Below are 93971 nucleotides of genomic sequence, written 5' to 3' on the forward strand. Positions count from 1 at the left end.
AGCCTTGGCGTGATCGGGCAGAACGCCGCGCCCGGTCGCGCGGCCGCCGGCCCGGGGGTCGCCCGTCATAAAAGGTTCACGACCACCCCCTTTTTTCGCGGGGCCGGTTCGGCCATGGGTAGCGCGATAACGAGGAGGGTTTCATGCGCCTACGGGACCGTTTGATTTCGACAGTGCTGGCCACCGCCATGGTGATGCCGGGGTTTGCCGCAGCCGGCGTCACCGCGCCCATTCCCCCGGCGGCGCGGCCCTACGTGGTTGCCGCGGGCCAGGAGCCGCATCTCTCACCAGCGCAGATGACCGCGCTGCTCCGCCAGCACATCAAATACGTCTTCGTCCTGTATCAGGAAAATCGCTCGTTCGATTCCTATTTCGGCACCTATCCGGGCGCGGATGGGCTCTATTCGCAACCCGCGTCTCAAACGCCGGGCTTGACGCAGAAGATCATCGGCGTCTCCGGCAAGGTCGAGACGATCCAGCCCTTCACGATCGGGCCGGCCCAGTTCGCGGCCGACACGGACGACATCGATCATTCCCACCCCATCATGTTCGCCAAAATGCACATCGTGAACGGCCATGCCGAAATGAACCATTTCGCGCTGGGCGAAGAGCGGAAATACTGGAAATCCGGCCCGACCCCCTCGCTCAAGGCCAAGCAGATGGGCGAACTCGCGATGGCGCACGAGGATTGCAACACGATCCCCATCCTATGGCGCTACGCCGATCGTTTCGTGCTGATGGATCACATGTTCCAGGACATGGTCGGCCCCTCCACCCCCGGGAATCTCTCGATCTTCGCGGCCCAGACCGGTCTGACGCAATGGGCCTTGCACCCGAACGAGGCATGGAAGCAGGTAGGCAAGCCGGGCGACCCGGTCGATTCCGATATCGACCCGCTCTGGGGCTCGCGCGAAGATCCGTTCCAGCACAAGCTGGTGCCCTACAACCCGCGCGACTACGCGCAAGACGGGCCGGGCAAGGTGCAGATCAACCAGACCTACGCCACCGTCGCGCTGACCACCGCGGGCAACACCATCAAGGCCAAGACCAGCCACGATCTCGACCCCAAGCCCGACCTCGCCGACGTCGCCAAGGACATCTCCTTCATCCAGCGGCTCGACCGGCATAAGGTGGCCTGGCGCTGGTTCGAGGAAGGCTTCTCCAGCCTGCCGGCCGCCAACAACCTCGGCCCGAAGGACGCCGATGGTGTGCACGCCTCCTACATCACCCATCACAACGGGCCGCAATATTTCGGCTACATCGCGAACAACCCGAAAATGACCGCCGATATGGGCGGGCTGCGCGCCTTCTTCAGCGCGGTCAAAGGCGGCACGCTGCCGGCGGAAGGCGGCGTGTTCTACGTCAAAGGCGGCTACCGCAATGGCTTCGGCCTCAAGCCCACCGATCCCAACGCCACCGTGCAAAAGAAATTTCTGGGCGATGACGATCACCCCGGCTATTCCGATGCACAGATCAGCGAGGCCCTGCTGGCGCGCGCGGTGAACACGATCGCAGCGAGCAAATACTGGGCGCATGCCGCCATCATCATCACCTGGGATGACTCGGAAGGCGATTACGACCATGTCCCGCCGCCGGAACTCGCGACGGCGCCGGATGGCACGGTCCTGAGCGATGGGCCGCGCGTGCCATTCCTGGTGATCTCGCCCTACGCCAGGGTGCACGCGATTGCGCACGCCGTCGGCAACCAGGCCTCGGTGGTCAAATTCGTCGATGCCGTGTTCAACCTGCCGCCCCTGGCAACGCTGCCGGATGAAAAAAAGGGCCGCGCGATCGGCCAGAAACAGTTCCACCAGCCATACATGGGACCATTCGATGCCGAAACGCCGGATGTGACGAACCTGGCCTCCGCCTTCGATCCCGCCCGGCTCGATGGCAAGGCCAAACCCCTGCCGGCATCCTACGCCATGGTGCCCGAGAGCTGGACGACCGCGCTGCCGGCCACGACGGGCGCGGATTGCAAAATGATCGGCCTGGTCCCGACCAATGTGCAACTGCATATCCCCAACGTCATCCCGCCGGGGTTCAATCCCCGGCCCAAGACCAATCCCGGGGTGGGGTGAGGGCCGGGGAGGGAAGCGCTACTTTTTCGCAAAAAAGTAGCAAAAAACTTTTCGACTCTGGTTGGCAGGGGTTCCGGCTGCCCTCTTGATCGATCCTGCGGGTGGTGCGATTCGAGCGCCATGGATCTGAATTTTTCGGAAGCCGAAATCGCCCGCTACTCGCGCCACATCCTGCTGCGCGAAGTGGGCGGCACCGGCCAGGCGCGCCTGCGGGCGACCTCCGTGCTGATCATCGGCGCCGGCGGGCTTGGCAGTCCGGCGGCGCTGTACCTTGCAGCCGCCGGCATCGGGCGCATCGGCATCGTCGATCACGACGTGCTGGAACTCTCCAACCTCCAGCGCCAGATCGCGCACACCATGGCCGGCATCGGGCGCGCCAAGGTCGCCAGCGCGGCGGCGGCGATGCGGGCGATCAACCCGGACATCATCGTCACCCCGATCGAGGCGCGGGTCGATCCGGCAAGCACCAACGCGCTGATCGCCGATTACGACATCGTGCTCGACGGCACCGATAATTTCGAAACACGGTTTCTGGTCGCCGATGCCTGCGTGCGGGCGCGCAAAACACTAATCTCGGCGGCGGTGCTGCGGTTCGAAGGCCAGATTTCCACCTTCAAGCCGCACGCCGGGGCCGAACTGCCGTGCTACCGCTGCCTCTACCCCGAAGCGCCGCCCGCCGGCATGGTGCCAAGCTGTTCCGAAGCCGGCGTGCTCGGCCCGGTCACCGGCGTCATGGGCACGCTCCAGGCGGTGGAGGCGATGAAGGAAAGTCTGGGCATCGGCACCGGTCTGGCCGGCCGCCTGTTGCTGTGGGACGCGCTGGACATGCGCTTTCGCATGATCGCCGTACCGCGCGATCCAAACTGCCCGGTCTGCGGCCCAGCGGGCACGTCCCATGCGTAAGGCCCGCGCCGCGATCCTGCCGCTCCTGGCGCTCATCCTGGCCGCCTGGCACGCGCCCAACCCCGGCCCGGGCCCCGGCCCCGCCAAAGGCAGCGCAACCGGCTGGCCGGTGCCCCGCTTCGAGAGTTTCCGCTCCGATCAAATCTATATGCGCGCCGGCCCGGGCTTTCAGTACCCGATCGTCTGGGTCTATCACCGGTTCGACCTGCCGGTGGAAATCACCGGCGAATTCAACGTCTGGCGCCACGTCGTCGCGCCGGATGGCGGCACCGGCTGGGTGCACGAAGCCTTGCTGCACGGCGTGCGCAGTTTCATCGTCACCGGCGGCCGTCACACCATGCGCGCAGCGCCCGATCCCACGGCGGCCCCGGTGGCCTATCTCGACAAGGGCGTGATCGGCGTGATCACCGCCTGCAAGCCGGACGCCACCTGGTGCGCGGTCGAAGCCGGCCACCGGCGCGGCTATCTCCCGCGCGCCGATTTCTGGGGCAGTTTCGCCGGCGAAGCGATAAAATAATCCGACTTGTCCACAGAAAACTGCCTCCATGCCCTTAACAATATATTGAGCACGATTGGCTGATAGACTACTCTATATTGTATCAACCATGAGGACATGGCGATGGATTGGACAGACGACGCAATCATGCGGCTTCGGAGCTTGTGGGACGATGGCTTGTCCACCGCCGAAATCGGCCGGCGCCTGGGCATTTCGAAAAATGCCGTCGTTGGCAAGGCGCACCGGCTCGACCTGCCCGCCCGGCCCTCACCGATCCGGCGCGACCCCGCCACGTTGAACGTGCCACGCGAGCCCGCGCCGCGCCGGGTTTCCGGCCCCACGCTGCCATCCATGGCCGAACCGCCCGAGGCGCCGGTCAGCCCGGCCACCCCGGCCGCCGCATCGCCGGCCCCCGCAATCACCCCGGTCGCCGCCCCGCCCGTCAACCGGCCGGCCCGCCCCTCGCTGGTCGCCGCCATGACCGCACCCATTCGCCTGTCACCCCGCGCGCCGGCCTGCTGCTGGCCGATCGGTGAACCCGGCACCGCAACCTTCCGTTTCTGCGGCGAGCCGGCGCTGAACGGCAAGCCCTACTGCGGCCCCCACGCCGATATCGCCTATGTCCGCGTCCGCGACCGGCGTGAGGATGTGGCCTGATAACGCCCCCTGGTTCGCCTGCCCTACTTGCATGCGAGCCCCGCATCCCCCACAACAGACAGTGTAGTTACGAAAATGTGACGCCTCTGCCGGCGGCTGGGTTTCGCGGCGCCGATCAGGCAGGGTTCGGGGACTGACAGGAGCACCGTGCGTTCATGAGCGATACTTTCAAGACGGCTTCGGCCGATCCGCTTGCGGCGCGCAGTAATCTGGACGCTGACGCCGTGCGCGCCGCCTATCGTCGCTGGGCTGGCGTTTACGATGCGGTGTTCGGCGCCATCTCCGCCCCCGCCCGCCGCGCCGCCGTGGCCGCGGTCAACCAGGCACCGGGCACGGATGTGCTGGAAGTCGGTGTCGGCACCGGACTCGCACTGCCGCTCTATCTGCGGGAAAAGCGCATCACCGGGATCGACCTGTCAGCCGAAATGCTCGACCGCGCGCGCATCCGCGTGCGCCAGCAAAACCTCACCAATGTCGATCACCTGCTCGAGCTCGATGCCGAGGACACCGGCTTTGAATCCGGGCGGTTCGACATCGCGGTAGCCATGTTCGTCGCCTCGGTGGTGCCAAACCCGCGCAAACTGGCCGAGGAACTGCGCCGCGTGGTGCGGCCGGGCGGCACGATCCTGTTCGTCAACCATTTCGCCGCCGATGGCGGGCCGGTCGCCTGGGTCGAACGCGCCATGGCACCGGCGTCCCGCGCGCTGGGCTGGCACCCCGATTTCTCGATCGACCGCCTGATAGCACCGGCCGAAGCGGTCGGGCTGACGGCCCGCCCGATGCGCCCCTTCGGCCTGTTCCGCCTCGTGTCGCTTGTGAACACCACACCAGCCTGAGGTTGCGCGGCCCCACCGGAACGCCACCGCCCAGGCAGCCTTGATCCGGGCGGCACGGTGATATATCAACATTTGTGAATGCGCGTGGCGCTTGTGTAATCTGCGTGTTATTCTCAGGAAACCGACCCCATAAATGGACCTTACCGGCCGAGGCGAGCCCGGCCCGCAGCAATGGAACTGGCGGAATTGATGAAGCAATCGACTAAATACGGGCTCCTCGCCCTGGGCCTGATCACCGCCGCCGCCGCCGCGCATCCGGCCCTTGCCGCCAGCCTGCCGAAAAACAGCGCCGGCTTTACGGTCCACGCGCCACAACCCTGGGAATGGTGGTTCCAGCCGGCCGCAAGCCCGATCCAGAAAAGCATCGACTGGATGATGCAGTTCGTCCTCTGGATTATGTTCGGCGTCGTCCTGCTGGTCGCCGGCCTGCTGGCCTACATCATGGTCAAGTTCCGCGCCTCGGTGCATCCCGTCCCCTCGACCACGACGCATAACACCTTGATCGAGGTGATCTGGACGGTGGCGCCCGCCCTGCTGCTGATCGTGATTTTCGTCCCCTCGCTCAACATGATCTATCAGCAGTCGAACTATAAGCACCCCTACATGACGGTGAAGGTCACCGGCCATCAATGGTATTGGGAATACCAGTATCTCGGCGCCAAAGGGGTCGATTTCACCTCCTACCCGATCCCGCCCAACCAGTTGAAGCCCGGCGAGATCAAGCAATTGTCGGTCGATCACCCCTTGGTGGTCCCGGCCAACCGGAAAATCGTCTTCCAGATCACCAGCGGCGACGTGCTGCACTCCTTCTTCATCCCCTCGCTCGGCGTGCAGCGCTACGCGATCCCGGGGCAATACTGGCATCAATGGACCAAGATCGACGCACCCGGCGTCTATTACGGCGAATGCAACCAGATCTGCGGCATGAACCACGACAATATGCCGATCGAGATCGTCGCACTGCCGATGGCGCAGTTCCAGGCCTGGCTCGCCGAAGCCAAGGCCGATGCCGCGCAGGGCGATGTGCCGCCGGTCCACAAATACGAGGTTCTGGCCGAGGCCGCAGCCGCAAAAGCCGCATCGATCGCGCAACCGCACCTTGCACTCGCCAGCAACGCATCGAATTGAGAGTCCTGTGAATTCCGTCTCCATCATCCGCCAGGGGTCATGACCATGTCCGCGACCGCGCTTCACGACGACCACGCCGCCCACGGCCACCAGCCCGGCTTCCTTCGCCGCTGGCTGATGAGCACCAACCACAAGGATATCGGCACGCTCTACATCACCTGGGCGATCATCGCCGGGATCGAAGGCGGCGTGCTCTCCATGATCATGCGCGCCCAGTTGGCCGAACCCGGCAACACGCTGATCACCAACGGCGCGGCCTGGAACGCGATCGTCACCTCCCACGGCCTGCTGATGATCTTCTTTCTGGTCATGCCCGCGCTGATCGGCGGTTTCGGCAACTGGATGGTGCCGATGATGATCGGCGCACCGGACATGGCGTTCCCACGCCTGAACAACATGAGCTTCTGGTTCCTGTTCATGGGGTTCATCTTCGTCAACCTCGGCCTGCTGGTCGGCGTCGGCTCCGGCATCGGCTGGACCCTGTACCCGCCGCTGTCCGACATCACCTATTCACCCGGGCCGGCGGTCGACTTCACCCTGTTCTCGCTCCATCTGGCCGGTATTTCCTCCCTGCTGGGCGCGATCAACTTCATCGCCACCATCCTGAACATGCGCGCACCGGGCATGACGATGCATAAAATGCCGCTGTTCGTCTGGTCGATCCTGGTCACCGCCTTCCTCCTGCTGCTCGCCATTCCGGTCCTCGCCGGCGCCATCACCATGCTCATCATGGACCGCAATTTCGGCACCTCCTTCTTCGAGCCCGCCGGCGGCGGCGACCCGGTGCTGTTCCAGCATCTGTTCTGGTTCTTCGGACACCCCGAAGTCTACATCATGATCCTGCCGGCCTTCGGCATCGTCAGCCACGTGGTCTCGACCTTCTCGAAAAAGCCGATCTTCGGCTACCTCGGCATGGTCTACGCCATGGTCGCGATCGGCTTCGTCGGCTTCGTGGTCTGGGCGCACCATATGTTCGTCTCGGGCATCTCGATGGACAGCAAAGTCTATTTCGAGGCCGCGACCCTGGTCATCGCGGTGCCGACCGGCGTGAAAGTATTCTCCTGGATCGCGACCATGTGGGGCGGCTCGGTCGAGTTGAAGACCCCGATGCTGTGGGCCATCGGCTTCATCTTCATGTTCGTCGTCGGCGGCGCGACCGGCGTGGTGCTCGCCAACGCCGGTCTCGATACCGAGCTGCACAACACCTATTTCGTCATCGCGCATTTCCACTACGTGCTGTCGATGGGCTCGGTATTCGCGATCTTCGCCGGCTTCTATTACTGGATCGGCAAAATGTACGGCCAGCAGTACAACGAAACCCTCGGCAAGCTGCATTTCTGGCTGTTCTTCATCGGCGTCAACCTCACCTTCTTCCCGCAGCATTTCCTCGGCCTCGCCGGCATGCCGCGCCGCTACCCCGACTACCCGACCGCCTTCGCCGGCTGGAACTACGTCTCCTCCATGGGCGCCATCGTCTCAGGCGTCAGCACGCTGGTGTTCTTCGTGATCCTGTTCAAGATCTTCACCGGCAAACAGAAACTCGCCGCCAACTACTGGGGCGAGGGCGCGACCACCCTGGAATGGACCGTACCCTCCCCCGCGCCGCACCATACGTTCGAAGACGTGCCGGTGATCCGCTGAGCGGATCATCCGGCACGAGTAAACCGATTGGATCGTCTGAATGAGTGATACTATCATGCGCGCAAGCGCGCCGGCCGGCGTCGCGGAACCGGCCTTGCTCGACCAGGCGATCCTCGGCGCAACCACATCGGACTGGCTGGCCCTGCTCAAGCCGCGCGTCCTCTATCTCGTCGTCTACACCGGCGCGGCCGGCCTGCTGGTCGCCCCCGGCCCACTCAACCCGGTGCTCGCCTTCACCGCCATCCTCTGCATCGCCATGGCGGCCGGCGCCGCCGGCGCCATCAACATGTGGTACGATCGCGATATCGACGCCATCATGCGCCGCACGGCGAAGCGCCCGGTCCCCGCCGGGCGCATCTCACCCTCCGGCGCGCTCAGCTTCGGCGTCGGCCTGTCCTTCCTGTCCGTCCTGCTGATGTGGATGGCGACCAACCTGCTCGCCGCGGCCATCCTCGCGCTGTCCATCGCCTTCTACGTCTTCGTCTACACCATGTGGCTGAAGCGCCGCACCCCGCAGAACATCGTGATCGGCGGCGCCGCCGGCGCGTTCCCGCCCATCATCGGCTGGGTCGCCGTCACCGGTCATCTCGCGCTGCTGCCCCTCGTGCTGTTCGCGCTGATCTTCATCTGGACGCCACCGCATTTCTGGGCGCTCTCGCTGTTCGCCTCGGCCGATTACGAAAAAGCCGGCGTGCCGATGCTGCCGGTCGTCGCCGGCGCCAAAGCCACCCGCCGCGCGGTAATGAGCTACACGCTCTGGATGGTGCCGATCTCCCTGCTGCCCTACGTGCTGCACGAGGCCGGGTCGTTCTACGGCGCCAGCGCCCTCGGCCTCGGCGCGGCCTTCATCTGGTACGCGATCGGCGTGATGCGCGATCGCCAGGACGCCACCGGCGTCAGCCTGACGCGGGATGCACCGGCCAAGGCCGCCTTCAAATACTCCATCCTCTACCTGTTCCTGCTGTTCGGCGCGCTGGTCGTGGATCATTTCCTGTGACCGAAGCCGATCGCATCCCCGTAACCCCGACCAGTGCGAACTGGACTCCGGAACAGAAAGCCGAGTTCGTGCGCCGTCGGCGCGGACGAAACTGGGCCCTTTTCGGCGCCATGGTGGCGCTGTGCCTGCTGATCTATGCCATCGCCGTCGTCAAGCTTTACCACGCCGGGCATATGTGGTGATGACATAACGATGGTTCGGGCGACGCTTTCTGGGAGATTGATAACATGAGCGGTGATCTACACACGGCCGAGGGCCAAATCGCGGGCACGGTGCCACATCCGTACCATATGGTCGAACCGAGCATCTGGCCGGTATTCGGCGCGGTGTCGGCGATCCTGATCGCAGCCGGCATCATTTTCGTCGCCCATTACAACGACTACTGGTTCCTCATCGCCGGCACGCTCGGCGCCGTCGGCACCATGTATGTCTGGTGGCGCGACGTGGTGCGCGAAAGCCGCACCCCCGGCCTGCACAAACTCGTCACGCAAATCGGCATGCGCTACGGCATGGCGCTGTTCATCAGCTCCGAAGTGATGTTCTTCGTCTCGTTCTTCTGGGCCTATTTCAACTTCTTCTTCTACCCCTCGCACATGGGCTACGCCCACGCGCCGGTCTGGCCGCCCCAGCATATCACCACGATCGATCCGTTCGCGGTGCCGCTGTTCAACACCATGGTCCTGCTGCTTTCCGGCACCACCATCACCTGGGCCCACCACGCCCTGCTCGAAAACGATCGCCGCGGCATGATCCAGGGCCTCGGCGTCACCGTGCTGCTCGGCATCACCTTCCTCTGCGGCCAAGGCTACGAATACACCCACTCGCCGTTCAACTTCTACCACGGCGGCATCTTCCCCTCGGTGTTCTTCATCGCCACCGGCTTTCACGGCTTTCACGTCATCGTCGGCACCACCTTCCTGCTGGTGAATTTCTTCCGTGCCATCAAAGGCCAGTTCAGCGTCAAGCGGCATTTCGGCTTCGAAGCCGCCGCCTGGTACTGGCATTTCGTCGACGTCGTCTGGCTGTTCCTGTTCGTCTGCATCTACTATTTCGGCCGCAGCGCAATCACCGCGGCATGATGGATGCCTGACTCCATGATCGATCAGGCACCGCCGCGTGCGCGCTGGCGGCGCCTGATCGGCATGGGACTATTCAGCCTCGTCATGCTCGTCCTGCTGCTCACGCTCGGCATATGGCAGGTGCATCGCTGGCACTACAAAGACCGCATCCAGCGCGAAATCGCCGCCGCCCAGCTCCTCCCGCCGATCCGCCTGCCACCCGACCCGACGCCCTATCAAAAAGTCGCCATCTCCGGCCACTGGCTCGCCACGAAGGCGGCATTCTTCGCCGACCAGATCCGCAATTCCCCCGCCGGCCCCTTGCAAGGCTCGCAGCTCATCATGCCGTTCCAGCGCCGCAACGGCGATGTCGTCATGGTCGATCTCGGCTGGGTGCAAGGCACGATACCCCACCCCGCCCCCGTGCCGGCCGGCCCCGCGCTCGTCTCGGGCTATGTTCAGGCCGCACAGAATTTCGGCCCGTTCGCCGCCCGGAGCAACCCCGCCAAACGGATGTTCTACACGCTCGACCCCCGCCGGATCGGCACCGCACTGGGCCTGCACCACGTCCAGAACTTCACCCTGATCATGCTCGGCCCCCAGCCGATCGCCGGCGGCCCGATCCCCGCCGCCAGCCTGCCGCAACCGCCGAACAACTCGCAGCAATACGCCCTGACCTGGTTCGGCCTCGCACTGGTCGTGGTGCTGGAATTCCTGTTCTACGCCCGCAAACAACTCAAGGAGCCCGCATGAACCACATCGCCGCCAACACCGATGCCAAGGCCTACCAGCGGCTGACTACCCGCTTCGCCCGCATTGCGACGGTCGAGGAAGCGATGTCCATGCTCGGCTGGGACGAAGCGGCCGTCATGCCGGACGGCGGCTCCGCCGCCCGCGCCGATCAGTTGGCAACCCTGTCGGGCATCGCCCACGCCATGCTGGTCGAACCCGCCGTCGCCGATGATCTCGATGCCGCCGAAGCCCATCCCCCCGCTGCACCCGCCGAACGCCGCAATCTGGAATTGATGCGCCGCAGCCACACCCAGGCCGCCGCCCTGCCCGGTGACCTCGTCGAGGCATTGACCCGCCAGTCATCCACCTGCGAAAAAATCTGGCGCGCCGCCCGCGCCGCATCCAACTTCAACATGGCCGCCCAGCCGCTCGCCGACCTGCTCGCCCTCAGCCGTGAAAAAGCCGCCGCCCTCAGCGCAGCCACCGGCCTCGCCCCCTACGATGCGCTGATCGATACCTACCAGCCCGGCATCACCGCCGCCGAAATTACCCCGGTATTCACCCGCTACGAAACCTTCCTCCACACCGCGCTGCCCCAGGTCGAAGCCCTGCAGGCCAGCCGCGAACACTGCACACCCGGCACCGCCCCCTTCGCCATCACCGCCCAGGAAGCCCTCTGCCGCCGCCTGTCCGCCCAGGCCGGACTCGACTACACCGGCGCCCGGCTCGACCGCTCCACCCACCCGTTCTGCGGCGGCACCCCCACCGATATCCGCATCACCACCCGCTACGACGAAACCGATTTCGCCTCCGCCCTGATGGGCGTGCTGCACGAAACCGGCCACGCCCTCTACGAAGCCGGGCTCCCGCGCACCAACGCCCGCCAACCCGTCGGCGCCGCCGCCGGCATGGCCGTGCACGAAAGCCAGTCCCTCATCATCGAAATGCAGGCCGCAAGATCCGATGCCTATCTGACCTTCCTCGGCCCGGTCCTCGCCGAAGCCTTCGATCAGGATCCCGCCAGCTTCACACTCCCCCGCCTCGCCGCACGGCTCCGCCACGTCGAGCGCAGCTTCATCCGCGTCGAAGCCGATGAAATGACCTACCCCGCCCACGTTATCCTGCGCTACCGCCTCGAAGCCGCCATGATCGCGGGCGACCTCGCCGTCTCCGACCTCCCCGGCGCCTGGGCCGACCAGTTGCGCAGCCTGCTCGACATCACCCCGCCCGATGACGCGCGCGGCTGCCTGCAGGATATCCACTGGTACTGCGGCCTGTTCGGCTACTTCCCCTCCTACACACTCGGCGCCATGGCCGCCGCCCAACTCATGGCCGCCGCCCGCACCGCCACACCCGCCATCGATGCCGCCCTCGCCCAAGGCGACGTCTCGCCCCTGCTCACCTGGCTGCGCACCAATGTCCACCAACACGGCGCCAGCCTCGGCTTCAACGACCTGCTCCGCCAGGCCACCGGCAAACCCCTCGACCCCACCGCCTTCGAAACCCACCTGACGTCCCGCTACCTGACCCCGTGATGGCTTGGGGGACGGCAGGCAAGCAAGGCCAGGGGCTCTGCCCCTGGACCCCGTTAAAGGCGGAGCCTTTAAAATCCATTAGTTTTAGGCCAGGGGAGGGCGACCCAGGCCAGACCAGCGGAACCACCGAGGCAGCGCCCTCCCCTTGCCTAAAACTAGCGGGTTCTAAGGGCTCCGCCCTTAGTGGGGGTCGAGGGGGCAAAGCCCCCCGCCTTGCTTGCCTGCCGTCCCCGAAACCGCCGCGGCGTCAGGCGGCGAGTCCGGTCAGGAGCAGGATGACGACGATGAATTCGGCGCCGTTGGCGTAGACCGAGAGTTTATGGGCGCGGTCGAAGGCGGGTTGGTTGCCGGCTGCGCGCAGGGTGTTGATATGGGGCAGCCATTCGAGCCAGAGCCAGAGTGTGGCGCCGGCGATGAGTATGGTGGCGAGTGCGTACCACGGTTTGCCGTGGATCAGCAGGCCGAAGCTCGCGATCACAGCGGCGGTGGTGACGTACAAGTAGTAGCGCGGAAAGGCGGCGCGGATGAACGGGCCGGCGACGTCGGGCGGCAGTTTGCTGAACACCAGCGGGGTCATGACCGCGCCGTAGAACAGCATGCCGCCGAGCAAGGCGGCGAGACCCATAACGGCAAGGAACCCGCCCATCCGCGTAATCCTCAATACCGGTATTCGTCGTGCTTGAACGGGCCGGTCTTCGAGACGCCGATATATTCGGCCTGTGCGGGCGACAGCACGGTGAGCGCCGCGCCGACTTTGGCGAGGTGGAGGGCCGCGACTTTTTCATCGAGGTGCTTGGGTAGAACGTAGACCTCGTTCTTGTATTTCCCGGCCGGTGCCTGCCAGAGTTCGATCTGCGCGAGCACCTGGTTGGTGAAGCTGGCGGACATCACGAAGCTCGGATGGCCGGTTGCGTTGCCGAGGTTGACGAGCCTGCCTTCGGACAGCACGATCAAGCGCTTGCCGTCCGGAAACACGACTTCATCGACCTGTGGCTTGACGTTTTCCCACCGGTAGTTGCGCAGCGATTCGATCTGGATTTCGCTGTCGAAATGCCCGATGTTGCAGACGATCGCGCGATTTTTCATCGCGCGCATGTGGTCGGCGGTGATCACGTCGATATTGCCGGTGGCGGTCACGAAAATATCGCCGCGCGGTGCGGCGGTATCCATGGTGACGACCTCGTAGCCTTCCATGGCGGCCTGCAGGGCGCAGATCGGGTCGATCTCGGTCACCAGCACGCGGCAGCCGGCGTTGCGCAGCGAGGCGGCGGAGCCTTTACCGACGTCACCGAACCCGGCGACCACGGCGATCTTGCCGGCCATCATCACATCGGTGCCGCGGCGGATGCCATCGACCAGCGACTCACGGCAGCCATACAGATTGTCGAACTTCGACTTGGTGACACTGTCATTGACGTTGATGGCAGGGCAGAGCAGCTGGCCCGCCTTCACCATGTCGCGCAGGCGGTGCACGCCGGTGGTGGTCTCTTCGGAAATACCGCGCACATCGGCCAGCATTTCGGGATATTTGTCGTGCATCAGCTTGGTGAGGTCGCCGCCGTCATCGAGGATCATGTTCGGCGTCCAGCCGTCGGGCCCGCGCACGGTCTGTTCGATGCACCAGTTGAACTCGTCCTCGTTCATGCCTTTCCAGGCGAACACCGGCACACCGGCCGCGGCGACACCGGCCGCGGCGTGATCCTGGGTCGAGAAAATATTGCACGACGACCAACGAACCGTCGCACCCAGCGCGGTCAGCGTCTCGATCAGCACGGCGGTCTGGATCGTCATGTGCAGGCAACCAGCGATGCGCGCCCCTTTCAGCGGCTGTGCGGCGCCGAACTCGGTGCGCAGCGCCATCAGGCCGGGCATTTCGGTCTCGGCCATGCTGATTTCCTTACGCCCCCATTCGGCCAGGCTGAAATCGCGCACTTTGTAGTCGTTCTGGGGCATCGCGTCGGGCATCGTTACGTCCTTAAATCAGAAAAACGTTAAGTAGGTCCTTTTCGCAAAAAAGAACCGAAAAATCGTTGTGAGGCCGGTTTACGTGTTCATCGCCTCGAAGAAATCGCTGTTGGTTTTGCTATATTTCAGCTTATCCAGCAAGAATTCCATCGCCTCGGAAGAGCCCATCGGATTCAGAATCCGCCGCAGCACCCACATTTTCGACAGCGTGGCCCGCTCGACCAGCAATTCTTCCTTGCGCGTGCCGGATTTCGTGATGTCGATCGCCGGGAACGTCCGCTTGTCGGACAGTTTGCGGTCGAGAATGATTTCCGAGTTGCCGGTGCCTTTGAATTCCTCGAAGATCACCTCGTCCATCCGGCTGCCGGTATCGATCAGCGCGGTCGCGATGATCGTGAGCGAGCCGCCTTCCTCGATATTGCGGGCCGCGCCGAAAAACCGCTTGGGTTTCTGCAGCGCATTGGCATCGACGCCGCCGGTCAGCACCTTGCCGGAGCTCGGCACCACCGCGTTATAGGCGCGGGCGAGCCGGGTGATGCTGTCGAGCAGAATGACCACGTCGCGCTTGTGTTCGACCAGGCGTTTGGCCTTTTCGAGCACCATTTCGGTCACCTGCACATGGCGGGTCGCCGGTTCATCGAAGGTCGAGGCCACGACCTCGCCCTTCACCGTGCGTGCCATGTCGGTGACTTCCTCGGGCCGTTCGTCGATCAGCAGCACGATCAGGAACGCCTCGGGATGATTGGTCGAAATCGAGGTGGCGATGCTTTGCAGCATCACGGTCTTGCCGGTGCGCGGCGGTGCCACGATCAACGCGCGCTGCCCCTTGCCGATCGGCGAGATCAGGTCGATCACCCGTGCGGTATTGTCCTTCTGCTGACCTTTGGGCGGCGGCTCGGCGTTTTCGATCTCCATGCCCAGCCGCTCGGTCGGATACAGCGGCGTCAGATTATCGAAATTGATCCGGTGGCGCACCGCATCGGGCGGCTCGAAATTGATGGTCTCGACCTTGAGCAGCGAAAAATACCGCTCACCATCCTTGGGCGCGCGAATTTCTCCGGCAACCGTATCACCGGTGCGCAGGCCAAAGCGGCGCATCTGTGCGGGCGAGACGTAAATATCATCCGGGCCGGGCAGATAATTGCTCTGCGGGCTGCGCAGGAACGCGAAGCCATCCGGCAGGGTTTCGAGCGTGCCATCGCCATGGATGGCCTGATCATTCTCGGCATAGGCCTTCAGGATGGCGAACATCATGTCCTGCTTGCGCAGGCTCGATGCGTTCTCGACCTGCAATTCCTCGGCGAGGCTGAGCAGGTCGGTGGGTGATTTGGCCTTGAGTTCGGCGAGATTCATATGTGTCCGCTATGGATGATGGGCCCGGAGGGCGAGGCGATCAGGGCGCTTTCAAGGGGAGTGCGCCCAAGGGGGCGCGGCAACCGGGCGTGTTTGTCCCAGCGCCGGTTACATGCCGGATGCCTGAGGTCGGGTCAAGGGGCCGCCGCGATACCGGTTTGACGAAACGGCCGGCCGATCGCTAGAGCCATGACCATCAATCTTTGAACAGTGCCGCATGGCAGGATCAACGCGCATCGAACCCGGCACTGTCCCACCCATCCTGCGCGCGGCGATCGGGCTCGGCATCGCCCTCGGCCTGTTCCAGAGCCTGAAACTCGTCTTTCACCTGTGGGGTGCCGATTCCGACATCGCCGACCCTGTCCTGCTCTGGAACGGCGTGCATCGCTACGGTCTGCACTTCGTCGCCATGTGGCGCTACACCCAGGACAACTGGCTCCTGTCGCTGATGCCGTTCGATGCCGTGATATTCACCCTCTTCGGCGACCGGCCGGTCGTCGTGGTCGCCGCCGGCCTGCTGTTCTTCTGGGCCATCGCGCTGCTGGTCGGCGTGCTGATCGGCCGCGAGCGTGGCGCCTGGGTCGGTGCCGGTGCCGCCATGGTGCTGCTGTTCGCGGGTGAACCGACCATCGGCAACAGTGGCTTCCTCGGTTACGCGGTATCGCACGGCATTTCGCTGGTCTGGGGCCTGATCGGCCTGCTCCTGACGGTGCCATGCCTCGATCGCCCGCGCCGGTGTCTGCCTGTTCGTCGCCGCGGTGTCCGACCCCTGGGCCGATGCCGCGTTCCTGGCTCCCATGCTGCTCGCGGCACTGGCACTCATCGTGATCGGCCGGCCGGATCGGCGGCGACCGCTGATCGCCATCGTCGCGATGGTGCTGATCGCCGGCCTGCTCGTGCAGACCCGATTATTCGGCGCGCTCGGTTTTCTGCCGGGCGTCGTCCATTCGGTCGCAACGCTGCCGCAAATGATCGAAAACGCGAAATTCGCGGCCCGCTACATCGCGGTCTTCTTCAACATCCTGCCCGGATTGCTGACCAGGTCAGGGCCGACACCCCCGCCCGCGGTGGTGGTGATCGAATGCGCGCTGTTCTTCGCCCTCGTCCTGTTCTGCGCATTCCGACTGATGCGGCAGTTTCCGGCCACCTCCAGCCGCCGCCAATTCATCGCGCTCACCGCCCTCGCCTCCATGTTCGTCATGCTCGCGGCCCTGGTCATCACCGGCTTTCAGCAAGGCATGGTGACCGGGCGCTATTTGTCCAACCTGTTCGTTTTCCTGCCGCTGCTGATCGGCGCGAGCCCGATCGGAAGCGACGTTCGCGACCGTTTCGATCGCACCGTGCTCGCGCTCCTGGCCGGCCTGTTCATGATATCGGGTCTGGTCAGCAACCGCATGGTCTGGAACGACCGCATGCCGACCACCGGGCTGAACGGCGTGCCCCAACTCGCCGCCTTTCTCGCCGCCCACCACATCCAGTTCGGCTACGGCCCCTATTGGTGGACCCAGGCCAACGCAACCGGCTGGGTAACCCGCGGCAAACTGACGATCCGCCCGATCGACTTCAACCCGGGCGAGGGCAGGTTCGTCCCCAAGCCGGTCCAGACCCTGCCGGAATGGTACACGAAACCAGCCATCGCGCGGCAACCCGCCCGCATGGCGCTGATCCTGCCGCCCTCACCCGGCGATTGCGGCGCCGCCACCACCTGCCTCGCCGCCGCCACCGCCCAATTCGGCCCGCCCGCGCAGATCGTGCCCTACGGACCGCTGACCGTGCTGATCTACAATCACCATCTCTATCTCCCCCCGCACTGAGCGAAGCATCCCCGCCGCCAACCTCACCCGGACGTGACAGCATCCCGCGCCGCACCGCTTTACAAAGCCAAAAACGGGTGCAAATCGAAGCGACGAAAGACTCCAAAACCCGAGGTCGCCTCATGGCATCGCAATCCGTTGCCGATTTCACCATCCCTGCCCACCGCGCCGATCGCGCCGCCTCGGTCCAGAACCGCCGGATCGTGGCGACCTGGCTGTTCATCAGCTTCGCCCTGATCGTCGAAATGTTCGGCATCGGCGCCTATGTGCAAAACGACAACGCCGGCCTGTCGATCATGGCGTGGCAACCGGTCTCCGGCATCATCCCGCCCCTCACCCATGCGGCCTGGGAGCGGATGTTCGCGCTTTACAAAACCATCCCGCAATACCAGCTCCTCAACAACCACATGGACCTCGCCGGATTCAAGGCGATCTTCTGGCCCGAATGGATTCACCGCATGTGGGGCCGCCTGCTCGGCCTCGATTTCGGCGTCCCGCTGGTCTGGTTCTGGTGGACCGGCCGGCTCGAACGCCGGCTGCGGCCCTGGCTGCTCACCTTGTTCGTCCTCGGCGGCGTCCAGGGCCTGATCGGCTGGTGGATGGTCGCGTCGGGCTTCCAACCCGGCCTCACCGAGGTTTCGGTCTGGCGCCTGTCGATCCATTACTGCTTCGCGACCATGCTGGCGATCGCGGTATTCACCACCGGCCTCGTCGTGCTAAAGCCGGACTCCGAGCGCCTGGCCCCGTCCATCGCCGCCAGATACCGCGTCGCGCGCGGCTTCGCCCTCGCCTCGATCGCGGTGATCATCGTCGCGATCATCGCCGGCACCTTCCTCTCCGGCACTCACGCTTACACGATCGACAACACATTTCCCCTGATGCAGGGCCAATGGGTGCCACCCGATTACGCCGCCCTGCACCCGTTCTGGAGCAATCTCTTCCTCAACAAGGCGGCCACCCAATGGGATCACCGCCTGCTCGGCACCATCGCCGCGGTCGTGGTGCTCGCCGCCGTCGTGGTCGCCATCCGCGCCGATCTGCCGCCCCGCGCGCGCGACGCCTTCCTGACCATGGGCGGCCTGCTGGTCATCCAATACATCCTCGGCGTCACCACGCTGGTCTCGAAAATCCTCGATATCGGCATCGTCCACCAACTCAACGCCGTCCTGCTGCTCGCCGCCGCGGTCTGGGCCTGGTTCGAGCTGCGCGGCCGGCGTGCCGCATGAACGCGCGGCCCGACCGGCTGATCGGCAACTGGCTGCTGATCATCTGCGCCATGATGTTCGGCATGGTCGCCGGCGGCGGCCACGCCCGCACCATCGGCGCCGGCTTCATCATCCAGCAATGGCGCCCGCTCACCGGCATCATCCCGCCGCTCACCCACGCCGCCTGGCTGCACATGTTCAACCTCTACCGCCAGACCGCGCAGTTCCGCACCCTCCGCCCCAGCATGACCCTCGCGCAATTCCAGGCGCTGTTCATGCCGATGTTCATCGATCGCGACTGGGGCCGGCTGATGGCGCTGGTCTTCGCCCTGCCGCTCGTCTGGTTCTGGGGGCGCGGCCGGCTCTCCACCCGCCGCGCCCTCTGGCTGCTCGCCCTGTTCGCCGCCGGTGCCGCCGAAGCGACCATGGGCTGGCTGATGACCCATCAGGGCATGCGCGGCGCGCTCCATCCCTCGCCGCTCTACCTCGCACCCCATTTCGTGCTGGCGATGCTGATCTTCACCGCCATGCTCTGGACAGCGCTCACCATCCGCAACCCCGAACCACCCGTCATCGTCGGCCACACCGGCCTGCGCACGCTGCTCAGCGTCTCGATCGGTCTGCTCATCGCCACCATCGGCCTCGGCGCCCTGGTCGCCGCAACCGGCGCCATCCATGTCTACAACACCTTCCCGCTGATGGATGGCCACGCCCTGCCGCCCCACGCCTTCAAACTCCACCCGCTCTGGCTCAATCTCTTCGCGAACCGGGCAACCGTGCAGTTTGATCACCGCGTGCTCGCCACCATCACCGCCATCATCGTCGTGGTCGCCGCCGTGCAGGGATTGCGCGCCCCCCTTGGCCCAAAACCGCGCGATCTGTTTTTGCTGCTGGCAGGATTGGTCATCGTGCAATATATATTGGGCATGAGCGCGCTGGTCTCCGGCATGGCCGGACTCGGCTACATCCACGAACTCAACGCCGTGCTGCTGCTTGCCGCCTGTGTCGCCTGCCGTCACACCCTGCGTGGCGCGGTACCAGCCGGTGCCGAACATCCTCTTGTCATGAAGGCCGCCGAATAATGCCCGATACCATCATCGCCGCCCCGCACGACGCCCTCGCCACCGCCGACCGTCTTTTCCACGGCAACGACGGTCTGAACCCGGTCGAGGCCAGGCGCACCATCGCCCCCGTGCTCGACCCGGCCGATGACGGCGAACTGTTCCTCGAATACCGTGAATCCGAAATGCTCAGCCTCGATGACGGGCGCATCCGCAACGCCAGCTTCGACAACCGCCGCGGCTTCGGCCTCCGCTCGGTCACCGGCGAAGCCGCCATCTACGCCCACGCCGGCGAAATCACCGATGCCGCCCTTGCCCGCGCCGTCGCCACCCTGCAGGACGCCCGGCCCGAAGACTCCGGCACAGTTGCCCTCGCCCCGCCGAAAGCCGGCCCCTCGCTCTACACCGCCCTCAACCCGCTCGCCGAAATGCCCTTCGCCGCCCGCGCCGCCATGCTCGGCGAAATCGACGCCTACGCCCGCGCCAAGGACAGCCGCGTGGTGCAAGTGATGGCGAGCCTGTTTGGCGAATGGCAGGTGGTCGAAATCCTCCGCGCCGATGGTGTCCGCGTCGCCGATGTGCGCCCCCTCGTCGTCCTGCACGTCTCGGTCGTGATGGAACAGAACGGCCGTCGCGAATCCGGCGGCCACGGCGCCGGCGGCCGCGAAAGCTACGCCACCGTCACCGCCCCCGATTTCTGGCGCGCCGCCGTCGATGAATCGATCCGCAAAGCCACCCTCAACCTCGAAAGCATCGCCGCCCCCGCCGGTGAAATGCCCGTCGTCCTCGGCGCCGGCTGGCCCGGCATCCTGCTGCACGAAGCCATCGGCCACGGCCTCGAAGGCGATTTCAACCGCAAGAAAACCTCCGCCTTCGCCGGGCTGATGGGCAAACGCGTCGGCTCCAAAGGCGTCACCGTGGTCGATGACGGCACCCTGCCCAACCGGCGCGGCTCCCTCACCGTCGATGACGAAGGCACCCCCAGCAACCGCACCGTCCTGATCGAAGACGGCATCCTCACCGGCTACATCCAGGACCGCCAGAACGCCCGCCTGATGGGCATGACCCCCACCGGCAACGGCCGCCGCCAGTCCTACGCCCACCTGCCCATGCCGCGCATGACCAACACCATCATGCTCGCCGGCGACGCCACCCGCGACGATATGATCCGCTCCGTCAAACGCGGCCTCTACGCCGCAAACTTCGGCGGCGGTCAGGTCGATATCACCTCCGGCAAATTCGTCTTCTCCGCCTCCGAAGCCTACATGATCGAAGACGGCAAAATCGGCGCCCCCGTCAAAGGCGCCACCATCATCGGCAACGGACCCGACGCCCTGACCAAAGTCGATATGATCGGCAGCGACCTCGAACTCGACGCCGGCATCGGTACCTGCGGCAAAAACGGCCAAGGCGTCCCCGTCGGCGTCGGCCAACCCACCATAAAAATCTCCGGCCTCACCATCGGTGGCACGGCAGCATAAAGGCACAGACCCCGATTCATAAAAGTTTTTTGCTACTTTTTTACAAAAAAGTAGTTCTTTTTTGTAAAAAAGAACCAAAAAACTTTTTATAATCTTGGCCTTCGCCTTGGCTTGCGTCAGTGCCCAGGCTCGGCGTATGCGCGGGGCATGGATGCCGTGATAGGGCTTGATTGCAGCACGAGCGCAGTGAAGGCGGTCGCGTTCGATGCGCGCGGTGTCGTGTTGGCCGAGGGGCGGGCGGCGCTGGCGTTCCGGGCTTTGGGCGACAACCGGTTTGAGCAGGACCCGGGGGATTGGTGGCGTGCCGCGTGTACGGCGTTGCGGGCGTTGGTCGCTGCGGCGCATGGCGTGCGGTTTATCGGCATCGCCATTGCGAACCAGCGCGAGACGATTGCGCCGCTCGATGATGCATTTCGCCCGACGCGCCCGGCGATTTTATGGCTGGATGGCCGTGCTGCCGACGATGCGGCGGCGATGGCGTCGCGCTTCGGGCGGGATGAGCTGCACCGGATCACGGGCAAAATCCCGGACCCGAACCCGGCGCTGTATAAACTGGCGTGGATGCGGCGGGTTGAGCCCGCCACGCTCGATGCCAGCCGGTATTTCGCCGAGGTGCATGGCTATCTGGCGCAGCGCCTGACCGGGCGGTTCGCCACCAGCACGGCGTCGGCCGATCCGCTCGGGGTGTTCGACCTGAAAGCCGGCGCTTATGCCGATGAATTGCTCGGTTCGATCGGGCTGCGGGCGGATCAGTTCGCCCCGGCGCTGCCGCCTGGCAGCGTGATCGGCGCGTTGCACGCGGAGGCGGCGGCCGAGACGGGCTTGCCCGAGGGCCTGATGGTCGCGGCCGGCGGCGGCGATGGCCAGGCGGCGGGTGTCGCGGTCGGGCTGGCGGCGCCGGGCCGCGCCTATCTCAATCTCGGCACCGCGATCGTGTCGGGTGTGCACAGCCATGCCTATCGCATTGGCACGGCGTTTCGCACCATGATCAGCGCGGGCGGGCCGGGCTATGTGCTGGAAACCTCGCTGCGCTCGGGCACGTTGTTGTGCGACTGGCTGGCCCGCGATCTGTTCGGTGATCCGGCGGCGTTGACCACGCTTGAGGCCGCGGCGGCGGCGCTGCCGCCGGGGGCGGATGGCGTGTTCGTGCTGCCGTATTTCCTGGGTGTGATGACCCCGCATTGGGACAGTGGTGCGCGCGGTGCAATTCTCGGCCTGGCGCCGCATCATGGCAGGGCGCATCTGTTGCGCGCGCTGTTCGAAGGGATCGCCCATGAGCAGGCCGATGTCACGGCGCGCATCGTCGCGGCAACCGGTCTGGCGGTGCGCGAGATCGTGGCGATCGGCGGCGGCAGCCGCAGCGATCTGTGGTGCCAGATCATTGCGGACGTGATGGGTATTCCCGTGCTGCGTTCGGCGAGCGCCGAGGCGTCGGCCCTGGGGGCGGCGATGGCGGCGGCGGTCGCGGCCGGCTGGTTCGCCGATTTCACGGCCTGCGCGGCGTCGATGGCCGGCCCGATCACCGCGCGGTTCGACCCCGATCCCGGGCGCGTCGCCGCCTATGCGGCCTGTGCCGCAGCGTACCGCACGATCTATCCGCGTCTCGCCGGGTTTCCGGCGGTCCCCTGAACCCCGATCACGAAAGACCCGTCATGCAGGCTCTGTTCATCAACGGCATCCGCGACATCAGCATCGGAACCGCGCCGGAGCCCGATGCCGGCAATGCCCGCGTGCCGATCGCGGTGGCCGGCGTCGGTGTCTGCGGCAGCGACCTGCATTATTACCTGGAAGGCGGCATCAGCAGCCAGACCATCGCCGCCCCCTTTGTCCCCGGCCACGAGTTCGCCGGCCATGTGCTGGAAGACCGGCCGGAGCTTGGCCTGCGGCGGGGCGAGCTGGTCGCGGTCGATCCGGCCACGCCGTGCGGCCATTGCGAATGGTGCCATCGCGGCGAGATCAATTTGTGCCCGAACACCGTGTTCATGGGTGCGCCGCCCTATCCCGGCGCGATGGCGGAGCGCATCGCGGTCGATCCGGCGCAGGTGATCAAGGTGCCGCAGGATTTCACCGTCGATGAGACGATGATGCTCGAACCGCTGGGTGTCGCGATCCACGCGATCGATCTGGCAAAACCCCGCCTGCTGGAATCGGTCGCGGTGATCGGCTGCGGCCCGATCGGCCTGCTGATGATCGCGCTGGCGCGCCTGTCGGGCGTCGGTAAAATCTACGCGGTCGATCCGGTGGCGTATCGCGCCGAGGCCGCCGGCATCGAGGGGGCGGATATGACCGGCGCGGACCGGGCCGAAATCGCGGCATGGACCAACGGTCGCGGTGTCGATCTGGTGCTGGAAGCGACCAATGCGCCAACCGGGTTTCAGCACGCGGCGGAGGCCGCGCGCATCGGCGGCCGCATCGTGCTGGTCGGCATCCCGGAGGGCGATTCCTACACGCTGGTTGCCGGGCTCGCACGCCGCAAGGGCCTGTCGGTCAAGTTCTCCCGCCGGATGGGCCATGTCTATCCGCGCGCGATCGATCTGGTGGCCGGCAAGCGGCTGAATGTCGGGCGCATCGTCACCCATCATTTCAGCCTGGCCGACGGCGCGACGGCGTTCGAATTGCAGGCCGCCTGCGCCGACGGTGCGCTGAAAAGCCTCATCATGCCCAATCGTTGAAAATATCTGTTGTCAACGACCGATAATTTTTGGCATAGGTGAATATATAATCAGGTGAGCCCGTCGCGCGCGGCACGCCTGTGCCTGTCCAAGCACGAAATCAACCGGTCGAAGGAAACGTCATGAAACCATCCGTCAAATCGCTCCTGCTGGGCTCGGCGTGCGCTGCCGCCGTGCTGGGGCTTGCACCGAACGCGCATGCCTGGTCGCTCCAGCAGGCCGCCGCTCCCTACAAGGGCGAAACCGTCACCGTGGTCGGGCTCGATCGCCCAAGCTACAAGGCGGCGCAGAAACTCACGCCGGAATTCGAGAAGGAAACCGGCATCCACGTCAAATGGGTGACCTACCCGTACGAGAATTCGCTGAAGGCCGAGACGCTCAATTTCGTCTCCCATTCCGGCCAGTTCGACGCCATTCTGAGCGACGTGGTCTGGCCGGTCGATTTCACCAAGGCGCATTGGGTGGTGCCGATCAAGGATTTCATGGCGAACAAGGACCTCGCCGATCCAAACATCGATGTGAAGGATTTCTTCCCGGTCTGGCGCCACGCCTTCACCATCAAGGGGCAACTGGTCGGCCTGCCGTTCGATTCCTACGCCGGCCTGCTCTACTACAACAAGAAAATCCTGAAAGAACACGGGTTCTCCGGCCCGCCGAAAACCTGGAACCAGTTGCTGACCGATTACGCGCCGAAACTCTACGACCCGGCCAAGAATCTCTACCCCTACGCGCTGCAATCCGCCCGCGGCGAGACCCAGACCGCCGACAGCTTCACCCGCTTCCTCTGGCCCTGGGGCGGCCGCTATTTCGATGCCGCGACCAAAAAAATCACCCTCGACAGCCCCGATGCGATCGCCGGCGAAACCTTCCGCCAGAAACTGATCAAATTCGGCCCCAAGGGCATCATCGCCGATGACCATTCGCAGGTCGTCCAGCTCATGGGCCAGGGCCAGTTGGCCATGGTCACCGAATGGTCGGCCTTCTACACCACATTGACCACCTCGAAAGCAGGGCCGGATATCGGCGTCACCACCGAACCCGCCGGTCCGAAGGGCCAGTATTCCGCGTTCGGCGGCTTCGCCTACATGGTCAGCGCCCAGGTGCCCAAGAAAGTCCAGGACGCCACCTGGCTGTTCATCCAGTGGCTCACCTCGAAATCGATGGCCAAGCCCCTGCTCGAAAACGGCGCCGTCGTCGCCCGCGCCAGTGCCGACACCAACCCGGCCCTGCAGGCCAAATACCCCTACCTCGCGCCCATGGTGAAAACCTGGGAACACGGCAGCGTGCCGGACTGGCGCCCCCAGATCGCCTGCTACCCGTATTTCTCCGAACTGGTCTCGCAATACGGCTCAGACATCGAAACCGGGCAATACACCGTGCCGGCCGGCCTGAAAAAACTCTCGGCCAAGCTCCAGCACTACATGAACTCGACCGGCTGCTGGAATTCGGTCAACGTGCCGAAGCATTGAGCGTCTAGTCGTTTGACGAAACGCACGGGCGGGCCGCCTTTCCCGCCCGTCGCGTCGTTGCGGAGCCAGGAAACAGCATGACCGAACCCACCCTGCACGAGGTCAAGGTGCCGCGCATCCGGCAATGGGAGCCGTGGTTCTTCGTCGGCCCGTCGCTCCTGCTGCTGCTGGCCGTCGGCCTCTACCCCACTGTTTTCGTTGCCTATTTCTCGTTCCACAACTGGACCATGGGCATGGGCCCCCCGGTGTTCAACGGTGTCGATAACTACATCGAAACCCTGACCTCGTCCGATTTCATCTCCTCGATCCTGCGCACCTTCCTGTTCCTGATCGTCACGCTGCCGATCGAGCTGTGCCTCGGCCTCGCAATCGCCCTCGCCCTCGATCAGACCCGCAACGCCTGGCTGCGCCGCCTCGTCCAGATCCTCCTGGTCGTCCCCATCGCCACCACCCCCAGCGTCGTCGGCATGCTCGTGCAACTCATGTTCAACACCCAGCTCGGCGTCGTGAATTACGGCCTGCACGTGCTCGGCATCGCCCCGGTCGACTGGCTCGGCAACGCCCACGCCGCCCTCGGCATGGTGATGATGACGCAAATCTGGGAATGGACCCCCTTCGTCGCCCTCGTGCTCTCGGCCAGCCTCGCCACCGTGCCACAGGATATCGAGGAAGCGATCACGCTGGAAACCGAAAGCTTCTGGGCCCGCTTCCGCTACATCAAGCTGCCGTTCCTCCGCCCCGGCCTGGTGGCCAGCATCGTGTTCCAGACCATCTTCACCATCAAGACCTTCGACATGATCTACTCGGTCGAAAAAGGCGGCCCGGGCGACGCCACTCAAATGATCGCCCTGCACATCGAGCGCATCGCCTTCCGCGGCTTCGATGTCGGCCTCGCCTCGGCGGAATCCGTCCTCACCCTGATCGTCACGATCGCACTGGCGCAAACCGTGGTCAGTTTTCTCTACAAGGACGAGGTCTGACCCCCATGACCAGACACAAACTCCTCTCGCTCGGCCACGGCCTCTTCCTCGCCTTCATCGCCCTCATCATCATCTTCCCCTTCTACTGGATGATCGCCTCCTCGCTGAAAACCGAGAACCAGATCTTCCAGCTCCCCCCGGTCTGGCTGTTCAAACCCCATTTCGCCTCCTACGCCGCCGCCATCGTCAACGACCACATCCTCCGCGCCCTGCTCAATTCACTGATCGTCACGGTCGGCGCCGTCGCCCTCGGCGTCGCGGTCGGCGCCCCCGCCGCCTACGGCCTCGCCCGCTACACCTTCCGCGGCTCATCGCAGATCCAGTTCTGGTACGTCACCAACTGGATGCTCATCCCCGTCGTCGTCCTCATCCCCTTCTACCTCCTCGCCGCCAACCTCCGCCTGATCGACAACCCCATCACCCTCATCCTCATCTACCAGACCTTCGTCGTCCCCCTCGTCGTGTGGCTCCTGGTCGATCAGTTCCGCGCCGTGCCCATCGCCCTCGAAGAAGCCGCCCTGCTCGACGGCATGAGCAAATTCGGCATCTTCCTGCGCATCACCCTGCCGCTCACCGTCCCCGGCATCACCGTCGCCGCCATCCTCGCCGGCATCTTCGCCTGGAACGACCTGCTCTACGCCTTCATCCTCAGCCCCGGCACCGATGCCCGCACCGCCCCCACCGTCATGATGAGCTACCTCGGCGGCTACATCATCCCCTGGGGCCGCGTGATGGCAAGTGCGGTCATGATCACCGGCCCCGTCGTGATCGGCGGCATCGCCATCCATAAATATATCGCGCGCGGGCTCACGCTCGGCGCCGTGAAATAAGGAAGTCCCGTGGCACAAATCGCGATCGACGGCGTCACCAAGCGCTACGGCGCCACCGAGGTTCTGAAACGGCTCGACCTCACCGTCGCCGAAGGCGAATTCATGGTCCTGCTCGGCCCCTCCGGCTGCGGCAAAACCACCCTGCTGCGCATGATCGCCGGACTCGAAACCCCCAGCACCGGCCGCATCCTGATCGGCGGCACCGATGTCACGCTAACCCCGCCCGCCCGGCGCGACGTCGGCATGGTCTTCCAGAGCTACGCCCTCTACCCGCACATGACCGTGCGCGAAAACATCGCCCTCGGCCTCAAACTGCGCGGCGTCACCCAAGCCGAAATCGCCAGCCGGATCGAACGCGTCGCCGCCCTCGTGCAGATCGCCCCCTACCTCGAACGCAAACCGAAAGCCCTCTCCGGCGGCCAGCGCCAGCGCGTCGCCCTCGCCCGCGTCATCGCCCGCGAACCCTCCGTCTCGCTCATGGACGAACCCCTCTCCAACATCGATGCCCAGCTCCGCACCGTCATGCGCGCCGAACTCCTGCGCATCCACCGCAAGACCGGCATGACCACCATCTACGTCACCCACGACCAGGAAGAGGCCATGGGCCTCGGCGACCGCATCACCGTCATGAATTTCGGCCACGTCGAACAGATCGGCACCCCCGACGAAATCTACGCCCGCCCCGCCAACGCCTTCGTCGCCCGCTTCATCGGCGCGCCCCGCATGAACCTCATCCGCCTCGCCCACCGCCCCGGCGCCAACGCAATCGAGGCCGCCGGCATCCGCGCCCCCGTGCCCGCCACCCTCGGCACCCTCCCGCCCGATCTCTTCCTCGGCTTTCGCGGCGAGGAAGCCCGCCCCGGCGCCGCCCACGATGGCGAAGCCACCATCGAAGGCGTCGTCGATGTCGTCGAACACCTCGGCGCGCAAATCGAAGTCCACCTCCGCCTCGACGATGGCGAGGAAGCCGTCTTCCGCCGCCCGCGCGGCGAAACCATCTGGCACGAAGGCGAACGCGCCGCCCTCGCCATCCCCGCCGCGCACCTGCACCTCTTCAACGCGGAAACCGGCGCGGCCCTGCGCGCATGAACGCCGAATTCCAAGGAAAACGCATCCTGATCACCGGCGCCGGCAAAGGCATCGGCCGCGCCCTCGCCACCATGGCCGCCGCCGAAGGCGCCACCATCGTCGCCCTCAGCCGCTCCGCCACCGATCTCGCCACCCTCCACCACGCCACCGGCGCCGAAACCCACACCATCGACCTCGAACACACCGAAGCCATCACCACCCTGATGGCCACCCTCGCCCCGGTCGACTACCTGATCAACAACGCCGGCATCGCCCGCCTCGCCCCCTTCACCGAAACCACCCTCACCCAGCTCGACCAGATCATGGCGGTCAACCTCCGCGCCCCCTTCCTCATCGCCCAATCCGTCGTCCGCGACTGGCTCAGCCGCAACCATCAAGGCGCCATCGTCAACGTCTCCTCCATCGCCAGCCTCTGGGGCACCCCGGACCACGTCGCCTACGCCGCCTCCAAAGCCGCCCTCGACTCCATGACCCTCACCATGGCCAACGAACTCGGCCCCTTCGGCATCCGCACCAACAGCATCAACCCCGTCATAACCCTCACCCCCATGGGCGAACGCGCCTGGTCCGACCCCGCCAAATCAACCCCCATGCTCACCCGCATCCCCCTCCGCCGCTTCGCCAAACCCGAAGAAATCGCAAGCGTCGCAATGTTCCTCCTCTCAGCAGCAGCAAGCATGATCAACGGCGTGATCATGCCGATCGATGGCGGGTTTCGGGCGGGGTAGGGCAGGGGCAGGGTAGAGCAGGGGAAGCAAGCGCTTCTTTTTTGTAAAAAAGAAGCAAAAAACTTTTATTCGTCAGGGTCTTGGCCTTCACCCTTACTCGCGCCCACGTACCCTCCTGACTATGACCACTGTAGTCCCATCTTGTCCGGAGGCCGCCATGCGTGAAATCCAACTGCGCGACGCCCAGGCCGCGCTGTCCGCCGTCGTTGACGATGCCGTACGCGGCGAACCCGCCATCATCACCCGCCACGGTAAGCCCGAACCAGTTGTCCTGAGCTTCGCGGAATGGCAACGCCTCTCGCGCGTGCCCTCCTTCGGCCAACTCCTGATGGCCGCACCCCTCGATGAGATCGATCTCCCCCTCATCCCGCCCACGCGTCAAACCCGCCCAATTATGCCCCGACCCAAAAACGGCCTCTGCCGTTGGCTGACCACAGAACCAGCCGCAGCACGCGCCGCTCAGTCGCCTGCGGTTCAGGCACTCAGTTGGGATTTGTCGAAGGCTGTCGTGCGGCGGGACGGCAATCGCCTCGTGTGGCGTGTCTCCACAAACCACTTCGGCGCACAATGCTGGGTCGAGAGCGACGACGCAACGCGAGCGGTCAGCAAGGTGCATCACGCGCCTGAGCGATAACAAAGGAATGCGGGTCCACGGGCGCCCCTAAAGCAACCGATATCGATGGGAGGATGAATGGCCTCGGCCATGTCGGGCCACCGGCAGACCGACCGCAACGCGCTGTTCCCGGCTGTTCCAGGTCTCCCGCCATCTACTCGTGGGTGAAATCATCGGGGCCTACATCGGGACAAGGCGCATCGTAGCATCAGTCGACCTCTTTACGTTTTGACGCTAGCAGAGGAAGATCGACGCAGAGGCCATGTCCCACGCCTGGAGGAGATAGACGTGTCAGGAGACTCAAATGAAGGCGGAGGTCGGAGCTATTACATCAATACTGTCGGGGCTGGGGCACGTGTTGCTCAAGGAGACAATATATCTTGGTTGGAGGCTGTCAGTACGCTTCCGGATGGGCCAACACTCGCCGGCCAGTTTACGCAGATCATCGACTCAATAGGCACCGATCCAGATCTCGATGATGATAGCAAAGAACTTGCTCGCGTTAAGGTTAACGCAATCGCTCAGGCATTATCAGTTGTTGATAACAACCCCGGCTCTCTCCGCCTCGCCTTGAAGGACGGAATGCCATTCTTTTCTTCCGCCGCGTCTAGGATCGGGAAAGCGATTGGAAGCCTACTTTCAGGTGACGCGGCGCAGAGAACGCTCAGTACCGTCACGGACACGGCAACGCGAGCAGCAATATCATATTTTATATCATAGATGCGCGTGGCGAAGAGTTGACCGAGAAATCACCAGAATACCGAATCGGCAGCGTTGGATCGGGAGCAACCGTTGTTCAAGGTACCAACATTAATATCACGTTGACTCAAAATGTCTTTCCTGCCTCGATCGCACCGGAGTTCCTTCCCGAACCCCTAAAGTCAGTGATGCAATCGCAACCTCCGTCCAAGTCTTCTTTGCAGATGATGCCGACGGATCTCCGAGACCCAGAGGACCCGCTTGATACGAAAATTGGAGAAATTAATAAACTTGTTGGAGATGGCTCCCTATTAGCCGCTCGGAAAGCATATGAACGCCTCTGGAACACAGACGCACCGAAAGCGTCACCGCGCTCAAGGCACCGACTGCGTGCCAATATTGGTCATACATACCTGCTTCTGAATGAAAAGCAAAAAGCGATTACGGAACTACATCTCGCCTATCAAGAAGGGCCAGATTTGCCAGCGGCGCAAGCATCGCTGGCTTTGGCTCTATTACTACAAGGTGAGACCAACAAGGCGTTTGAATGCGCCAAAGAGGTACTTGAGCAAGATAAGACCAACCTTCAGGCCGCTTGTGTCATCTTGGACACGGCTCCTGCGGATCTTTCCGCAGCCGCAGTGAAAGGCCTACTGCCAGTAGACCTTCACAAAAAGAAGGAGGTGTTATTAGGTCTTTCAGCGCGAGCGTCTACAGGCGGGGAAGCAAACGACGCTGAAGCATATGCGCGCGCGGCGTTGCACTCAGCGCCCAACGATTGGCATGTATTGGCGGCACTGGCCATTGCGCTCCTTGCGCCGCTCTCTGATCTTGTCGGCGTACGCTATACGCGCTTCATTCCAAAAGATTTTGAACGAAAGTTTGATGAAGGTCTTCGGCTACTTCGTCGTTCATGGGCGATCGTAAAAACGAGAGATGACGCAATTTGTAGCGCCTACGTTGCCGCTAACTTGGTTGCAACGCTAGAGGTTGCGGACGAGCCAGTAGAGGCTGCGGAAGTTCTCGCCGAAGCTGTCGCGGTAGCGCCTAATGACCCTCATATTATTCGGGAGGTCGTGAACCGTTGCGTGGCGAACAGCGATTGGCCGGGAATTTTGAGGTGGCTCGACAAAATCTCCCCTGAAGACAAATTGCCATCCGATAGACTCGTTGCCTTCCAAGCTAGAATTGAAACAGGGGATGCCGAGCGCGTTCTAATCGAGGCAGAAGAATTTCAGCGTAGCGTTGAAGATATTCGATTGATCGAGATGAGTGGCGCCGCTCGGATTGATGCTGCATCAACGGTAAATAAGCTTAACGCATGCCTAGATGAAGTGTTAGCAAAATCTCCTGAATCTATCATCTTGCGATCTATAGCCATATTCCGACTCCCTGACGGCGATCCAAAAATTCCAATACTTTTAGATGAAATAGGAGCGATTGCTGATCAAGAAAAGGATCCGCGTCAGCGAGTGTTTGCTGCCGACGCTTATTTCCACCGTGGACATTTTGGTAAAGCGGCGGACCTCTATCAGACAATCGACAGCACCATAAGCAAAGGGCCTATTCTACAAAAATATTTGACGGCCCTACATTTCGCTGACCGACGCGCAGACGCTAGGACTTTGTTCGAGAAATCCGACCCAAAATTGCGATTGGCACCGGAATTCGGCCGTCTCGGTGTCGCTATCTACGAGCGATCTGGTTTGCTAAAAGAGGCTCGCAAACTGCTTGAACAGCTTCTAAACGCGTATGGGAATCTGGAAGACAGAGTCTATTGGATCAGACTGCTGGAACGTCTACGGGACGTGAATTCAATAAAACGATACCTCACAACCGTAAAGGCTGATCAGATAGGTCCGCCAAGAATCCTCATTTTCCTTGCCCAAGCCATCGATAAATATATCGGTGGCGCGAACTCTCTTCCGATTGCATACCGAGCGTTAAGGGACGGATTTGACGACGAACAAGTTCATTTAGGATATGCTTTTGGCCTATTTGTAACGGGAAACGTGAATCGTTATCTGAGTAACCCTCCAACGGAAGTCGGCAATGATACAGCCGTAGTTTTGAGGGAGGTTGAGACCGGAATCGATATTTCACGAATTTTGGAAACGCTGAATCCTCGCAAACTAGAACTAAATGAAATCAACATTTTTGATCCTTTCGCACAAATGTTGATTGGAAAGACAGTCGGCGATGTCATCGAAATTCCAAACATGTCTATGGGCGTCAAACGATATATTATAAAAAACATTCATAATAAATATCTCTTTGCACATATTAGAACTCTTGAACAGTTTGGGCGTTTATTCCCGGCTAGTCAGGCTATGGCATCGCTCGATGTTGGCCCATCGCCCGGGCTTGAATCTTTCCAACCAATCATAGACGTAGCCAAGCGCAGACACGAAGCCGGCAAATTCGTGTTCGATACATATAAGGCAACACCAATTCCGATTGGCATGATTGCCAAATCTCTTTCGATCTCACCACTCGATGCTGTCTTGGTATTGCTCTACCGGGACAAAGCTGAGCTGAGATGCAGCATCGGCAATACTATAGAGATCAGCAAAGCACGAGAGGCAATAGCCCAGGCGACGCGAACAATCGTTGATCCAGTGACGTTATTTACTCTTGTCAAATTGGGTGTTGCGTCATTGATAAAGGAAATGTGCCCTAAACTATCGGTTGTTCAAACGTCGATTGATATGATTCAGCAGTTTTCGGATGAACATGAACAGAAAAATACCAGAGGAGGTGGGACGCTCGGCTGGGACGGTACTCAGTTACAAATGACAAGATTTAGCGACGGGAATTTAACGGAGATTGCTGGACTTGCTTCTGAAGCATTACAATTTGCAAAATCGCTAGACCTTGTACCGGCAGAAGGTGGTCATCCTATTTCATCCGGTGGTCGTGAGATTTTAGAAGGGCTGAATCCAGCGTTTATTGACAGTATACTTGCATCGCAGATGGAGCAATCTATTTTTCTTACCGATGATTTGGCTTTGAGATTATTAGCAGAAGAAACGGCTGGAGTAAAAGGGGTGTGGACGCATTCGTTTGTACAATTTAGTGCAGATAACAGAAAAATTCGGAGAGAGTTACTGAACCTTATAACATATAAGCTTGAGACGTCTGGATTTAACTTTCTTTCTGTTTCGAGTAATGACATTCTGGCAGAATTACGTGTAACCAATTGGAAAATAAACGATGTATTACGATCGTTAATGCGCTTGCTTTCAAGACCGACGAATTTTCGTCCAAGCGTTATTATTGTCTTGGTAGAAATAATTTGCCGCTCGTGGAATGAAAAGCCATCTATAACAGAATTTTATAATTTAATCGGGCTCCTGCTGCAGGAGTTTCTGAGTCGACATACTTCAGAAGTGTGCATTGCGATATTTTCAGAGGCCTGTAAGTTTATGTACGAGTCAATCGTGGGAGAAAACCGTAAGACAAACGTGAAAAAAACCCTGCGGTCAACTACATGTTATACTGGAATTGAGGTCGTGTTGGAAAAAATTGACCGGTTTAAGCTTCCTATGCTGACAGAAATATTCGGCATTATTGGATATCAAATCGAAGGGCGTGGAATTGGGAGCCTCGCAGACCTTCTGAATTGGACAAAAGACGTTTTGTGATCCGTCTTTCAAGCCAACCTAAAATGCGATTGCCCGAGTTGAATGCGATTCCGACCCGAGACTGTAACCCCAAAGTAGGTTCATCCGTTTTGGCCAAAGCTAACCGGCCGGCGAAGGTCCGCTCCAGCCCGGCCACGCCCGAAATCCGACAATCGCCCTTCCACCAAACCGTAACATACCGTGCCGCAGAACTTGTAAAATCCGCGATACTCAAGCGACCGTCCCGGTAGCGTGGCATGTCCCTGTCGCGCATCTTTGTTGGGCATCGCCTCTACCGCGCGACCTGAAGTGCGGCAGCAAGTGGAGCAACCATTTGTTCTGAGTCTTCCATCCATCGCATGATCTGATGATGTCTGCCGCCGTGCGTGCATCGGCGATTGCGCGGTCGCAAAACTGGGTATCTCCTAACACCCAGCACCCGAACCTCCCCCAACCGCCCGCCGCTGACCCCACCACACCCGCTCAACGAACAAAAGTTTTTTGCTTCTTTTTTACAAAAAGGAAGCGCTTGCTTTCCCTTGCCTAACTTTTCCCTTTCTCACCCCCCACCGCTCATGGTCTAACCCTACCCATGATCGCAAACGCGCCGTTCATGCCTGCCGACCCGACCGAGCGCTTCACGGTGATCTTCCGTGCCCTGCAGCGCTCCGTCGCCGACAACGGCTACCGCCTCAAAATCCACGGCCCGCTCATCGTCCTGATCTGGAACTACCTCGCCCGCCAGATCGCCCGCTTCGCCCGCATCGCATCCCGCCCACCACAATCCCCCCGCACCCGCACCCGCGCTCCCAGACCGGTCGAGCGCGAACCCGCCACCCCCAAACCCAAACCACCCCTCACGCTCCCCCGCGGCTTCGCCTGGCTGATCCGCCTGCTGCCCAACGGCCCCGCCACCGTCGTCGCCGGTGCCGCCGCCCGCGCCGATCTCCAGCTTTTCATGGAAGACCCCATCGTGCTGGACCTGCTGGCCACCCACCCCAGCCTCGGCCGCATCCTCCGCCCCCTCCACACCATGCTCGGCCTGCGTCCCCCCCAAATCATCAAACGCCCCAGAAAACCCCGGAGCGCACCCACCAACCCCGCCACCCCCCGCCCCAAACGCCCCCGCCCCAAGCGCCAGCCCGACTTCATGGCCCAATACAAAGTCAACCCCGACGGCAGCATCGACTTCACCCCCGAACAACTCCGCGACATCCTCGGCCCACCCCCACCACCCGTGCCCCCCTGGCACCACCCCTTCGTGCCCTCGTTCGATGCCAAAAAAATGTGGCGCAAAGGCCCACGGGGCTGACGCACGCCTAATTCGTTACGATATCGCAACAAATTGGGCGCAATTCAGCGTCACAACGCCCAAATCTAGGCCGAACGCTGCGCCCGCCCGCGCCAGATCCGCACCCCATACCACACGATCAGCACCGCCAGCACCGCAACCGTTGCAATCGTGAAATCATGCATCACCGCATGCAGCCGCTTGTTGGTCTCCCACGCCTTGCCAAGCCGAAACCCGACATAGGCAAGCACGAGGCACCACGGCAGCGACCCGATGAACGTATAGGCCTGAAACTTCCAGAAATTCATCCGCGCCATGCCGGCCGGCAGCGCGATATACGTCCGCACCACCGGCAGCATCCGGCTGACCAGCACGGTCACCGACCCATAACGCCCAAAAAACCCCTCAACCCGGGTCAGTTCCGCCTCATCGAGCAGAACATACCGCCCGAACCGCTCCACCAGCGGCCGCCCGCCGGCATAACCCACCGCATAAGCGACCGTGGAGCCAATATTGCAGCCCAGCGCGCCGACAATCGCGACCAGCCACAAATCGAACCGCCCGGTCGAGACCAGATAACCCGCAAACGGCAAAATCACTTCGGACGGCAGTGGAATACATGCCGATTCCAGCGCCATCAGCACCGCGATACCGGCGTACCCCAACGAAGAAATCGTCGCGATAACGAAATGCGCGAGCGCGGCGATCAATCCGTCAATCCCGCGAACAGCGGCGTCGACAGATACCGCTCCCCATAGGACGCAATGATCGCAACGATCAATTTACCGGCCGACTCCGGGCGCTTCGCCACCTCGATCGCGGCCCACAGCGCCGCGCCCGAGGAAATCCCCACCATCAGCCCCTCTTCGCGCGCCGCCCGCCTTGCCATGCCGATCGCATCTTCATTGGTGACCCGGATGATCTCGTCATAAATCTCGGTATTCAGAATCTCCGGCACGAACCCCGCGCCCAGCCCCTGAATGCCATGCGGCCCTTTTTCGCCCCCCGAAAGCACCGGTGAGGCATCCGGCTCGACCGCAACACAGCGGAACCCGGGCTTGTGCGCCTTCATGAACTCGCCCACCCCCGTCATCGTCCCGCCGGTGCCGACCCCTGCGATCAGAATATCCGCCGTGCCATCGGTATCGCGCCAGATCTCCTCGGCGGTCGTCCGCTTATGGACCGCCGGGTTGGCCCGGTTGGTGAATTGCTGCGGCATGAAATAATGCGGCCCGGACGCAACAATCGCCTCCGCCCGCTTGATCGACCCGGAAATCCCCTCCGCCCCCGGCGTCAGCACCAGCTCGGCGCCATACCCGCGCAGCACCGCACGGCGCTCCTTGCTCACGGAATCCGGCATCGTGATGATGCACTTATAACCCTTCGCCGCGCACACCATGGCCAGCGCAATGCCGGTATTGCCCGATGTCGGCTCGACGATAATGCTGTGCTGATCGATCAGCCCCTCACGCTCCGCCGCCTCGATCATCGCCACGCCGATCCGGTCCTTGACCGAATTGGCCGGATTGAAAAACTCGAGCTTCGCGACGATGGCACCCGGCAGCCCGGCCGCCAGCCGGTTGATGCGAACCAGCGGCGTATTGCCGACCAGTTCGGTGGCGTCCTTGGCGATCTTCATCGGTGGTCCTCCCTGACGCAAGAAAGTAAGCGGTCCTTTTTTGTAAAAAAGGACCAAAAAACTTTTATTCGCTCTGGCGCCGCCGATCGGGTGGCCGCTCAGTTCCTGGATTTATCGACCAGCGCGCCCTGCTTGATCCACGGCATCATCGCGCGCAGCGTCTCGCCGACCTGCTCGATCGGGTGCGCCGCATTGGCCCGGCGCATCGCCTTGAAATTGGTCTGGTTGACCCGGTTCTCCAACATCCAGTCGCGGGTGAAACGGCCCTTCTGGATATCGTCGAGCACGCGCTTCATCTCCGCCTTGGTCTCGGCGGTCACCATGCGCGGGCCGGTGACGTATTCACCATACTCGGCGGTGTTGCTGATCGAGTAGTTCATGTTGGCGATACCGCCCTCATAGATCAGATCGACGATCAGCTTGACCTCGTGCAGACACTCGAAATACGCCATCTCGGGCGCATACCCCGCCTCGGTCAGCGTCTCGAACCCGGCCTTGATCAACTCGACCAGACCACCGCACAGCACCGCCTGCTCGCCGAACAGATCGGTCTCGCATTCCTCGCGGAAGCTGGTCTCGATGATCCCGGCCCGCCCGCCGCCGATCGCGCTGGCATAGGATAGCGCGATATCGAGCGCATTGCCGGACGGGTCCTGCGCCACCGCGACCAGGCACGGCACGCCGCCGCCCCGCAGATATTCCGACCGCACGGTATGACCCGGGCCCTTCGGCGCGATCATGAACACATCGATGTCGGCGCGCGGCTCGATCAGGTTGAAATGAATGTTCAGCCCGTGCGCGAACGCAATCGCCGCACCCGGCTTGAGATTCCTGGCAAGACTGTCGCGATAGAGATCGCCCTGGCCTTCATCGGGCGTCAAAATCATCACCACATCCGCCCAGGCCGCCGCCTCGTCCGGCGCCATCACCTTGAGCCCCGCCGCCTCGGCCTTGGCAATCGCGGTCGAGCCCGGCCGCAGCGCAACGGCCAGATCCTTCAGGCCGGACTCCTTGAGGTTGAGCGCATGGGCATGGCCCTGGCTGCCATAACCGACGATCGCGACCTTCTTGGATTTGATCAGGTTCACATCGGCATCGCTATCGTAATAGACACGCATATCGAGACTCCCTTGGGCGTTCGTGACTGGTTTCGGGGGATCGCATGAGGGAAAACGCGACGATTGGCAACCGTGTTCCGGTAATACTGAGCCATGCAGCGCGCGGGATACGGAATATTATTACGCCCCTCGCCGCAGCGCGCCGCCGCTATCCCAGCAGATGCGAGACGAAATGAAACAGCCCGACATGCGCAAGGTCATGCACGGTCACGAAGATGATCAGCGACGCCAGCAGCGCCGCGCCGATCTGCAGGCCGATCTCCTGCGCCTTGCGCGGCAGCGCGCGGCCATACAGACCCTCGGCAGCGTAGAACAGCAGATGCCCGCCATCGAGAATCGGGATCGGCACCAGATTGATCAGACCGAGATTGACCGAGAGCAACGCAATGAACGAGGCGAAATCGGCCAGCCCGAGCGAGGCGGCCTGACCCGAAATCTGCGCGATGCGGATCGGCCCGCCGAGATTTTTCACGCCCTTCTGGTGCGCCACCAGATTCCACAGCCCATCGAGCGTCGCGGCGGCCGCGGCATAGGTTTCGAAGGCCCCCGCCCGGATCGCTTCCGGCGGCGCGAGCCGGCGGAGTTTGACATCGGCCCCCATGATGCCGAGTTCACCCAGCCGCCGGCCATCGACCATGTGCGACGCGGTGGTCAGGTTGGCCCCCCTGGCGATACCGTCATGGGTGTAGGTGATCGCGATGCGATCATCCGGGCGGGTGCTGATCAGTTTTTCGATATCCTCGAAACTCTTCACCTTCCGCCCATCGATGCTGGTGATGCGATCCCCCTTGGCGATGCCGATCGCCGCAGCCGGCGTGTTGGGCATCACCTGGCTGACCACCGGCAGCACGGTCGGCGCACCGGCGGTCGCGAATATGACGGTGAACAGCACGAAGGCGAGCAGCATGTTCGCCGCCGGCCCGGCCGCGACAATCGCCGCGCGCGCGGCGAGCGATTTGGTGCGGAAACTATCGGGCGCCACCTCGCCGCTGGTCTCGCCGCCAAGCTCGGCCCAGCCTTTCATGCGCACATAGCCGCCCAGCGGAATCGCGGCGATCTTCCACACGGTGCCGTGCCGGTCGGTGCGCGAGAGCAGCGCCGGGCCGAAGCCGAGCGAAAAGGTCTCGATCGCCACCCCCCGCCAGCGTGCGACCAGGTAATGCCCCAGTTCGTGCACCGTGACGAGAATGCCGAGCACAACGATGAAGGCGGCCAGCGAGCGGATGAGGTCGATCATGCCTCCGCTATATAGGATGTTCAGGCCGCGCGGGAGGCTGTTTTGGCGCCGAGTTCCGATTCCGTGATGGCGCGGGCCTCGGCGTCGAGCGCGAGCACCGCCGCAAGGTCGGCAATCGGCGGCGCGCCGAGCCGCTGCATCACGGTCTCGACGATGGCGGCGATGTCGAGAAAGCCGATCCGCTTGGCCAGGAACGCCGCCACGGCGATCTCATTCGCCGCGTTCAGCACGGTCGATGCGCCCTGCCCGGCCTGCAGCGCCTCGCGCGCAAGGCGCAGCGCGGGGAAGCGGGCGGTATCGGGTGTCGCGAAATCGAGCCGCGCCACTGCCGCAAGGTCGAGCCGGGGCGAAGCTGTCGCGATCCGGGCCGGCCAGGCCAGCGTGTGCGCGATCGGGATGCGCATGTCCGGCGCGCCCATCTGCGCCAGCACCGAGCCATCGCGGTAGCAGACCATGCCGTGAATCACCGATTGCGGATGGATCAGCACCTCGATTTCGTCCACGCCGAGGTCGAAAATCCGCGCCGCCTCGATCACTTCGAGCCCCTTGTTGAACAGGGTCGCGGAATCGATGCTGATTTTCGCCCCCATCGACCAGACCGGATGTTTCAGCGCGCGTTCGGGCGTCGCCTCGCGCATCTCGGCCAGCGACGCATCGCGGAACGGACCGCCGGATGCCGTAAGGATGATTTTTTCGAGCGCATGGAGGTTGCCATCGGCGAGGGATTGGAAAATCGCATTATGCTCGGAATCGACCGGCAGCAGCGTCGCCCCGGCCTGCGCGATCGCGCGCAGAAACACATCGCCCGCCGAAACCAGCGCCTCCTTGTTGGCGAGCGCGATGGCGCGGCCGTTGGCGGTGGCCGCCAGCGTCGGCTCCAGCCCGGCGGTGCCGGTGATCGCGGCCATGGTCCAATCCGTCGCCCGCGCCGCCGCGCCGATCACCGCATCCCGCCCGGCGGCGATGCGGATATTGGTGCCGGACAACGCATCGCGCAGCGCGGGGAAGGCCGATTCATTGGCGATCACCGCCACATCCGGCCGCAGCGCGCGCGCCTGCTCGGCCAGCAGCATCGCGTTGCTGCCCGCGATCAGCGCGTTGACCCGGTAGGCATCCGGCGTTTCCAGCAACAGATCGATCGTCTGGGTGCCGACGCTGCCGGTGGAACCGAGGATCGAAATGGTTTTCACCGCCATAGCGGAAGTCCTCCTTGGGCGAGCAGAGCGAGCAGGGCGGCAAGCGGGGCAGCGGCCAGAATCCCGTCGAGCCGGTCGAACAGGCCACCATGGCCGGGAATCGTGTTGCCGGAATCCTTGACCCCGAGATGGCGTTTCAGCGCGCTCTCGCCGAGGTCGCCAAGCTGGGACACCACCGAAATGGCTGCCGCCGGCAACAGGCCGAGCGGCCCGCCCGCAAAGATCATGCCGGCAAGCATCCCGATCGCCAGACCACCGATCGCGCCGCTGACCGTCTTGCCCGGCGAAATCGCCGGCGCCAGCTTGCGCCCGCCGATCAGCCGGCCCACGATATAGGCGCCGATATCGGTCATCCAGACCACCAGCAGCAGGAACAGCACGTCATCGAGCCCGACATCCGGCCGGTTGCGCAGCCAGAGCAGGGCAAGACCGGGCAGCGCGGCATAGGCGAGACCGGCCACCAGAAAACGGTCGCGCGTGCGCGGGGCCTCGAAATGGCTCAGGGCGCGCCATTCGCGCAGCAGGCCGATGAAAAACACCGCAATCAGCGCATCCCAGACCAGGCCGCCCAGAATAAGCCCGAGCAAGGCGACCGGAATGAGCACGGCGGCCGAGGCGGTGCGAATCCCAAGATCCTGAAACCGGGCCCGGCGGGTTTTCGGGGGGGCCAGCTTCGCGCTCATTTCACGGGCGCTGAAGCCGTGGGCGGCGCGGCCGCGGCGGGGCGGGCACCGAACCGGCGTTCACGGCGGGCGTATTCCGCAATCGCGCTGGCGAGATTGGCGGCACCGAAATCGGGCCACAGCGCGTCATCGAAAATCAGCTCGGCATAGGCGGCCTGCCAGAGCAGGAAGTTCGATAACCGCTGCTCACCGCTGGTGCGGATCACCAGATCGGGGTCGGGCATGCCGGCGGTCGCGAGATGCGCGGTGAAATTATCCTCATCGAGCAAGGCGGGGTCGAGCGTGCCGGCCTCGGCCGCGCGCGCGATCCGCCGCGCGGCGGCGACGATTTCAGCCCGCGCGCCATAGGACAGCGCGATCACCAGGTTCAGGCGCTCATTGCCCGCGGTGCGCGTCTCGGCGGCGGCGAGTTCGGCCTCGAGCGCCGGGCCGAACCGATCCCGCTCGCCGATCACCCGCAACCGCACCCCGGCCTCGGCCAGTTCGTTGAGCTCGGAGCGCAGATAGTGCCGCAGCAGGAACGTGAGGTCGGTGACCTCCTCGGCCGGGCGACGCCAGTTTTCCGATGAGAACGCAAACAGCGTCAGCCACCGCACGTTATGCTCGATCGCCGCCTCGATGGTGCGGCGCACGGCGCGCACCCCCTCCCGATGGCCGGCGGCACGCGGCAGGCCCCGGCGCGCGGCCCAGCGACCATTGCCGTCCATGATGATGGCAATGTGGCGCGGGGTGAGCGGCGGGTTCTGGCTGGTCATCGGTGTCGTCAGACCTGACGGATATCCTTGTCTTTTTCAACCAGCAATTCATCGATCCGCTTGATCATCGCATCGGTCAGCTTCTGCACGGCGTCCGACCAGTCGCGCATCTGATCCTCGCCGATCTCGCCCTTCTTTTCCAGGCTTTTGATGGTCTCCATCCCGTCGCGCCGCACGCCACGCACCGCGATGCGGGCACTTTCGGCATATTTGCCGGCCGCCTTGGCAAGCTCGTTGCGACGCTCCTCGGTCAGGATCGGCAGGGGAACCCGGATCATCTGGCCATCCGGCTGCGGATTGAGGCCGAGGCCGCAATCGCGGATGGCGGCGACCGTGGCGTTGACCATCGAGCGATCCCACACCTGCACCGTCAGCATCCGCGATTCCGGTACCGCGATGGTCGCAACCTGGTTGAGCGGCATCATCGTGCCGTAAGCCTCGACCTTGACCGGTTCGAGCAACGCCGGATTGGCGCGCCCGGTACGCAGGCCGGAAAAATCGCGTTTCAGCGTTTCCATCGCGCCATCCATCCGGCGTGACAGATCGGCGGAAATACTCTCAAGATCGCTGGGCATGGCGGCCATCCTAATGCTGTTCCACGATACGGGTGAATTTACCCTCGCCGCGCATCACCGCGGCAAAGGCGCCCGGCGCGCGGATGTTGAAGACGATGATCGGCAGATCGTTCTCACGCGCAATGCTGATCGCGGCGGCATCCATCACCGTCAGATCGCGCGACAGAACCTCGAGATACGATAATTCCTGATACCGCTCGGCATCCGCCACCTTGCGCGGATCGGCGGAATAGACCCCATCGACCTGGGTGCCCTTCAGCAACGCGTCGCATTTCATTTCGGTGGCGCGCAGGGCCGCCGCGGTGTCGGTGGTGAAAAACGGGTTGCCGGTCCCGGCCGCGAAAATCACCACCCGGCCCTTCTCCATGTGCCGCTCGGCGCGGCGGCGGATATAGGGTTCGCACACCGCCGCCATCGGGATCGCCGATTGCACCCGCGTCGGCACACCGCATTTCTCCAGCGCGGATTGCATGGCGAGCGCATTCATGACGGTGGCGAGCATGCCGATGTAATCGGCCTGGGCACGGTCCATGCCGCCGGCAGCGCCGGAAATGCCGCGGAAAATATTGCCGCCGCCAATCACCAGGCAAACCTCCGCGCGGGTGGCCACGACATCGGCCACATCCTGCGCGATCGCCGCCACGGTTTCGGTGTCGAGCCCGTAATCGCGCTTGCCCATCAGGGCTTCGCCCGAGATTTTCAGCAGGACGCGGCGGTAATGCGGCTTGGGTTGGGCTTCATGATCGGTCATGGGGGCGTTTCATCCGATTCCTGGGGCGGACGCAAGGCGGGACGCCTGATTATGCCCAACCCCGTCCGCATGGCGGGCGAACAGGCCGAACAAGCGCCTGGTGATCGGGCCCGGCGCGCCGTCACCCACCGCCACGCCATCCACCCGCACGATCGGTTTGACGTAGGACGTCGCACTGGTCAGGAACACCTCCCGCGCGGCACGGAACTCCGCCTCGGTCAGGCCCCGCTCCTCGAACGCGATCGCATGCTCCGCCAGCAGCGCCGACAACGCCGCCCTGGTGCAGCCCGGCAGGATGTGATCGTCGAGCTGGCGGGTACGCAGCACGCCGTGCGCATCCACCGCCCAGACCGTGGTCGACGATCCCTCGGTCACCCCGCCCGACCCGTCGATCAGAATCGCCTCATAGGTACCCGCCTCGCGTGCCTTCTGCTTGGCGAGGCAGTTCGGCAGCAGATTGACCGTCTTGATGTCGCACCGGCCCCAGCGAATGTCCGGCACCGTGATCGCCGTGCCCGCCCAGGCGTCGATATCGCGCGGAAACGCGGCGCCGTGCCGGGCCGTGACCACCAGCGCCGGCGCGATGCCCTTGGGAAACGCATGATCCCGCCGGGCGACGCCGCGCGTGATCTGCATATAGACAATGCCCTCGCTCACCCGGTTGCGGCGCACCACCTCACGCAGAACCACCAGCAAGGCGGCATCGTTCATCGGCGGCGCGATCGCAACCTCACGCAACGACCGCGCCAGACGGCTCAGATGCAACTCGGTATCGACGAACCGGCCCTCATGGATATGAATGACCTCGTAAATCCCGTCGCCGAACTGATAACCGCGATCCTCGATGCTGACCGCCGCCTCGTTGTGCGGCACATACCGCCCGTTCACATACGCAACCCGGCTCATGACTTGTTCACCCGCATGATCGTCGCCGTCGGCTGGCTGTCGCGAATGCCCAGAAACGCAATGCCGAATAACGCCGCCAGAATACCGATCACGATCACCATCAGCCGCAACCGATACGATACCAATACACTCGCCGCCTGCGCATCAACCCGCAACAGCCCGGCCGCCCGCGCCATGCCGGCACGGTCCGGCGCCAGACCCGCCAGCACCCGCTGACCACTGACCCCCAGCAACGGCCTGGTCGCCACCAACGCCGCCCGCATCGCCCCCGCATCGCCCGAAGCCGCCGCCTGCGCGATCGCCGCCTCGACCATCACACCCCGCACCCCCGGAATCGGCGCCGCATAGGTCGCAAATACCCCGATCAAGGTCACCATCAGAAACGCCGTCAACATCATGCCGATCCGCTGGCCCGAAACCCGCTCACGCGCCGCCATACCATCACCCCTCCACAAACGCCCAATCCATGCGACCCGGTACGCATGGCGTCAATGCGGGGGGACTTGGGTCAAGCAAGGCGGGGGGCTTTGCCCCCTCGACCCCCACTAAGGGCTTAGCCCTTAGAACCCGCTAGTTTTAGGCAAGGGGAGGGCGCTGCCTCGCACTTATCGCGTGTCTGGCCTGGACAGCCCTCCCCTTGCCTAAAACTAATGGATTTTAAAGGCTCCGCCTTTAACGGGGTCCAGGGGCAGAGCCCCTGGCCTTCCTTGCCTCAAGCGCCACCGGGTTGACAGAATGGTGCCGGGTTTCCATAAGCCGGGCAACCCGAGTGAGCAGTTTGAGATAGACATCATGAAAATTCGTAATTCGCTTCGTTCCGCCAAGGCCCGCGACAAGAATTGTCGTGTGGTTCGTCGTCATGGTCGCGTGTATGTGATCAACAAGAAGAACCCGCGGATGAAGGCGCGCCAGGGCTGAATCTGGCGGCTGCCACCGGTTTGATCCGCGTGGTGTGATTCTGGGCGGTATTGCTGTGAAACGGCTGCGCGTGGGTTTTCCGTGCGTGGCTGTTTTTTGCTTGTGGCTGCGCGGGATAGTGGTATCGGCGAAAAACGGCTCGTGTCTGCTAGGCGGAATGCCCGGCTGGTGTTAGGTTCCCCTCATTAGGGGAGATCGGCCTTGATCACTTTGCCAAAACCGAAACCGGATGTGCTGGCGCGGCGCGATGCCGTGCATGAGGGATTGCGCGCGATCATGCAGGATCGTGGCGTGATCACCGATCCCGCCAGGCTGAAGCCGTACGAGACGGACGGGTTATCGGCCTATCGGCAGATGCCGCTGGCGGTGGTGTTGCCTGAAACGACCGAGCAGGTGGCCGCGGTGCTGCGGTTCTGCCATCAGAACGGGGTGCGCGTGGTGCCGCGGGGCGCGGGCACATCGCTGGCCGGCGGGGCGTTGCCGCTCGAGGATGCCGTGGTGATCGGCATGATGCGGATGAACCGGATCGTCGAGGTGAATTATCGCGACCGGTATGCGGTGGTGCAGGCGGGTGTGACCAATCTGGGCATCACCAAGGCGGTCGAGGCGGATGGATTTTTTTATGCGCCCGATCCTTCGAGCCAGTTGGCCTGCATGATCGGCGGCAATATCGGCATGAATTCGGGGGGCGCGCATTGTCTGAAATACGGCGTGACCGCGAACAACGTGCTCGGCATCAAGCTGGTGACGATCGAGGGCGAGATTCTCGAACTGGGCGGCACGCATCTGGATACCGCCGGCTATGACTGGCTGGGTATCGTGATCGGCAGCGAGGGGCAGCTCGGCATCGCGACCGAGATCACGGTGCGGATTTTGCGCGCGCCGGAGGGTACGCGCGCGATGCTGGCGGCGTTCGATGGCAACGAGGTTGCGGGTGCGTGTGTCGATGCGATCATCAGCTCGGGGATCATTCCGGTCGCGCTGGAATTCATGGACCGGCCGGCGATCCATGCGTGCGAGGCGTTCGCCCATGCCGGCTATCCGCTCGATGCCGAGGCGATGCTGATCATCGAGGTCGAGGGATCGGTGGCCGAGCAGGATTGGCTGCTGGGGCAGATCAAGGAGATTTGCGCGCGGTTCAACCCGATCAGTCTGAAAGTGTCGCAATCGGCCGAGGAATCGGCCGCGATCTGGAAGGGGCGCAAGGGTGCGTTCGGCGCGGTGGGGCGGATTTCGCCGGATTACCTGTGCATGGACGGCACGATCCCGACCAGCACCTTGCCGCTGGTGCTGCGCCGGATCGGCGAGATGAGCGCGCAGTATGGCTTGCAGGTGGCGAATATTTTCCATGCCGGCGATGGCAATCTGCATCCGCTGATCATGTTCGATGCGAACGACCCGACCAGCATGCACAAGGCCGAGGCGTTCGGTGCGGATGTGCTGCGCCTCTGCGTCGAGGTGGGCGGGTGCCTGACCGGCGAGCACGGGGTTGGGGTGGAAAAGCGGGATCTGATGAGCGTGCAGTTCACCGAAATCGAGCTGGAGGCGCAGCGGCGGGTGAAATCGGCGTTCGATCCGGAATGGTTGCTGAACACCGCGAAGGTGTTTCCGTTGCAGGCCGGCACCGCATCGGCCGGGCCCGACGCGCTGCCGCACGCGGCGTGAGGCGGCCATGATCGCGCCGGAAGACGAGGCGGGGTTCACCGCCGCGATCGATGCCGCGGTGGCCGACCGGGCGCCGCTGGCGATCGAGGGGCTGGGCAGCAAGACCGGTTTCCTGCGCGAGATGCAGACGGCGGAGACGCTGAGCACCCGCAACCATGCCGGGATTTCGCTCTATGCGCCGCAGGAGTTGATCATCAGCGCCCGCACCGGCACGACGCTCGCCGCCCTCGAGGCGAAACTGGCCGAGGGTGGGCAGCATCTGATTGCCGAGCCGCCGCATTACGCGTTTCTCGATGGGGCGGACCAGACGATCGGCGGCGTGGTCGCGGCCAATCTGTCCGGGCCGCGCCGGGTGGCCTGGGGGGCGATGCGCGATCATCTGATGGGGATGCGCGCGGTGACCGGCCGGGGCGAGGTGGTTCGTTCGGGCGGCCGGGTGTTGAAAAACGTCACCGGGCTTGATCTCTGCAAATTATTCGCCGGCTCCTACGGCACTTTGGGGGTGATGACCGAGGTGACGCTGAAGGTGCTGCCGAAGCCGCAGGCGACCGGGACGGTCGTGCTGTATGGGCTGACGCCGGAAGTGGCCTCGCGCGCGCTGGCGGTGGCTCTGGGATCGCCGTTTTCGGTCTCCGGGGCCGCGTTTCTGCCGCAGGAAGCCGCGATGGCGGTGGGATACGAGCGCGCCATCACGATCGCGCGGATCGAGGATTTTGCCGATTCGGTGACCTATCGGGTCGGCCAGCTCGGCGCACTGTGGGCGAAGTTCGGCACGGTCGAAACGCTGGAGACGGCGCAGAGCGTCGCGTTGTGGCGGGCGGTGCGCGATGCCGAGCCGCTGCCGATCCAGCCGGGCGATGCGGTGTGGCGGGTTTCGGTCCAGCCGTCGCGCGGTGCGGCGGTGCTCGACGCCGGACATGCCGCCGGGTTGTTCGGCTACCTCGATTGGGGCGGCGGGCTCGCCTTCCTGACCGGGCCGGCCACGCTGGCCGCGCACGAGGTGGTGGTGGGTGCGGCGCGGCGGGCCAAGGGCGATTGGTGGTTGCTGCGCGCACCGCCCGAACTGCGCCGGTCGATCGATGCGGTGCCGCGCGAGGCACCGGCGCTCGCGGCCATTCGCCAGCGGGTGGTCGCCTCGTTCGACCCGGCCGGCATTCTCAACCCTGGCCGCCTGTTCGCGGCCTGAAACCGGAATTCGATGCAAACCAATTTCACGCTCGATCAACTGGCCGACCCGAACATCGCGGTCGCCGATAAAATCCTGCGCTCCTGCGTGCATTGCGGCTTCTGCACCGCGACCTGCCCGACCTTCGTGACCGTGGGCGACGAGGACGACAGCCCGCGCGGGCGGATTTATCTGATCAAGGACATGCTGGAAACCGGTGCGCCCGCGAGCACGCCGGTCGCGTTTCATCTCGATCGGTGCCTGTCGTGCCTGGCGTGCATGACCACCTGCCCTTCGGGCGTCGATTACATGCATCTGATCGACTATGCGCGCGTGCGGGTCGAGGAAACCTATGAGCGGCCGGCGCATGACCGCGCCCTGCGGGCCGTGCTGGCGGCGGTTCTGCCCTATCCGGCGCGGATGCGCGCGGCCTTGCGGGCGGCATCGCTCGGGCGGTCGGTGCGCGGGATGATCGGGACGCGTGGTATGCTCGGGCAGCGCCTGCGCGCCATGCTCGACCTCGCACCCGGTGCGGTGGCGGGGCGGAGTTCGACCGAGCGGCCCGGCGTGTTCAAGGCGGCGGGTACGCGGCGCGCGCGCGTGGCCTTGCTCGCCGGCTGCGCGCAGCAGGTGATCGACCCCGGGATTCACGACGCGACGATCCGGCTGCTGACGCGCATGGGGGTCGAGGTGGTGGTGGCGAAAGGGGCGGGGTGTTGCGGCGCGCTGACGCATCATCTGGGCAAGCACGACGCGGCGCTGGCCTTCGCGCGCGCCAATGTGGCGGCCTGGACCCGCGAGATCGGCGCCGGCGGGCTCGACGCGGTGGTGACCGATACCTCGGGCTGCGGCACGGTGTTGAAGGATTACGGCTTCCTGCTGCGCGACACGCCGGAGTCCGCGGATGCGGCGCGGATCGCCGATCTGGCGGTCGATATCTCCGAATTGCTGATGCGGCTCGCGTATCAGCCGAGCCTGACGCCGCCGCCGGGATTGGTGATCGCCTATCACGCCGCGTGTTCGTTGCAGCACGGGCAGCGGGTGACCGAGGCGCCCAAGGCGTTGCTGCGGCGGGCCGGATTCACGATGGTCGAGCCGCGCGATCCGCATCTGTGCTGCGGTTCGGCGGGGACGTATAATATTCTGCAACCCGAGATGGCCGGGCGGTTGCGCGCGCGCAAACTGGACACGATCGCGCCGCTGAAGCCCGATGCGATCGTGGGCGGCAATGTCGGCTGCCTTACCCAATTGTCCGGCACCGCCATCCCGACGATCCACACCGTCGTCATGCTGGACTGGATGGCGGGCGGGCCGCGCCCGGACCGTCTGCCGAGCGATGCCGCAATCGCGGCGACGCGGCCGGCGGCCGCGCTGGCGCAGGACCCCGAGGCGACCTGGTCCTGACGGATGTGTTGCTGAAACCCGATCTGTTTTAGATTCCTTAAGATCTCGCCGCTAGATTGTTCCCATGATTGGGAGAACGATCACCGCCGGTGGCCGCGAACCGGGGGCTCCCGGGCGTTGGCATAGGGCCTGGCTCTATGGGTTGATCGCGCTGGCCGGTGCGGTGATGGCAACGGTTGCGAGCAGCCGGAATGTGCCCGCGGTGCTACGGGGCGGGTTGATCGATCCCGATAGTTTCATGCGGCTGGTGCGGATCGAACAGGGACTCCGGTCAGGGCATCTGGTAAACATGGTGCAGCGGGATGAGTCCGGCGCGCCCCTGCTGATCGAATGGTCACGCCTGTTCGATGCGATGATCGTGGCCCTCGCGGCACCGCTGGCAGAGTGGCTCGGCTGGCACCGCGCGTTGCTGATCGCCGGTGTGGCGACCGGGCCGCTCTCGGCCGGGTGGCTGAGTGCTGCGCTCGCTTTTGCCGTGGCACCGATCACCGGGGAATACGGCCGGCGCCGCCAGGGGCGCGGCTGGCTGTGGATCGTGCCGCTGGTCGGCCCGCTGCTGCCGGGCATTCGCGGCTTCGCATCCTTCGGGGTGATCCATTATCACATCGCGCAGCTCGCCGCCGTCGCGGCCACGGCGGGGTTCGCACTGCGCACCGGCATCGCCCCACCTGGAGATGGCAGGCCGGCGGCGTGGTTGAGCGGCATCGCGGGCGGTTTCGCCTTGTGGCTGATGCCGGAGACCATGCCCTTCGTGCTGCTCTCCTTCGTGGCACTCGGCTATGTGTGGCTGTTCCGGCCGATCGGGGACGACATATGCGCGCTCGGCCTTGGCTTTGCCGGAACGCTGCTGCTGGCGCTGCTGATCGATCCGCCGCACGGCGGGATTCTGACGATCGAGATCGATCGGTTGTCGATCGTGTATGCGGCGCTCGGCGGGGCGGTTGCCGCCGCAGGGATCGGTCTGGCCGCACTCGATCGGGTGTTGCCGGTCGGGGCGCGGCGCGGCGGGGCGGGTATGACCGCTGCGCTGGCCGGTTTCGGGCTCTGGCTCGCGGTGTTTCCCCGCGTCGCGCTGGGGCCGTACGCGCTGATTCCGCCGCGGGACATGGCGGTATTTTTTGGCCATATGTCAGAAACCCAGCCGGTACACGCCTTCGGCGAAGCGGCGATGCTGCTGGGGCCGGGTGGGCTCGCACTGCTCTACGGCACCCACCGCGCCTGGCGCGCGTGGCCGGACCGGATGGTCAGCGGCCTGTGGCTGGTGGTCTGTACCGGCACCGCGCTGAGCCTGGCGCTCACCGCGCGTTTCGTGATCTTTCAACAATATCCCGCAGGCTTCGCCGCCGCCCTGCTGCCCGTGGCGCTGTGCGAGGTCTCGTCCCGCTGGGCGGCCCAGCCGCGCCGGGCGGCGAGCGCGCGGATCGGCACGATCATGCTCGTTCTGCTCGCCCCCTACGCACCGAGTCTGGCCCGCGCCGCCACATCGCCCGCACCGGACAAATCACCCGCATGCCGGTTGCGCCACATCGCGCCGATGATGCGCGCCGCCGCCGGCGCCATCGTGCTGAGCCCGCCCGCCGATGTGCCGGAACTATTGTACCGAACGCGCATCATCGGCGTCGGTTCGCTGTATCAGCACGGGATCGATGGCTATCTGCGCGCCTGGCACGCCTGGCGCGCACCGGCCGCCGCGGGCGAATCCGCCGCGTTCGCCGCAAGCGGCGCCCGGTTCGTCCTGTTCTGCCCCGGTGGTCGGCATGATCCGCTGGCCGATCATGCGCAAAAGGACGCCCTATGGTCGATGCTCAGCGCGCATCAGCCGCCGCCATGGCTGACACTTGTGGCAGACGACGGCCACAACGGCTTCCGCCTGTATCGCGTCGAGGGGCCGCACCCGGGCGGTAGCGGGCGCCGGGCGCGGGCAGGCAAGGCTACGGGCGCTGCGATCCACCAGCCGTGAATCGGGTATCAACCGGACTTGCCGGCTGCCCATGCTGTCAGGGCGTCGGCATCGCGTTCGCCGGCAATGGTCGCGGCGATGCCTTCGCCGATCAGCGGCCCGAGTTTGAAGCCGTGGCCGGAGCACGCGCTGCCGAGCCAGCCTCTGGCGCCTTCGCGGCGGACCAGAAAGCGTTCATCGGCCGTTACGGTATAAAAACAGGCCTTGCGCTCGAGGATGGTATAGGTGTCGAAATCGAGCCAGGCGCGGCGGGCCGCGGCGGTCAGGCGTTCCACGTCGGCATCGGTGCCGGTGCGGTCTTCATCGGGATCGCCCTGGCGGGTGAACTGGTGATCGCCGATTTTCAGCCGGGTTCCGGCGCGCGGCGGCAAGGTGTAGGTGCCGCTGTCCGGCCCGATGTCGATCAGCACCGGCGCCGCCTGCCACGCGCCGACCAGCGCCGGCGGCGGCGCCAGAAACATCACCGCCTGGCGCGACGGCACCGCAACGCCGATGGTGGACGGGACCAACCGGTTCACCCAGGCACCGGCGGTGACCACCACCGCATCGCCCTGGGTGACGCCCCGCGCGGTCCGCACCGTGCCGGCTTGCAGATCGACCGATTCCACCAGCGAATTCGGGTGCAGCACCACGCCGAGCCCGGCAATCAGCTTGACCATGTCGGTCAGAATACGGATCGGATAGAGCATCCCCGCGCCATCCGTCTGCACCACACGGGTGACACCCGCGGGATTGACCATCGGATACCGCGCCATCGCCGTATCGATCGAAATATCGGTGCAGGCCACACCCATCCGGCCCATCGAGCGCCTGGTCGTCTCGTACCAGTCGCTCTCGCCGCGCATCAGATAAACCGCCGGCATCGCATCGTAATGGCAGACCCCCATGGCCTGCCACAACGCATTCCAGACCCGAAACGCCTCGGGCATCAGATACGCATAACCCTCCATATCGCCATACGCATGGCGAATGATCCGGTGCTCGTCATAGGACGAGGCCTTGGGATAGGGTAGCGCCCCCTGCTCGAACAACTCCACCGCAAACCCGCGCCGCACCAAGCCCCAGGCCGTGCTCAGCCCGGCAATGCCACCACCGACGACAAGAATTTTTCCCGCACTCATGCCGGGACACTGGCTTGGTGTGTCGCCGGGGTGACCCAGCCCTGGATGCGCCGCCAATCCGGGTCCAGCCCGTCGAACCGCCGCAGCGACAATTTATCGATATCGGCGAACGAGCATCGTCCGTCGACCACCAGGTCCCGCAGCGCGTGACCGGTCGCGGGCGACAGGCCGAAGCCGACGCTCGACATGGTGGCGATGGTGACGTTGCCCGGGTTGGCGGGCCGGTCGAGCACGGGCCGGCCGTCCGGCGTGTTTTCGACAATCCCGGCCCAGGAGCGGATCATCCTGGCATGGGCCGCCTTGGGCAGCATTTGCGCGATACGCAGCGCGATGTGCTGCAGCACGGGGGTCGAGGGCCGGGGCAGCGCGCCGTGCAGCGGCAATTCGTCCATCCACTCATGCCAGCCGCCGCCGTAGGCGAGATTGCCGCGCAGCGTCTGCCGCCCGTAGAGCCCGTTGCCGTCGACGCCGCCGCACGGCATCAGCGGCAGCGCCTCGGTCACGATCATTTCCGCCCGCGCGGGGGCGACCGGCAGATCGATCCCGATGCCGCGCAGCAGCGTGCCCGATTGCGGCCCCGCCGCGACGATCAGCTGATCGCACCCGATCACGCCATTGCGCGTCCGCACGCCCACCGCACGGCCATGCGCCATTTCGATGCCGAGTGCCGGCGTATGCTGCATGATCCGCGCGCCGTGGTCCTGCGCCGCCCAGGCATAGGCCTGCACGGTGCGCTGCGGATTGGCCTGCCCGCCGGTGCGGATATGCACGCCGCCGATATGCCGATCGCCCGCCAGCGGCACCGCATCGCGCACCTGCTGCGGATCGAGCAGGTCGGCCCGATAGCCGAGCCCGGCCAGAATCCCCTGCATGCGCTTGTAGCGCGCCATCTGCGCCTCGTTCATCGCGATCACGATGCGCTCCGGCCGGTGTTCGGTCGGGTAGCCGAGCAGCTCATCCATCAGCGGCCACAGGCGTTGTTCCTCGTGGAAGAGCGGGCTCTGGTAATGCGTCGCCCCGCCGCCGTTGCGGCTCGACGCCTCGTAGCCAATCACGCCCTTGTCGAGCACCAGCACATCCACCCCGTCGCGCGCCAGCCACCACGCGGCGCTCAGCCCGGTGACACCCGCGCCGATGATGACGACCGCAGCGCCACTCTCCCGCGTGAGGTTCATAGATGCATGTCTCCGGCGATATAGTCGGCCTCGCGCGGCGTGCCGATTTCATCGTAGGGCACCCATTGCGCGACGATGCCGAACCAGACATCCCAGCCGTCCCGCCCGGCTTCGTCATCGGGTGCCGCGAGGGCCGCGAGGCTCAGCGGGCGCACCGGCGCGCGAAACCCGGCGCGGTTGACGATGCCGATATCATCGCGCGCCCCGATCGCCAGCAGCATCGCCACCTGTTCGCGGCAGCGCCGCCCCTGGCATGGGCCCATCGAAACCCGGGTCAGGCGCTTCATCTGGTCGTGATCCGGCGGCCCATCGGCCAGCAGCCCGGCGAGGTCGCGCGCCGCCATCGCCTCCGATTCCGGGCCGAGATAGCGCGGCTGGTGCAGTGCGAACACATCACCGCGGGTGACCTCCTCGCAGGTGCAGGCCAGCGCATCGTTGCCGCCGGTATCGAGCAGCGCGCGCATCCACGTCATGCGGTAATCGAGCCCGCCGGGCTCGGCCACGCCGGCGCAATCCCCCGCCACGCGGATCGCATCGATCGGGGTCTGGCCGGTTGCGTCGCACACCGGTACGTAACCGCCACGATCGCGGTCGAGCGTGATCGGGGCGCCCAGCGTATCGAGCAGTTCGATCTGCGGCACCAGGCCGAGTGCCAAGCATACCGTGTCGCACGCGATCCGTTCGACCGTGCCGCCCGCCACCGGGATGATCCGCAGCGCCACCACGCCATCGACATTGGTCTCCGCCATCAACGGCACGGCGCCGCAGCGAATTGCCACCCCGCGCGCCGCGACTTCGGCCACCAGTTCGGCCGGCCCCTGCGGCGCATCGCACACTTCGATCAGGGCGGCGACCGTCAAACCCTTGTCGAGCGCGCGCAACGCGGTTTCCAGCGCGAGCCGGCCCGATCCCAGAATGCTCACCACGCGGCCGGCGAAGGCGTCGTAGCGGGTGAGCAGCGCGTGCAGCGCCTGCGCGCCGAGCACGCCCGGCTGGTCCGACCCCGCGAAAGACAGCACCAGATCCCGCGCACCGGTCGCGATCACCGCACGGCCGAAGCCGCACAGCCAGGACCGGTCTTCGGTCGCAAGCCCGGCCACCGCGCACGGCAGCACCTGCAGGCCCGGCCCTGCGACCCACATGCCCCAGATGCTGGTATTGAGCGCCACCTCGATCCCGGCCTCGAACGCATCATCCAGCCCCGGCATGGCGCCGGCGATTTGTTCGATCATCCGGGCCTGGTTGCCGAGCGCCGGGGTCGCGCGGCCGCCGAACAGATAGGGCACATCGAGCCCGGCCATCGCCGCACTCACCGGATGCTCATCGACCAGCATGACCGAACGGCCCTCACCCGCGGCCGCCAGCGCGGCGGCGATGCCCGCAGGCCCGGCGCCGACCACCAGCACATCGACGAATTGCGCCGGTCGCGGCAGCTTGCCCACCGCGGATTTCGGATCGACCGGATACGCCTGCCGCGTCACACCATCCATCGTTCAGATCCTTTCGAGCGCCTGCGCCAGATCAGCGATAATATCCGCCTCATGCTCGATCCCGACCGAGAGCCGAATGGTCGCATCGGTCACGCCCGACGCCTCGCGCCGGGCCTTCGGCACCGAAAAATGCGTCGTCGTCGCGGAATGGCAGATCAGCGTCTCGGTGCCGCCCAGACTGACCGCGAGGCGCAGCAGTTTCAGCGCATCGAGCATGCGGAACGCCTCGGCCTCGCCGCCCTTGATGTCGAACACGAAGGTCGAACCCGCGCCCGCGCATTGCCGCTCGAGCGTCGCGCGCGCCGCACTGCCTTCCGGCAGAAACCCGGCATAGGTCACCCGCGCCACTTTCGGATGATCGCGCAGAAACCGCGCCACGGCGGCGGCGTTGCGGCACGCCCGCTCGGTGCGCAGGCCCATGGTTTCGAGCGAGCGCAGCAGCAGCCAGCAGCCGTGCGGGTCGAGATGCGTGCCCATCACCGTGCGCATCTTGCGCAACGGCTCGATCAGCGCGAACCGGCCGGACACGCTGCCGCCCAGCAGATCGCTGTGCCCGCTCGCGTATTTGGTCAGCGAGGTCATGCACAGATCAGCACCCTGTTCGAGCGGGTTCTGCAGCAGCGGCCCCATGAACGTGTTGTCGACCGCCACCAGCGGCCGGCTGCCCTGCTGCAATTCGAGCCGCCGGGCGATCCGCGCGATCAGCGCGATATCGGCAATGCCGGCCAGCGGGTTCGATGGTGTCTCGACCCAGATCATGCCGAGCCGCCCGTGCGCCAGCGCCTGATCGACCGCGCCGGTGATCGACGCCTCATCCACCGCATCCGCGATCGCGACCGGTTTCACCCCGTGCGCGGGCGCCATCAGATTGTTCAGCAACCCATCGGTGCCGCCGTAGAGCGGGCTGGTGTGCACCACGCTTTCGCCCGGCCGCACCAGCGACAGCAGCGTGGTCGAAATCGCCGCCATGCCGGAATTGAACACCGCACAGGCCTCGGCGCGGTCGAGTGCGGCCATCCGGTCCTGCAGCATCTGCATGTTCGGATGATCGAGTCGGGCGTAGATATAGCCTTCATCCGCGCCGGACTGCGGCGCGCGGCCGGCGATGTAGCCCTCATGCGCGGTCTTCGCGTGCATCGAATCGCGATACACGAAGGTCGAGGTCAGATAGACCGGCGGTTTCGCCGACCCGTGATGCTCGGCCGGATGATACCCATGGCCGACCGCGATGGTTTCGGGGTGCCAGGCCTGGTGATCGGGGCCGGCGCCGAGCGGCAGGTCGGCCATGTCAGAGCCCGACCAGGGCGGGCCGGCGCACCGGCGCCGGGTGCGGCACCGCCGCAGCCACGCGGCCGGCATACCAATCGACGAAGCGGATCGCGAGCGATTCCGAACTCTCGCTGTAGGGCCCTGGTATATATCCCAGCGAATTCACGCCGCGCTGGTTGTTTTCGACCAGATCGCGGTCCTGCAGATTGGTCTCGTTCCACACGGTGGTCAGATCATCGACCGTGTAGTCGATCCCTTCCTGCGCGTCCTTGTGCACCAGCCATTTCGCCATCACGATGGTCTCCTCGGGGGCGACCGGCAGGGCGATGAACATGAACACGAAATCGCCCAGCGCATGACAGAAACTATGCGGCTCCAGCGCCCAGCGCATCGACCCGACATCGCCGCCGTTGACGCTGCACATCGGCTTTTTCACACAGGGTCTGCCATCGATCGTGATCGACTCGTTGCCCTCGCGCAGCGCGAAGCGCGAGGCCTGCCACCACGCCCCTTCGACCGGCGCGCTGGGCAGGCCCATCGCCTCCATCCGCTGCTTGAAATCCAGGATATCGACCCGCTCGGAGCTCAGAAAATTGCCCCGCGCATCGGTCGGGAACGAGACCGACAATTGCGGGTGGCGCGCCGCGCAGTGATAGCACTCGCGCGCGTTTTCCATCACCAGCTTCCAGTTGCCGCGCTCCACCAGCGTCGCCTGGGCCGCGACCTTGGCGTTCAACAGATCGTGCGGTGCCAGCATCGGTGCCAGCGCGTCGTGAAACGCGGTGAAATCCGGCGCCTGTTCGGCCAGACACACATAAACCGTGCCGGCGACGGTGCGGACGTGAATGGGTTTCAGGCCATGCTGGGATTTATCGAAATCGCGCGGCATCCGCCCGGCCCCGCGCAGCGCGCCGCGATCATCGTACATCCATTGATGATACGGGCACATCAGCCGCTCGGCGGTGCCGCAGCCATCCGGCAGGATCTGCGCGCCCCGATGCCGGCACGAATTGAAAAACCCGCGCAACACGCCATCCTGCCCGCGCAACACCACCACCGGGCTGCGGCCGATCGTGATTGCGAGATAGGCGCCCGGTGCCGCGACCTCGACCTCGAAGCCGACCATCAGCCACGCCTGGCCGAAAATCTCGCGCAGATCGAAGTCGAAAATCGCCGGATCGTGGTAGAACGCCCCGGGCAGACTGTGCCCCGGCCGGCGGGTGGCCAAAAGATCGCCGATCTGCGCGTTGATCGTCTGCTGGTCGAGCATGAAGAGCCTCCGAATGCACCCGCAGGTTAGGATTGCCCGGCGCGGGGAGGCAAATTGCATTTGTGCATAAGCCCATGTCTTTCTGCGGGCGGCGGCACGGTCGAGGGAAGGGAGCAGGAAGCACTTCTTTTTTGAAAAAAAGAAGCAAAAAACTTTTTGGAACCGGGCTTTGGGCGCCGCAACGGCACGGGACGCGCGAATAGACGTTTTTTTGCTTCTTTTTTTTCAAAAAAAGAAGTGCTTACCTTCCCTTTCCCTCATTGACCTCCCAGAGAGTCGCCCCCCGATGCCATCCCCTTACATCCTCCTCGCCATCGCGATCCTGTTCGAAGTCGCCGGCACTTCGTTTCTGAAGGCGTCGCGCGGCTTCACCCAGCCGGTAGCCGGGACACTGACGGTTCTGTTCTATGCGGGGGCGTTCTATCTGCTGTCGATCATCGTGCGGCGCGTGCCGGTCGGGGTGGTGTATGCGATCTGGAGCGGCATGGGCATCGTGCTGATTTCACTGGTCGGCTGGCTGGTGTTCGGCCAGACGCTGAACCTGCCGACCGTGCTGGGGCTGGGTTTGATCATCGCCGGGGTCGCCATCGTCAATTTCTGGTCGACCGGCCTGCCCCATTAGGTGCAGGATGGGCGGATGCAAGGGCGATGTCGCTTGCATGCAAGACGCCGTCGAGCGCAACATGATGCTTAGCGTTACGGCGACCGCACACAGATTGCGGCGTTCCAGGGACAGAAAACCAGCGCGGATTGGTTACGAGAATCTGTGCATCCAGGAGGCTAAATTGAAAAATCTAACCGTCATCACGGCTTTTGCGTCGATCATGGCAGCGTCATCGTTCGGGGCTGGCATGGCCCGCGCCGCCGAACCCGCTTCGTGCAAGACCATCACCATGGCAAACATCGGCTGGACCGACAATGCCGTGCAGAACGCGGTGTTCACCGATGTCGCCCAGGCGCTGGGTTACAAGGTCAAGACCAATCTCTATTCGCTGCAGGTCATGTATGCCGGCATGCAGGACAAGAAGATCGATGTCTTTCTCGACAACTGGACCCCGTCGCAGGACAAGACGACCGAACCCTATATCAAGCAGAAAGCGATGCAGGTGATCGGGCCTGACCTGACCGATGCGAAATACACGCTGGTGGTGCCGCATTATCTGTATAAGCAGGGCCTGACCAGTTTTGCCGACATCGCGAAATACGGCAAGCAGCTCGATTACAAGATCTATGGCATCGAGCCGGGGAACGACGGCAACCAGCATATCCTCGCCATGATCAAGGCGAACAAGTTCGGTCTCGGCAAGTTCCATCTGGTGCAGTCGAGCGAGGCGGGCATGCTTTCGGAAGTGGCGCGCAAATATCCGAAAAAACGGGCGATCGTGTTCCTCGGCTGGGAACCCGAGCCGATGAACGTGCAGTTTCACATCGATTATCTTTCCGGCGGCCACGAGTATTTCGGCCCGGATGAAGGCAAGGCGACGATCTACATCAACACCAAATACGGCTACGCCAAGGAGTGCCCGAATGTCGGCACCCTGCTGCATCACTTCAAACTCACCATCAACGACGAGAACGCGATGATGTACGATGTGCAGGTGAAACATCAGGACGCCAACGCCGTCGCGGCCGCGTGGCTGCGCGCCCATCCGGACTGGGTGAAATCCACCCTGGCCGGCGTGACCACGACCGATGGCAAGCCGGGTGCGCCCGCCGTGATGAGCAAGCTCAAGGCGAGCTGATCCCGCCCTTGCCGAACAGATTGCGACCCGCCCCGGACTGCGCGCGGTTCCATGTGTGCCGTTCATCGCCGTCTCCGGGGCGGGTCGCCGTCGAAGCGCCTAGGCTGAACATGACCGGACACCGGCCCATGCGGGAGCGATCATCATGACCCTTCTGGCCCATCCCGAGACCTGGATTACCGATCACGCGATACCGGTCGGTACCTGGTCGACCGATTTCGTCAATTTCGTCAAAAATAATTTCCAGGGTTTTTTCGACGGTCTGTCCAACGTGCTGGGCTTTCTGCTCGATGGCACGACCAGCCTGCTGCACGCGGTCCCGGCGCTGCTGCTGATCGTGATCTTTGCCGCCCTGACCTACGCTTTCAAACGATCCTGGCGGATGGCGCTATTCGTTTTCGCCGCGTTGCTGTTCATTCTGAACCAGGGCTATTGGGATCGCACGCTGGAGACGATTTCCCTGATCGTCTATGCCACGATCGCCTGCATGGCGATTGGCGTGCCCATCGGCATCGCCGCCGCGCACCGGCCGGCGCTGTACCGCGTGCTGCGCCCGGTACTCGACATGATGCAGACGCTGCCGACCTTCGTGTATCTGATCCCGACGCTGGTGCTGTTCGGCCTCGGCAGCGTGCCGGGGCTGATTTCCGCCATCGTTTTCGTGGTGCCCACGCCGATCCGGCTGACCTATATCGGCATCAGCAATGTGCCGCGCCCGTTGATCGAGGCCGGGCAGGCATTCGGCGCGAGCCCGACCGAACTGCTCTGGAAGGTGGAAATTCCCGCCGCGCTGCCGACCATTCTGGCCGGGTTGACGCAGGTGATCATGCTGAGCCTGTCGATGGTGGTGATCGCAGCACTGGTCGGCGCCGGCGGCCTTGGTGAACCGGTGGTCGAGGCGATGGAGACCGTGCAGATCGGCAAGGGCTTCACCTCGGGCCTCGCCATCGTGATCGTCGCGGTCATTCTCGACCGGGTGTTCCGGCCGAACAAGGAGAGCAGCAGCGCATGAGTTTCGCCGCGAAGTTCGAGGCCGTCGATATCCTGTTTCCCGGCAGCGCCGACCGGGGCGCGCGCGCGCGGATGCAGACCGCGCTCGCCGCGCTCGATGCCGGCAAGACCCGCAACGATATCATCGGCTTGACCGGCATCGTGGTCGGTGCGGCGGACGTCAATCTGGAAATCGAGCAAGGCGAGATTTTCGTGCTGATGGGCCTGTCCGGTTCGGGCAAGACCACGGTGCTGCGCGCGCTCAACGGGCTGAACACGATCAGCCGCGGCCGCATCACCATCCGCCACGGCGATGAGCTGGTCGATATGAGCAACCCGCCGCCCGCCACGCTGCGCCGCCTGCGCAACCAGGCGGTCTCGATGGTGTTTCAGCAATTCGCGTTGCTACCCTGGCGCACGGTGCGCCGCAACGTGGAACTCGGCCTCGAACTGCGCAAGATGAAACCCGCCGAGATGCGTGCCGCCGTCGATCAATGGCTCGATCGCGTCGGGCTGCTGCAATGGGCGGACAAGCACGCGAGCGAATTGTCGGGCGGGATGCAGCAGCGCGTCGGCCTCGCGCGCGCGCTGGTGACCAACCCCGATATCCTGCTGATGGATGAGCCGTTCTCCGCCCTCGATCCGCTGATCCGCAACAAGCTGCAGGACGAATTGCTGCAACTGCAGCGCACGGTGCAGAAGACGATCATTTTCGTCACCCACGACCTCGACGAGGCGCTGAAAATCGGCAACCGCATCGCGATCATGAAGGATGGCCGGGTGATCCAGGTCGGCAAGCCCGAGGACATCGTGCTCCGTCCGGCGACCGATTACGTCGCGGAATTCGTCGCACACATGAACCCGCTCACCGCGATCCGCGCCGCCTCGCTGATGCGCCCGATCGAGGCGTTGCGGGCGGCGGATGGCGTTCACCGCTTCAACGACCATCAGGATTACGTGCTGCATCTCGACACGTCCGGCCAGCTCATCGCGCTGCACCGCGATGGCGCGGCGTCGCCGTTTCACCAGCCGCAACCCGGCGTGCGCTGCCCGCCAGGCAGCACCGGCATCGTCACCGGCCAGCATCTGCTCAAGGACATCGTGGAAATCCGCCAGCAGACCACCCGCCCGGTGCTGGTGGCCGATAACGGCCGCATCGTCGGCTGCATCGGCACCACCGAGATCCTCGATGCGCTGACCCAGGCCGGCCGCGCCGATTATCGCGACAACACCGCAGCCCTCAACTGACCCGCAAGGCTAAGCCCAGCATGACATCGCGCCCCCATTTCATCGCCGGACGAGACTGGTCCGCGCCCGGTCCTGCCACGTTCGAGGACCGCAATCCCGCGACCGGCGCGCTGCTCGCGACGATCGACATCGCGGACGCCGCCGCAATCGATGCCGCGGTGGCCGCCGCCACCGCCGCGCAGCGCGACTGGGCGGCAACCCCCGCCGCCGCGCGCGGGCGCATTCTGCTGCGCGCCGCCGCCTTGCTGCGCGAAAACCTGCCCGCGCTCGCCCGGCTGGAATCCGAGGACACCGGCCGGCCGATCAGTGAAACCATCGCGGTCGATGTGATTTCCGGTGCGGAATGCCTTGAATATTTCGGCGGGCTGGCCGGTACCATCGCCGGCGAAGCGGTCGATCTGGGCCCAGCCGCATTCGGGTATACCCGGCGCGAGCCGATCGGCGTGGTCGGCGCGATCGGCGCGTGGAACTACCCGCTGCAGATCGCCTGCTGGAAGGCCGCCCCCGCGCTGGTCTGCGGCAATGCAGTGATTTTCAAACCCGCGCCGCAAACCCCACTGACCGCGCTCGAACTCACGCGCATCTTCCAACAGGCCGGACTGCCGGATGGGCTGTTCAACGTGGTCAATGGGTTGGGTGACACCGGCCGGCATCTGGTCGAGCATCCCGGCATCGGCAAAATCTCGCTCACCGGATCGGTCGCGACCGGCAAGGCCGTCGCTGCCCTCGCGGCCGCCAGCCTCAAGCGCGTCACGCTCGAACTCGGTGGCAAATCCCCCATCATCGTCTGCGACGACGCCGATATCGACAGCGCCGTGAACGCCGCCATGCTGGGCAATTTCTACTCCGCCGGCGAAATCTGCTCGAACGGCACCCGCGTGTTTGTTCATCGCAGCATCCACGACCGGTTTCTCGACGCGCTCATCGCGAAAACCCGTACCCTCACCATTGGCGATCCGCTCGACCCCGCCACGCAGATCGGCGCCCTGATCTCGCCGGAGCACATGGCAAAAGTCCTCGGCCACATCGAAGCCGGCAAAGCCGCCGGCGCCCGCCTCGCCACCGGCGGCAATCGGTGCACCGCCGGCGCCCTCGCCCAGGGGAGCTTCGTCGAACCCACCATCTTTGCCGATTGCACCGATGGCATGAGCATCGCCCAGGAGGAAATCTTCGGCCCCGTGATGGCGGTATTCCCCTTCGATACCGACGCCGAAGCCATCACGCGGGCCAACGCAACCCAATACGGTCTGTCCGCCGCCGTGTTCACCCCCACACTCGCGCGCGCCCATGCCATGATCGCGCAACTCAAAGCCGGCACCTGCTGGATCAACCAATACAACGTCACCCCGGTCGAACTGCCGTTCGGCGGCATGAAACAATCCGGCTACGGCCGCGAAAACAGCCGCACCGCACTCGACGCCTACACGGAAACCAAATCCGTCTACGTCGCACTCACACCGGTTTTGGGGTTTTGATGGCTTACGGAAGGAAGATCAGGGGGCTTTGCCCCCCGAACCCCCCACTAAGGGCGGAGCCCTTAGAACCCGCTAGTTTTAGGCAAGGGGAGGGCGCTGCCTCGCACTCGTCGCGTGTCTGGCCAAGACAGCCCTCCCCTTGCCTAAAACTAATGGATTTTAAAGGCTCCGCCTTTAACGGGGTCCAGGGGCAGAGCCCCTGGCCTTCTTCCCGAAAGGCACCAACCCCATGACCGAGTATGATTACGTCGTTGTCGGAGCGGGCTCCGCGGGGTGTGTGTTAGCGGCGCGGTTATCGGAGGATGCCGGGGTTTCGGTTTTGTTGTTGGAGTATGGCGGATCGGATCGATCGGTGTTGATCCAGATGCCGAGTGCGCTGTCGATGCCGATGAACATGCCGAAGTATGACTGGGGCTATCGCAGCGAGCCTGAGCCGCATTTGGGTGGCCGGCGGATGCATACGCCGCGGGGCAAGGTGTTGGGCGGCTCGTCTTCGATCAACGGGTTGGTTTATATTCGCGGCAATCCGCTGGATTTCGACCGGTGGGAGGAGATGGGGGCGCGGGGCTGGGCGTATCGGAATGTGTTGCCGTATTTCAAGCGTGCCGAGACGCGTGATGAGGGCGGCGATGCGTGGCGGGGTGGCGAGGGGCCGTTGCACACGAAATATGGGCCGCTGCGCAATCCGCTGTATCGGGCCTTTATCGAAGCCGGACGCCAGGCGGGGTATCCGGTGACGGAGGATGTCAACGGGTATCAGCAGGAGGGGTTTGGCCGGATGGACATGACGGTTCATCGGGGCCGGCGATGGAGTGCGGCGAATGCCTACTTGCGGCCCGCGCGGGGGCGGGCGAATCTCTCGATCGAGGCGCGCACGCTGGTTTCGCGCGTGGTGTTCGAGGGCGGACGCGCGGTGGGGGTGGCGTATCGCAGGCGCGGCCAGGATGTGGTGGTGCGGGCGCGGCGGGAGGTTATTCTGGCGGCGGGTGCGATCAATTCGCCCAAGCTGCTGAAGCTGTCGGGGGTTGGGCCGGCGGATGAACTGCGGGCGCACGGCATTGACGTGGTCGCGGATCGGCCCGGTGTGGGCGAGAATTTACAGGATCATCTGGAGTTTTACTTCCAGTATGCGTGCACACAGCCGATTACATTGTATTCGAAGATGAATCCGCTGGCGAAAGCGTTGATCGGCCTGCGGTGGCTGGTCTTGGGCGATGGATTGGGGGCGACCAATCATTTCGAGAGTTGCGGGTTCATCCGATCGCGGGCGGGGATCGATTATCCGGATATTCAATATCATTTCCTGCCGCTCGCGGTGCGGTACGATGGCAAGGGGATCGCGTCCGAACATGGGTTTCAGGCGCATGTCGGCCCGATGCGGTCGCGCAGCCGGGGGTGGGTGCGGCTGCGCGGGGCTGATCCGGCGGCGGCGCCGTCGATCGTGTTCAACTACATGAGCGATCCGGAGGATTGGGTGGATATGCGTGCCTGTGTGCGGCTGACGCGCGAGATTTTTGCGCAAGAGGCGTTCGCGCCGTTCCGGGGGCGCGAGATCGCGCCGGGCAGCGGCGTGGTGAGCGATGCCGAGATCGATGCGTATATCAGCAAGAATGTCGAGAGCGCGTATCATCCGTGCGGGACGTGCAAGATGGGCGCGGTGGACGACCCGATGGCGGTGGTCGCACCGGACACAAAGGTGATCGGGGTGGAGGGGCTGCGGGTGGCGGACAGTTCGATCATGCCGCGGGTGACGACGGGGAATTTGAATGCGCCGACCATCATGATCGGCGAGAAGGCGGCGGATCATATCCGGGGTGTGGCGTTGCTGCCGCCGAGCAATGCGCCGTTCTACACGGCGAAGAATTGGGCGGTCGCGCAGCGATGACGGAATTATACAAGGGTTGTGCCGAGTGAGTGCGCGTCGCGCAACGGTTGTCATGCCTAACTAATGGGGTCTGGGGCCTAAGGCCCCGTCACGCGTAAGCGTGCTGCGCACGACGGGTCCAGGGCAGAGCCCTGGCCTTAACTTGGAGCCTTGATATGCAGAAATTCTCAGCCTTTGCCTTGGCGAAAGAGGCGTTATCCGGCCAGAAAGGCTGGGACCGCCAATGGCGCGATGCCGCACCCAAACCGGCCTATGAGGCCATTATTGTCGGTGGCGGCGGGCATGGGTTGGGCACGGCGTATTATCTCGCAAAGAAGCACGGGCTGCGCAATATCGCGGTGCTGGAAAAGGGCTGGATCGGCGGGGGCAACACGGGCCGCAACACCACGATCATCCGTTCGAATTATCTGTTCGACGAGAGTGCCGCGCTCTACGACCATGCGGTGAAGCTTTGGGAGGGGTTGTCGGCGGATTTGAATTATAACGTCATGTTCTCGCAGCGTGGCGTGCTGATGCTGTCGCATAATGTGCATGACGAGCAGGTGTTCAAGCGGCATGTGCATGCCAACCGGTTGAACGGTGTCGATAACGAGTGGTTATCGCCCGAACAGGCGAAATCGTTCTGTCCGCCGTTGAACATCGGGCCGGGGATGCGCCATGCGGTGACGGGGGCGGCGTTGCAGCGGCGTGCAGGGACGGCGCGGCATGATGCGGTGGCGTGGGGGTATGCGCGGGCGGCGGATGCGCTCGGGGTCGACATCATTCAGAACTGCGAGGTCACCGGGATCGATCGTGATGCGAGCGGGCGGATCAGCGGGGTGCAGACCAGCCGAGGTGCGATCGCGACGCGGCGGCTGGGGATTGTCGCGGCGGGCAATACATCGGTCCTGATGGCGATGGCGGGGCAGCGGATGCCGCTCGAGAGTTATCCGTTGCAGGCGCTGGTGTCCGAGCCGATCAAGCCGATTTTTCCGTGTGTGGTGATGTCGAACACGATCCACGCCTATATCAGCCAGTCCGACAAGGGCGAGCTCGTGATCGGGGCGGGGACGGATGCGTATATTTCCTACAGCCAGCGCGGGGCTTTGCATATCTCGTCGCACACGCTCGAAGCCATTTGCGAATTGTTTCCGATGTTCCGGCGGATGCGGATGCTGCGCAACTGGGGCGGTATTGTCGATGTCACGCCGGACCGTTCGCCGATCATCGCCAGGACCGACGTGCCGGGCTTGTATGTGAATTGCGGCTGGGGCACCGGCGGGTTCAAGGCGACGCCGGGCTCGGCCGATCTGTTCGCCTACACCATGGCCAAAGACGAGCCGCACAGGATCAATGCGCCGTTCAACCTTGAGCGGTTCGGCGCCGGCCGGCTGATCGACGAAGCGGCCGCTGCCGCTGTCGCGCACTAACAACGGAGCTGAGAGATGTTGTTGATCCCCTGCCCTTATTGCGGCGAGCGTCCTGAAATCGAGTTCTCTTACGGCGGCGAGGCACATGTGGTGCGCGCCCCCGCGAATGCCACCGATGCGGAGTGGACCGCGTTTCTCTACCAGCGCAGCAACGCGCGCGGCAGCTATGCCGAACGCTGGCGGCACGCGCATGGGTGCGGGCGGTTCTTCAACGCGCGGCGCAATACGGTGACGGATTTTTTCGAGCAGACCTACAAGATCGGTGAGGTGCCGGCATGACTCAGACGTATCGTCTTGCCACCGGCGGGTTGATCGACCGCAGCCGGACCGTGCCGTTCACCTTCGATGGCAAGGCCATGACCGGCCATGCCGGCGACACGCTGGCATCCGCGCTGCTCGCCAACGGGGTGCATCTGGTCGGGCGGAGCTTCAAATATCATCGCCCGCGCGGCATTGTTTCGGCCGGGGCGGAGGAGCCGAATGCGTTAGTCGGCGTCGGGCGCGATGAGGGGCATTACACGCCCAATCTGCGCGCCACGCAGGTTGAGCTTTATCACGGGTTGCGGGCGGAAAGTCAGAACCGCATGCCGTCGCTGGAGCGCGATGTCGGCAGCATTACCGACCGGCTGTGGCGGTTTTTCCCGGCCGGTTTCTACTACAAGACCTTCATGTGGCCGAAGGGCGCGTGGACGAAGTTTTTCGAGCCGCGCATCCGCGCCATCGCCGGGCTTGGCCGTTCGCCGGCGGCGCCGGATGCCGCGCGCTATGCGCAGATCTATGCCCATTGCGATGTGCTGGTGATCGGCGCGGGGCCCGCCGGGCTGAGCGCGGCGCTCACCGCCGCCGAAACCGGCGCGCGGGTGATCATTTGCGACGAACAGGCGCAGTTCGGCGGCGCGCTGCTGGCGGAGCCCGGAAAATCCGCCTGGCTCGCCGAACAGCGCGCACGGCTTGCCGGTTTTGCAAACATCACGATGCTGCCACGCACCATCGCGTTCGGCTATTTCCCGCACAATATGATCGGGCTGGCGCAGGACCTGACCGATCACCAGGGCGAAGCGAGCGACGATGCGCCGCGCGGCCGGCTGTGGCAGGTGCGCGCGAGGCAGGTGATTACCGCGACCGGTGCGATCGAACGACCTTTGGTGTTTCCGGACAATGATCGGCCGGGCATCATGCTGGCCGATGCGGCGCGGACCTATGTCGAGCGTTATGCGGTCAAACCGGGCAATCGCGCCGTGGTGTTCACCGCGCATGACGATGCGTATCGCGCGGCGGTTTCGCTGCATCGGGCCGGGGTGGCGATCGCCGCCATCGTCGATCTGCGGGAAAGCCCCGCGGGGCCGGGTTTGGACGCGGCGCGCACGGCGGGCCTGCCGGTCCGCACCCATGCGACGATCATTGGCACCGAGGGCAATCTGCGCGTCGCGGCCGTCAGTGTTGCCACCATTGGCGAGACGAAATCCGAACGCATCGCCTGCGATCTGGTGCTGATGTCCGGCGGGTTTACGCCCAGCGTGCATCTGTTCTCGCAGAGCCGGGGCAAGCTCGCGTTCGATCCGGCGCTGGATGCCTTTATTCCCGGCACGCCGGCCGAGCCGACGATTGCGGCGGGTGCGGCCGCGGGCTGCCAGTCGCTCGAAGCGGCGATCGCCTCGGGCCGGGCGGCCGGGCTTTCGGCGACCGGGCAGGCGGTGGCGGCGCCGGTGGCCGAGACCGGTGCGGCGGGGTTTCTGGGCGAAGTGCCGCATGGCCGCGACCCGGCCAGCGTGCGCGCCTTTGTTGATTTCCAGAACGACGTGACGGCGAAGGACATCACCCTCGCGCTGTCCGAAGGGTTCCGCTCGATCGAGCACGTCAAGCGCTACACCACCACCGGCATGGCGACCGATCAGGGCAAGACGTCGAACATGAACGCGCTCGGCATCGTGTCGAAATCGCTTGGCGTCGCGATTCCCAGCATCGGCACCACCACGTTCCGGATGCCGTATACGCCGATCCCGTTCGGCTATTTCGCGGGCTATGCGCGCGGTGAACTGGTCGAACCGGTGCGCGAGACGCCGATCCACGCCTGGGCCGCCGAGCACGGCGCGGTGTTCGAGGATGTCAGCCTGTGGAAGCGCGCGCGGTATTTTCCGCGCGGGGCCGAGACGATGCATGACGCCGTGGCCCGCGAATGTGCGGCGGTGCGCGCGGGGGTTGGCCTGTTCGATGCCTCGACGCTCGGCAAGATCGAAATCACCGGCCCGGATGCTGCGGAATTTCTCAACCGCATGTATGTCAACGCCTGGACCAAGCTGAAACCCGGACGGCTGCGCTACGGCATTCTGCTGCGCGAGGACGGGTTCATCATCGATGACGGTGTCGTTGGCCGGATTGCCGATGATCGGTTCCATGTGACCACCACGACCGGCGGTGCGGCGCGCGTGCTGAACATGATGGAAGATTATCTGCAGACCGAATTCACCGATCTGAAGGTCTGGCTCACCTCGACCACCGAACAATATGCGGTGATTGCGGTGCAGGGTCCGCGCGCGCGGGCGGTGATTGCGCCGCTGGTGGAAGATGCCGATATTTCGGCGGCCGCGATGCCGCATATGAGCGTGGTGGAATGCCGGGTCGCCGGCGTGCCGGCGCGGCTGTTCCGCGTCAGTTTCACCGGCGAACTCGGCTTTGAGATCAACGTGCCGGCCGATTACGGGCGCGCGGTATGGGAGGCGGTTGCCCAGGCGGGCCAGGCCCACGGCATCGTGCCCTATGGCACCGAGACGATGCACGTGCTGCGCGCGGAGAAAGGCTACATCATCGTCGGGCAGGAGACCGATGGCACGGCGACGCCCGATGACGTCGGCCTGACCTGGGCGATCGGCAAGGCGAAGCCCGATTTCGTCGGCAAGCGCGCCCTCGCCCGCACCGCGCTGGCGAGCCAGACCGATCGAAAGCAATTGGTCGGGCTGCTCACCGCCGATCCCGCCGAGGTGCTGGAGGAGGGGGCGCATCTCGTCGCTGATCCGGCACAGGCGGTCCCGATGACCATGCTGGGGCATGTGACGTCGTCCTACTGGAGCGCGGCGCTTAATCGCTCGATCGCGCTCGCGATGGTGCGGAACGGACGGGCGCGGATCGGCCAGACCCTGCACGTCCCGCTGCCAGGGCGCTCGGTCGCGGTGACGCTGACCGATCCGGTTTTCTATGATCCCGAAGGAGCACGGCTCGATGGCTGACATCGCACTCGCCCACGCCGACGCACGGCGCACCGCCCCGCTGCCGGGTGCGGTGGATCGCAGGATCGAAAAATCCGCCCCGCTCACCCGCTTCGTGCTGCGGCTCCCGGAAGAGTCCTTGACCGCCGCGGGCGCCGCGCTCGGGCTTGATTTCACCGCGCCGATCAATCGGGCCGTGACCTCGGGCGATCGGACGGCGCTGCGGCTTGGGCCGGATGAATGGCTGGTGCTGGCGCCCGCCACCGATGCGGCGATTCCGGGCGGGCTTGCCGCCGGTCTGGCGGGCCGGCTGTTTTCGCTGGTCGATGTCAGCCATCGGCAGACCGGCATCAGGCTCGCCGGGCCGCACGCGGCGGCGATGATCAACGCGGTCTGCCCGCTCGATCTCGGCCTTGCGGCATTTCCGGTCGGCATGGCGACGCGGACGATTTTCGCCAAGGCCGACATCGTGCTGTGGCGTACCAGCCCTGCCTCGTTCCATCTTGAAATCTGGCGCTCGTTCGCGCCCTATGTGGCGGCATTGCTGCACGAGATCGGCCGCGAGTATCCGGATTGACCCTGTCATGATCAGCCTGTTCGATCTGTTCAAAATCGGCATCGGACCGTCATCGTCCCACACGGTCGGGCCGATGCGGGCGGCGCATAGTTTTGTATCCGACCTCGCTGATCCCGCTTGCGTTGCGCGCGTGCAAATCACGCTGCTCGGCTCGCTGGCGTGGACCGGCAAAGGCCACGGCACCGACAAGGCGGTGATCCTCGGCCTTGCCGGTGAGGCGCCGGAAACGGTCGATCCCGATCAGGCGGATGCGATCGCCGCGGCGGTGGCGCGCGCGTGCGTGCTGAAACTCGGCGGGGTTCATCCGATCAGGTTCGATCCGGCAACGGATATCGTTTTCGACTACGAAACGGCCACCACGCGCCACCCCAATACACTCGAATTCAGCGCGCTCGACGCCGCCGGGCGCACGATCGCCGCCGAACGCTGGTGCTCGGTGGGCGGGGGGTTCGTCATTCGCGAGGATGAAAAGCCCGATCTCGGCGCGATCACCGAAACCGTGCCCTATCCGTTCGCCAACGCCATCGATCTGCTGCGGCTCGGCGAGGCGTCCGGCCTGTCGATCGCGGCCATGATGCGCGCCAATGAATTCGCGCTGCGCGATCCGGCAACCGTGCTGGCCCACGCCGACCTAGTGCTTGCGACCATGATGAACGGCATCGAACGCGGGATGCGGACCACCGGCACCCTGCCCGGCGGGTTGAAAATCACCCGCCGGGCGCACGCGCTGCACGCGAAAATGCAGACCGACGCCGCGCGCAACGACCTGGCCCCCCATGAAAAAATGGACTGGGTCAGCCTGTTCGCGATGGCGGTGAATGAGGAAAACGCCGCCGGAGGCAAGATCGTCACCGCGCCCACCAATGGCGCGGCCGGGGTTATTCCCGCCGTGCTGCGCTATTTTCGCGACTTCTGCCCCGGTGCGACCCACGAATTGATGCGCGATTTTCTGTTCACCGCCACGGCGATCGGCGGATTGTTCAAGACCAATGCCTCAATCTCGGGCGCTGAAGTCGGCTGTCAGGGCGAGGTTGGCGTCGCCGCCTCGATGGCCGCCGCCGGGCTGGCCGCCGCACGCGGGGCAACCAACCGGCAGATCGAAAACGCCGCGGAAATTGCCATGGAACATCACCTCGGCATGACCTGCGACCCGGTCGGCGGCCTGGTGCAGATTCCCTGCATCGAACGCAACGCGTTCGGCGCGATCAAAGCGATCAGCGCCGCCTCGCTCGCGGCACGGGGCGATGGTACCCACCATATCTCGCTCGATCAGGTGATCGCCACCATGCGACAGACCGGGGCGGATATGAACAGCAAGTATAAAGAGACCTCGCTTGGGGGGCTCGCGGCTAATTTTATCGAGTGTTAGGGGGTCCTGCCTCAATTCGTGTGAAAACCAGGGGGTTGGAACGGAAGCATTCGGGCGCGCAGGAGAGCCACGCCGGCGCGATCATACATGGCTCGCTTGAGTGTTTTCAGCCGACTGATCTGGCCCTCGGCTTGCCCATTGCTCCATCGCTCGGTCACGGCGTTACGGACAGCGTCGAGGTCTCCCTGTGCCGTGCGCGCGAAGCGCTGGAGCGCATAGATTCCGGAATGGCAGGCTTCTTCGAGCCACGCATCGAGCTTGCCACCATCTCGGCTGCGAAGGATCCCGCGAAACCGCATAGCGAAACCCCGCATGGCCGCCATCTGGGGCGATATCTGACGCCCCGTCACCGGGTCCTGGGCAAGCAGGCCGGACGGAGTGGACGTTGCCCGTACCTCTTTACTCTCACGGTCACGCCGCCGCCACGGTGAAACGAACCGGGCCAGATGGGTGTAGCAGCCTGTGAAGCGGAGCTGCTTGATCTCGGTAAGCAGACGACGCACGACAGTGCATCTTTCCGCCGAGCGGCGCGACAAGTAGCCCTCATAATAGGCCGGCGATCGCCGGGTCGGTGCCATCGCGTTGCGTTCCGGTAGAATGTTCAAACGGATCCACTTGTCGACGCGCTTGCGGCTGAGGCCAAGTTCCTGTGTAATTGCCGTGGCCGTCTTGCCGGCATCGTACAGACGCCGAACCTGCTCGAACTTGGCCTGGAGCAGGCAACGTAGTCCTGCTCTCGTGTCGTCGATCTCGGCGGTTGCCGAGACTTTGGTGCGAAGCGGACGCTCGAGACGCCCAAGCTGTTTCTCGATCACCTCACGCAAATTCTGGATCAGATGGAAGCGATCAGCGATCTGTCGGGCTTGAGGAGCGCCGATCCGAGCTCCCTCAGCGTAAAGTCCCTGCCTATCACGGCTGACAATCTCGATGGAGGGGTGCGCGCTGAGCCAAGCCGCTACGCTTGTGGATGACCGATCGGCGAGGACGTCCACCACGCATCGGCGCTCGAGATCGACGATGATGGTTCCATAGGTCTGGCCCCTGCGCCACGACCAATCGTCGATGCCGACGACACGCAGCGCCGTCGCTGAGGGCGTCGCAGAGCGGTTCTTCAGGCAGCGCAAGACCGTATCATCACTCACCATCATGCCGAAGCAGCCCAGCAGCCGTTCCGCCGGCCGACCGCCGGTGCTATGTCCGAGCAGGCGGACAATCTTGGCCACCCTCGATGTTCGGCGTGCATTTTGCACGATCTCGTTTGAGGCGCATCCCGCGAATGTCCGTCGGCCGCACTGCTGAGTGAGACACTTGAGCCGTTGACGGACAGCTTGATCATCACTGACGCTCCTTGCGTCGGCAAATCCTGCAAGGACCGGCGGTAGAGGCCGTGCCGCACAGTTGAAACGGCGCCGCAGGAGGGACAGGCACCGCGGTTGGAGCCAGTGGCTTCGACAATCCAGCTGGCGCCATCTCGATGGATATCAACAACATGAATGCCGGCGAGTGGACTGAGGTGCAGGGTTTTGCTCATTCGCGAGATTTACCCGCTATGCAGCCAAAACCATAGCTGGCCTCGGGTCACACAAAGTGAGGCAGGACCTGTTAGGGGGTAAGAAAGGGAAGGCTTCTTTTTTGTAAAAAAGAAGCAAAAAACTTTTTGACTCTGGGGCTTGGGATTTGGCTGGATCGTGCCTTATTCGTTTGTTTTGTTGCGATATCGTAACAATTTGGGCGTGCGAAGATGCTGGGGTCAGGCGGGTTGAATTTTGAAATCCTGGTTTGGGGGTGGGGCGTCGGGTGGGGTAGGGTCTGGCGTGCCGAAGAGGATGTGGCGGCGGGAGTCTGGTGGTGGGGTGGGGGTGACGGGGGGTTGTGCGGGCAGGTCGATGCCCATGGCGTGGTAGAGCGGGGCGAGGATGCGGATGAGGCGGGGGTTGGCTTCGAGCAGGCCGGCGAATTCGGGGTCGGTGAGGATGGTTTGCAGGGCGAAGCGGGTGAAGCCGGTTTCGGGGATGAGGCGGTAGAGCCAGGCTTCGCGGCACGGCAGGGTGAGGCGTTTGCGGCGGGCGCGGGGTGGCTGGGGGTCGGGTTGGGCTTCGGGGTTGGGTTCGGGGGTTGGTTTGGCGGCTGGTTTGGGGCGGGGTTGGATGGGGCCGCGCGCGAGGGCGGCGAGGAAGCGGGTGGTGAGGTTTTGCAGGCGGGTCCAGATCCGGTTGACCATGGGGATGGGGACGTAGCCGGCGGGTCCGTGTTCGGCCACGGCGTCGCACAGGGCGTTCATCATGACGATGAAGCAGCGGATGACGAAGGGGGGATTGGTTGGGGTTGCGCGCACGCAGGCATGATAGGCGGCAGGCCGGGGGGTGAGAAAGCGTTTTGTTAGGGCAGCCGTTAGTTTTCATTGAGGCAACCAGCCGCCCCACCCCCAGTCCCAGATTAAAAAAAGTTTTTTGCTTCTTTTTTACAAAAAAGAAGCCTTCCCTTCCCCGCCAAACCGGCTCTGCGCCAATATCCCCCGCCGCTGTCGAGCCACGGTCCGGGCGATCACGGGCGGGTGCCAAAGCCGTGAAAAACGGGTCCGTGCGTCGATTTTCGAAATTTTCCGCTTGTTTGGTGGCGCATTTGATGGCTTCGATGGGGGTGCATGAGGATGTCCGATCGAATCCGGGATCGAATGTTGTGAGTAGCGATGTCGATCGCTGGTTGATTGCCGCTGTTCTGGGCCTGGCGGCGTTTGCTGTGTTGTTCTGGCCGCAGCCGGACGGCAGACGGGATTGGCACAACGGGTTGCGCCATCCGGCGCTTTGGGTGTTGCTGTCGCTGGCGGCGAGTTTTGCCGCGACCGCGTGGTTGCCTGGGCGTGGCGTTGTCGTGCTTGGGTTATTGCCGTTTCTTGGCACATTGTGGCGCCGTGATCCGACCGTATCGAGCCCGCCGCCTCCGCCGCCGCGTGCCGCGCCGTCGCCGAGGGTGATGTCCCGGGCCGAGGCTCTCGATGTGTTCGGGCTTACGCCGAGCACGACACGCGAAGAAGTGCTGGAGGCGTATCGACACATGCTGTGGTTTGCGAATCCCGAGCATGGGGGGTCTGAATGGCTGATCGGCAAGTTGAACGAAGCCCGGGACGTTCTGCTCAAACGCTGACGCGGCGGCGATGCCGGCGCGGGAGGGTGCGGAGCGCGGGGGAAGGGCGGGGGCCGCGAAAATGATCGTTGACCCGTTCGTATTTTATCATGAAGGTGCGTCTTCAAGGCGTGTGAACGCGGGCATCGGCGACGTGGCCGCGCATAAAAACGAGCCTGCCGGGGGATTATGACCAAGCGAAACCGCCGTGACGTGTTCAGGCTGGGTGCCGCCGCGGGGGCGACGGTGATTGCGGGTTCGGTGCGTGGCGCGCGCGGGGCGGCGCCGCCGGCGGACAATGCGTGGTCGAATTCATTGGGTCATGGGGTGGACGGCAAGCCGTATGGCTCGCCCTCGCCGTTCGAGAAGAGTGTGGTGCGGCGGTATGTGCCGTGGCTGTCGCCGACGCGGGATGCCGATGCGAGCATGACGCCGTTGCAGGATCAGCCGGGGATCATCACGTCGAACGGGTTGTTTTTCGAGCGGTATCATGCGGGGTTGCCGCAGGTCGATCCGAAGGCGTTCCGGCTGATGATCAGCGGGCGGGTGAAGAGGCCGCTGCTGCTGACGCTGGATCAGCTGATGCGGTATCCTTCGGTGTCGCGTATCCATTTCATCGAGTGTCCGGCCAATGGGGCGACGGAGTGGCCGGCGGCGCAGTTGAATTCGTTGCAGTTGACCCATGGCATGATCGGCTGCGCGGAATGGACGGGCGTGCTGTTGTCGACGTTGCTCGATGAGGCCGGGTTGTATTCCGACAGCCGGTGGGTGTGTGCGACGGGTTCGGATGGCGCGCATATGAACCGCAGCCTGCCGATGATGAAATGCCTGGATGATTGCATGATCGCCTGGGGGCAGAACGGCGAGGCGGTGCGGCCGGAGCAGGGGTATCCGGCGCGGCTGGTGGTGCCGGGCTGGCAGGGCAATGTGAATGTGAAGTGGCTGCGCCAGATCGAGGTCGGGCCGGAGCCGTGGATGACGCGTGAGGAGACCAGCGAATACAGCGAATTGCTGGCGGATGGGACATCGCTCGGGTTCACCTGGGTGATGGACGCGAAATCGGTGATTACGTTTCCGTGCCCGGAGAGGCCGTTGACGCAGGGGCCGGGGTTTTACGAGATCCGCGGGCTGGCGTGGAGCGGGCGGGGCAAGGTGAGACATGTGGATGTCTCGCTGGATGGCGGGGTGAATTTTCAGCGCGCCAGGCTCGATCATCCGATTCTGGACAAATGCCTGACGCGGTTCACGCTGCCGTGGTGGTGGGATGGCAAGGACGCGTTGATCCAGTCGCGCGTGACGGATGAGACGGGGTATGTGCAGCCGACGATCGTGCAGAAGCACAGGTTCTGGGGCGCTGATCCGGTTTACGGGAACAATGCGATTCAAACCTGGCAGGTTCTGGCCAGCGGGGCGGTGAACAATGTTCAGCTCTCGTAGGGGGGTTGCGGTGCTGGCGGGTCTTGCGCTGATGGGCGGGCAGGCCGGTGCGGCGCCGACGCCGCCGCCGGGTTCGCCGCGTGGGGGCAATGCGGCGCAGCACGGTGCCGGTATTGTATCGAAAACGGATTTGCAGGTCTGGCGCGCCGAGGGTGACGGCAATGGCCGGCTCGGGCGGTACAAACCGGCGAGGAGGCCGGGTTATTACGGGATCGGTACGGTGCCGAGCGCGGCGCAGATTGCGGGTTGGACGATTGCGGTGCCGCCGGGCGGGGCCGATCTGCCATCGGGGTCGGGCACCGCGGCGGCGGGAGCGGCGGTTTATGCCAGCGATTGCGCGATGTGCCATGGCGCTTTTGGCGAGGGGGCGCATGATTATCCGGCTCTGGCCGGTGGGGTGGGGTCGCTGGGCGGGTCGAGCCCGGAGCGGACGGTGGGCAGCTATTGGCCCTATGCGACGACGGTGTGGGATTACATCAACCGCGCGATGCCGTTTTATGCGCCGCATACGCTCAAACCGGATCAGGTCTATGCGCTGACCGCGTATATTTTGAACATGAACGGTGTGACCAGGAGCGATTGGGTTGCGGATGCGGCATCGGTGCCGCTGGTGAGGATGCCGAACCGCGATGGGTTCGACTGGAGCGATCCGCGACCGGTGACGCATAATACTGCGTGCATGGAGGCTTGCGTCAGGCCGTCTTCGATCAGGATTACGTCGAGTGCGGTGACGATGCATTTGACCCCGCGGATGACCGGGCCGGTGGATCATATGAAATCCGGGCAGTGAGGGTGGGCGTCGCGCTGTCGTGTCCGGTGGACCGGTGAGGATTTCATGATGCGGACGACACGGCGGGGCGTGATGATGGCGGCGGCGAGTACGGCGCTGTTGCCGCGCCTGTCGGTTTCGGCGGCGGATGCATACGATGTGCCGATGCAGGGCGATGTGCGGATCATTCACCAGACCGACACGCATGCCAACGCGCGGCCGGTGCGGTTTCGCGAGCCGAACCAGAACATCGGGGTTGGTGCCGCGCGCGGCCGGCCGCCGCATCTGGTGGGCAAGAATTTCCTGAAAATGTACCATATGCAGTCGGGCACCAGGGCCGCGCATGCGTTCATGTTTCTGGATTTCGAGCAGCTGGCGCATCGGTTTGGCAGGCTCGGCGGGTTCGCCGCGATGAAGACGGTGATCGACACGCTGCGCGCCGGGGCGGGTGCGGGCAGATCGCTGCTGCTGGATGGCGGGGATTTGTGCCAGGGCACGGGTGTTGCCGATCTGACCGGCGGGCTGAGCATGGTTACGCTGGGCAATCTGCTGGGCATCGATGCGATGACCGGGCACTGGGAATTCACCTACGGCCAGGACGGGCTTGGCAAGATCATCAAGGCGCTGCGCGGTACGTTCATTGCGCAGAACGTGTTTTTATCGGCCGAGGCGGGGATGATGGGGGTCGCGGCGTTCGATCAGACCACGGGTCAGGTGTTTCCGCCCTATGTGATCAGGGAATTGGGGCGCTATCGGGTTGGCGTGATCGGGCAGGCGTTTCCCTATGTGCCGATTGCGCATCCGCGCCGGTTCGTGCCGGATTGGCGGTTCGGGATCAGGGCCGGCAATCTGCAGAAGATGATCGACGAATTGCGCCAGACGCATAAGGTCGATGCGGTGCTGCTGCTGTCGCACAACGGCATGGCGGTGGATTTGAAACTGGCCGCGCAGGTGACGGGGCTGGATATCATTCTGGGGGGGCATACCCATGATGCGGTGCCGGCGCCGGTGCTGGTGAAGAATGCCGGCGGCACTACGATTGTGACCAATGCCGGGGCGGCCGGCAAGTTCATCGCCGTGCTCGATCTGGAACTTGGCAAGGGCAGGCTGAAGGATCTGCATTATCGATTGTTGCCGATCTATACCGATCGGATCAAGCCGGATGCGGTGGTGCGCGATGCGATCGAGGCGGCGGAGGCGCCGCATCGGGCGATGCTGGATGAGACGCTCGCGACGACCGAGGTATTGTTATATCGACGTAACAATTTTTATGGTTCGGTCGATCAGGTGATCATGGATGCGCTGCGCGAGGAGATGGATGCGCAGATTGCGTTTTCGCCAGGGTTTCGCTGGGGCAATTCGTTTCTGAGCGGCAGCGTGTTGACGATGGGCGATTTGCTGACGGAGACCGCGATCACGTATCCGATGGTGTATGTGTCGATGATGACGGGGGCGGCGATCAAGGCGATGATGGAGGATGTCTGCGATAATCTGTTCAATCCGAACCCGTATTATCAGCAGGGCGGCGATATGATCCGCGTTGGTGGGATGAATTATGCCTGCGCGCCGGCCAAGTTGATCGGGCATCGGATCAGCGGGATGGTGCTCGATAACGGCGAGACGGTCGAGGCGGGCAAGACGTATAAGGTGGTGAGCTGGGCTTCGGTGTCGTTGCCGCAGACCGGCACGCCGGTGTGGGCGGTGGTGGCCGCCAATCTGAAACGCAGGAAGATCGTGCGGCTCATTAAACCCAACCAGGTCAAGCTGATCGGGGTTGCGGGGAATCCCGGTTACGCTGTCTGATTGCTTGGTTGATTGTCACGATGGTGCTGCCGCCGATCGTCTGGATCATGTCGCTGCGAACCGTGGGTGGCATGGTCGGTCATGGCTTGTCCTTCTGGTGATGGCGTTGGGGTTATGGCGCGGTGCCCGGTGCTTGGTCACCCAGGACGTGGCCGTTCACTGTTTTGCCGTACATCGAGTATTTGTTGTTGTGGTATTTGCTGCGGGTGACCGCGACCGAATTGGTGAAGCGCGGGTCCTGCGGGCGGTTCTGGCTGTCGATATAGGTTGCGACATCCCAGGACTGCTGGACGCTGAGCGTGCCGACCGCGCCATAGGGCATGTTGGCGTGGACGAAGGCGGCGGCGTTTTTGATGCTGCCCATGCCGGCGCCCCAATTGAAGGATTTGTCGCCCCAGAGTGCGGGAAACACGGTCTGGCCGCGTGCGTACTGGCCCTGGCCGGCCGCACCGTGGCAGAGCGCGCAGTTTGATGCGTAGACCGCCGCACCGGCGGCGTAGGTCGCCGGTTTGGGCGGTGGGGCGAGTTCGGGATAGCCGCGCCCGGCGAGCGGCGTACCGGTGGGGGCGCCGCTCGTCAGCCAGTAGGCATAGGCTTCGAGGGCGACGATGGTCGGGCTGCCGAGCGCGGGCACTTTGCCGTTTTCGCTATAGGCGAAGCAGCCTTGCAGCCGCATGCCGAAGCTGTTGACCTTGCCGTTTTTGGAGCGGTAGGCGGGGTAGGCGTTGTAGGCGGCCCACATCGGCGCGGAACCGGCGAGGCGGCCGGCATCGAGGTGGCAGTTGCTGCAATTCAGCGCGTTGCCGATGACGCCTTTTTCGAAGATCGTGGTGTGGCGGAAGATGTTTTCGCCCCGTTTGACGGCATCGCCGAATTTGCCGCCGGGCATGGCGCTTTCCGGCGGTGGGGTGAAGGCGAGCGGGCCGGGCGGCGGGGCGGCGTGGGCGTGCGAGGTCGAGGCGAGAAGGTTCAGGGCGAGCAGGGGGGCTGCGATGGTTTGGCGCATTATTTTGCTTCCTTGACGGCGCCGGGTTTGGGCAGGGCGGTCGGGTTGGCGGCGAGCGCCGCGTAGTAGGCGGCGACCGCTTCGATTTGCGTGTTGCTGAGCTTGCCGGCGACATTGCACATCAGATGCAGCGGATCGTTCTTGCGGCTGTGTTTCTGCCAGTCGGTGAGTTGTGCGGCGAGGTATTGTTTCGGCTGGCCGGCGAAGCGGGGGAATTGGGCGCCGACGCCGATGCCGTAGGGGCCGTGGCAGGATGCACAGGATGGCAGGCCGGTGAGCTGGTGGTTCCATGCGCCGTTGAGGGCGAGGGTGGCACCGGGGCCGGTGGGCAGGGGGTTGGGTTCGGGTATGGGCGGCACTTTCAGGGCGGCGTAGTATTGGCCGATCACCGTGCGTTGCGCGCTGGTCAGGCTGGTGGCGATGCCGGTCATGATGGCATTGATGCGGCTGCCGTGTTTGAAGCTGTAGAGCTGTTGCTCGATATAGGGCGCGGGCAGGCCAGCCAGAGCGGGGAAGCCGGCGGTGGCGTTGCCGAGGCCGTTGGCGCCATGGCAGGCCGCGCAGCTTGCGACCTGCGGCGGTGGTGCCGCTGCTGCGAGGCAGGGGCCGGCGAGGATGATCGTTGCGAGGATGCGGCGCGGTAGTCGGGCCATGGTGTGGACTCCACCTGAAACGATGTGCGGGATCATAGAACGCTGGATTGTGAGGAATACTGTGGTTTGGGCGATTGGACTGATCGGTTTTCGAGATCGGTTAGGAAGAGTCTTCTTTTTTGTGAACAAAAAAGAAGCGCTTGCTTGCCTTCTCTTTTGAAAATCAGCAATCAAGCCGCGTCCGCAAAGCTGCGTTCCTTATGGCCGATATCGAACTCGTTGCCTTTCAGCATCATGTTCCAATACAGGAACGGCAGGAATTTCGATTTGAGCAGCCAGCCAGAGTAGCGTGGTTTGCGCGGGTCGAGCGGGAAGCTGGGGGTTACTTTGCCGCCGTAGGTGAATTCGGCGAGCACGATTTTGCCGTAGGCGGTGGTGAGCGGGCAGGAGCCGTAGCCGTCGTAGGCGGCGGTGAGGGTTTGGGCGTTCATGGCGGCGATCAGGTTGCGGACCAGCACCGGCGCCTGCATGCGGACGGCGGCGGCGGTTTTGCTGTTGGGGGTGCTGGCGGCATCGCCGAGGGCGAAGATATTGCTGAATTTGACGTGTTGCATGGTCGCCTGATGGACCTCGACAAAGCCGGCGGCGTTGGCGATCGGGCTGGTTTTCAGAACGTCGGGCGCGCTTTGGGGTGGGGTGACGTGGATCATGTCGAAGGCGCGGACTGATTCCGTGATTGTGCCATCGGGTGCGGTGACCGCGAAGATGGCTTTTTTGGCGGGGCCGTCGATCGCTTTCAGGGTGGTTTTGTAGTTCACCGCGATGGCGTGATCCTGCATGGCGGCCTTGAGGGCGGGGATAAAATAGCCGACGCCGAACAGGGCATCGAGTGCGGTGCAGAATTCGATTTCGGCGCCGGCGCGTTTGTTGGTGCGCCGGAGGTGATCGGCCGCGAGATAGGCGATTTTCTGGGGCGCGCCGGGGCATTTGATCGGTATGGGCGGTTGCGTGAAGATCATGCGGCCGCCTTCGAAATTGCGGATGCATTGCCAGGTGTAGGCGGCCAGATCGCCGCGGTAGTTGCTGCACACGCCGTTGCGGCCGAGGGTTTCGGTCAATCCTTCGATCTTGCCCCAGTCGAGTTGCAGGCCGGGGCAGGCGATGAGGTAGCGATAGGCGAGGCGGGTGCCATCGGCCAGCACGACGGTGTTGTGATCGGGCTCGAACGTGGCGGCGGCTTGTTTGATCCATTCGACGCCGTTGGGGATCAGGGTTGCCTCGGCGCGGGTGGTTTGTTCGAGGGTGAAGATACCGGCGCCGACCAGGGTCCAGCCCGGTTGGTAGGAATGGGTGGTGGCGGGATCGACGATGGCGATGGTGCATTTCGTCTTGCCTCGGAGCAGGGCGGCGGTGGTGATGCCGGCGGCGCCGCCGCCGATGATCAGGATATCGAAACTGCGATCGGCGGTCAGGGCCGTGGTCGGGGGCGCGGTCGGGTCGGTTGGGCCATCGGGGTTCGATGGGGTGGCGGGCATGGCGTTGTCCTTCTGTTTTTCCGTTTGGAAACCGGGGGCTGTTTTTCCGTTTTGAAACCGGGGGCGCGGCTTCGATCTATTTATTTGCAAACTATCACTTCAATGTCTAGCTTAATTACGTAATTTAGGTCATTGGATGCCGGCGGATCGGGCGGAGCAGAGGCGATCGCGATCGGGGGGATATGATGGAACAATTGATCCTGGCGATTTTGTCGGGCGGCGTGGTGGGGTTTACGCTTGGATTGATCGGCGGCGGTGGCTCGATTCTGGCGACACCGCTGATGCTGTATGTGGTGGGGTTGGCGCCGCATCGGGCGATCGGGACCGGTGCGCTGGCGGTTTCGGTCAATGCGTTTGCGAATTTTGCCGGCCATGCGCGTAAGCGGAACGTGCGGTGGCGCAGCGCGATCATTTTTTCAATCCTCGGGATTGTGGGTGCGCTGGCGGGATCGACGCTGGGCAAGCAGTTCGAGGGCAAGAAACTTTTGTTTCTGTTCGCGATTCTGATGATTGCGGTGGGGATTCTGATGTTGCGGCGGCGGCCACCGGCGGGCGGCCGCGGTGCTGAAGCGGTGGATGAGGGGTCGCTCGATCTGCGCACGAGTTTGCAGGTGTGCGTTGCGGCGCTGATCGTGGGTGCGCTGTCGGGGTTTTTCGGGATCGGCGGCGGGTTTCTGATCGTGCCGGGGCTGCTGTTCTCGACCGGGATGCCGATGATTTTTGCGATCGGGTCGTCGCTGCTGTCGGTCGGGACGTTCGGGCTGACCACAGCGGTCAATTACGCCGCATCCGGGCTGGTGTCATGGGTGGTGGCGGCGGAATTCATTGCCGGCGGAGTGGCTGGCGGGTTGATCGGGACGCGGGTTGCGATGACGCTGGCGCCGCGCCGTGCGGCGCTGAACCGGGTGTTTGCCGGGCTGGTGTTCGTTGTGGCGATTTATATGCTGTATCGGAATGCGGCTTCGTTTGGGGTGCAGTTTTAGGAAGCACTTCTTTTTTGTAAAAAAGAAGCAAAAAACTTTCCAACTCTGAGGCACGGCCGTTTTCACCGTCACGGGCCCAAATTAACAAAGCTTTTTTTGTTCACAAAAAAGAAGATTCTGCCCTTCCCTCAAATTGAGCTCACCTGATTGCGACCAACGACGGCGAGGCGTAAAGTCAGGTGCGATCGGATTTGTGGGAGTCTCGCAAGATGCAGAACACGATCGGAAATCTGAGGCGTGCGCCGGTGAATGTCGTGGCGGGCGGGGTGCCGGCGTTATGTGCGCAGTGCGACGCGAGGCATATCGGGTTGTGCGATGCGCTGCCCGACGATGATCTGCATTTTCTGGCGAGCGTGGCGCGGCAGGCGCGCATCGAGAAGGGGCGCGGGTTCGTCACCGAGGGCGATCCGGCGCGGCAGTTTTTCAACATCAATCATGGCACGGCCAAGCTGTTCAAGGATCTGCCGGATGGCCGGCGCCAGATTACCGGGTTTGCCGGTGCGGGGGATTTCATCGGGCTGGCGGCGAATGCGACGTATATGTTCGGCGCCGAGGCGCTGGAGACGGTGCAGTTGTGCAGTTTCGACCGGGGCGAATTGCGTGCGGTGTTTGCGCGGTTTCCCGCGATCGAGCGGCGGTTGCTCGATGTCGCTTCGCATGAGTTGATCATTGCGCAGGAACAGATGCTGCTGCTGGGCCGCAAGACGGCGGTGGAGCGGGTGGCGAGTTTTCTCGATGGGTGGGGGCTGCGTGTCGCTTCGTGCCAGGGTGCGGCGACGCGGCTCGATCTGCCGATGACGCGCAATGATCTGGCGGAATATCTGGGACTGACGGTGGAGACGATTTCGCGCGCGCTTGCGACGCTGCGCAAGCAGGGGGTGGTGGCGGTCGGCGCGGATCATGTGATTTCGGTGATCGATCCGGCGCGACTGGCGGCGATCGGCCAGGCGGAGGGGTGAGGCCGCGCGGGTGCGGCGCGTGACTTGATCTGGATCAAGGTGGCGGGGTCTCACTTGTCCTATGGTGCGGAACACCAGTGGGATGTTCGGCGATGCGCGATGCAGAGGGGTCAGGGATTGGGTTCGGTGCGCCGGTCGTGGTGCGGCGGGGCGGCGTCTAGCGCCGGGCGGGGAGCGGGATGGCGCGCGATATCGATCGACGGCTGGTGGCGGCCGGGCGCGGGGCGCGCCGGGGGCTGACGGCGGCGATTGCGCTCGGGTTTGCCGCGGGGCTTGCGGTGATCGGGCAGGCGTTCGTGCTGGCGCGGATCGTTTCGGCGCTGGTGTTCCGGCATGTCACACTCGGGGCGGTGCGGGATGATCTGATCGCGTTGGGTGTGGTGTTTCTCGTGCGGGCGGGGCTGAGTTTCGGGGCGGAGGTCGCGGCGCATCGGGCGGCGGCTGCGGTGAAATTGTCGTTGCGGCGGCTGCTGCTCGATCATGTGTTCGCGCTCGGGCCGCATTATGCGGCGGGGGAGCGCAGTGCGGATCTGGCGGCGACGGCGCTGGAGGGGATCGAGGCGCTGGAGCCGTATCTGGCGCGGTATCTGCCGCAGATGGCGCTGGTCGCGCTGGTGCCGCTGGCGGTGCTGGCCGCGGTGCTGCGGTTCGACTGGATCAGCGCGCTGGTTCTGGTGGTGAGCGGGCCGATTATTCCGCTGTTCATGGTGTTCATCGGGTATCGGGCGGAGGCGATCAACCAGCGCCAATGGCGGCAGTTGCTGGTGATGAGTGCGCATTTTCTGGATGCGGTGCAGGGGATCACCACGCTCAAGCTGTTCGGGCGGGCGCGGGAGGAGATTGCGCTGATCGGGCGGATTTCCGATGACTACCGGCGGGTGACGATGGCGGGGTTGCGGGTGGCGTTTCTGACCTCGGCGGCGCTGGAGTTTTTTGCCTCACTCTCGATCGCGCTGGTGGCGGTGCTGTTCGGGGCGCGGTTGATCCATGGCGATATCGCGTTTTTTCCGGCGTTTTTCGTTTTGCTGCTGGTGCCGGCGTTTTTTCAGCCGTTGCGCGGGCTGGCGACGCATTACCATGCGCGGATGAACGCGCTGGCGGCGGCGCGGCGGCTGTTCGACGTGCTCGATACCGCGCCGATGGTGCGCTGGGGCGAGGCGCCGGTGCCGGCGGGGGCGGTTTCGATCGGTGTAGCCGGGCTGGTGGTTGCGTATGGGCCGGGGCCGGCGGTGCTGCGCGGCATTGATTGCGTATTTCCGGCGGGGTCGCTGACCGCGATCGTCGGGCGGTCGGGGGCGGGGAAATCGAGCCTGGCGGCGGCGCTGCTGGGGTTTGTGGCGCCGGCTTCGGGGGGTGTGGTGGTGAACGGCGAGCCGCTCGATACGCTGGACCGCGCGGCCTGGTGGCGGTGCCTCGCCTATGTGCCGCAGGCGCCGCGGCTGTTCGCGGGGAGTATTGCGGATAATCTGCGGCTGGCGCGGCCGGATGCGACGGTGCCGGCGATGCTGGCGGCCCTGGCGCGGGCGGGGTTGCGCGATGTGGTGATGGCGCTGCCGGGCGGGCTCGATGCGAGGATCGGTGATGGCGGGGCGGGATTGTCGGGCGGGCAGGTGCAGCGGCTGGCGCTGGCGCGGGCGTTTTTAAAGGATGCGCCGGTGTTGATTCTCGATGAGGCGACGGCGCATCTGGACCTCGAAACCGAGGCGGAGCTGACATCCGCGATCGGCGATTTGGTGCGCGGGCGGACCGCGATCGTCATTGCGCATCGGCTGGCGACGGTGCGGCATGCGGACCGGATTCTGGTGCTCGATGCGGGGCGGATCGTCGAATCCGGCACGCATGCGGCGTTGCTGGCGCGGGGTGGGGTGTATGCGGGGCTGATCGGGGCCGGGTCTGTCGATGCGGCGGTGTCATGCGCGATCTGATCCGGTTGTTGCGGCTTTATGCGCCGTATCGGCGGTGGATTGCCGGGGGGATTGCGCTCGGGCTGGTGACGGTGCTGGCGAATTTCGGGTTGCTGGCGCTGTCCGGCTGGTTTCTGGCCAGTGCCGGGGTGGTCGGGCTCGCGGGGATCGCGGCGCAGAACAGTTTCAATTTTTTCACGCCGGCCGCGGGGGTGCGGTTTTTCGCGACCGTGCGGGTGGTGGCGCGCTATGCCGGGCGGTTGGTGGATCATGAGGCGACGTTCCGGCTGCTGGCGGGGTTGCGCACGGATTTGTACGCGCGGCTGGAGCCGCTGGCGCCGCTGGGTCTCGCGGCGGATCGCGGGGGTGATCTGCTCGGGCGGCTGGTCGCGGATGTCGACCGGTTGGGCGATTTTTTTCTGGGCGTGGTCGCACCGTTCAGTGTCGCGGCGATCGGGTCGGTGCTGATGGCGCTGGTGTTTGCCGCCTTCGTGCCGCTGGGCGGGGTGGTGCTGCTGGCCGGGCTGGTGGCGGCGGGGGTGGCGCTGCCGCTGATCAGTATCCGGCTGGGACGGCGGCCGAGCGGTGATGCGGTGGCGTTGCAGAGCGCGATGCGGGCCGATCTGATCGACAGCGTGCAGGGTATGGCGGAATTGCTCACCTATAATGCGGCGCCGGCGATGCAGGCGCGGGTTGAGGGCGCGAGCGCGGCGCTGGCGGCGCGGCAGGGGCGGCTCGCGACGATTGCGGGGATCGGGAGCGGCGGGAATGTGTTGATCGCCAATGTGACGATGGCGGCGATGCTGGTGATCGGCGGGCGGTTGGTGGTGGCGGGGCGGTTGGCGGGGCCGGATCTGGCGCTGCTGGTGCTGGGCGCGCTGGCCGCCTTCGAGGCGGTCGCGCCGCTGGCGGGGGCGTTTCAGGCGCTGGGCGGGATGCGGGATTCGGCGCGGCGTGTGTTCGAGATCATGGATCGGCCGGTGCCGGTGTGCGATCCGGCGTGCAGCCCGGCACGGCCGGCGGCGCTTGGGTTGGTGCTGGCGGGGGTTCGGCTGCGCTATCCGGGCCAGGCGGGGTGGGCGCTCGATGGGCTTGATCTCGCACTTGCGCCCGGCGAGCGGCTGACGGTGCTGGGGCGCAGCGGCGCGGGCAAGACATCGCTGGTGAATGTGCTGCTGCGGTTTGCCGCGTATCAGGCGGGCAGCGTGACGCTGGGCGGCGTGGCGCTGCGGGATATTCGCGGCGATGATGCGCGCTCGCTGTTCACGCTGGTCTCGCAGCAGACGCAGATATTTGCGGGATCGGTGCGCGATAATCTGCTGATCGCCGATCCGCAGGCCGATGATGCGGCGTTGTGGGACGCGCTGGCGATTGCGCAACTGGCCGATTTCGTGCGCGCCCAGCCGGACGGGCTGGAGACGCTGGTGGGCGAGGCGGGGGTGCGGCTTTCCGGTGGTGAGGCGCGGCGGTTGACGCTGGCGCGGGCGGCGTTGCGGGATACGCCGTTTCTGATCCTCGACGAGCCGACCGAGGGGCTCGATCCGCTGACCGAGGCGGCGGTGCGCGCGGCGATTGCGGCGATCGGCGTCGGGCGGAGTGTGATCACGATTACCCACCGGCTCGCCGGCATTGCCGAGGAGGATCGGGTGGTGGTGCTGGCGGCGGGACGGGTGATCGAGGATGGGCGGTTCGGCGCGTTGAAGCGGGCGGGCGGTGCGGTGACGCGGCTGGCGGCGCTGCATGACAGGCTTGCGCGGATATGAGCGACCGGCTGGCTTGATCTGGATCAAGGCGGTGAGGTCGCGGCCCTGTTAGGAGCCATGCAGCGTTCGTGGAACGCCGGGCATGGATTTGGCCATGTCGCAGTGTCTGCCGGGGATTTCTGCCGATGATCGATCCGACCGTAGTGAATTTGTCGCGCCTGCAGTTTGCGCTGACGGCGCTTTATCATTTCCAGTTCGTACCGTTGACCCTGGGGCTGAGCTTCATTCTCGCCGCGATGGAGACGGTCTACGTGATTACCGGCAAGCCGATCTACAAGGACATGACGCTGTTCTGGGGCAAGCTGTTCGGCATCAATTTTGCCATCGGCGTGGCGACCGGGCTGACCATGGAATTCGAGTTCGGCACCAACTGGTCGATGTATTCGCATTTCGTGGGCGATGTGTTCGGCACGCCGCTGGCGATCGAAGGGCTGATGGCGTTTTTCATGGAATCGACCTTCGTCGGGCTGATGTTTTTCGGCTGGGACCGGTTGAGCAGGCCGGCGCATCTGGCGGTGACCTATCTTGTTGCTCTGGCCTCGAATTTATCGGCGCTGTGGATATTGATCGCCAACGGGTTCATGCAGGACCCGGCCGGCGCGCGGTTCGACCCGGTAACGATGCGGATGCAGTTCAAGAGCTTCGGCGCGCTGGTGTTCAGCCCGGATGCGCAGGCGAAATTCGTGCATACCTCGATCGCCGGGTACGTGAGCGGGGCGATGTTCGTGATGGGGATCAGCGCGTATTATCTGTTGCGCAAGCAGCATCGGGAATTCGCCGCGCGCAGCTTTCGGATCGCCGCCCTGTTCGGGTTGGTCTCGACGCTCGCGGTGGTGACGCTCGGCGATGCGCTGGGGCGGATGGATGATCTGGTGCAGCCGGCCAAGCTCGCCGCGATGGAGGGGCTGTGGCACAGCGCCAGGGGGCCATCGGCCCCGTGGAAATTGTTTGCCCTGCCCGATGATGAAAAGCAGCGCGATGCCGCCTCGATCGGGATTCCCTATGTGCTGACGCCGCTGGTCGCGCATGAGTGGAAGACCACGATCCCGGGGATCTACGCGCTCGAACGCGCGGCCAAGGCCAGGACCGTCAGTGGCATCAAGGCGATCATCGCGCTCAAATCCTTCGGTGCCTCGCATGATCCGGCGGCGCTGGCGGCGTTTCGCAAGCATGAGAACGACATGGGCTACGGGTTTCTGGCGCAGCGCTATGCGCCGGACCAGGATTTGTCGGCGATCACGCCGGCACTGCTGCCGGCGGTGCTGGCAAAGACCGCGCGGGCGAGTATTCCCAACGTATTTGTCGAATTCTGGTCGTTTCGTATCATGGTGGGGCTTGGCGTCGCGTTCATCGTGGTGTTCGCGTTCGGTGCCTATTACAGCCTGAAGAACGAGCTGGAAAAGCACCCGCTGGTGATGAAGGCGGCGATGCTCGCGATCCCGCTGCCGATCCTGGCCTGCGAATTCGGCTGGGTGACCGCGGAGAACGGCCGCCAGCCATGGACGGTGTACGGCTGGTTGCCGACGTTTCAATCGGCCTCGTCACACGGCATCGGGTACATGATTTTTTCGCTGGCCGGGTTCGTGCTGCTCTACAGCCTGTTCATCGCCGCCGAACTCTACCTGATGTTCAAATACGCCCGCCTCGGGCCGGGTGAGCACACCGCGCAACCAAAGCCGCTGCCGGTGCCGGTGCGGCCGGTGTTCGGCCAGCCCGGTTACGCCCACAAGCCCTGGCAATAAGGAACCCGCGCCATGGAACTCTATATCGCTTTGAAAATCATCTGGGCGTTGCTGCTCGGCGTGCTGCTGTCCGGCCTTGCCATCATGGTGGGAATGGACATGGGGGTGGGGACGCTGCTCCGGTTTGTCGGCAGGACCGACGCGGAGCGGCGCACTTCGCTCGCCATCATCGGGCCGCACTGGGATGGCAACCAGGTCTGGTTCATCCTGGGCGGCGGGGCGATTTTCGCGGCGTTTCCGACGCTTTATGCCACCTCGTTCTCGACCTTCTATGTCGTGATGATCCTGCTGCTGTTCGCCATGATCCTGCGCCCCGTCGCGTTCGAGTATCGCTCGAAAGTCGATGCGCGGCATTGGCGGGCGAGTTGGGATTGGGCGTTTCTGGTCTCGGGCGCGCTGCCGATGATCATTTTCGGCGCCGCGTTCGGCAATGTGCTGCAAGGCGTCGGGTTTCATTTCGGCTGGGATGGCCAGTATTATCAGGATGAAAGCTTCGTCTGGTACCTGCTCAATCCGTTCGCGCTGCTCTGCGGCGTGATGGCGCTCGCACTCGCCGTCTATCAGGGCGGTGCGATGCTGATGATCCGCGGCATGGGCGATCTTGCAGCCCGCGCCAGGCGTTTTGCAATCGGTGGCGGATTGCTGGCGCTGGTGCTGTTCGCGATCGGCGGCGTTTGGATCCGGTTCATCAAAGGGTTCGCCTTCACCCGGAGTGTTGATCCCGGCATGCCGGCGACGCCGCTCGGCGGGCCAGCCGTCGTGATGCGGGCCGGCGCCTGGCTCGATAATTTCCACACCCACCCGCTGCTGTGGCTGCTGCCGGCGCTGGGCGCATGCGGCATGCTCGGCGGCCCGCTCGCCCTGCTGGCGCGCAAGCCGGTGCTCGGCTGGTGGCTCGGCGCACTCGCCTGGATCGGCACGATCTTTACCGCGGGCGGGGCGATGTTTCCGTTCCTGATGCCGTCATCCACCACGCCGGCGGAAAGCCTGACCGTGTGGAACGCCTCAGGCAGCGCCTATAACCTCGGCTGGATGCTGGGCTTCGCCGTTGTGTTCGTGCCCATCATCGTGACCTACACGGGCTGGGCGTTCCGGGTGATGAAAGGCAAGGTCAACCCGGCCACCGTCGTCGCCGATGACCACTTCTATTGAAAGGCAGAGACACCATGAAAGATCTCGTCAAATTCGGCGCGCTCGCCCTCGTTCTGCTGACCGCCCTGCTGCTCGCGGTGGTCGCAGGTGACGAAGGCCCCTGGTACTTCGCCTGGCTGGTCGGCACCACCATGATCGTGCTGATCGCCGTCAGCAGCGCCGTGCTGTTCGAAACCCAGGAGGCCAACAGCCTCGCCACACACAAGGAGACCTCGCAATGATCGGCGGCCTCGAAGGTCTGATCGTGTTCATCCCGTTCGCCTACCTCGGACTCTACGTGATCGCCTGGCGCTACACCAAGAAACACTTCCCATGATCGCGCGATCGGCCAACGGCGCGTTGGGGTGGGTGTCACTGAAGAAAGCAAGATCAGGGGGCGTTGCCCCCCGAACCCCCCACTAAGGGCTTAGCCCTTAGAACCCGCTAGTTTTAGGCAAGGGGAGGGCGCTGCCTCGGACTTTCCGCTGATCTGGCTTGGGTCGCCCTCCCCTTGCCTAAAACTAATGGATTTTAAAGGCTCCGCCTTTAACGGGGGTCCAGGGGGCAGAGCCCCTTGGCCTTCTTTCCCTTAGTGACACCGCCCTCAACGCACCGTTAGCCGATGGTGTAATCCTGGTTGACTGTGGCGGTGCGGTTCAGGGGGATTGTGGTGAGGTCGAGGGTTGGGGTTTGGGGCAGGGCGAGGCTGAGGTGGGTGCAGTGGGTGATTTGGGCGATGGCGCATAATTGTTTGACGAGGGCGGTGATCAGGCGATCGGGGTGGAGGATATCGACGGCGACGACGGGGCGGGCGCACAGGGTTTTGGTGGTGTCGAGTTCGGTGCGCGTGTCGAAACAGGCCAATCCGGCGGGGTGATGGCGGGCATGCCAGCGGGCGGCGAGGATGCCGCGGCCGGGTGATTTCGAGGTGATGGCGCGTCGGGCGTATTGCCGCCATGCGGCGAGTTGAACGTCTGGCATGGCCAGTCTGATGATCGGGAAGCTGGGGTCGATGTCGGCCTGGTGCATCAGGGTGATGAGCACGGCGGACTGGTGGTGCGGGGCGGTGCTCGTCAGATGGTGTGGCATGGCTGCGCGGCGTTTTGGCGGGCCGTACCGCCGGGTTTGCGGTGCGGGGTGGCCTGGGCTCCGAAGGGGGCTTGCCGGATCAAAACGAGCCGAATGCGACGCCGCTGGTCGAGTCGACCAGGATCATCTGATCGTTGACGTGGGTGACGCCGCTGGTGTTTTCGGCGATGACGATGAGGGCGCGCCGTTCGGCATCGCTGAAGACGGGGCCTGACAGGGTGACGGAGCCGTGGTTGGCGACGACCCTGACCATGTCCTTCGGTGCCCAGTTGGAGCGGCTGATGGCGGTGCGGATCAGGGTGGTGATGGTGTCGTCGGAGATGGTGGCATCGCCAGTGGTGGCGAGGCGGTCGAGCAGGGCAGCGAGGACGTTGCGGCGGGTCAGCAGGCCGACCAGTCTGGTGCCCTGCAGGACCGGGAGTTGTTTGATGTGCAGGGACTGCATGCGTTCGATGGCGTCGATCAGCGGGGTGTCGGGATCGACGCTGACGGGTGTTTCGGTCATCACTTCGCTGACGTGGCGCCCGCGTGTCTTGATGAATTGGCTGGCCGAGCGTTCCGGGGCGAGGAAGCCGCGCCACCAGCCGATGGCGGGCGCGGTGCCGAGTTCCGGGCGGCGCAGCAGATCGCCATCGGTGATGATGCCGAGCAGATGGCCATCGGCGTCGGTGACCGGCAGGGCGGAGAGATTTTGGCTCAGCAGGCGTTGCCCGGCCTCCGCCAGCCCGGTTTCGGGCCTGACGGTGGTGGGGTTGGTCGTCATGATGTCGCGGACGTTCATGGGTGCCTCCTCGAAACTGCGAACGTCAGCCTAGGCTGGTTTCGAGGAGGCTGCCTTGATCTTGATCAATGCCGAGGTTGTGGCGATGGGTAGGGGCGGGTGGTTCAGAACTGCACGCCGCGGGTCAATGCGCCATCGACCACGAGGTTGGTGCCGGTGATGAAGCTGGCGGCGGGGCTGGCGAGGAACACGACGGCGCGCGCCATTTCCTCGGGCGTGCCCATGCGCCCGGTCGGGTTCAGCGCGAGGGCCTGGCGGTAGAGTTCGGGGTTGCCGTGTTCGATTTTTTCCCAGACGCCTCCGGGAAAATAGGTGTTGCCGGGCGAGAGGGCGTTGACCCTGATGCCTTTGGCGGCGAGCTGGAACGACAGGCCCTTGGCGTAGTGGATCAGGGCGGCCTTGAACACGCCGTAGGGTCCGGCTGCGAAATCGACCTCGCGGCCGGAGACCGAGGAGATGACGACGATGGCGGCGGCGGTGGAGGCTTCGAGTGCCGGCATCGCGGCATCGACGGCGTGGACCGTGCCCATCATGTCGGTTTCGAATTCGGCGCGCCAGGAGGCTTCATCCTGGCCGATGGCGAGGGCGGAGACGTTGGAGACCAGGATATCGAGCCCGCCGAATTCGGTGGTGACGTCGCGCACCCAGGCGGTCAGGGCCGGACCGTCCGCGACATCGACGGCGCGGCCGGTTGCGCGCACGCCGCGGGCGTTGAGGGTTGCGACGGTTTCGGCGACTTCGGTGGCGTTGCGGGCACAGATGGCGACATCGGTGCCTTCGGCGGCGAAATGTTCGGCGACGGCGCGGCCGATGCCTTTGGTGCCGCCGGTGATCAATGCGCGTTTGCCGCTCAATCCGAGATCCATGTCATTTGCCTTCCGGGGCGAGATATTTTTTCGAGATGCCGGCGCCGACCGTGTAGTTGGGGTCGACGAAATTGCCGAGCCGCACGCGGCCGCACTGGCTCAGCATCATGTAGGCGTCCCACCGGTCGAAGCCGTATTCGGCTTCCATCCAGAGGACGAGGTCGCGATAGGCGATGCGCGTCGCGTCTTCCAGCGGGCGGGCGCTGCCGATCGTCATGATGAAATCCTCGCGCTCGAGGCGCGGCCAGTCGAGCGGCCAGGCTTTGATCAGATCGACGCGGATGGTGGTTTCGGAGGCGAATTCGACCGCGGTGCCGCACACCTCGCCGTCGCCCTGGCAGGCGTGCGCATCGCCGATGAACAGGCGGGCGCCGGGGCTGCGGACCGGCAGGTAGGTGATGCTGCCGGGACCCATGTCCGGCAGATCCATGTTGCCGCCGTGCGGGCCGGGGGTGAGGGAGTTGATGCTGTCGATTTCGGGCGAGGTGCTCAGCGTGCCGATGTGCGGCGCGTAGGGCAGCACGACGCGGGCACTCCAGCGGACTTCCTTTTCATCGACATGGATTTTGCGGGTGATTTCCGGCAGCGGCGGTTGCAGCGAGGCGGTGAGGCCGGTGCCGGTGAGCGCGCCGAAATAGGGGATCATGCAGCAGGTGCCACGCGGGTTTTCGCCGCGGGGGCGCATGCGTTCGATGTGAACGGCGATGGCATCGCCGGGTTCGGCGCCTTCGATCATGATCGGGCCGTTCTGCGGATTGACGAAGGGCATGCGCAGACGTTTGCTGGGCTTGTCGCGCTCGGTGCGGATCGCGCCCTCGAACGCATCGCGCGTTTCGATCAGGATGCGGTCACCGGGGGCGACCGTCAGCACCGGTTCGGAATAGGGGCCGATCGTGTAATGAAACCGGCCTTGCGCGGCTTCGGTCAGGTGGTGCAGGCGCGGTTTGCGCGCCCAGCCGACGCCGCGGGTTGCGACGATCGAACCGGCCAGCCATCGTTCCGCCATGCGTGCGACTCCCCCTGTGGTTGCGGCATGTGAGAGTTCACCGGCGGGAGGGGGCTGTCAAGCTGGTGAGATCGCGAGGGTAGGGCTTCTTTTTTGTAAAAAAGAAGCAGAAAACGTTTCGACCCGCGGGTTGTGGGGGTGACCTGGGCATTGAGCGCCTTCCTGCCGCGCGCAGGGCAGCGCTGCCTGGGGATGCGGCCGATTCAGCTGCTTAGCCTGCATTATGCATGAGGGTTGGCGGACATAGTGTAAACCGTTGATTCGATGTAAGAATTGGGTGTCGACGCCAAATCTTCATCAGCACGGAACGCGATGCCCGCCACGGTTGAAACTACCCCATGCCTCCCCG

83 protein-coding genes and 1 pseudogene are annotated in these 93971 nt (G+C 64.4%); 54 read left to right on the plus strand and 30 right to left on the minus strand.

Going from position 1 to position 93971, the window contains the following annotated elements; genetic code table 11:
- The first annotated feature begins 143 nt into the window (after nt 1–143).
- From AruPA_RS12885 to AruPA_RS12940, 12 genes are all read left to right on the plus strand, one after another.
- The gene (locus tag AruPA_RS12885) at nt 144–2081 is read left to right on the plus strand and encodes a phospholipase C (RefSeq protein WP_265637111.1); all 1938 of its coding nucleotides are present in this window, start codon (nt 144–146) and stop codon (nt 2079–2081) included.
- Nucleotides 2082–2201: 120 nt separating this feature from the next.
- Nucleotides 2202–2984, plus strand: a complete 783-nt coding sequence (locus AruPA_RS12890) for a molybdopterin-synthase adenylyltransferase MoeB (protein ID WP_265637112.1) — start codon at nt 2202–2204, stop codon at nt 2982–2984.
- A complete protein-coding gene (locus AruPA_RS12895) occupies nt 2977–3501 on the plus strand; it encodes an SH3 domain-containing protein (protein WP_265637113.1) in 525 nt (174 codons plus the stop codon). The genes AruPA_RS12890 and AruPA_RS12895 overlap by 8 nt, the downstream gene beginning before the upstream one ends.
- Before the next feature lie 102 nt (nt 3502–3603).
- Nucleotides 3604–4137, plus strand: coding sequence for a GcrA family cell cycle regulator (locus AruPA_RS12900; RefSeq protein ID WP_265637114.1), 534 nt, complete (start codon nt 3604–3606; stop codon nt 4135–4137).
- Nucleotides 4138–4292: 155 nt separating this feature from the next.
- On the plus strand, nt 4293–4973 hold the full coding sequence (locus AruPA_RS12905; RefSeq protein ID WP_265637115.1) for a class I SAM-dependent methyltransferase: 681 nt from the start codon (nt 4293–4295) through the stop codon (nt 4971–4973).
- Nucleotides 4974–5162: 189 nt separating this feature from the next.
- Nucleotides 5163–6101 carry a cytochrome c oxidase subunit II gene (gene coxB, locus AruPA_RS12910; RefSeq protein ID WP_265637116.1) on the plus strand — a complete coding sequence of 313 codons (939 nt, stop codon included), beginning with the start codon at nt 5163–5165 and terminating at the stop codon, nt 6099–6101.
- A gap of 45 nt (nt 6102–6146) precedes the next feature.
- Nucleotides 6147–7742, plus strand: a complete 1596-nt coding sequence (gene ctaD / locus AruPA_RS12915; protein WP_265637200.1) for a cytochrome c oxidase subunit I — start codon at nt 6147–6149, stop codon at nt 7740–7742.
- A 40-nt stretch (nt 7743–7782) separates the two neighbouring features.
- Nucleotides 7783–8739 carry a heme o synthase gene (locus AruPA_RS12920; RefSeq protein WP_265637117.1) on the plus strand — a complete coding sequence of 319 codons (957 nt, stop codon included), beginning with the start codon at nt 7783–7785 and terminating at the stop codon, nt 8737–8739.
- The gene (locus tag AruPA_RS12925) at nt 8736–8921 is read left to right on the plus strand and encodes a hypothetical protein (RefSeq protein WP_265637118.1); all 186 of its coding nucleotides are present in this window, start codon (nt 8736–8738) and stop codon (nt 8919–8921) included. Before AruPA_RS12920 ends, AruPA_RS12925 begins: the two co-directional genes overlap by 4 nt.
- 45 nt (nt 8922–8966) lie before the next feature.
- A complete protein-coding gene (locus tag AruPA_RS12930) occupies nt 8967–9818 on the plus strand; it encodes a cytochrome c oxidase subunit 3 (protein WP_265637119.1) in 852 nt (283 codons plus the stop codon).
- 3 nt (nt 9819–9821) lie between these two features.
- The gene (locus AruPA_RS12935; RefSeq protein WP_265637120.1) at nt 9822–10550 is read left to right on the plus strand and encodes an SURF1 family protein; all 729 of its coding nucleotides are present in this window, start codon (nt 9822–9824) and stop codon (nt 10548–10550) included.
- A complete protein-coding gene (locus tag AruPA_RS12940) occupies nt 10547–12064 on the plus strand; it encodes a carboxypeptidase M32 (protein ID WP_265637121.1) in 1518 nt (505 codons plus the stop codon). Before AruPA_RS12935 ends, AruPA_RS12940 begins: the two co-directional genes overlap by 4 nt.
- A gap of 247 nt (nt 12065–12311) precedes the next feature.
- Here the strand turns inward: AruPA_RS12940 and AruPA_RS12945 are convergent, their stop codons facing one another.
- From AruPA_RS12945 to AruPA_RS12960, 4 genes are all read right to left on the minus strand, one after another.
- Nucleotides 12312–12710, minus strand: a complete 399-nt coding sequence (locus tag AruPA_RS12945) for a DUF4149 domain-containing protein (protein ID WP_265637122.1) — start codon at nt 12708–12710, stop codon at nt 12312–12314.
- A gap of 11 nt (nt 12711–12721) precedes the next feature.
- Nucleotides 12722–14029 (minus strand): adenosylhomocysteinase, encoded by a 1308-nt coding sequence (ahcY, locus tag AruPA_RS12950; RefSeq protein ID WP_265637123.1) that lies wholly within the window; start codon nt 14027–14029, stop codon nt 12722–12724.
- A gap of 78 nt (nt 14030–14107) precedes the next feature.
- Nucleotides 14108–15382 (minus strand): transcription termination factor Rho, encoded by a 1275-nt coding sequence (gene rho, locus AruPA_RS12955; protein WP_029314099.1) that lies wholly within the window; start codon nt 15380–15382, stop codon nt 14108–14110.
- Nucleotides 15383–15608: 226 nt separating this feature from the next.
- Nucleotides 15609–16181, minus strand: a complete 573-nt coding sequence (locus AruPA_RS12960) for a hypothetical protein (RefSeq protein WP_265637124.1) — start codon at nt 16179–16181, stop codon at nt 15609–15611.
- On the opposite strand from AruPA_RS12960, the gene AruPA_RS12965 reads away from it, so the two are divergent.
- The 15 genes from AruPA_RS12965 to AruPA_RS13035 all read left to right on the plus strand — a co-directional run bounded on the left by AruPA_RS12965 (nt 16141) and on the right by AruPA_RS13035 (nt 34958).
- A complete protein-coding gene (locus tag AruPA_RS12965) occupies nt 16141–17196 on the plus strand; it encodes a hypothetical protein (protein WP_265637125.1) in 1056 nt (351 codons plus the stop codon). The two genes, AruPA_RS12960 and AruPA_RS12965, sit on opposite strands and share 41 nt — an antisense overlap.
- A 122-nt stretch (nt 17197–17318) precedes the next feature.
- Entirely contained in the window at nt 17319–18422 is a 1104-nt protein-coding gene (locus AruPA_RS12970) for a COX15/CtaA family protein (RefSeq protein ID WP_265637126.1), read from the plus strand.
- Entirely contained in the window at nt 18419–19483 is a 1065-nt protein-coding gene (locus tag AruPA_RS12975) for a COX15/CtaA family protein (protein WP_265637127.1), read from the plus strand. The genes AruPA_RS12970 and AruPA_RS12975 overlap by 4 nt, the downstream gene beginning before the upstream one ends.
- Nucleotides 19483–20943, plus strand: coding sequence for a metalloprotease TldD (tldD, locus tag AruPA_RS12980; RefSeq protein ID WP_265637128.1), 1461 nt, complete (start codon nt 19483–19485; stop codon nt 20941–20943). Before AruPA_RS12975 ends, tldD begins: the two co-directional genes overlap by 1 nt.
- Before the next feature lie 147 nt (nt 20944–21090).
- On the plus strand, nt 21091–22572 hold the full coding sequence (locus AruPA_RS12985) for an FGGY-family carbohydrate kinase (protein WP_265637129.1): 1482 nt from the start codon (nt 21091–21093) through the stop codon (nt 22570–22572).
- 23 nt (nt 22573–22595) lie between these two features.
- Nucleotides 22596–23615, plus strand: a complete 1020-nt coding sequence (locus AruPA_RS12990) for a zinc-binding dehydrogenase (RefSeq protein WP_265637130.1) — start codon at nt 22596–22598, stop codon at nt 23613–23615.
- Between the two features lie 122 nt (nt 23616–23737).
- Nucleotides 23738–25084 (plus strand): ABC transporter substrate-binding protein, encoded by a 1347-nt coding sequence (locus AruPA_RS12995; protein ID WP_265637131.1) that lies wholly within the window; start codon nt 23738–23740, stop codon nt 25082–25084.
- Between the two features lie 77 nt (nt 25085–25161).
- On the plus strand, nt 25162–26064 hold the full coding sequence (locus AruPA_RS13000) for a carbohydrate ABC transporter permease (protein WP_265637132.1): 903 nt from the start codon (nt 25162–25164) through the stop codon (nt 26062–26064).
- A 5-nt stretch (nt 26065–26069) separates the two neighbouring features.
- Nucleotides 26070–26894: a carbohydrate ABC transporter permease gene (locus tag AruPA_RS13005; RefSeq protein ID WP_265637133.1), complete on the plus strand. Its 825-nt coding sequence runs from the start codon at nt 26070–26072 to the stop codon at nt 26892–26894.
- 9 nt (nt 26895–26903) lie between these two features.
- Nucleotides 26904–27983 (plus strand): ABC transporter ATP-binding protein, encoded by a 1080-nt coding sequence (locus AruPA_RS13010; protein WP_265637134.1) that lies wholly within the window; start codon nt 26904–26906, stop codon nt 27981–27983.
- On the plus strand, nt 27980–28711 hold the full coding sequence (locus tag AruPA_RS13015; RefSeq protein WP_265637135.1) for an SDR family oxidoreductase: 732 nt from the start codon (nt 27980–27982) through the stop codon (nt 28709–28711). Before AruPA_RS13010 ends, AruPA_RS13015 begins: the two co-directional genes overlap by 4 nt.
- Before the next feature lie 157 nt (nt 28712–28868).
- Complete coding sequence (locus AruPA_RS13020) at nt 28869–29345, plus strand: type II toxin-antitoxin system Phd/YefM family antitoxin (protein ID WP_265637136.1); 477 nt, start codon at nt 28869–28871, stop codon at nt 29343–29345.
- A gap of 363 nt (nt 29346–29708) precedes the next feature.
- On the plus strand, nt 29709–30044 hold the full coding sequence (locus tag AruPA_RS13025) for a hypothetical protein (RefSeq protein ID WP_265637137.1): 336 nt from the start codon (nt 29709–29711) through the stop codon (nt 30042–30044).
- 17 nt (nt 30045–30061) lie between these two features.
- A complete protein-coding gene (locus AruPA_RS13030; RefSeq protein ID WP_265637138.1) occupies nt 30062–33667 on the plus strand; it encodes a PIN domain-containing protein in 3606 nt (1201 codons plus the stop codon).
- Nucleotides 33668–34238: 571 nt separating this feature from the next.
- Nucleotides 34239–34958, plus strand: a complete 720-nt coding sequence (locus tag AruPA_RS13035; protein WP_265637139.1) for a hypothetical protein — start codon at nt 34239–34241, stop codon at nt 34956–34958.
- Nucleotides 34959–35023: 65 nt separating this feature from the next.
- Here the strand turns inward: AruPA_RS13035 and AruPA_RS13040 are convergent, their stop codons facing one another.
- The 11 genes from AruPA_RS13040 to AruPA_RS13090 all read right to left on the minus strand — a co-directional run bounded on the left by AruPA_RS13040 (nt 35024) and on the right by AruPA_RS13090 (nt 44234).
- Nucleotides 35024–35647: a DedA family protein gene (locus tag AruPA_RS13040; RefSeq protein WP_265637140.1), complete on the minus strand. Its 624-nt coding sequence runs from the start codon at nt 35645–35647 to the stop codon at nt 35024–35026.
- On the minus strand, nt 35644–36576 hold the full coding sequence (gene cysK / locus AruPA_RS13045) for a cysteine synthase A (RefSeq protein WP_265637142.1): 933 nt from the start codon (nt 36574–36576) through the stop codon (nt 35644–35646). Before cysK ends, AruPA_RS13040 begins: the two co-directional genes overlap by 4 nt.
- Nucleotides 36577–36674: 98 nt before the next feature.
- Nucleotides 36675–37694 carry a ketol-acid reductoisomerase gene (gene ilvC / locus AruPA_RS13050; RefSeq protein ID WP_265637143.1) on the minus strand — a complete coding sequence of 340 codons (1020 nt, stop codon included), beginning with the start codon at nt 37692–37694 and terminating at the stop codon, nt 36675–36677.
- Nucleotides 37695–37842: 148 nt separating this feature from the next.
- Complete coding sequence (gene rseP, locus AruPA_RS13055; protein WP_265637144.1) at nt 37843–38931, minus strand: RIP metalloprotease RseP; 1089 nt, start codon at nt 38929–38931, stop codon at nt 37843–37845.
- Nucleotides 38932–38951: 20 nt separating this feature from the next.
- Nucleotides 38952–40127: a 1-deoxy-D-xylulose-5-phosphate reductoisomerase gene (dxr, locus tag AruPA_RS13060; RefSeq protein WP_265637145.1), complete on the minus strand. Its 1176-nt coding sequence runs from the start codon at nt 40125–40127 to the stop codon at nt 38952–38954.
- Nucleotides 40118–40810, minus strand: coding sequence for a phosphatidate cytidylyltransferase (locus AruPA_RS13065; protein WP_265637146.1), 693 nt, complete (start codon nt 40808–40810; stop codon nt 40118–40120). Before AruPA_RS13065 ends, dxr begins: the two co-directional genes overlap by 10 nt.
- A complete protein-coding gene (gene uppS / locus AruPA_RS13070) occupies nt 40807–41565 on the minus strand; it encodes a polyprenyl diphosphate synthase (protein ID WP_265637147.1) in 759 nt (252 codons plus the stop codon). Before uppS ends, AruPA_RS13065 begins: the two co-directional genes overlap by 4 nt.
- Nucleotides 41566–41573: 8 nt before the next feature.
- Nucleotides 41574–42140: a ribosome recycling factor gene (gene frr, locus AruPA_RS13075; RefSeq protein WP_265637148.1), complete on the minus strand. Its 567-nt coding sequence runs from the start codon at nt 42138–42140 to the stop codon at nt 41574–41576.
- A gap of 10 nt (nt 42141–42150) precedes the next feature.
- Complete coding sequence (gene pyrH, locus AruPA_RS13080; protein WP_265637149.1) at nt 42151–42891, minus strand: UMP kinase; 741 nt, start codon at nt 42889–42891, stop codon at nt 42151–42153.
- Between the two features lie 9 nt (nt 42892–42900).
- Nucleotides 42901–43797: a D-amino-acid transaminase gene (locus AruPA_RS13085; RefSeq protein WP_265637150.1), complete on the minus strand. Its 897-nt coding sequence runs from the start codon at nt 43795–43797 to the stop codon at nt 42901–42903.
- Complete coding sequence (locus AruPA_RS13090) at nt 43794–44234, minus strand: hypothetical protein (protein ID WP_265637151.1); 441 nt, start codon at nt 44232–44234, stop codon at nt 43794–43796. Before AruPA_RS13090 ends, AruPA_RS13085 begins: the two co-directional genes overlap by 4 nt.
- A 355-nt stretch (nt 44235–44589) precedes the next feature.
- Between AruPA_RS13090 and ykgO the strand changes: the two genes are divergently transcribed.
- From ykgO to AruPA_RS13115, 5 genes are all read left to right on the plus strand, one after another.
- Nucleotides 44590–44715 carry a type B 50S ribosomal protein L36 gene (gene ykgO, locus AruPA_RS13095; RefSeq protein ID WP_076454557.1) on the plus strand — a complete coding sequence of 42 codons (126 nt, stop codon included), beginning with the start codon at nt 44590–44592 and terminating at the stop codon, nt 44713–44715.
- A 201-nt stretch (nt 44716–44916) separates the two neighbouring features.
- Complete coding sequence (locus tag AruPA_RS13100) at nt 44917–46380, plus strand: FAD-linked oxidase C-terminal domain-containing protein (RefSeq protein WP_265637152.1); 1464 nt, start codon at nt 44917–44919, stop codon at nt 46378–46380.
- Between the two features lie 7 nt (nt 46381–46387).
- Entirely contained in the window at nt 46388–47566 is a 1179-nt protein-coding gene (locus tag AruPA_RS13105) for an FAD-binding protein (protein WP_265637153.1), read from the plus strand.
- Between the two features lie 12 nt (nt 47567–47578).
- Nucleotides 47579–48949, plus strand: a complete 1371-nt coding sequence (glcF, locus tag AruPA_RS13110) for a glycolate oxidase subunit GlcF (protein WP_265637154.1) — start codon at nt 47579–47581, stop codon at nt 48947–48949.
- Nucleotides 48950–49013: 64 nt separating this feature from the next.
- On the plus strand, nt 49014–50909 hold the full coding sequence (locus AruPA_RS13115) for a hypothetical protein (protein WP_265637155.1): 1896 nt from the start codon (nt 49014–49016) through the stop codon (nt 50907–50909).
- An 8-nt stretch (nt 50910–50917) separates the two neighbouring features.
- Here the strand turns inward: AruPA_RS13115 and AruPA_RS13120 are convergent, their stop codons facing one another.
- The 5 genes from AruPA_RS13120 to AruPA_RS13140 are packed head-to-tail and all read right to left on the minus strand — an operon-like array spanning nt 50918 to nt 57234.
- Nucleotides 50918–52030 carry an FAD-binding oxidoreductase gene (locus AruPA_RS13120; RefSeq protein ID WP_265637156.1) on the minus strand — a complete coding sequence of 371 codons (1113 nt, stop codon included), beginning with the start codon at nt 52028–52030 and terminating at the stop codon, nt 50918–50920.
- Complete coding sequence (locus tag AruPA_RS13125) at nt 52027–53205, minus strand: FAD-binding oxidoreductase (RefSeq protein WP_265637157.1); 1179 nt, start codon at nt 53203–53205, stop codon at nt 52027–52029. The genes AruPA_RS13120 and AruPA_RS13125 overlap by 4 nt, the downstream gene beginning before the upstream one ends.
- Nucleotides 53202–54695, minus strand: coding sequence for an FAD-dependent oxidoreductase (locus AruPA_RS13130; RefSeq protein WP_265637158.1), 1494 nt, complete (start codon nt 54693–54695; stop codon nt 53202–53204). Before AruPA_RS13130 ends, AruPA_RS13125 begins: the two co-directional genes overlap by 4 nt.
- A gap of 3 nt (nt 54696–54698) precedes the next feature.
- Complete coding sequence (locus AruPA_RS13135) at nt 54699–55982, minus strand: cystathionine gamma-synthase family protein (protein ID WP_265637159.1); 1284 nt, start codon at nt 55980–55982, stop codon at nt 54699–54701.
- A gap of 1 nt (nt 55983) precedes the next feature.
- Nucleotides 55984–57234 carry an aromatic ring-hydroxylating dioxygenase subunit alpha gene (locus AruPA_RS13140; RefSeq protein ID WP_265637160.1) on the minus strand — a complete coding sequence of 417 codons (1251 nt, stop codon included), beginning with the start codon at nt 57232–57234 and terminating at the stop codon, nt 55984–55986.
- 286 nt (nt 57235–57520) lie between these two features.
- Here AruPA_RS13140 and AruPA_RS13145 point away from each other — a divergent pair, with 286 nt between their 5' ends.
- From AruPA_RS13145 to AruPA_RS13195, 11 genes are all read left to right on the plus strand, one after another.
- A complete protein-coding gene (locus AruPA_RS13145; protein WP_265637161.1) occupies nt 57521–57856 on the plus strand; it encodes a multidrug efflux SMR transporter in 336 nt (111 codons plus the stop codon).
- Nucleotides 57857–58019: 163 nt separating this feature from the next.
- Nucleotides 58020–58976, plus strand: a complete 957-nt coding sequence (choX, locus tag AruPA_RS13150) for a choline ABC transporter substrate-binding protein (RefSeq protein ID WP_265637162.1) — start codon at nt 58020–58022, stop codon at nt 58974–58976.
- Nucleotides 58977–59121: 145 nt separating this feature from the next.
- Entirely contained in the window at nt 59122–59988 is an 867-nt protein-coding gene (gene choW, locus AruPA_RS13155; RefSeq protein WP_265637163.1) for a choline ABC transporter permease subunit, read from the plus strand.
- Complete coding sequence (gene choV / locus AruPA_RS13160; RefSeq protein WP_265637164.1) at nt 59985–61214, plus strand: choline ABC transporter ATP-binding protein; 1230 nt, start codon at nt 59985–59987, stop codon at nt 61212–61214. The genes choW and choV overlap by 4 nt, the downstream gene beginning before the upstream one ends.
- Nucleotides 61215–61234: 20 nt before the next feature.
- Entirely contained in the window at nt 61235–62689 is a 1455-nt protein-coding gene (gene betB, locus AruPA_RS13165; RefSeq protein WP_265637165.1) for a betaine-aldehyde dehydrogenase, read from the plus strand.
- Nucleotides 62690–62918: 229 nt separating this feature from the next.
- A complete protein-coding gene (betA, locus tag AruPA_RS13170) occupies nt 62919–64574 on the plus strand; it encodes a choline dehydrogenase (protein ID WP_265637166.1) in 1656 nt (551 codons plus the stop codon).
- A gap of 155 nt (nt 64575–64729) precedes the next feature.
- The gene (locus AruPA_RS13175) at nt 64730–65983 is read left to right on the plus strand and encodes a sarcosine oxidase subunit beta family protein (RefSeq protein WP_265637167.1); all 1254 of its coding nucleotides are present in this window, start codon (nt 64730–64732) and stop codon (nt 65981–65983) included.
- A 15-nt stretch (nt 65984–65998) separates the two neighbouring features.
- Nucleotides 65999–66262 (plus strand): sarcosine oxidase subunit delta, encoded by a 264-nt coding sequence (locus AruPA_RS13180; RefSeq protein WP_265637168.1) that lies wholly within the window; start codon nt 65999–66001, stop codon nt 66260–66262.
- Nucleotides 66259–69207, plus strand: a complete 2949-nt coding sequence (locus AruPA_RS13185; RefSeq protein WP_265637170.1) for a sarcosine oxidase subunit alpha family protein — start codon at nt 66259–66261, stop codon at nt 69205–69207. The genes AruPA_RS13180 and AruPA_RS13185 overlap by 4 nt, the downstream gene beginning before the upstream one ends.
- Entirely contained in the window at nt 69200–69763 is a 564-nt protein-coding gene (locus tag AruPA_RS13190) for a sarcosine oxidase subunit gamma (protein ID WP_265637172.1), read from the plus strand. The genes AruPA_RS13185 and AruPA_RS13190 overlap by 8 nt, the downstream gene beginning before the upstream one ends.
- A 7-nt stretch (nt 69764–69770) precedes the next feature.
- Nucleotides 69771–71132 carry an L-serine ammonia-lyase gene (locus AruPA_RS13195; RefSeq protein ID WP_265637173.1) on the plus strand — a complete coding sequence of 454 codons (1362 nt, stop codon included), beginning with the start codon at nt 69771–69773 and terminating at the stop codon, nt 71130–71132.
- An 11-nt stretch (nt 71133–71143) separates the two neighbouring features.
- Here AruPA_RS13195 and AruPA_RS13200 read toward each other — a convergent pair whose 3' ends face one another.
- The 3 genes and pseudogenes from AruPA_RS13200 to AruPA_RS13205 form a co-directional block, all read right to left on the minus strand.
- Nucleotides 71144–72556: an ISL3 family transposase gene (locus AruPA_RS13200; protein WP_408858643.1), complete on the minus strand. Its 1413-nt coding sequence runs from the start codon at nt 72554–72556 to the stop codon at nt 71144–71146.
- A pseudogene (locus AruPA_RS21810) lies at nt 72469–72663 on the minus strand (transposase family protein); the annotation flags it as partial. The pseudogene AruPA_RS21810 and the gene AruPA_RS13200, both read right to left, overlap by 88 nt.
- Nucleotides 72664–72882: 219 nt before the next feature.
- On the minus strand, nt 72883–73467 hold the full coding sequence (locus AruPA_RS13205; protein WP_265637174.1) for a hypothetical protein: 585 nt from the start codon (nt 73465–73467) through the stop codon (nt 72883–72885).
- A 344-nt stretch (nt 73468–73811) separates the two neighbouring features.
- Between AruPA_RS13205 and AruPA_RS13210 the strand changes: the two genes are divergently transcribed.
- The 4 genes from AruPA_RS13210 (at nt 73812) to soxB (ending at nt 78264) form a co-directional block, all read left to right on the plus strand.
- Nucleotides 73812–74276: a hypothetical protein gene (locus AruPA_RS13210; protein ID WP_265637175.1), complete on the plus strand. Its 465-nt coding sequence runs from the start codon at nt 73812–73814 to the stop codon at nt 74274–74276.
- 168 nt (nt 74277–74444) lie between these two features.
- Nucleotides 74445–75692 carry a sulfite dehydrogenase gene (soxC, locus tag AruPA_RS13215; RefSeq protein WP_265637177.1) on the plus strand — a complete coding sequence of 416 codons (1248 nt, stop codon included), beginning with the start codon at nt 74445–74447 and terminating at the stop codon, nt 75690–75692.
- Nucleotides 75676–76482 (plus strand): c-type cytochrome, encoded by an 807-nt coding sequence (locus tag AruPA_RS13220; RefSeq protein WP_265637179.1) that lies wholly within the window; start codon nt 75676–75678, stop codon nt 76480–76482. Before soxC ends, AruPA_RS13220 begins: the two co-directional genes overlap by 17 nt.
- Nucleotides 76483–76527: 45 nt before the next feature.
- Entirely contained in the window at nt 76528–78264 is a 1737-nt protein-coding gene (gene soxB / locus AruPA_RS13225) for a thiosulfohydrolase SoxB (protein WP_265637180.1), read from the plus strand.
- Between the two features lie 112 nt (nt 78265–78376).
- On the opposite strand, the gene AruPA_RS13230 is transcribed toward soxB, so the two are convergent.
- From AruPA_RS13230 to AruPA_RS13240, 3 genes are all read right to left on the minus strand, one after another.
- On the minus strand, nt 78377–79270 hold the full coding sequence (locus AruPA_RS13230) for a c-type cytochrome (protein WP_265637181.1): 894 nt from the start codon (nt 79268–79270) through the stop codon (nt 78377–78379).
- Entirely contained in the window at nt 79270–79923 is a 654-nt protein-coding gene (locus tag AruPA_RS13235) for a c-type cytochrome (protein WP_265637182.1), read from the minus strand. The genes AruPA_RS13230 and AruPA_RS13235 overlap by 1 nt, the downstream gene beginning before the upstream one ends.
- Before the next feature lie 170 nt (nt 79924–80093).
- The gene (locus AruPA_RS13240; protein ID WP_265637183.1) at nt 80094–81398 is read right to left on the minus strand and encodes an FAD/NAD(P)-binding oxidoreductase; all 1305 of its coding nucleotides are present in this window, start codon (nt 81396–81398) and stop codon (nt 80094–80096) included.
- Between the two features lie 185 nt (nt 81399–81583).
- Here AruPA_RS13240 and AruPA_RS13245 point away from each other — a divergent pair, with 185 nt between their 5' ends.
- From AruPA_RS13245 to AruPA_RS13275, 7 genes are all read left to right on the plus strand, one after another.
- Nucleotides 81584–82381 (plus strand): sulfite exporter TauE/SafE family protein, encoded by a 798-nt coding sequence (locus tag AruPA_RS13245; RefSeq protein ID WP_265637184.1) that lies wholly within the window; start codon nt 81584–81586, stop codon nt 82379–82381.
- 209 nt (nt 82382–82590) lie between these two features.
- Entirely contained in the window at nt 82591–83340 is a 750-nt protein-coding gene (locus tag AruPA_RS13250) for a Crp/Fnr family transcriptional regulator (RefSeq protein WP_265637185.1), read from the plus strand.
- Nucleotides 83341–83519: 179 nt separating this feature from the next.
- Nucleotides 83520–85265 (plus strand): thiol reductant ABC exporter subunit CydD, encoded by a 1746-nt coding sequence (gene cydD, locus AruPA_RS13255; RefSeq protein ID WP_265637186.1) that lies wholly within the window; start codon nt 83520–83522, stop codon nt 85263–85265.
- Complete coding sequence (gene cydC, locus AruPA_RS13260) at nt 85253–87007, plus strand: thiol reductant ABC exporter subunit CydC (protein WP_265637187.1); 1755 nt, start codon at nt 85253–85255, stop codon at nt 87005–87007. The genes cydD and cydC overlap by 13 nt, the downstream gene beginning before the upstream one ends.
- Before the next feature lie 119 nt (nt 87008–87126).
- Nucleotides 87127–88749, plus strand: coding sequence for a cytochrome ubiquinol oxidase subunit I (locus tag AruPA_RS13265; protein WP_265637202.1), 1623 nt, complete (start codon nt 87127–87129; stop codon nt 88747–88749).
- A gap of 12 nt (nt 88750–88761) precedes the next feature.
- The gene (gene cydB / locus AruPA_RS13270) at nt 88762–89901 is read left to right on the plus strand and encodes a cytochrome d ubiquinol oxidase subunit II (protein WP_265637188.1); all 1140 of its coding nucleotides are present in this window, start codon (nt 88762–88764) and stop codon (nt 89899–89901) included.
- Between the two features lie 14 nt (nt 89902–89915).
- Nucleotides 89916–90122: a hypothetical protein gene (locus AruPA_RS13275; protein WP_265637189.1), complete on the plus strand. Its 207-nt coding sequence runs from the start codon at nt 89916–89918 to the stop codon at nt 90120–90122.
- 373 nt (nt 90123–90495) lie between these two features.
- Here the strand turns inward: AruPA_RS13275 and AruPA_RS13280 are convergent, their stop codons facing one another.
- The 4 genes from AruPA_RS13280 to AruPA_RS13295 form a co-directional block, all read right to left on the minus strand.
- Nucleotides 90496–90969 carry a hypothetical protein gene (locus tag AruPA_RS13280; protein WP_265637190.1) on the minus strand — a complete coding sequence of 158 codons (474 nt, stop codon included), beginning with the start codon at nt 90967–90969 and terminating at the stop codon, nt 90496–90498.
- Between the two features lie 79 nt (nt 90970–91048).
- The gene (locus tag AruPA_RS13285) at nt 91049–91750 is read right to left on the minus strand and encodes a CBS domain-containing protein (protein WP_265637191.1); all 702 of its coding nucleotides are present in this window, start codon (nt 91748–91750) and stop codon (nt 91049–91051) included.
- Between the two features lie 104 nt (nt 91751–91854).
- Nucleotides 91855–92616, minus strand: a complete 762-nt coding sequence (locus tag AruPA_RS13290) for an SDR family NAD(P)-dependent oxidoreductase (RefSeq protein WP_265637192.1) — start codon at nt 92614–92616, stop codon at nt 91855–91857.
- 1 nt (nt 92617) lies between these two features.
- Nucleotides 92618–93622 (minus strand): acetamidase/formamidase family protein, encoded by a 1005-nt coding sequence (locus AruPA_RS13295; protein WP_265637193.1) that lies wholly within the window; start codon nt 93620–93622, stop codon nt 92618–92620.
- Between the last annotated feature and the right edge of the window lie 349 nt (nt 93623–93971).

It is taken from the genome of Acidiphilium sp. PA (assembly GCF_026191915.1).
In the GTDB taxonomy this organism is placed as follows: Bacteria; Pseudomonadota; Alphaproteobacteria; order Acetobacterales; family Acetobacteraceae; genus Acidiphilium.

Bases quoted from the DNA above. Each gene is read 5' to 3' on its own strand.
- AruPA_RS12885 (WP_265637111.1), top strand. From the start codon at position 144: ATGCGCCTACGGGACCGTTTGATTTCGACAGTGCTGGCCACCGCCATG.
- AruPA_RS12890 (WP_265637112.1), top strand. From the start codon at position 2,202: ATGGATCTGAATTTTTCGGAAGCCGAAATCGCCCGCTACTCGCGCCAC.
- AruPA_RS12895 (WP_265637113.1), top strand. From the start codon at position 2,977: ATGCGTAAGGCCCGCGCCGCGATCCTGCCGCTCCTGGCGCTCATCCTG.
- AruPA_RS12900 (WP_265637114.1), top strand. From the start codon at position 3,604: ATGGATTGGACAGACGACGCAATCATGCGGCTTCGGAGCTTGTGGGAC.
- AruPA_RS12905 (WP_265637115.1), top strand. From the start codon at position 4,293: ATGAGCGATACTTTCAAGACGGCTTCGGCCGATCCGCTTGCGGCGCGC.
- coxB (WP_265637116.1), top strand. From the start codon at position 5,163: ATGAAGCAATCGACTAAATACGGGCTCCTCGCCCTGGGCCTGATCACC.
- ctaD (WP_265637200.1), top strand. From the start codon at position 6,147: ATGTCCGCGACCGCGCTTCACGACGACCACGCCGCCCACGGCCACCAG.
- AruPA_RS12920 (WP_265637117.1), top strand. From the start codon at position 7,783: ATGAGTGATACTATCATGCGCGCAAGCGCGCCGGCCGGCGTCGCGGAA.
- AruPA_RS12930 (WP_265637119.1), top strand. From the start codon at position 8,967: ATGAGCGGTGATCTACACACGGCCGAGGGCCAAATCGCGGGCACGGTG.
- AruPA_RS12935 (WP_265637120.1), top strand. From the start codon at position 9,822: ATGCCTGACTCCATGATCGATCAGGCACCGCCGCGTGCGCGCTGGCGG.
- AruPA_RS12940 (WP_265637121.1), top strand. From the start codon at position 10,547: ATGAACCACATCGCCGCCAACACCGATGCCAAGGCCTACCAGCGGCTG.
- AruPA_RS12945 (WP_265637122.1), bottom strand. From the start codon at position 12,710: ATGGGCGGGTTCCTTGCCGTTATGGGTCTCGCCGCCTTGCTCGGCGGC.
- ahcY (WP_265637123.1), bottom strand. From the start codon at position 14,029: ATGCCCGACGCGATGCCCCAGAACGACTACAAAGTGCGCGATTTCAGC.
- rho (WP_029314099.1), bottom strand. From the start codon at position 15,382: ATGAATCTCGCCGAACTCAAGGCCAAATCACCCACCGACCTGCTCAGC.
- AruPA_RS12960 (WP_265637124.1), bottom strand. From the start codon at position 16,181: ATGGGAGCCAGGAACGCGGCATCGGCCCAGGGGTCGGACACCGCGGCG.
- AruPA_RS12970 (WP_265637126.1), top strand. From the start codon at position 17,319: ATGGCATCGCAATCCGTTGCCGATTTCACCATCCCTGCCCACCGCGCC.
- AruPA_RS12975 (WP_265637127.1), top strand. From the start codon at position 18,419: ATGAACGCGCGGCCCGACCGGCTGATCGGCAACTGGCTGCTGATCATC.
- tldD (WP_265637128.1), top strand. From the start codon at position 19,483: ATGCCCGATACCATCATCGCCGCCCCGCACGACGCCCTCGCCACCGCC.
- AruPA_RS12985 (WP_265637129.1), top strand. From the start codon at position 21,091: ATGGATGCCGTGATAGGGCTTGATTGCAGCACGAGCGCAGTGAAGGCG.
- AruPA_RS12990 (WP_265637130.1), top strand. From the start codon at position 22,596: ATGCAGGCTCTGTTCATCAACGGCATCCGCGACATCAGCATCGGAACC.
- AruPA_RS12995 (WP_265637131.1), top strand. From the start codon at position 23,738: ATGAAACCATCCGTCAAATCGCTCCTGCTGGGCTCGGCGTGCGCTGCC.
- AruPA_RS13000 (WP_265637132.1), top strand. From the start codon at position 25,162: ATGACCGAACCCACCCTGCACGAGGTCAAGGTGCCGCGCATCCGGCAA.
- AruPA_RS13005 (WP_265637133.1), top strand. From the start codon at position 26,070: ATGACCAGACACAAACTCCTCTCGCTCGGCCACGGCCTCTTCCTCGCC.
- AruPA_RS13015 (WP_265637135.1), top strand. From the start codon at position 27,980: ATGAACGCCGAATTCCAAGGAAAACGCATCCTGATCACCGGCGCCGGC.
- AruPA_RS13020 (WP_265637136.1), top strand. From the start codon at position 28,869: ATGCGTGAAATCCAACTGCGCGACGCCCAGGCCGCGCTGTCCGCCGTC.
- AruPA_RS13035 (WP_265637139.1), top strand. From the start codon at position 34,239: ATGATCGCAAACGCGCCGTTCATGCCTGCCGACCCGACCGAGCGCTTC.
- cysK (WP_265637142.1), bottom strand. From the start codon at position 36,576: ATGAAGATCGCCAAGGACGCCACCGAACTGGTCGGCAATACGCCGCTG.
- ilvC (WP_265637143.1), bottom strand. From the start codon at position 37,694: ATGCGTGTCTATTACGATAGCGATGCCGATGTGAACCTGATCAAATCC.
- rseP (WP_265637144.1), bottom strand. From the start codon at position 38,931: ATGATCGACCTCATCCGCTCGCTGGCCGCCTTCATCGTTGTGCTCGGC.
- dxr (WP_265637145.1), bottom strand. From the start codon at position 40,127: ATGGCGGTGAAAACCATTTCGATCCTCGGTTCCACCGGCAGCGTCGGC.
- AruPA_RS13065 (WP_265637146.1), bottom strand. From the start codon at position 40,810: ATGAGCGCGAAGCTGGCCCCCCCGAAAACCCGCCGGGCCCGGTTTCAG.
- uppS (WP_265637147.1), bottom strand. From the start codon at position 41,565: ATGACCAGCCAGAACCCGCCGCTCACCCCGCGCCACATTGCCATCATC.
- frr (WP_265637148.1), bottom strand. From the start codon at position 42,140: ATGCCCAGCGATCTTGAGAGTATTTCCGCCGATCTGTCACGCCGGATG.
- pyrH (WP_265637149.1), bottom strand. From the start codon at position 42,891: ATGACCGATCATGAAGCCCAACCCAAGCCGCATTACCGCCGCGTCCTG.
- AruPA_RS13085 (WP_265637150.1), bottom strand. From the start codon at position 43,797: ATGAGCCGGGTTGCGTATGTGAACGGGCGGTATGTGCCGCACAACGAG.
- AruPA_RS13090 (WP_265637151.1), bottom strand. From the start codon at position 44,234: ATGGCGGCGCGTGAGCGGGTTTCGGGCCAGCGGATCGGCATGATGTTG.
- ykgO (WP_076454557.1), top strand. From the start codon at position 44,590: ATGAAAATTCGTAATTCGCTTCGTTCCGCCAAGGCCCGCGACAAGAAT.
- AruPA_RS13105 (WP_265637153.1), top strand. From the start codon at position 46,388: ATGATCGCGCCGGAAGACGAGGCGGGGTTCACCGCCGCGATCGATGCC.
- glcF (WP_265637154.1), top strand. From the start codon at position 47,579: ATGCAAACCAATTTCACGCTCGATCAACTGGCCGACCCGAACATCGCG.
- AruPA_RS13115 (WP_265637155.1), top strand. From the start codon at position 49,014: ATGATTGGGAGAACGATCACCGCCGGTGGCCGCGAACCGGGGGCTCCC.
- AruPA_RS13120 (WP_265637156.1), bottom strand. From the start codon at position 52,030: ATGAGTGCGGGAAAAATTCTTGTCGTCGGTGGTGGCATTGCCGGGCTG.
- AruPA_RS13125 (WP_265637157.1), bottom strand. From the start codon at position 53,205: ATGAACCTCACGCGGGAGAGTGGCGCTGCGGTCGTCATCATCGGCGCG.
- AruPA_RS13130 (WP_265637158.1), bottom strand. From the start codon at position 54,695: ATGGATGGTGTGACGCGGCAGGCGTATCCGGTCGATCCGAAATCCGCG.
- AruPA_RS13135 (WP_265637159.1), bottom strand. From the start codon at position 55,982: ATGGCCGACCTGCCGCTCGGCGCCGGCCCCGATCACCAGGCCTGGCAC.
- AruPA_RS13140 (WP_265637160.1), bottom strand. From the start codon at position 57,234: ATGCTCGACCAGCAGACGATCAACGCGCAGATCGGCGATCTTTTGGCC.
- AruPA_RS13145 (WP_265637161.1), top strand. From the start codon at position 57,521: ATGCCATCCCCTTACATCCTCCTCGCCATCGCGATCCTGTTCGAAGTC.
- choW (WP_265637163.1), top strand. From the start codon at position 59,122: ATGACCCTTCTGGCCCATCCCGAGACCTGGATTACCGATCACGCGATA.
- choV (WP_265637164.1), top strand. From the start codon at position 59,985: ATGAGTTTCGCCGCGAAGTTCGAGGCCGTCGATATCCTGTTTCCCGGC.
- betB (WP_265637165.1), top strand. From the start codon at position 61,235: ATGACATCGCGCCCCCATTTCATCGCCGGACGAGACTGGTCCGCGCCC.
- betA (WP_265637166.1), top strand. From the start codon at position 62,919: ATGACCGAGTATGATTACGTCGTTGTCGGAGCGGGCTCCGCGGGGTGT.
- AruPA_RS13175 (WP_265637167.1), top strand. From the start codon at position 64,730: ATGCAGAAATTCTCAGCCTTTGCCTTGGCGAAAGAGGCGTTATCCGGC.
- AruPA_RS13180 (WP_265637168.1), top strand. From the start codon at position 65,999: ATGTTGTTGATCCCCTGCCCTTATTGCGGCGAGCGTCCTGAAATCGAG.
- AruPA_RS13185 (WP_265637170.1), top strand. From the start codon at position 66,259: ATGACTCAGACGTATCGTCTTGCCACCGGCGGGTTGATCGACCGCAGC.
- AruPA_RS13190 (WP_265637172.1), top strand. From the start codon at position 69,200: ATGGCTGACATCGCACTCGCCCACGCCGACGCACGGCGCACCGCCCCG.
- AruPA_RS13195 (WP_265637173.1), top strand. From the start codon at position 69,771: ATGATCAGCCTGTTCGATCTGTTCAAAATCGGCATCGGACCGTCATCG.
- soxC (WP_265637177.1), top strand. From the start codon at position 74,445: ATGACCAAGCGAAACCGCCGTGACGTGTTCAGGCTGGGTGCCGCCGCG.
- AruPA_RS13220 (WP_265637179.1), top strand. From the start codon at position 75,676: ATGTTCAGCTCTCGTAGGGGGGTTGCGGTGCTGGCGGGTCTTGCGCTG.
- soxB (WP_265637180.1), top strand. From the start codon at position 76,528: ATGATGCGGACGACACGGCGGGGCGTGATGATGGCGGCGGCGAGTACG.
- AruPA_RS13230 (WP_265637181.1), bottom strand. From the start codon at position 79,270: ATGCGCCAAACCATCGCAGCCCCCCTGCTCGCCCTGAACCTTCTCGCC.
- AruPA_RS13235 (WP_265637182.1), bottom strand. From the start codon at position 79,923: ATGGCCCGACTACCGCGCCGCATCCTCGCAACGATCATCCTCGCCGGC.
- AruPA_RS13240 (WP_265637183.1), bottom strand. From the start codon at position 81,398: ATGCCCGCCACCCCATCGAACCCCGATGGCCCAACCGACCCGACCGCG.
- AruPA_RS13245 (WP_265637184.1), top strand. From the start codon at position 81,584: ATGGAACAATTGATCCTGGCGATTTTGTCGGGCGGCGTGGTGGGGTTT.
- AruPA_RS13250 (WP_265637185.1), top strand. From the start codon at position 82,591: ATGCAGAACACGATCGGAAATCTGAGGCGTGCGCCGGTGAATGTCGTG.
- cydD (WP_265637186.1), top strand. From the start codon at position 83,520: ATGGCGCGCGATATCGATCGACGGCTGGTGGCGGCCGGGCGCGGGGCG.
- cydC (WP_265637187.1), top strand. From the start codon at position 85,253: ATGCGCGATCTGATCCGGTTGTTGCGGCTTTATGCGCCGTATCGGCGG.
- cydB (WP_265637188.1), top strand. From the start codon at position 88,762: ATGGAACTCTATATCGCTTTGAAAATCATCTGGGCGTTGCTGCTCGGC.
- AruPA_RS13275 (WP_265637189.1), top strand. From the start codon at position 89,916: ATGAAAGATCTCGTCAAATTCGGCGCGCTCGCCCTCGTTCTGCTGACC.
- AruPA_RS13280 (WP_265637190.1), bottom strand. From the start codon at position 90,969: ATGCCACACCATCTGACGAGCACCGCCCCGCACCACCAGTCCGCCGTG.
- AruPA_RS13285 (WP_265637191.1), bottom strand. From the start codon at position 91,750: ATGAACGTCCGCGACATCATGACGACCAACCCCACCACCGTCAGGCCC.
- AruPA_RS13290 (WP_265637192.1), bottom strand. From the start codon at position 92,616: ATGGATCTCGGATTGAGCGGCAAACGCGCATTGATCACCGGCGGCACC.
- AruPA_RS13295 (WP_265637193.1), bottom strand. From the start codon at position 93,622: ATGGCGGAACGATGGCTGGCCGGTTCGATCGTCGCAACCCGCGGCGTC.